The 111,774-nt window shown below is 72.1% G+C and carries 111 protein-coding genes and 1 tRNA gene (2 of these 112 only partly in view); 55 read left to right on the plus strand and 57 right to left on the minus strand.

Features of this window, described 5'->3' with window-relative positions; genetic code table 11:
* Both BJK06_RS07470 and hemE read right to left on the minus strand, forming a co-directional pair.
* On the minus strand, positions 1 to 790 hold the 5' portion of the coding sequence (locus tag BJK06_RS07470; protein WP_070417360.1) for an NAD(P)/FAD-dependent oxidoreductase. Its footprint begins 560 nt before the window's first position; only the first 790 of its 1,350 coding nucleotides appear in the window; it begins with the start codon at positions 788 to 790; its stop codon lies off the left edge, out of view.
* Positions 787 to 1,797: a uroporphyrinogen decarboxylase gene (gene hemE, locus BJK06_RS07475; RefSeq protein WP_374930697.1), complete on the minus strand. Its 1,011-nt coding sequence runs from the start codon at positions 1,795 to 1,797 to the stop codon at positions 787 to 789. Before hemE ends, BJK06_RS07470 begins: the two co-directional genes overlap by 4 nt.
* 204 nt (positions 1,798 to 2,001) lie before the next feature.
* On the opposite strand from hemE, the gene BJK06_RS07480 reads away from it, so the two are divergent.
* Complete coding sequence (locus BJK06_RS07480) at positions 2,002 to 3,324, plus strand: glutamyl-tRNA reductase (protein WP_070419305.1); 1,323 nt, start codon at positions 2,002 to 2,004, stop codon at positions 3,322 to 3,324.
* 23 nt (positions 3,325 to 3,347) lie between these two features.
* Positions 3,348 to 3,752, plus strand: a complete 405-nt coding sequence (locus BJK06_RS07485; RefSeq protein ID WP_258027747.1) for an NUDIX domain-containing protein — start codon at positions 3,348 to 3,350, stop codon at positions 3,750 to 3,752.
* 1 nt (position 3,753) lies between these two features.
* Here BJK06_RS07485 and BJK06_RS07490 read toward each other — a convergent pair whose 3' ends face one another.
* A complete protein-coding gene (locus tag BJK06_RS07490) occupies positions 3,754 to 4,029 on the minus strand; it encodes a hypothetical protein (protein WP_070417362.1) in 276 nt (91 codons plus the stop codon).
* Between the two features lie 103 nt (positions 4,030 to 4,132).
* Here BJK06_RS07490 and BJK06_RS07495 point away from each other — a divergent pair, with 103 nt between their 5' ends.
* Together BJK06_RS07495 and BJK06_RS07500 are read left to right on the plus strand one after the other, a co-directional pair.
* The gene (locus BJK06_RS07495) at positions 4,133 to 4,831 is read left to right on the plus strand and encodes a DUF4232 domain-containing protein (protein WP_070417363.1); all 699 of its coding nucleotides are present in this window, start codon (positions 4,133 to 4,135) and stop codon (positions 4,829 to 4,831) included.
* A 19-nt stretch (positions 4,832 to 4,850) separates the two neighbouring features.
* The gene (locus BJK06_RS07500) at positions 4,851 to 5,267 is read left to right on the plus strand and encodes a GNAT family N-acetyltransferase (RefSeq protein WP_070417364.1); all 417 of its coding nucleotides are present in this window, start codon (positions 4,851 to 4,853) and stop codon (positions 5,265 to 5,267) included.
* A gap of 78 nt (positions 5,268 to 5,345) precedes the next feature.
* Here BJK06_RS07500 and BJK06_RS07505 read toward each other — a convergent pair whose 3' ends face one another.
* Genes BJK06_RS07505 through BJK06_RS07515 form a run of 3 tightly spaced genes read right to left on the minus strand, consistent with a single transcriptional unit; the run spans position 5,346 to position 9,721 of the window.
* The gene (locus tag BJK06_RS07505; RefSeq protein ID WP_070417365.1) at positions 5,346 to 6,302 is read right to left on the minus strand and encodes a serine hydrolase; all 957 of its coding nucleotides are present in this window, start codon (positions 6,300 to 6,302) and stop codon (positions 5,346 to 5,348) included.
* Positions 6,302 to 8,266, minus strand: coding sequence for a M13 family metallopeptidase (locus tag BJK06_RS07510; RefSeq protein ID WP_070417366.1), 1,965 nt, complete (start codon positions 8,264 to 8,266; stop codon positions 6,302 to 6,304). Before BJK06_RS07510 ends, BJK06_RS07505 begins: the two co-directional genes overlap by 1 nt.
* A gap of 39 nt (positions 8,267 to 8,305) precedes the next feature.
* Positions 8,306 to 9,721: a hypothetical protein gene (locus BJK06_RS07515; protein ID WP_070417367.1), complete on the minus strand. Its 1,416-nt coding sequence runs from the start codon at positions 9,719 to 9,721 to the stop codon at positions 8,306 to 8,308.
* A gap of 101 nt (positions 9,722 to 9,822) precedes the next feature.
* On the opposite strand from BJK06_RS07515, the gene BJK06_RS07520 reads away from it, so the two are divergent.
* Positions 9,823 to 11,160: a uracil-xanthine permease family protein gene (locus BJK06_RS07520; protein ID WP_070417368.1), complete on the plus strand. Its 1,338-nt coding sequence runs from the start codon at positions 9,823 to 9,825 to the stop codon at positions 11,158 to 11,160.
* 66 nt (positions 11,161 to 11,226) lie between these two features.
* Here BJK06_RS07520 and BJK06_RS07525 read toward each other — a convergent pair whose 3' ends face one another.
* A complete protein-coding gene (locus BJK06_RS07525; RefSeq protein WP_070417369.1) occupies positions 11,227 to 11,889 on the minus strand; it encodes a GAP family protein in 663 nt (220 codons plus the stop codon).
* Between the two features lie 31 nt (positions 11,890 to 11,920).
* Between BJK06_RS07525 and BJK06_RS07530 the strand changes: the two genes are divergently transcribed.
* The 3 genes from BJK06_RS07530 to BJK06_RS07540 are packed head-to-tail and all read left to right on the plus strand — an operon-like array spanning position 11,921 to position 15,141.
* Entirely contained in the window at positions 11,921 to 13,237 is a 1,317-nt protein-coding gene (locus tag BJK06_RS07530) for an MATE family efflux transporter (RefSeq protein ID WP_070417370.1), read from the plus strand.
* On the plus strand, positions 13,234 to 14,469 hold the full coding sequence (locus BJK06_RS07535) for a lipopolysaccharide biosynthesis protein (RefSeq protein ID WP_070417371.1): 1,236 nt from the start codon (positions 13,234 to 13,236) through the stop codon (positions 14,467 to 14,469). The genes BJK06_RS07530 and BJK06_RS07535 overlap by 4 nt, the downstream gene beginning before the upstream one ends.
* A 30-nt stretch (positions 14,470 to 14,499) precedes the next feature.
* Positions 14,500 to 15,141, plus strand: coding sequence for a GNAT family N-acetyltransferase (locus BJK06_RS07540; protein WP_070417372.1), 642 nt, complete (start codon positions 14,500 to 14,502; stop codon positions 15,139 to 15,141).
* Here the strand turns inward: BJK06_RS07540 and BJK06_RS07545 are convergent.
* Positions 15,104 to 15,751 carry a GNAT family N-acetyltransferase gene (locus BJK06_RS07545; RefSeq protein WP_070417373.1) on the minus strand — a complete coding sequence of 216 codons (648 nt, stop codon included), beginning with the start codon at positions 15,749 to 15,751 and terminating at the stop codon, positions 15,104 to 15,106. The genes BJK06_RS07540 and BJK06_RS07545 overlap by 38 nt on opposite strands.
* Positions 15,752 to 16,153: 402 nt before the next feature.
* On the opposite strand from BJK06_RS07545, the gene BJK06_RS07550 reads away from it, so the two are divergent.
* Positions 16,154 to 17,149 (plus strand): AraC family transcriptional regulator, encoded by a 996-nt coding sequence (locus BJK06_RS07550; protein WP_070417374.1) that lies wholly within the window; start codon positions 16,154 to 16,156, stop codon positions 17,147 to 17,149.
* A 70-nt stretch (positions 17,150 to 17,219) separates the two neighbouring features.
* Here the strand turns inward: BJK06_RS07550 and BJK06_RS07555 are convergent, their stop codons facing one another.
* Together BJK06_RS07555 and BJK06_RS07560 are read right to left on the minus strand one after the other, a co-directional pair.
* Positions 17,220 to 18,548 (minus strand): family 20 glycosylhydrolase, encoded by a 1,329-nt coding sequence (locus BJK06_RS07555; RefSeq protein ID WP_181015161.1) that lies wholly within the window; start codon positions 18,546 to 18,548, stop codon positions 17,220 to 17,222.
* Between the two features lie 176 nt (positions 18,549 to 18,724).
* Entirely contained in the window at positions 18,725 to 19,291 is a 567-nt protein-coding gene (locus BJK06_RS07560; protein WP_070417376.1) for a TetR/AcrR family transcriptional regulator, read from the minus strand.
* A gap of 63 nt (positions 19,292 to 19,354) precedes the next feature.
* On the opposite strand from BJK06_RS07560, the gene BJK06_RS07565 reads away from it, so the two are divergent.
* Entirely contained in the window at positions 19,355 to 20,092 is a 738-nt protein-coding gene (locus tag BJK06_RS07565) for an SDR family oxidoreductase (protein WP_070417377.1), read from the plus strand.
* A gap of 137 nt (positions 20,093 to 20,229) precedes the next feature.
* Here BJK06_RS07565 and BJK06_RS07570 read toward each other — a convergent pair whose 3' ends face one another.
* On the minus strand, positions 20,230 to 20,409 hold the full coding sequence (locus BJK06_RS07570; RefSeq protein WP_156794799.1) for a hypothetical protein: 180 nt from the start codon (positions 20,407 to 20,409) through the stop codon (positions 20,230 to 20,232).
* 110 nt (positions 20,410 to 20,519) lie between these two features.
* Here BJK06_RS07570 and BJK06_RS07575 point away from each other — a divergent pair, with 110 nt between their 5' ends.
* Positions 20,520 to 20,912 (plus strand): nuclear transport factor 2 family protein, encoded by a 393-nt coding sequence (locus BJK06_RS07575; protein WP_070417379.1) that lies wholly within the window; start codon positions 20,520 to 20,522, stop codon positions 20,910 to 20,912.
* Between the two features lie 38 nt (positions 20,913 to 20,950).
* Complete coding sequence (locus BJK06_RS07580; RefSeq protein WP_070417380.1) at positions 20,951 to 21,670, plus strand: YafY family protein; 720 nt, start codon at positions 20,951 to 20,953, stop codon at positions 21,668 to 21,670.
* Between the two features lie 47 nt (positions 21,671 to 21,717).
* Here the strand turns inward: BJK06_RS07580 and BJK06_RS07585 are convergent, their stop codons facing one another.
* Positions 21,718 to 22,893 carry a LacI family DNA-binding transcriptional regulator gene (locus BJK06_RS07585; RefSeq protein WP_083295130.1) on the minus strand — a complete coding sequence of 392 codons (1,176 nt, stop codon included), beginning with the start codon at positions 22,891 to 22,893 and terminating at the stop codon, positions 21,718 to 21,720.
* Between the two features lie 93 nt (positions 22,894 to 22,986).
* Here BJK06_RS07585 and BJK06_RS07590 point away from each other — a divergent pair, with 93 nt between their 5' ends.
* From BJK06_RS07590 to BJK06_RS07610, 5 genes are all read left to right on the plus strand, one after another.
* On the plus strand, positions 22,987 to 24,312 hold the full coding sequence (locus BJK06_RS07590) for an MFS transporter (RefSeq protein WP_254789454.1): 1,326 nt from the start codon (positions 22,987 to 22,989) through the stop codon (positions 24,310 to 24,312).
* Between the two features lie 9 nt (positions 24,313 to 24,321).
* Positions 24,322 to 25,017 (plus strand): endonuclease NucS, encoded by a 696-nt coding sequence (gene nucS / locus BJK06_RS07595; protein WP_070417381.1) that lies wholly within the window; start codon positions 24,322 to 24,324, stop codon positions 25,015 to 25,017.
* Positions 25,018 to 25,108: 91 nt separating this feature from the next.
* Positions 25,109 to 25,771, plus strand: a complete 663-nt coding sequence (locus BJK06_RS07600; protein ID WP_070417382.1) for an HAD hydrolase-like protein — start codon at positions 25,109 to 25,111, stop codon at positions 25,769 to 25,771.
* Complete coding sequence (locus tag BJK06_RS07605; protein WP_083295131.1) at positions 25,768 to 27,033, plus strand: CynX/NimT family MFS transporter; 1,266 nt, start codon at positions 25,768 to 25,770, stop codon at positions 27,031 to 27,033. Before BJK06_RS07600 ends, BJK06_RS07605 begins: the two co-directional genes overlap by 4 nt.
* A gap of 195 nt (positions 27,034 to 27,228) precedes the next feature.
* Positions 27,229 to 29,481 (plus strand): glycosyltransferase family 39 protein, encoded by a 2,253-nt coding sequence (locus BJK06_RS07610; protein WP_070417383.1) that lies wholly within the window; start codon positions 27,229 to 27,231, stop codon positions 29,479 to 29,481.
* On the opposite strand, the gene BJK06_RS07615 is transcribed toward BJK06_RS07610, so the two are convergent.
* The gene (locus BJK06_RS07615; RefSeq protein WP_070417384.1) at positions 29,432 to 30,265 is read right to left on the minus strand and encodes an SDR family oxidoreductase; all 834 of its coding nucleotides are present in this window, start codon (positions 30,263 to 30,265) and stop codon (positions 29,432 to 29,434) included. The two genes, BJK06_RS07610 and BJK06_RS07615, sit on opposite strands and share 50 nt — an antisense overlap.
* A gap of 37 nt (positions 30,266 to 30,302) precedes the next feature.
* Positions 30,303 to 30,929 (minus strand): nucleoside/nucleotide kinase family protein, encoded by a 627-nt coding sequence (locus BJK06_RS07620; protein WP_070419308.1) that lies wholly within the window; start codon positions 30,927 to 30,929, stop codon positions 30,303 to 30,305.
* 69 nt (positions 30,930 to 30,998) lie between these two features.
* Between BJK06_RS07620 and BJK06_RS07625 the strand changes: the two genes are divergently transcribed.
* The 3 genes from BJK06_RS07625 to BJK06_RS07635 all read left to right on the plus strand — a co-directional run bounded on the left by BJK06_RS07625 (position 30,999) and on the right by BJK06_RS07635 (position 32,342).
* Entirely contained in the window at positions 30,999 to 31,367 is a 369-nt protein-coding gene (locus tag BJK06_RS07625) for a VOC family protein (RefSeq protein WP_070417385.1), read from the plus strand.
* An 88-nt stretch (positions 31,368 to 31,455) separates the two neighbouring features.
* On the plus strand, positions 31,456 to 31,635 hold the full coding sequence (locus tag BJK06_RS07630) for a hypothetical protein (protein ID WP_070417386.1): 180 nt from the start codon (positions 31,456 to 31,458) through the stop codon (positions 31,633 to 31,635).
* Positions 31,632 to 32,342 carry a hypothetical protein gene (locus BJK06_RS07635; RefSeq protein ID WP_070417387.1) on the plus strand — a complete coding sequence of 237 codons (711 nt, stop codon included), beginning with the start codon at positions 31,632 to 31,634 and terminating at the stop codon, positions 32,340 to 32,342. The genes BJK06_RS07630 and BJK06_RS07635 overlap by 4 nt, the downstream gene beginning before the upstream one ends.
* A gap of 12 nt (positions 32,343 to 32,354) precedes the next feature.
* Here the strand turns inward: BJK06_RS07635 and BJK06_RS07640 are convergent, their stop codons facing one another.
* Positions 32,355 to 32,795, minus strand: coding sequence for an NUDIX hydrolase (locus BJK06_RS07640; RefSeq protein WP_070417388.1), 441 nt, complete (start codon positions 32,793 to 32,795; stop codon positions 32,355 to 32,357).
* 116 nt (positions 32,796 to 32,911) lie between these two features.
* Between BJK06_RS07640 and BJK06_RS07645 the strand changes: the two genes are divergently transcribed.
* Positions 32,912 to 33,547: a GNAT family N-acetyltransferase gene (locus BJK06_RS07645; RefSeq protein WP_070419309.1), complete on the plus strand. Its 636-nt coding sequence runs from the start codon at positions 32,912 to 32,914 to the stop codon at positions 33,545 to 33,547.
* Positions 33,548 to 33,566: 19 nt separating this feature from the next.
* Here the strand turns inward: BJK06_RS07645 and BJK06_RS07650 are convergent, their stop codons facing one another.
* The 4 genes from BJK06_RS07650 to BJK06_RS07665 form a co-directional block, all read right to left on the minus strand.
* Positions 33,567 to 34,157 (minus strand): TetR/AcrR family transcriptional regulator, encoded by a 591-nt coding sequence (locus BJK06_RS07650; RefSeq protein ID WP_070417389.1) that lies wholly within the window; start codon positions 34,155 to 34,157, stop codon positions 33,567 to 33,569.
* 107 nt (positions 34,158 to 34,264) lie between these two features.
* Complete coding sequence (locus tag BJK06_RS07655; protein WP_070417390.1) at positions 34,265 to 35,587, minus strand: carboxylesterase family protein; 1,323 nt, start codon at positions 35,585 to 35,587, stop codon at positions 34,265 to 34,267.
* A gap of 86 nt (positions 35,588 to 35,673) precedes the next feature.
* On the minus strand, positions 35,674 to 36,882 hold the full coding sequence (locus BJK06_RS07660) for an MFS transporter (RefSeq protein WP_070417391.1): 1,209 nt from the start codon (positions 36,880 to 36,882) through the stop codon (positions 35,674 to 35,676).
* 4 nt (positions 36,883 to 36,886) lie between these two features.
* The gene (locus BJK06_RS07665) at positions 36,887 to 38,182 is read right to left on the minus strand and encodes an MFS transporter (protein ID WP_070417392.1); all 1,296 of its coding nucleotides are present in this window, start codon (positions 38,180 to 38,182) and stop codon (positions 36,887 to 36,889) included.
* 257 nt (positions 38,183 to 38,439) lie between these two features.
* Between BJK06_RS07665 and BJK06_RS07670 the strand changes: the two genes are divergently transcribed.
* Together BJK06_RS07670 and BJK06_RS07675 are read left to right on the plus strand one after the other, a co-directional pair.
* A complete protein-coding gene (locus tag BJK06_RS07670) occupies positions 38,440 to 39,240 on the plus strand; it encodes a sugar phosphate isomerase/epimerase (protein ID WP_175475662.1) in 801 nt (266 codons plus the stop codon).
* Complete coding sequence (locus BJK06_RS07675) at positions 39,237 to 40,340, plus strand: Gfo/Idh/MocA family protein (protein ID WP_070417394.1); 1,104 nt, start codon at positions 39,237 to 39,239, stop codon at positions 40,338 to 40,340. Before BJK06_RS07670 ends, BJK06_RS07675 begins: the two co-directional genes overlap by 4 nt.
* 92 nt (positions 40,341 to 40,432) lie before the next feature.
* On the opposite strand, the gene BJK06_RS07680 is transcribed toward BJK06_RS07675, so the two are convergent.
* Positions 40,433 to 41,176: an NADH(P)-binding protein gene (locus BJK06_RS07680; RefSeq protein ID WP_070417395.1), complete on the minus strand. Its 744-nt coding sequence runs from the start codon at positions 41,174 to 41,176 to the stop codon at positions 40,433 to 40,435.
* A 64-nt stretch (positions 41,177 to 41,240) separates the two neighbouring features.
* Here BJK06_RS07680 and BJK06_RS07685 point away from each other — a divergent pair, with 64 nt between their 5' ends.
* Positions 41,241 to 41,795: a TetR/AcrR family transcriptional regulator gene (locus BJK06_RS07685; protein ID WP_070417396.1), complete on the plus strand. Its 555-nt coding sequence runs from the start codon at positions 41,241 to 41,243 to the stop codon at positions 41,793 to 41,795.
* Between the two features lie 67 nt (positions 41,796 to 41,862).
* Positions 41,863 to 42,336, plus strand: coding sequence for a hypothetical protein (locus BJK06_RS07690; protein ID WP_156794800.1), 474 nt, complete (start codon positions 41,863 to 41,865; stop codon positions 42,334 to 42,336).
* 29 nt (positions 42,337 to 42,365) lie between these two features.
* On the opposite strand, the gene BJK06_RS07695 is transcribed toward BJK06_RS07690, so the two are convergent.
* The 5 genes from BJK06_RS07695 to BJK06_RS07715 form a co-directional block, all read right to left on the minus strand.
* On the minus strand, positions 42,366 to 42,677 hold the full coding sequence (locus BJK06_RS07695; protein ID WP_070417398.1) for a YciI-like protein: 312 nt from the start codon (positions 42,675 to 42,677) through the stop codon (positions 42,366 to 42,368).
* A 75-nt stretch (positions 42,678 to 42,752) separates the two neighbouring features.
* Complete coding sequence (locus BJK06_RS07700; protein WP_070417399.1) at positions 42,753 to 43,361, minus strand: TetR/AcrR family transcriptional regulator; 609 nt, start codon at positions 43,359 to 43,361, stop codon at positions 42,753 to 42,755.
* A gap of 68 nt (positions 43,362 to 43,429) precedes the next feature.
* The gene (locus tag BJK06_RS07705; RefSeq protein WP_070417400.1) at positions 43,430 to 43,987 is read right to left on the minus strand and encodes a MarR family winged helix-turn-helix transcriptional regulator; all 558 of its coding nucleotides are present in this window, start codon (positions 43,985 to 43,987) and stop codon (positions 43,430 to 43,432) included.
* 46 nt (positions 43,988 to 44,033) lie between these two features.
* Complete coding sequence (locus BJK06_RS07710; protein ID WP_070417401.1) at positions 44,034 to 44,216, minus strand: hypothetical protein; 183 nt, start codon at positions 44,214 to 44,216, stop codon at positions 44,034 to 44,036.
* 208 nt (positions 44,217 to 44,424) lie between these two features.
* Positions 44,425 to 45,159, minus strand: a complete 735-nt coding sequence (locus BJK06_RS07715; RefSeq protein WP_070417402.1) for an NYN domain-containing protein — start codon at positions 45,157 to 45,159, stop codon at positions 44,425 to 44,427.
* Positions 45,160 to 45,333: 174 nt separating this feature from the next.
* Between BJK06_RS07715 and BJK06_RS07720 the strand changes: the two genes are divergently transcribed.
* From BJK06_RS07720 to BJK06_RS07740, 5 genes are all read left to right on the plus strand, one after another.
* Complete coding sequence (locus BJK06_RS07720; protein WP_070417403.1) at positions 45,334 to 45,765, plus strand: Hsp20/alpha crystallin family protein; 432 nt, start codon at positions 45,334 to 45,336, stop codon at positions 45,763 to 45,765.
* Positions 45,766 to 45,776: 11 nt separating this feature from the next.
* Positions 45,777 to 46,097 carry a hypothetical protein gene (locus tag BJK06_RS07725; RefSeq protein ID WP_070417404.1) on the plus strand — a complete coding sequence of 107 codons (321 nt, stop codon included), beginning with the start codon at positions 45,777 to 45,779 and terminating at the stop codon, positions 46,095 to 46,097.
* A gap of 73 nt (positions 46,098 to 46,170) precedes the next feature.
* Positions 46,171 to 46,857 (plus strand): SDR family NAD(P)-dependent oxidoreductase, encoded by a 687-nt coding sequence (locus BJK06_RS07730; protein ID WP_070417405.1) that lies wholly within the window; start codon positions 46,171 to 46,173, stop codon positions 46,855 to 46,857.
* A 320-nt stretch (positions 46,858 to 47,177) separates the two neighbouring features.
* Positions 47,178 to 48,449, plus strand: coding sequence for a sensor histidine kinase (locus tag BJK06_RS07735; RefSeq protein ID WP_181015162.1), 1,272 nt, complete (start codon positions 47,178 to 47,180; stop codon positions 48,447 to 48,449).
* A complete protein-coding gene (locus tag BJK06_RS07740) occupies positions 48,446 to 49,117 on the plus strand; it encodes a response regulator transcription factor (RefSeq protein WP_070417406.1) in 672 nt (223 codons plus the stop codon). Before BJK06_RS07735 ends, BJK06_RS07740 begins: the two co-directional genes overlap by 4 nt.
* Positions 49,118 to 49,132: 15 nt before the next feature.
* On the opposite strand, the gene BJK06_RS07745 is transcribed toward BJK06_RS07740, so the two are convergent.
* Positions 49,133 to 49,864 (minus strand): TetR/AcrR family transcriptional regulator, encoded by a 732-nt coding sequence (locus BJK06_RS07745; RefSeq protein ID WP_070417407.1) that lies wholly within the window; start codon positions 49,862 to 49,864, stop codon positions 49,133 to 49,135.
* A gap of 79 nt (positions 49,865 to 49,943) precedes the next feature.
* Between BJK06_RS07745 and BJK06_RS07750 the strand changes: the two genes are divergently transcribed.
* Positions 49,944 to 50,786 (plus strand): NAD(P)H-binding protein, encoded by an 843-nt coding sequence (locus BJK06_RS07750; RefSeq protein ID WP_070417408.1) that lies wholly within the window; start codon positions 49,944 to 49,946, stop codon positions 50,784 to 50,786.
* Here the strand turns inward: BJK06_RS07750 and BJK06_RS07755 are convergent.
* From BJK06_RS07755 to BJK06_RS18185, 8 genes are all read right to left on the minus strand, one after another.
* Positions 50,779 to 51,549: a triose-phosphate isomerase family protein gene (locus BJK06_RS07755; RefSeq protein WP_070417409.1), complete on the minus strand. Its 771-nt coding sequence runs from the start codon at positions 51,547 to 51,549 to the stop codon at positions 50,779 to 50,781. The two genes, BJK06_RS07750 and BJK06_RS07755, sit on opposite strands and share 8 nt — an antisense overlap.
* Positions 51,546 to 53,252 (minus strand): dihydroxyacetone kinase family protein, encoded by a 1,707-nt coding sequence (locus BJK06_RS07760; RefSeq protein ID WP_070417410.1) that lies wholly within the window; start codon positions 53,250 to 53,252, stop codon positions 51,546 to 51,548. The genes BJK06_RS07755 and BJK06_RS07760 overlap by 4 nt, the downstream gene beginning before the upstream one ends.
* On the minus strand, positions 53,249 to 54,631 hold the full coding sequence (locus tag BJK06_RS07765) for an MFS transporter (protein WP_070417411.1): 1,383 nt from the start codon (positions 54,629 to 54,631) through the stop codon (positions 53,249 to 53,251). Before BJK06_RS07765 ends, BJK06_RS07760 begins: the two co-directional genes overlap by 4 nt.
* Positions 54,632 to 54,709: 78 nt before the next feature.
* The gene (locus BJK06_RS07770; protein ID WP_070417412.1) at positions 54,710 to 55,477 is read right to left on the minus strand and encodes an SDR family NAD(P)-dependent oxidoreductase; all 768 of its coding nucleotides are present in this window, start codon (positions 55,475 to 55,477) and stop codon (positions 54,710 to 54,712) included.
* Between the two features lie 11 nt (positions 55,478 to 55,488).
* Positions 55,489 to 56,442: a 3-hydroxyacyl-CoA dehydrogenase family protein gene (locus tag BJK06_RS07775; protein ID WP_070417413.1), complete on the minus strand. Its 954-nt coding sequence runs from the start codon at positions 56,440 to 56,442 to the stop codon at positions 55,489 to 55,491.
* Complete coding sequence (locus BJK06_RS07780; RefSeq protein WP_070417414.1) at positions 56,439 to 57,437, minus strand: sugar phosphate isomerase/epimerase; 999 nt, start codon at positions 57,435 to 57,437, stop codon at positions 56,439 to 56,441. Before BJK06_RS07780 ends, BJK06_RS07775 begins: the two co-directional genes overlap by 4 nt.
* Before the next feature lie 192 nt (positions 57,438 to 57,629).
* Entirely contained in the window at positions 57,630 to 58,346 is a 717-nt protein-coding gene (locus BJK06_RS07785; RefSeq protein ID WP_070417415.1) for a GntR family transcriptional regulator, read from the minus strand.
* Positions 58,347 to 58,396: 50 nt separating this feature from the next.
* On the minus strand, positions 58,397 to 59,398 hold the full coding sequence (locus BJK06_RS18185; RefSeq protein ID WP_083295133.1) for a matrixin family metalloprotease: 1,002 nt from the start codon (positions 59,396 to 59,398) through the stop codon (positions 58,397 to 58,399).
* Between the two features lie 182 nt (positions 59,399 to 59,580).
* Between BJK06_RS18185 and BJK06_RS07795 the strand changes: the two genes are divergently transcribed.
* Positions 59,581 to 60,921, plus strand: a complete 1,341-nt coding sequence (locus BJK06_RS07795; RefSeq protein WP_070417416.1) for a hypothetical protein — start codon at positions 59,581 to 59,583, stop codon at positions 60,919 to 60,921.
* A 75-nt stretch (positions 60,922 to 60,996) separates the two neighbouring features.
* On the opposite strand, the gene BJK06_RS07800 is transcribed toward BJK06_RS07795, so the two are convergent.
* The 4 genes from BJK06_RS07800 to BJK06_RS07815 form a co-directional block, all read right to left on the minus strand.
* Entirely contained in the window at positions 60,997 to 61,911 is a 915-nt protein-coding gene (locus BJK06_RS07800) for a GNAT family N-acetyltransferase (protein WP_219810663.1), read from the minus strand.
* 180 nt (positions 61,912 to 62,091) lie between these two features.
* On the minus strand, positions 62,092 to 64,023 hold the full coding sequence (locus BJK06_RS07805) for a prolyl oligopeptidase family serine peptidase (protein WP_070417417.1): 1,932 nt from the start codon (positions 64,021 to 64,023) through the stop codon (positions 62,092 to 62,094).
* Positions 64,020 to 65,804 (minus strand): N-acetylglutaminylglutamine amidotransferase, encoded by a 1,785-nt coding sequence (locus BJK06_RS07810; protein WP_070417418.1) that lies wholly within the window; start codon positions 65,802 to 65,804, stop codon positions 64,020 to 64,022. The genes BJK06_RS07805 and BJK06_RS07810 overlap by 4 nt, the downstream gene beginning before the upstream one ends.
* Positions 65,804 to 68,353 (minus strand): carboxylate--amine ligase/circularly permuted type 2 ATP-grasp protein, encoded by a 2,550-nt coding sequence (locus BJK06_RS07815; protein ID WP_070417419.1) that lies wholly within the window; start codon positions 68,351 to 68,353, stop codon positions 65,804 to 65,806. Before BJK06_RS07815 ends, BJK06_RS07810 begins: the two co-directional genes overlap by 1 nt.
* 127 nt (positions 68,354 to 68,480) lie before the next feature.
* Here BJK06_RS07815 and BJK06_RS07820 point away from each other — a divergent pair, with 127 nt between their 5' ends.
* Positions 68,481 to 69,830, plus strand: a complete 1,350-nt coding sequence (locus tag BJK06_RS07820) for an alpha/beta hydrolase (protein ID WP_083295134.1) — start codon at positions 68,481 to 68,483, stop codon at positions 69,828 to 69,830.
* On the plus strand, positions 69,827 to 71,416 hold the full coding sequence (locus tag BJK06_RS07825; RefSeq protein ID WP_070417420.1) for a GMC family oxidoreductase: 1,590 nt from the start codon (positions 69,827 to 69,829) through the stop codon (positions 71,414 to 71,416). Before BJK06_RS07820 ends, BJK06_RS07825 begins: the two co-directional genes overlap by 4 nt.
* A gap of 69 nt (positions 71,417 to 71,485) precedes the next feature.
* Here the strand turns inward: BJK06_RS07825 and BJK06_RS07830 are convergent, their stop codons facing one another.
* The 6 genes from BJK06_RS07830 to BJK06_RS07855 are packed head-to-tail and all read right to left on the minus strand — an operon-like array spanning position 71,486 to position 77,558.
* Positions 71,486 to 71,854: a hypothetical protein gene (locus BJK06_RS07830; RefSeq protein ID WP_070417421.1), complete on the minus strand. Its 369-nt coding sequence runs from the start codon at positions 71,852 to 71,854 to the stop codon at positions 71,486 to 71,488.
* A gap of 22 nt (positions 71,855 to 71,876) precedes the next feature.
* Entirely contained in the window at positions 71,877 to 72,752 is an 876-nt protein-coding gene (locus tag BJK06_RS07835; protein WP_070417422.1) for an ABC transporter permease, read from the minus strand.
* Positions 72,749 to 73,681 carry an ABC transporter permease gene (locus BJK06_RS07840; RefSeq protein WP_219810664.1) on the minus strand — a complete coding sequence of 311 codons (933 nt, stop codon included), beginning with the start codon at positions 73,679 to 73,681 and terminating at the stop codon, positions 72,749 to 72,751. Before BJK06_RS07840 ends, BJK06_RS07835 begins: the two co-directional genes overlap by 4 nt.
* Entirely contained in the window at positions 73,678 to 74,889 is a 1,212-nt protein-coding gene (locus tag BJK06_RS07845; RefSeq protein ID WP_070417423.1) for a PotD/PotF family extracellular solute-binding protein, read from the minus strand. The genes BJK06_RS07840 and BJK06_RS07845 overlap by 4 nt, the downstream gene beginning before the upstream one ends.
* Positions 74,886 to 76,073, minus strand: a complete 1,188-nt coding sequence (locus BJK06_RS07850; RefSeq protein WP_156794801.1) for an ABC transporter ATP-binding protein — start codon at positions 76,071 to 76,073, stop codon at positions 74,886 to 74,888. The genes BJK06_RS07845 and BJK06_RS07850 overlap by 4 nt, the downstream gene beginning before the upstream one ends.
* 42 nt (positions 76,074 to 76,115) lie before the next feature.
* Positions 76,116 to 77,558, minus strand: a complete 1,443-nt coding sequence (locus tag BJK06_RS07855) for a gamma-aminobutyraldehyde dehydrogenase (RefSeq protein ID WP_070417425.1) — start codon at positions 77,556 to 77,558, stop codon at positions 76,116 to 76,118.
* A gap of 113 nt (positions 77,559 to 77,671) precedes the next feature.
* Here BJK06_RS07855 and BJK06_RS07860 point away from each other — a divergent pair, with 113 nt between their 5' ends.
* The 4 genes from BJK06_RS07860 to BJK06_RS07875 all read left to right on the plus strand — a co-directional run bounded on the left by BJK06_RS07860 (position 77,672) and on the right by BJK06_RS07875 (position 82,288).
* Positions 77,672 to 78,154, plus strand: coding sequence for an Lrp/AsnC family transcriptional regulator (locus tag BJK06_RS07860; RefSeq protein ID WP_070417426.1), 483 nt, complete (start codon positions 77,672 to 77,674; stop codon positions 78,152 to 78,154).
* Positions 78,155 to 78,252: 98 nt separating this feature from the next.
* Positions 78,253 to 79,584 carry an aspartate aminotransferase family protein gene (locus BJK06_RS07865; protein WP_229084930.1) on the plus strand — a complete coding sequence of 444 codons (1,332 nt, stop codon included), beginning with the start codon at positions 78,253 to 78,255 and terminating at the stop codon, positions 79,582 to 79,584.
* Positions 79,585 to 79,586: 2 nt separating this feature from the next.
* On the plus strand, positions 79,587 to 80,951 hold the full coding sequence (locus tag BJK06_RS07870) for an FAD-binding oxidoreductase (RefSeq protein WP_070417428.1): 1,365 nt from the start codon (positions 79,587 to 79,589) through the stop codon (positions 80,949 to 80,951).
* Entirely contained in the window at positions 80,951 to 82,288 is a 1,338-nt protein-coding gene (locus BJK06_RS07875; protein ID WP_070417429.1) for an NAD(P)/FAD-dependent oxidoreductase, read from the plus strand. Before BJK06_RS07870 ends, BJK06_RS07875 begins: the two co-directional genes overlap by 1 nt.
* 64 nt (positions 82,289 to 82,352) lie before the next feature.
* On the opposite strand, the gene BJK06_RS07880 is transcribed toward BJK06_RS07875, so the two are convergent.
* Positions 82,353 to 82,799 (minus strand): hypothetical protein, encoded by a 447-nt coding sequence (locus BJK06_RS07880; RefSeq protein WP_070419315.1) that lies wholly within the window; start codon positions 82,797 to 82,799, stop codon positions 82,353 to 82,355.
* A gap of 136 nt (positions 82,800 to 82,935) precedes the next feature.
* Here BJK06_RS07880 and BJK06_RS07885 point away from each other — a divergent pair, with 136 nt between their 5' ends.
* Both BJK06_RS07885 and BJK06_RS07890 read left to right on the plus strand, forming a co-directional pair.
* The gene (locus BJK06_RS07885) at positions 82,936 to 84,018 is read left to right on the plus strand and encodes a VanZ family protein (RefSeq protein WP_070417430.1); all 1,083 of its coding nucleotides are present in this window, start codon (positions 82,936 to 82,938) and stop codon (positions 84,016 to 84,018) included.
* A 492-nt stretch (positions 84,019 to 84,510) separates the two neighbouring features.
* A complete protein-coding gene (locus tag BJK06_RS07890; protein WP_070417431.1) occupies positions 84,511 to 85,164 on the plus strand; it encodes a DUF1345 domain-containing protein in 654 nt (217 codons plus the stop codon).
* Here BJK06_RS07890 and BJK06_RS07895 read toward each other — a convergent pair.
* Positions 85,157 to 86,089, minus strand: a complete 933-nt coding sequence (locus BJK06_RS07895; protein ID WP_070417432.1) for an SDR family oxidoreductase — start codon at positions 86,087 to 86,089, stop codon at positions 85,157 to 85,159. The two genes, BJK06_RS07890 and BJK06_RS07895, sit on opposite strands and share 8 nt — an antisense overlap.
* Positions 86,090 to 86,216: 127 nt before the next feature.
* Between BJK06_RS07895 and BJK06_RS07900 the strand changes: the two genes are divergently transcribed.
* Positions 86,217 to 87,059 carry a helix-turn-helix transcriptional regulator gene (locus BJK06_RS07900; protein WP_070417433.1) on the plus strand — a complete coding sequence of 281 codons (843 nt, stop codon included), beginning with the start codon at positions 86,217 to 86,219 and terminating at the stop codon, positions 87,057 to 87,059.
* A gap of 12 nt (positions 87,060 to 87,071) precedes the next feature.
* Here the strand turns inward: BJK06_RS07900 and BJK06_RS07905 are convergent, their stop codons facing one another.
* Together BJK06_RS07905 and BJK06_RS07910 are read right to left on the minus strand one after the other, a co-directional pair.
* Positions 87,072 to 87,890, minus strand: coding sequence for an SDR family oxidoreductase (locus BJK06_RS07905; protein WP_070417434.1), 819 nt, complete (start codon positions 87,888 to 87,890; stop codon positions 87,072 to 87,074).
* 108 nt (positions 87,891 to 87,998) lie between these two features.
* Positions 87,999 to 88,439, minus strand: a complete 441-nt coding sequence (locus tag BJK06_RS07910; protein WP_070417435.1) for a VOC family protein — start codon at positions 88,437 to 88,439, stop codon at positions 87,999 to 88,001.
* Positions 88,440 to 88,499: 60 nt separating this feature from the next.
* On the opposite strand from BJK06_RS07910, the gene BJK06_RS07915 reads away from it, so the two are divergent.
* Both BJK06_RS07915 and BJK06_RS07920 read left to right on the plus strand, forming a co-directional pair.
* A complete protein-coding gene (locus tag BJK06_RS07915; RefSeq protein ID WP_070417436.1) occupies positions 88,500 to 89,534 on the plus strand; it encodes a nitrilase-related carbon-nitrogen hydrolase in 1,035 nt (344 codons plus the stop codon).
* Positions 89,531 to 90,550 (plus strand): agmatine/peptidylarginine deiminase, encoded by a 1,020-nt coding sequence (locus tag BJK06_RS07920; RefSeq protein WP_070417437.1) that lies wholly within the window; start codon positions 89,531 to 89,533, stop codon positions 90,548 to 90,550. Before BJK06_RS07915 ends, BJK06_RS07920 begins: the two co-directional genes overlap by 4 nt.
* A 3-nt stretch (positions 90,551 to 90,553) precedes the next feature.
* Here BJK06_RS07920 and BJK06_RS07925 read toward each other — a convergent pair whose 3' ends face one another.
* Positions 90,554 to 91,678 (minus strand): esterase family protein, encoded by a 1,125-nt coding sequence (locus BJK06_RS07925; RefSeq protein WP_156794802.1) that lies wholly within the window; start codon positions 91,676 to 91,678, stop codon positions 90,554 to 90,556.
* A 303-nt stretch (positions 91,679 to 91,981) separates the two neighbouring features.
* Between BJK06_RS07925 and BJK06_RS07930 the strand changes: the two genes are divergently transcribed.
* Positions 91,982 to 93,394 carry an APC family permease gene (locus BJK06_RS07930; RefSeq protein ID WP_070417439.1) on the plus strand — a complete coding sequence of 471 codons (1,413 nt, stop codon included), beginning with the start codon at positions 91,982 to 91,984 and terminating at the stop codon, positions 93,392 to 93,394.
* Between the two features lie 17 nt (positions 93,395 to 93,411).
* A complete protein-coding gene (locus BJK06_RS07935; protein WP_070417440.1) occupies positions 93,412 to 94,797 on the plus strand; it encodes an NAD-dependent succinate-semialdehyde dehydrogenase in 1,386 nt (461 codons plus the stop codon).
* Between the two features lie 75 nt (positions 94,798 to 94,872).
* On the opposite strand, the gene glgX is transcribed toward BJK06_RS07935, so the two are convergent.
* The gene (gene glgX, locus BJK06_RS07940) at positions 94,873 to 96,891 is read right to left on the minus strand and encodes a glycogen debranching protein GlgX (RefSeq protein ID WP_070417441.1); all 2,019 of its coding nucleotides are present in this window, start codon (positions 96,889 to 96,891) and stop codon (positions 94,873 to 94,875) included.
* 98 nt (positions 96,892 to 96,989) lie between these two features.
* On the opposite strand from glgX, the gene BJK06_RS07945 reads away from it, so the two are divergent.
* Positions 96,990 to 97,442, plus strand: coding sequence for a hypothetical protein (locus BJK06_RS07945; RefSeq protein ID WP_070417442.1), 453 nt, complete (start codon positions 96,990 to 96,992; stop codon positions 97,440 to 97,442).
* Between the two features lie 22 nt (positions 97,443 to 97,464).
* Here the strand turns inward: BJK06_RS07945 and BJK06_RS18540 are convergent, their stop codons facing one another.
* From BJK06_RS18540 to gabT, 5 genes are all read right to left on the minus strand, one after another.
* Positions 97,465 to 97,617, minus strand: a complete 153-nt coding sequence (locus tag BJK06_RS18540; protein WP_156794803.1) for a hypothetical protein — start codon at positions 97,615 to 97,617, stop codon at positions 97,465 to 97,467.
* A gap of 52 nt (positions 97,618 to 97,669) precedes the next feature.
* Positions 97,670 to 98,164: a GNAT family N-acetyltransferase gene (locus tag BJK06_RS07950; protein WP_070417443.1), complete on the minus strand. Its 495-nt coding sequence runs from the start codon at positions 98,162 to 98,164 to the stop codon at positions 97,670 to 97,672.
* A 91-nt stretch (positions 98,165 to 98,255) separates the two neighbouring features.
* A complete protein-coding gene (locus tag BJK06_RS07955) occupies positions 98,256 to 99,626 on the minus strand; it encodes an NAD(P)/FAD-dependent oxidoreductase (RefSeq protein ID WP_070417444.1) in 1,371 nt (456 codons plus the stop codon).
* Positions 99,623 to 101,152: an NAD-dependent succinate-semialdehyde dehydrogenase gene (locus BJK06_RS07960; protein ID WP_070417445.1), complete on the minus strand. Its 1,530-nt coding sequence runs from the start codon at positions 101,150 to 101,152 to the stop codon at positions 99,623 to 99,625. The genes BJK06_RS07955 and BJK06_RS07960 overlap by 4 nt, the downstream gene beginning before the upstream one ends.
* Positions 101,149 to 102,513: a 4-aminobutyrate--2-oxoglutarate transaminase gene (gene gabT / locus BJK06_RS07965; RefSeq protein ID WP_070417446.1), complete on the minus strand. Its 1,365-nt coding sequence runs from the start codon at positions 102,511 to 102,513 to the stop codon at positions 101,149 to 101,151. Before gabT ends, BJK06_RS07960 begins: the two co-directional genes overlap by 4 nt.
* 92 nt (positions 102,514 to 102,605) lie before the next feature.
* Between gabT and BJK06_RS07970 the strand changes: the two genes are divergently transcribed.
* On the plus strand, positions 102,606 to 104,138 hold the full coding sequence (locus BJK06_RS07970; protein ID WP_070417447.1) for a PucR family transcriptional regulator: 1,533 nt from the start codon (positions 102,606 to 102,608) through the stop codon (positions 104,136 to 104,138).
* Positions 104,139 to 104,158: 20 nt separating this feature from the next.
* Complete coding sequence (locus BJK06_RS07975; protein WP_070417448.1) at positions 104,159 to 104,800, plus strand: TetR family transcriptional regulator; 642 nt, start codon at positions 104,159 to 104,161, stop codon at positions 104,798 to 104,800.
* Here the strand turns inward: BJK06_RS07975 and BJK06_RS07980 are convergent.
* Positions 104,766 to 105,434 carry an NUDIX domain-containing protein gene (locus tag BJK06_RS07980; RefSeq protein ID WP_070417449.1) on the minus strand — a complete coding sequence of 223 codons (669 nt, stop codon included), beginning with the start codon at positions 105,432 to 105,434 and terminating at the stop codon, positions 104,766 to 104,768. The genes BJK06_RS07975 and BJK06_RS07980 overlap by 35 nt on opposite strands.
* A gap of 86 nt (positions 105,435 to 105,520) precedes the next feature.
* Here BJK06_RS07980 and BJK06_RS07985 point away from each other — a divergent pair, with 86 nt between their 5' ends.
* Complete coding sequence (locus BJK06_RS07985; protein WP_070417450.1) at positions 105,521 to 105,961, plus strand: hypothetical protein; 441 nt, start codon at positions 105,521 to 105,523, stop codon at positions 105,959 to 105,961.
* Positions 105,962 to 106,018: 57 nt separating this feature from the next.
* Here BJK06_RS07985 and BJK06_RS07990 read toward each other — a convergent pair.
* A tRNA-Leu gene (locus tag BJK06_RS07990) sits at positions 106,019 to 106,105 on the minus strand.
* 86 nt (positions 106,106 to 106,191) lie between these two features.
* Between BJK06_RS07990 and BJK06_RS07995 the strand changes: the two genes are divergently transcribed.
* The 6 genes in view from BJK06_RS07995 to BJK06_RS08020 are tightly spaced (at most 6 nt apart) and all read left to right on the plus strand, a layout consistent with a single transcriptional unit that may run on beyond the window.
* On the plus strand, positions 106,192 to 106,872 hold the full coding sequence (locus tag BJK06_RS07995) for a DUF3662 and FHA domain-containing protein (RefSeq protein ID WP_070417451.1): 681 nt from the start codon (positions 106,192 to 106,194) through the stop codon (positions 106,870 to 106,872).
* Entirely contained in the window at positions 106,869 to 107,420 is a 552-nt protein-coding gene (locus tag BJK06_RS08000; RefSeq protein ID WP_070417452.1) for an FHA domain-containing protein, read from the plus strand. Before BJK06_RS07995 ends, BJK06_RS08000 begins: the two co-directional genes overlap by 4 nt.
* 6 nt (positions 107,421 to 107,426) lie before the next feature.
* Entirely contained in the window at positions 107,427 to 108,779 is a 1,353-nt protein-coding gene (locus tag BJK06_RS08005; RefSeq protein WP_070417453.1) for a Stp1/IreP family PP2C-type Ser/Thr phosphatase, read from the plus strand.
* On the plus strand, positions 108,776 to 110,212 hold the full coding sequence (locus BJK06_RS08010; RefSeq protein ID WP_070417454.1) for an FtsW/RodA/SpoVE family cell cycle protein: 1,437 nt from the start codon (positions 108,776 to 108,778) through the stop codon (positions 110,210 to 110,212). The genes BJK06_RS08005 and BJK06_RS08010 overlap by 4 nt, the downstream gene beginning before the upstream one ends.
* Positions 110,209 to 111,666 carry a penicillin-binding protein 2 gene (locus BJK06_RS08015; RefSeq protein WP_070417455.1) on the plus strand — a complete coding sequence of 486 codons (1,458 nt, stop codon included), beginning with the start codon at positions 110,209 to 110,211 and terminating at the stop codon, positions 111,664 to 111,666. The genes BJK06_RS08010 and BJK06_RS08015 overlap by 4 nt, the downstream gene beginning before the upstream one ends.
* Positions 111,663 to 111,774, plus strand: partial view of a protein kinase gene (locus tag BJK06_RS08020; protein WP_070417456.1) — the 5' portion only. 1,646 nt of this gene lie beyond the right edge of the window; only the first 112 of its 1,758 coding nucleotides appear in the window; its start codon is at positions 111,663 to 111,665; the stop codon falls past the right edge of the window. Before BJK06_RS08015 ends, BJK06_RS08020 begins: the two co-directional genes overlap by 4 nt.

Raw genomic sequence — 111,774 nt, forward strand, 5'->3', positions numbered from 1 at the left:
CCACCAGTCGCTCGGTCTCGCCGTCGTCGGTGCGGACCTCGACGGCGTGCTCCTCGATCGCGGTGGCCCGGGTGTGCAGGCGGACGTCGACGCGGTAGGTCTCCATGTCGGCCGCGAGCTCGTCGACGAGCCGTACGGTGCCGCCGCGGATGCCCTGCACGGCGGACCCGGCCGTCGCACGGGCCCGGAGTGCGAGGACCGCGCGGGCGAGGGACCCCTCGCGCAGCAGCGCCGCCCGGAGCCCGGGAGCCACCCGGTCCGGGTCGAGGTCGTCCGGGTGCGTCGAGTGCACGCCGGCGACGATCGGCGCCACCAGGTCGTCGAGGACCTGCTCGCCCATGCGCTTCCGGACCAGCTCGCCGAGCGACGGCGCCTTCGACCCGACCAGGGACGGCAGCAGGGAGTCCATCTGCGCCCGGAGCGCCGCCTTCTGCCCGACCACCGCGAGGACGTCGGCCGCCATCGGGCTCCCCGGGATCCCGAGCAGTCCGGTCTGCGGGATCGGGGACGTCCGGCCGTCGCGGGTCATCAGCCACGCACCGCGCGGGTCCGGCGTGGTGACCTCGTTGCCGAGGCCGAGTTCGATCGCCAGCCGGCCGACGGCGTCGTTGCGGGTCGCGAACGAGTCCGCCGCCATGTCGAGGTCGAGTCCCGCGACGGTGTGCCGACGGACCATGCCGCCGAGCACACCGGAGCCCTCGACGAGGACGACGTGCGCGCCGCCCTTCGCCAGGTCCCGCGCCGCGACGAGTCCGGCGACCCCGCCGCCGACCACGACGACGTCGGTCACGCCCGCGCTCCGGTCGCCGCGGCCGTCCCGTCCCCGAGCTCGTGGACGAGGGACACGATGCGGGTGAGCACGGTCGGGTCGGTCTCCGGCGGCACACCGTGCCCGAGGTTGACGACGTGCGCCCGGGCCGCACCACCGCGGCGGACGACGTCGCGCACGTGGGCCTCGAGCACCTCCCACGGGGCGGAGAGCATCGCCGGGTCGATGTTGCCCTGCACGGTGACCCCGGTGCCGACCCGGCGCACGGCCTCGTCGAGCGGCAGCCGCCAGTCGACGCCGACCGCGTCGACGCCGACCCGGTCCGTGCCGAAGGTCGTCATGTCGCGCAGGACTTCGCCGCTGCCGACGCCGAAGTGGATGCGCGGGACGCCGAGGTCGGCGACGTGGGCCAGGGCGTCGGCCGAGTGCGGTGCGACGCGGGTGACGTAGTCCTCGCGGGAGAGCGACCCCACCCACGAGTCGAACAGCTGTGCGGCGGAGGCCCCGGCGAGCACCTGGGCCCGGAGGAACGCCCCCGACACCCCGGCGGCCCAGGCGAGCAGGCGCGACCAGGTCTCCGGGTCCGAGTGCATGAGCGTCCGGGCGCGGATGTGGTCCTTCGACGGTCCGCCCTCGACCAGGTAGGCCGCGAGCGTGAAGGGCGCTCCGGCGAACCCGATGAGCGGGGTGTCGCCGAGCTGCTCGACCGTGCGCGCCACGGCGTCGGTGATCGGGGCGAGGGCAGTCGCGTCGAGCTGGCCCAGCGCGTCGACGTCGGCCGGGGTGCGGATCGGGGACGCCAGCACCGGCCCGCGCCCGGGGACGATCTCGACGTCGACGCCCGCGAGCTTGATCGGCACGACGATGTCGCTGAAGAAGATGCCGGCGTCGACCCCGTGCCGACGGACCGGCTGCAGCGTGATCTCCGACGCCATCGCCGGGTCGAGGCAGGCGTCGAGCATGGCCGTGCCGACGCGCAGTTCGCGGTACTCCGGGAGGGACCGGCCGGCCTGACGCATGAACCACACCGGCAGGGTCTCCGGCCGGTCACCGCGGAGCGCCCGGACGAGGGGCGAGCCCGACGTCCGCCCGGAGACGAGCGGGTGCGAGGCGGGGAGGGCGGTCGTGGATGCGTCGGTCACCGCACGATTCTCCCATCGGCGAACGGAACGTATCCCGAGCACGCACGACGGGAACGGGAGCCGGGCGCAACGCGAGTTACCATGGAAGACGTGCTCATCTGTCTCACGGCGTCGCATCGCAACGCCAGCTTCGATCTCCTGGAGCGACTGAGCATCGGCGCACCGACCGCCGCGAGCCGTCTCGTGACGGACTCCGACGTGCTGGACGGGGCCGTCGTCCTCGCCACGTGCAACCGCTTCGAGGCCTACCTCGACATCGCCGGCGACGACCGCGACTCCGCCGTCTCGGCCACCGTCGACGCCGTCGCCACCGCGAGCGACCTCGACCCAGCCGAGGTCCTGCGGTCCGTCAACGTGCTCGGCGGCAAGGACGTCGTGCAGCACCTCTTCGCCGTCTCGAGCGGCCTCGAGTCCGTCGTCGTCGGCGAGACCGAGATCTCCGGGCAGGTCCGCCGCTCGCTCGAGGACGCCCGCTCGAACGGCACCACCACCTCGGACCTCGAGCGGCTCTTCCAGGAAGCCGCGCACACCTCCCGCGGCGTCAAGACCCGCACCCGCATCGGCGCCGCCGGCCGGTCGCTCGTGCGGCTCGGCCTCGAGCTCGCGTCCTCCCGCGTGACCGACTGGAGCCGGACCCGGGTGCTCCTGATCGGCACCGGCAGCTACGCCGCGACGACCATCGCCGCCCTGCGCGACCGCGGCGCCGACACCATCCAGGTCTTCTCCCCCTCCGGCCGGGCGCCGTGGTTCGCCGCGAAGCACGACCTCGTCGCCGCGCACGACCTCCGCCAGGCCATCGGTTCGAGCGACGTCGTGATCACCTGCACCTCGAGCGAGGTCCCGGTCGTCGAACCGGCCGACCTCGACGACGGCGTCCGGCGCATCGTCATCGACCTCGGGCTCCCCCGCAACGTGGACCCCGACGCGGCCGACGTCGACGGCGTCGAACTGCTCGACCTCGAGACCATCAGCATCCACGCCCCGATCGCCGAGCTGAACGCCGAGTCCGAGGCCCGCGCGATGGTCGAGGACGCCGTGTCCCGCTTCCGCGCCCAGGCCCTCGAGCAGTCGACGACGCCCGCGCTCGTGGCATTCCGCAAGCACGTCTTCGACATCCTCGACGACGAGATCGACCGCGCGAAGCGTCGGGCGGACGGCGACGACGCCTCGGCCGAGCAGACCGAGCGCGCCCTGCGGCACCTCGTCGGCGTCCTGCTCCACCGTCCCTCGGTGCGCGCTCGCGAACTCGGTCGCGCCGGTCGCGGCGAGGAGTTCGTCGGGGCGCTCGACGCCCTCTTCGGTGTCCGTCCCGAGCCCGAGGCGGAGCTGCCGTCGCCGGTGGTGCCGCTCGCGGAGCGCACCGCGCCCGAGCGGATCGACCGCGACCGCACCGACGAGGCGGACGCGAGCTGAGCCTCCAGGGCCACCCCGCGACCCTGCGTGTCAGTGCGCTGCTGCTGGTGCGCGACCGCCGCGTGCTCATGGTGCGGGCGCGGATGCGCGATGTCCTGTACCTGCCCGGGGGCAAGGCGGAGCCGCACGAGAGCGACGTCGAGGCCGTCGTCCGCGAAGCCTTCGAGGAGACCGGCCTGCGGCTGACCGCCGACGACGTCGAGCCGTTCGGCACCGTCACCGAGCCGGCGCACGGGCAGGCCCCGGGGACGATGGTCGCGATGGCGCTGTTCCTGGTCCGTCCAGGAGGCGCGCTCGACTCCGCCACGCCGGTCGCCTCGGCAGAGGTGGACGAGGTCGAGTGGGTCACCTCCGCGGATGCGGACCGGTGCCCGCCGGCGGGCGTGGAGACGCTCCGCCGCCTCGTGGCGGCGGAGCTGATCGACTAGGTCAGACCTGGTCGCGGTCGGTGTAGTGCCCCACCTCGCCGTCCGGGGTGGGCGCGGCCTCGCCGGGGATGTCCGACTCGACGTACTCGCCCTCGCCGTCGCCGCCCTCGGGACGGGTCTCGCCGGGGATGTCGCTCGAGACGAACTCGCCTGCGGGCTCGTTCGACGCCACGGGGGGCTCGCCCGGGATCTCGCTGTCCGTGAAGGACCCGGCACGGGGCTCGACGCCGTCCGACCGGCCCTCGTCGCCGCGTGCCTGTTCGTGCTTGCCTGCCATGTCGACCTCCGTTGCTCGTGCGCTGGCGCGTGCCCTGGAGTGTCCTCGGGGCGGCTGGGCGCCACCCGAGTCGTGTACCCCGGGGCGGTGGTTGCGTTGGCTCATGCAACGTCGCGCTGGTTCCCCACTGCTCGTCGCCGTCGGCATCGTCGCCGTCGGTCTGCTCGCCGGCTGCTCGTCGGGCGGCACCACGACCCCGTCGGCCACGACGACGGAGACCGTCACGGCGACACCGACACCGACATCGACACCGACGCCTTCGTCCGCGTCGTCCGGCTCGGCGTCGTCGCCGAGCACGTCGGGCGGATCGTCCGGTGGTTCCTCGGGTGGTTCCTCGGGTGGTTCCTCGGGCGCTGGGTCCTCGGCGTGCGCGACGTCCTCGCTCGCCGGGAGCATCGAGGCCGGCAGCGGCGGCGCTGCCGGGAGCACGTACGTCCACCTCGTCCTGCGGAACACCGGGTCGTCGACCTGCACGCTGCAGGGCTGGCCGGGGGTGTCCTTCGTCGGCGACACGAACGGCACGCAGATCGGCAACGCGGCGACGCTCGACCGGGCGGTGCCCCACCCGACCGTCACGCTGGCGTCCGGGCAGGAGGCCGTGGCACCGCTCAAGGTCACGAACTCGGAGAACTACCCGGAGTCGACGTGCGACCCCACCTCGCCCGACGGCTTCCGGGTGTACCCGCCCGGGTCGAAGGAGTCCCTGTTCGTCCCGTACACCGCGTTCGCCGCGTGCCGGTCGGAGGACGTGACGGAGCTCGACGTGCAGGCCTTCGTCCCCGCGGGGCAGGCCGCCGACTGACGTCTGCCACGATGGGACCGTGGTGGTGATCGCGGAGGAACGACCGGGCGGGGACGAACTCCTGGCGCTGTACCGCGACGTCGGGTGGACGGCGTACACGCGGGACCCCGAGACCCTCGTCGCCGCGGTCCTCGGGTCCCACCTCGTGCTGACCGCCCGGGACACGACGGGCTCGCTCGTCGGGATGGTCCGGACCGTGTCCGACGGCGTGACGATCGTGTACGTGCAGGACGTCCTCGTCGCACCCGAGCACCACCGGGCCGGCATCGGCGGAGCCCTGCTCGACGGCGTCCTCGAGCGGTACGCACACGTGCGGCAGACAGTGCTGACGACCGATGCCGAACCGGGGCAGCGGGCGTTCTACGAGTCGCGGGGCTTCGTCGAGGTGCACGACGTCGTGCCGACTCCGCTCCGCTCGTTCGTCCTGCTCCGCTGACCGGAGTCGCTCACGGGGAACACCATCGTGCCCTCGTCGAAGGAGATCAGGTACTTGGTCACGAGCGTGAGGGTACGCTCAGCGGGCCGCGGGCTCGTGCACGGTCTCGAGCACCTCGGTGCCCATCGTCCGCAGGGCGTCGATGACCGCCAGCCGCCGCTGCAGCGAGTCGTCGTCGAACGTCATCGTGACGGCGTAGCTCACCGACGACCCGGGCCCGCGCAGGATCCCGGCCTCGGCCCGCACGCCCGTGCTCGACCCGGTCGCCGAGACGACCTGCAACCCGTGGTCCAGTGCCCGGTGCGCGAGCGGGTCCAGCCCGAACGACCCCGCGACGAGGCTGAGGTCGGACGCGAGGGACAGCCATCCGAGCACCCGGTTCGACACGGCCTCGTCGACGACCTCGCCGAGTGCCAGGCCCCGCATGAGCCAGGCGAGCTCGCCCGTCGGCGCGACCGAGGCGTCCGGAGCGTCGTCCGGCCCGCGACGGTCCCGCACCCGGTCGATGAGGGCGGTCCGTTCGATCCCGAGCGACTCGGCGCGCTCGCGGACGGCGTCGATCCCGACGGTCGAGAGCAGCGCGTTCATCGCCCAGGCGTCCGCACCGGCACCGACGAGGGTCGCCAGGTCGGACACCTGCATGGTCGGCTCCTGCAGGAACTGCCAGAGCCCGGCACCGGTCGCGGTGTCGCGCGCCATGCGCTGCAGCCGGTCGCCGTGCAGCCCGCCGTCCTCGAGTCGTGCCGCGACCTCGACGAGGAGCAGCACGCGGCCGAGGCTCGCCACCGGTTGGACGAGCGTGTCGTCCACGGCTAGCAGGGCCTTGCCCGTCGAGGTGTCGATCACCGAGGCACTGACGGACGCGCCGTCCCGGGCGACGGCGCCGAGCGCCTGCAGCGTCGCCGCGAACCGGTCGTCGGCACCACCGCGGTGCCGCCCGCGCGCACGTCCGTCGGCCCCGCCGGCATGCTGCCGTCGCCGCGACCGGCGAGCCGCTCCGGGCTCCGACGACGGAGCCGCGTCCGGCTCGGCCATCACCAGATCGAGACGCGCTCGGCCGGGTCGAGGTACATCGCGTCCCGCTCGGTCACGCCGAAGGTGTCGTAGTAGACGTCGATGTTGCGGACCACCTGGTTGCAGCGGAACTCGGTCGGCGAGTGCGGGTCGATGCTCAGGAGACGGGCGGCTTCCTCCGGACGGATCGCCATCCGCCAGGCCTGCGCCCAGCTGAGGAAGAAGCGCTCGGCACCGGTGAGGCCGTCGACCACCGGCGGCTCCTGCCCGTCGAGGGACAGCAGGTACGCCTTCCACGCGATCGACAGCCCGCCGAGGTCGCCGATGTTCTCGCCGATCGTCAGGGCGCCGTTGACGTGGCCGTCCGGGACCTCGGTCGGGACGAGCGCGTCGTACTGCGCGATGAGCGCCTTGGTGCGCTCCTCGAACGCGGTGCGGTCCGCCTCGGTCCACCAGTTCTCGAGTCGGCCGTCGCCGTCGTACTGGGAGCCCTGGTCGTCGAAGCCGTGCCCGATCTCGTGCCCGATGACGGCACCGATCGCGCCGTAGTTCGCGGCGGCGTCACGCCCGGCCTCGAAGAACGGGAACTGCAGGATCGCCGCCGGGAACACGATCTCGTTGAACCCGGGGTTGTAGTACGCGTTGATCGTCTGCGGGGTCATGAACCACTCGTCGCGGTCGATCGGCTTGCCGATCTTGCCGAGCTCGCGGTCGACCTGGAAGCTCGCGACGGCACGGACGTTGCCGATGAGGTCGTCGGCGGACACCGGCAGCGCGGAGTAGTCCCGCCACTTGACCGGGTACCCGATCTTCGGCGTGAACTTGTCGAGCTTGTCGAGGGCCCGAGCACGCGTCTCGTCGGTCATCCAGTCGAGGGCGGTGATGCTCTGCCGGTAGGCCTCGACCAGGTTCGCGACGAGGTCGTCCATCGTCGCCTTCGAGGTCTCGTCGAAGTGCTCCTGCACGTAGATGCGGCCGACCGCCTCGCCCATGGCCCCCTCGACCAGCGAGACCCCGCGCTTCCAGCGCTCGCGCTGCTTGGGCGCACCGGTGAGCGCGGTGCCGTAGAACGAGAAGTTCGTCGCCGAGAAGGCGCTCGTCAGGTAGGCCGCGGAGGCGCGGATCACCTGCCAGCGCAGCCAATCCTTCCAGACGTCCAACGGCTGGTCGCGGAGCAGCTCCGCCAGACCGGTCACGAACGACGGTTCGCGGACGACGACGGTCTCGAAGGCGCCGGCCGGTGCGTCGATCGCTTCCCACCAGAGGCGGAGGTCGATGCCGTCGGCGAGCGCCGCGACCTCGGCCCACGGCAGCTTGTTGTAGGTCTTCTGGCTGTCGCGGGTGGTGACGTTGTCCCAGTGCTTCGACGCCAGTGCGGTCTCGAGTGCGATGACGTGCTCGGTGCGGTCGCCGCCGTCCTCGAAGCCGGCGAGCGGGAACATCGCGGCGACGAACTCGCGGTACTTCGTGCGGATGTCGGAGAAGCGGTCCTCGCGGTAGTACGACTCGTCGGGCAGCCCGAGGCCGGACTGCTCGAGGAAGACCACGTAGGACTCCGGGTCGCCCGGGTCGTTGTCGACGAAGAGCTGCAGGAAGCTCGGCAGGCCGAGGCGCTCGAAGCGTCCGACCATGCGGATGACGTCGTCGACCGAGTCGACGGCGGCGATCTCGGCGAGCAGGGGCTCGATCGGCGCGGTGCCCAGGGCCTCGAGCCGGTCCTCGTCGGTGAAGGAGGTGAAGAGGTCGCCGACCTTGCGGTCCTCGGTGCCGGGCGCGGCCTGCTGGGAGCGCTCGATGATGTCCCGCACGGCGATCTCGGCGGCCTCGGCCAACACCGTGAACGAGCCGTACCGTGCCTTGTCGTCGGGGATCGGCGTCGATGCGATCCACGAGCCGTTCACGTGGCGGTACAGGTCGTCCTGCGGGCGGACCGTGGCGTCCAGCTCGTCTGTGTGGATCCCGGAGGTGCTTGCGACGTCGGTCATGCGGTCAACGATAGCCACCGTCGCCCTGATCGAGCGGTGTCAGCCACGGTGGGCACCCCGGCGCCCGAGTGCCCGCGCTCCCGCGAGCCCGCCGAGCCCCGCTGCGAGGAGCACCCCGGCGACGCCGAGCGGCACCGAGGGGTCCTCACCCGTGTACGCGAGCCGCCCGCTGGGCACGGCGGTGATCCGGCCCGCAGTGGCCTGCGGGGCGGCCCGGTGGTTGCCGGTGGAGACGCCGGGACCCGCGCCGGGACCGTGACCGTGCTCGGGTGCGGGGCGGACCGGGAGCTTCGGCAGCAGGAGTCGGAGCGCACCCTGCTCGACCCCCTGCACCCGCTGCCGGGCGACCACGACGTCCCCGGGCAGCGTCGCCCGCGGGACGACGAGTTCCCAGCCGCGACCGATCGCGGCGGTGATCGGTCGGCCGTCGGCGCCGTCCACCGGCGTCCCGCTCGCGGTCTCGAGCGCCACCACGCCGCCGGGCTCGCCGGTGCCGGAGAGTCGCACGGAGCCGTCGGCGAGCTCCTCGACCGAGCCGGTGATCGCGATCGGCACGGTGACGAGGGCGTTCGTCGTCCCGATCGGTGTCCCGTCGTCGAACGTCGTGACCGTGATCCGGTGGAACCTGATGGTCTCGGGGAAGGGCAGCTGCGCGCGCCAGGTGGTGTCGGTCGAGGTGGTGGCGACGACCGGTTCGCCGTCGGCACCGAGGACCGGCCCGGACGCGTCCGCGAACCGGAGCGTCGTGCCGACCGGCGCCCGTCCGGCGAGGGTGGTGCGCCGGGTCTCGCGGGAGGCCGAGGCGGTGCCGACCTCGGCCGCTCCGGAGAGCTCGTACGAGTCTCGGCCGATGCCGTTGACCGTGCCGTCGAACACGCGCTCCACCACGATGTCGTGTCGGCCGGGGGCGCGGTCGCGCAGGACCGCGCGCCAGGGCGCACCGGCTTCGGCGACGACGTCCGCGACGGGTTCGCCGTCGTCGGTGACGACGTAGCGTGCCGGACGGCTCACCCCGCTGCCCTCGAGCGTGATGGTGCGGGTGAACGGATCGATCGTCGGGACCCACGTCGGCGGGAGCAGCCCGAGCACCTCGACGGGCAGGTCGACCGTCTCGCCGGTCACCTGCGACGTCACGTGCAGCACGCGGGGCCCGGGGCCGACCCGGAGTCCGGCGCTCCACACGCCGTCGCGGACCTCGGTCCAGACGGTGTCGGCGCCGTCGACCGCGATCGCGACGCTGCCGCCCGTGGGTCCGGTCCCGGTCATCTCGACGCGCCCGGTGGCGTGCTCGATCGAGCGGACCTGCGCGGTGAAGTCCGCCGCGGGGGTCGTCCGCTCGTGGGCCGGCGCGGCGACGGCACCGCTCAGGCCGACGACGGGCGAGAACGCCACGGCGAGCGCGGCGCACCAGGCGGCGATCCGCCGGTGCGGGGTGGATCGGACGGACTTCGACATGGGCAGCGCTCCTCGTGTGGTACGTCACACACCATATACGGAGCGGCGGACATCCTCGGCGGGATCGTCACGAGCGGTGGACTGCCGCTAGCGTCGACCCCATGGGACTTCCGTGGAAGCTGCACGGGGACGGCGCGACCGTCTCCGCGACGACGATCGTCGCGCCGGACGAGCGCCTCACCTGGGGCCGGACGATCGGCCTCGGCGTGCAGCACGTCGTGGCGATGTTCGGCGCGACCTTCCTCGTGCCGCTGCTCACCGGCTTCCCGCCGGCGACGACGCTGCTCTTCAGCGGCATCGGCACGATCCTGTTCCTGCTCATCACCGGCAACCGGCTGCCGAGCTACCTCGGGTCGTCCTTCGCGTTCATCGCCCCGATCGCCGCCGCGACGAAGATCGGCGGCATCCCGCTGGCGCTGTCGGGGATCATCGTCGTCGGGGTGCTCCTCGCGGCCGTCGGTGCCGTGGTGCACCTGGCCGGCGCCGGGTGGATCGACCGCCTCATGCCGCCGGTGGTCTCCGGCGCGATCGTGGCCCTCATCGGCTTCAACCTCGCCCCGGCCGCCCGCGACAACTTCACGAAGGCCCCGGTCGTCGCGGTGATCACCCTCGCCGCGATCATCCTCGTGACCGTGCTCTTCAAGGGGCTCATCGGACGCCTGTCGATCGTCATCGGCGTGGTCGTCGGGTACGTGGCGGCACTGATCGCCGGCGAGGTCTCGTTCGACGCCGTCGGCAAGGCCGCCTGGATCGGTCTGCCCGAGTTCACCGCGCCCGCGTTCGACCCGTCGCAGCTCGCGATCTACCTGGCATTCGTGCCGGTCGTCCTCGCGCTCATCGCCGAGAACGTCGGCCACGTGAAGGGCGTCGGACAGCTCACCGGTCGTGACCTCACCCCGCTCACCGGGCGAGCACTCTTCGCCGACGGCATCTCCACCGTCCTCGCGGGCGTCGGCGGCGGCTCGGCGACGACCACCTACGGCGAGAACATCGGCGTGATGGCCGCCACCCGGGTCTTCTCGACCGCGGCGTACTGGGTGGCCGCGATCGTGGCCGTCCTGCTCGGCCTCTCCCCGAAGGTGGGCGCCGTCATCTCGTCCGTCCCGCCGGGGGTCCTCGGCGGAGCGACCACCGCGCTCTACGGGCTCATCGGCGTCATCGGCATCCGGATCTGGGTCGAGAACCGTGTCGACTTCGCGAAGCCGAAGAACCAGCTGACCGCGGGCATCGCACTCATCATCGGCATCGCCGACTTCACGTTCTCGTTCGGTCAGGCGAGCTTCGGCGGGATCATCCTCGGCACGGTCGCGGCGATCGTGGTCTACCACGTGATGGACCTCGTGGGCCGTGCCCGCGGGACCGACGAGGCGACGCCCGAGGTTCCGGACGCGGCCCACGCCGCCACCGGCGGGGTCCCCGCCGAACCGCGCGCCGACTGACGCGAGCACCCGCCGGACGGGAGGCGCGGGTCGGCGCCGACCCGCGCCTCCCGTCCCGTCCGGGCCTCACGCCAACGCGACCAGGCCGATCACGAGCTGCAGGACGGCGAGAACCACCAGCACCGCGACGAGCGACAGCGAGCCCCACCGGGCGATCCACGCCCGCATCGCGGCGAGCGCGCGACGCGCGTGCTCGCCGAGCGTCACCGCCAGCAGGATCGGCACGAGCGCGGTCGACGCCGACACGAGCACGAACAGCACACCGGCGACGACGGTCTCCACTGCCGTCGGGTCGGCGTCCCCGAACGCGAGTCCGGCCGCGAAGGCCAGGACGAAGAGCTTCGGGCTGAGGAACAAGAGCCCTCCGAGTGCGAAGGCGCGCACCGGGCCGACCGACTCCATCCGCTCCGACCACCGAGAACTCGCGAACGCACCGTCGGGAAGACGGCGACGGACCCACTGCACCACGGCGAGGGCGAACAACAGCACCGACGCCGACAGCGCCACGACCGCCTGCACCGGAGCACCGTCCGCGGACGGTGGCGGCAAGCGCTCCCCGAGCAGCACGGCGACGACGAGGGCGACGACGATCGCGGTGCTCCATCCGAGCGCGCACGCCACCGCGGACCGGTAGCCGCGGCGCTGTCCGAGCAGGAAGACGACCGAGGCGACGGTCAGCGGGCTCGCCGCGATCCCGAGCGCTCCCGGAACGAGCGCGGATGTGTCCACGACCGGAGCGTATCCCCGGCAGAATGTCCCGGTGCGTCCTTCCCCCGAGACCAGGACCGTCGACCGCGACATCGTCCGCCTCGCGGTGCCGGCGCTCGGTGCGCTCGTCGTCGAGCCGCTGTTCCTGCTGACCGACACCGCGCTCGTCGGGCACCTCGGTGCGACGGCCCTCGCTGCCGTCGGCCTCGCCGGCGCCGTCCTGCAGACCGTCACGGGGCTGCTCGTGTTCCTCGCGTACTCGACGACCCCGGCCGTGGCCCGCGCGCTCGGCGGCGGCGACCGACGCGGGGCCGTGCACGCCGGCATCGACGGGATGTGGCTCGCGCTCGTGCTGGGCGTGGTCCTCGCGCTCGTGGGATGGCCGCTCGCCGGACCGCTGGTCGACCTGTTCGGTGCGTCGGCCGACGTGTCGGCGGCGGCGACCGCCTACCTGACGGTGTCGCTCGTCGGGCTGCCCGGGATCCTGGTCGTCACGGCCTCGACCGGGCTGCTCCGTGGGCTGCAGGACACGAGGACACCGCTCGTCGTCGCCACCGTCGGGTTCGTCGCGAACGGGCTGCTCAACGCCGTCCTCATCTACGGCGCCGGCTGGGGCGTCGAGGGGTCGGCCGCCGGCACCGTCATCGTGCAGTGGGCGATGGCGATCGTCTACGTCCGGATCGCGGTCCGTGCGGCGCGTGCGTCGGGGGCTCCACTGCGCCCGGGTGCCTCGGGCGTCGCGCGGGCGCTCCGGTCCGGTGCCTGGCTGTTCCTGCGGACGGCCTCGCTGCGTGTGGCGATGCTCGCGACGGTCGGCGCCGCCGCGGGGCTCGGGACGACCGGGCTCGCGACCACCCAGGTCGGGTTGACCGTGTTCTCCACCCTGGCGTTCGCGCTCGACGCCCTGGCGATCGCCGGGCAGGCGCTCGTCGGACACGGGCTCGGGGCGCGGGACCCGGCGCGGGTGCGGCTGGTGACGCGGCGTCTCGTCCTGCTCGGGATCGCCGGCGGTGTGCTGCTCGGGGTGCTGACCCTCGCCGTGAGCGGGGTGCTCGGGCCGGTGTTCTCCGACTCGTCCGCCGTGCGTGGCGCGCTGCCCGTCGTCCTCGTCCTCATCGCTGTGGGGATGCCGGTCGCGGGCTACGTGTTCGTGCTCGACGGCGTGCTGATCGGCGCCGGGGACGCGCGGTACCTGGCGATCGCGGGTGGGGTGAACCTCGTCGTGTACCTGCCCCTGCTCTGGTGGGCGGGTGGGACCCTCGCGGGGCTGTGGGCCGCGTTCGCGCTCGGGTACATCGGGGTGCGGGCGGTGACGCTCGGGGTGCGGGTGCACCGGCGCGGGTGGGTCGAACAGGCGTTGGCGCGGTGAGCGTGCGTCCGGCTCCCGCTCCTGCCGCGGCCTCGTCCGTCGCGTCGTCGGCCCTGCTCGCCACCGTCGGCATCGGGGTGCAGGGCGTCGCGAAGCTGCTCGTGACCGTCGTCGTCGGCCGGGTGTTCGGCACCGAGACCCTCGGGCAGACCACCGCGCTCCTGTCGCTCTCCGTCTTCGTCGCCCTGCTCTGGCCGAACGCCGCCGGCAACACGGCCTCGCGGTACCTGGCGATCGCGCTGCGCGGACGACGCTCCGACGCCGCGGTGAACCGGCTGCTCGGGCTGTCGATGCTCGTCTCGACCCTGGTGCTCGCCGCCGTCACCGTGCCGATCGCCCTCGCGTGGGGCAACGGCCCGGGCACGGTGCTCGGTGGCGTCGCGGTCGTCGTCGGGTACGGGCTGTACTGCTACGCCCGCGGAGCGCAGCTCGGCTACGGCCGTGCTCCGAAGGTCGCGCTGTGGGACGGCGTGACGAGCGTGCTCGCGCTCGGGCTGCTCGTGCTCGCCTGCGTCGCCCGGCTCGAGCCGTTCGTGCTGCTGCCGCTCGCGATCGGGTACACCGTCTTCGCCGTCGCCTGCTGGCCGCGGGGCAACGGGTTCGGGCCTGCTGCTCGCGAACCCGTCGGCGGGCTGCTCGGGTTCGCGGGGTGGAACGTGCTCGCGGTGGTGACCTCGAACGGGCTGCTCCAGCTGACGATGATCTCGGCGCAGGTCACCGTCTCCGCCCACGACGCCGGCGTCTACGCGGCCGCGTTCACCCTGGCGACCCCGGCCTCCATGCTCGGGCAGGCGCTGGGGCAGGTGCTCGTGCCGGCGTTCGCCCACCGGACGGACGGAGGGTCGCTCCGGTCCCGCGGGGCCGTCCTGTTGGTGGTCGGCTTCGCTGCCGGCACCGCCGTGGTGTTCGGCCTCGTGTCGCTGCTCGCCGGGTGGTTCCTGCCGATCGTCTACCCGGCCGAGGGCGCTGCGGCCGTGGCCGACCTGCGGTACCTGATGGTCGGGGTGTGGGTGTTCACCGTCGGGCTCGTGCCGGCGGCGTTGTTGCTCGCGGCGGGGCGGTCGCGGCAGGTGGCGTTGGCGTCGGTGGCCGGGTTCGTCGTCGGGGCGGTGCTCATGGCCGTGCTCGGGCCGGTCGCGGGGGTGGCCGGGGGGACGACGGGGTTCCTCGTGGGGAGCGCGGTGAACCTCGTGGCGGTGGTGGGGCTCGGGGTGCGCCGGGGGAGCCCGTAACCTGCCGTCGGCGGCTCGTACCGTGGGCCGATGGACCTCGATCGAATCTGGCCGCTGTTCGGATTGCGGCTCACCACTCCGCGGCTGGAGCTCCGGCCGCTGCGCGATGACGACCTCCCGGGCCTCGTCGAAGCAGCCCTGTCCGGCGTGCACGATCCCGCTCGCATGCCGTTCGGTGTCCCGTGGACGGACGCTGAACCGGATGCCCTGGCTCGTTCACTGGCGCAGTACCACTGGAAGCTCCGGTCGGGGGTGACCAGCACCGCGTGGGGCGTGAGCTTCACGGTGCTCCACGACGGCACACCCATCGGCGTGCAGGAGCTCCACGGCCGACGCTTCGCGGCGCGGAAGACCGTCGAGAGCGGTTCTTGGCTCGCGCGGGCTCATCAGGGCCTCGGATTCGGCACGGAGATGCGGGCGGCGCTCCTCCTGTTCGCGTTCGACCATCTCGGTGCCGAATGGGCGGAGTCGAGCGCGGCGGCGTGGAACCACCCGTCGCTGCAGGTCTCGGAGAAGCTCGGCTACCTGATGAACGGTGTGACTCGTGCGCAGACCCGCGACGACGAAGTCGTGGACGAAGTCCGGGTCCGGCTGAAGCGGGACGACTTCGTCCGCCCGCACTGGACGCTGCGGACTACGGGGACCGAAGCCGCGATGGAACTGCTGCGGTAGCCGTCCGCTCGGACGACGGAGCCACGGCCTCCGAGCCGGAGGTCCACTCGCGGGCGAGTGCCGACATGATCACCTCGTCGTGGAAACGGCCGTCGTGGAAGGTGGCGTCGCGGCGCACTCCCTCCTCCTGGTAGCCGAGCTTGCCGTACACCCCTCGCGCCCGGTCGTTGAACGTGTGGACCCGGATCTCGATGCGGTTCAACCCCATCTCGCGGAACCCGTACGCCGTCAGGAGACGGACCGCGTCGGTCCCGTACCCGCGTCCGACGTGCTCACTGCCGATCATGACGGCCAACCTCGCGGCTCGGACCGGGAGCGTCGCGCCGAAGAGCGTCACGTGCCCGACGAGCTCGCCCGAGGTGCGGTCGACGACGCTGAACCCCACCTCTCCGCTGCCTTCGCTCTTGCTCCAGCCCCGGAACACTTCGACGACCGTCTCTTCCGGTCTCGGGCGAACGATGAGCTGCTGCAACACGGCCCACTCCGGCTCACGCCACCAGCGGACCAAGTCGGGGAGATCTGCGTCGTCGAGCGCGCGGAACCGGACCCGCTCCCCTTCGAGCAGCGTCTGTCCGTAGCGTTGTGCGTCGGCGGCCCCGGTCCACGTCATGCAGCGACTCTCTCACGAGCACCTCGCGATCCGGTCAGCTGTCGGGACGCTCGTCGTGTGGACGAGTGCCAGACGGTCGCTCGAAGGGATGGTCGGCACCCACCGAGCAGTCGCACCGTACGAACATCCGCTCGGCGGTCCGGGTCAGGACGAACACCTCCACGTGCTCGACCACGTCCTCTCCACGTCGATCCATGCGCCACGCTCCTGCCCTCGAACCGGCGTCACGGTGGCCTTCCCCACCCGAAGGGAAAGGCCACCGCTCCCGCACCGGCGCACTGCACCGGCGGGATCGACGGTAGGCAGCCCGGTCAGCCGACGCCATCCACCGGACGCGGTGTCACCGTCGATGAACGCGGAACCGCACACGAGCGACCGGATCCTGCCCGGTAGAGTCGCGCCATGACCGGGGCGCCAGCGGAGATGTTCGCATCGCACCCGGTCGCAGCCAGCACGACCGCGGACGAGGCCGCAGCGGTGCTCAGCGAGGTCTTCCTCCCGATGGACATCGCCCCCACGGACGGATCTCCCGACGTCCGCATGCACCTCAACGCGCTCACGCTCGGACGGATCACGTTCGGGTACATGCACTTCCGCGAGGCCGTCCAGATCCGCACGACGGAGCCGGTCGACTACCACCTCGACATCCCGGTGCGTTCGCGGATGACCGCGCGCGCAGCCGGGAGCGCACCGGTGCGCGGCACTGCACAGACCGCCGGGCTGTTCATGCCCGGCCGATCGGTCGATCTCGACTGCGGCGACTGGTTCGCGCAGGTCTCGGTCATGATCCCCCGCCGCGACCTGCAGACCGAGCTCGAGCTGTTGCTGGACGCGCCGGTGTCCGAACCCGTCGAGTTCGACGCTGCCTTCGACCTCGAGACCACGGGCGGACGAGCCGTGTCGCAGGCACTCCGACTCGTGGACGAGGGATCACGGCAAGCGCGAGGTCCACTCACGCATCCGCTCGCGGTCCGCAGCCTCGAGCAGGTGTTCCTCCACAGCCTGCTGCTCGGACAGCCGCACAACTACTCGGCAGCGCTCGACTCGCCGCGGGGTGGAGCCGGTTCGCGATCCGTGTCGCGAGCCGTCGAACTGCTCCGCGACGACCCGGCGCGGCCGTGGACGGTGGCTGTCCTCGCGTCCGCCGTGTTCACGAGCGTCCGGAGCCTCCAGGAGGGCTTCCGTCGGACCCTGGACACCACGCCGACGGCCTACCTCCGGCGCCTCCGGCTGGAGCGGGCACGCCAGGACCTCCTCGCCGTCGGACCAGAGCGCGTCTCCGTGACCGAGGTCGCGGCTCGCTGGGGGTTCCTGCACGTCAGCCGGTTCGCTGCGGCGTACGCCCAGCGGTTCGGCGAGTTGCCGTCGGAGACGCTGCGGCGCACACAGCGACGCTGAGTCACGGTGCCGACCGGCAGCTCGAATTCCGGGGCGCGAGCACGTGCCCGCGCTCCGACCTGCAACCGGCCTACGAGCCGGCGGTCTCGATCATCGCGAGCACGTGTGGGGCGCTCCAGCGCAGGAGCGCCTCGGACGGTGGGGCTTCGAGGTCCTCGCCCCAGATCGCGACGGCCGCCCCGGACATCGGACCCGCCAGACGTGCGCCCGAGTCCCCGTCCCAGGTCCGGAGCGACCAGTTCTCGCGGAGATCGGCGACGGTGTACTCGCTGTCGGCCGCATCGAGGTCCGTCGGCACCTCGTACAGGTAGTACGAGTCGTAGTTCAGCAGGTCGATCCCGGCGGCGTACAGGTCGTTCGCACCCGCCCGTCGCGCTCGGCGCTCGCGGCGTTCCGTCGCGTCCTCGGTGTCGCCGTCGAAGCTCCAGTAGGTGACGTGGATACGCGGATCCAGTCGCCCGATCGCAGCCCGGTCGATCCCGTCGTTCCACGCCCACACCGCACGGTTGCCGACGGCCGCCGCCATCGTGTTCAACCACTGGACGCGTTCGTCGGCGGTGACGTCATCGCCCCACTCGTCGCCGCCGATGTGGACGGTGCGGCTCGACGGGAAGGTCCGCGTGACCTCCTGCAGGAGTCGTTCGGCCAACGCGGAGCTCCCGGGCGCCGACGTGTCGAGTTCGCTCTCGCCCGTACGGATCCGGTCCACCCACTTCTTGCCGTGTCCGGCCTCGAGGAGGGCGAACGCCGCAGCCATGTGGCCGGGGGTGTCGATCTCGGGAACGATCGCGATGCCTCGTCGCGCGGCGTACCGGGAGATCTCCCGTGCCTGCGCCGCGCTGAGGAACGGCCGACCGGTGATCCGACTCGTGTAGACGCCGTCCCGGAGATCGGCGTTCGCGAGGGTCTGGCCGAGGACCTCGCTCTCGATGCCCACGTTCTGGTCGTCGGTGAGGTGGAGGTGCAGGAAGCGACCACCGTGATCGGCGAGGAGCGCGATGTACTGCTCGATCAGCGCCACCGGGTAGTAGGCACGAGCCACGTCGAGCATCACGCCGGTGTTGGGACGTGCCCGGGTCGCGCGGGCAGTGGTGACGCTCGTGGCCGAGGTGCCGCACTTCGACAGGGAGAACGCTCCCGTGCACGCGAGGACCGCGTACTTCCCGGCCGGCGCACGAGGAGGCGCGGTCTGCGTCGCGTGGATCGTCGCGCTCGCACCGGCAGCGAGTGACTGCACCGAGACGTGTCCGAGTGTGTACCGCTTGCTCCCGGCCGTCAGGGAGAGCCACGCGTCGGCTGCCGGCTTGCGCGCCACCGAGGTGTTCTTGACCGTCAGCGTCGTGCGCACCGTGGTGCGTGTCGACGTGGTGGTGCTGCTCGCGGTGACCTTGCTGACCACCAGCCGGGGAGCTCCGGACGTGACGGCCGCCCGGACTGCGGGTGCATCGGGTACGGCAGGCACAGCCGATCCGCCGAGCGCATCGCCGATCAGGACTGCCGCGCAGATCGCGACTGCCAGACCGACGACGAGGTTCCGCGCCACGGGCCGGGATCCGCGGTCGCGCATCCTGCGCGTCACCGTCCACCGGATCCGGTGGGACGCAGCCCGTCGACGACCAGGTCGAGCAGGTGCGGCACCCGATCCGCGGCCGACGCCCCGAGCCGCCAGAGGAACGCGACGAGCGCCAGGAGGTCCGCCGGCTCGACGTCAGGTCGGAGTACCCCGTCCCGAGCGCCGGCCTGCAGCAGCGCGCCGATCGCACTGCTGATCTCGTCGTACTGCTCGTCGTGCAGCTGCTGCCGGGTCGCAGCGTCGAGCACGTCCGCCAATGCGTGCTTCTGGTACCCGAAGGCGGCGAGCTCGTCGAGCCACGAGCGGAGCGCGCCGTCCTGCGACGGTCGGGCGGCCAGCTCCCGCGCCGAGGCGACCAGTCCCAGGAAGTCGGCGCGGTAGACCTCGGCGAGCAGCGCCTCCCGGGTGGGGAAGTGCCGGTAGAGCGTCCCCTGGCCGACCCCCGCGAGTCTGGCCAGCGACTGCATCGTCGTGGCGGCGTCGGAGCGCAGCGCGTCGCGCGCGACGTCGACGAGGCGAGCGCGGTTGCGCTCGGCGTCGGCGCGACGGGGCGATTGCGAAACGGACATGTGTCCGCTAGCCTCCTCGATGAATCGGACGGGTGTCCGTTTCAGACTACAGGAGGCATGCACATGGACGGCATCGCAGGGAAGGTCGTCGCGATCACGGGCGCGTCGAGCGGGATCGGCGAGGCGACGGCGCTGCACCTCGCGGCGCGCGGCGCGAAGGTCGTCCTGGCCGCGCGTCGCGCGGAGCGGCTGACGTCCGTCGTCGCGCAGATCACGGGCGCGGGTGGCGAAGCGATCGCGGTCGAGACCGACGTGCGCAGCCGGGAGGCGCTGCACGCGTTGGTCGCGTCGGCGCGGTCGCACTTCGGTCGCCTCGACGTGCTGCACCAGAACGCTGGCAGCATGGCCGTCTCGCCGTTCGACGCCCTCGACGTCGACGGCTGGCAGCAGATGGTCGACGTGAACCTGGTCGGCGTGCTCAACGGGATCGCTGCGGCCCTCCCGGTGTTCCGCGAGCAGGAGTCGGGGCACTTCGTGCACACGGCGTCGACCTCGGCGCACCGCATCGTCCCCGCACAGGGGGTCTACGCGGCGACGAAGACGGCGGTGCGGGTGCTCAGCGAGGCGCTTCGGCAGGAGGCAGGTCCGGGGCTGCGCGTGACCGTCGTCTCGCCGGGGTTCACCGCGACCGAGGGGGTCACCAAGACCGACGACCCCGAGCAGCGCGCGGCGCTCGAGGCTCGTCGTGACGCGATCGCGATGCCCGCCGACGCCGTCGCGGCCGCGGTGGCGTACGCGATCGCGCAGCCGGCCGGGGTGGACGTCGGCGAGGTCGTCGTCCGACCGACGGCGCAGGACTGACGCGTCCCCTCAGCGCCGCAGCACCGAAGTCGACGCCCCCGCCGATCGGACTGAGGACCACCCAGACCGACCCGGCAGCCGTCGCGACGAAGCCGATCCCGAGGACGACGAAACCAGTCATCACGAGTCTCCGGTCGTCAGTCACGGTCGGCTTCACGGTCGGCTTCGCGAGCTGCACGCTTGGCAGCGCGACGGGCTCGCGCCTCGGCGTCCTGTTGCTCCTGGAGCGGGCTCTTCTGCATCGATCCCCGCGCTGCGAGCACGATCATCACGACGACCAGCACGAGCACGACCGGGACCAGGAAGGTCAAGAACACGCGGAGCCCCCACTCGATCACGAGGCCCGTGATCGAGCCCCTCGACAGGAGCGTAGTCCGGCGGGGAACACCGACACACCGTTGTCGCGGAGCCGTCCGAGGGTGGGTGCATGACCGACAACGACACGCACGACGTCCAGGCCCGCACCGCCCTCGACCAGTGGCTGGTGATGTGGAACTCCGACGGGGAACTCGCCCGACAGCTCTGCGCAGACGACTTCCGCATCCGGTTCGCCGTGACCGAACCCGACGGATCCACCCCGGCCGACGACATCCGGAGCGCCGACGACTTCGCCGAGTACCTCGACTGGTGGCACGGGCAGCACCCCGACGCGGTCTTCACCAGCATCGGTGACGCACTCGACGGCGACCACGGGCGGCTGATCTGGGACATGGAGGCCGGCGACGTCCACGTGGGCGGCGTCGACGTCTTCGACTTCGACGACGCGGGACGCGTACGGCGTGTCTGGTCGGCGGGTGGCCAGCGGAGCATGCGGAGCTGAGCCGCCCGGTCGACACCGGCATCTGTGAGGATCGGACCATGAAGCGAGCCGAGCGGCACTACGCTCTCGTCGACCTGCTCCGCGGGGTGCGACGGCCGTGGTCCGCCGCTCGGCTCGCCGCCCACTTCGAGGTGTCGCCACGCACGATCGAGCGCGACGTGGCCGCGCTCCAGGCCGCCGGGGTGCCGCTCTACGCAGACCACGGCGCCGCGGGCGGGTACTCGATCCTGCGCGAGTACTCGCTCCCGCCGCTCAACCTCACCGCGGCCGAGTCCCTCGCCGTGCTGGCCGGGCTCGGCCTGCTGGAGTCGTCGCCGTACCAGGCGGCGGCGCTGCGCGCGTCGGCGAAGATCCACGCGGTCATGCTCGACGAGCACCGCGCGCCGGTGCTCGAGACGCTCGGCATGATCCGCGTGATCGACGCCGTCGCGCCGTCGGACACGGAGCCCGTCCCGCTCGGGATGCTGTCGGACGCCATCGCGGCCCGCCGCGTCGTACGGCTCAGGTACCTCGGCGAGGACGCCGACGGCCAGCCGGACCGGGCCACCAGCACCGTGCGGGAGGTCGAGACGATGGGCCTGCTCCGAGCCGGCGACTCGTGGCTGCTGGCCGGGTGGTGTCGGCTCCGCGACGCGGTCCGCGGCTTCCGCATCGAGCGGATCACCGAGCTCGAGATCCTCGACGAGGTGGCTCCGCCCCGCGACCCGTCCGTGTGGGAGGACGACCTGGCCCGCTGGCCCACCCGACGGCTCGGGTGAACGCCGGCCGGTGCGGGCGCACCGACCCGACGCCGGCCGCCGGGCACCTACGCCCGCGGCGGCCCCGTCGTGTCCCCGATGCGGAGCTCCGATCGGAACGCCGCCGGCTGGGGCTCAGCCCCCTCGAGCATCGCCAGGGCAGCACGGGCCGCCGCCTGCCCCTTCTGCACGAACGGCTGCACGAGCGTGGTCAGCTGCCGGATGCGCGTGCGGTGGAACAGGCTGTCGTCCACGGTGATGCCGTCGAACCCGACGACGCTGACGTCCTCGGGCACACGGAGTCCGGCGTCGAGCGCGGCCGAGATCACCCCGACGGCGAGGACGTCGCTCTGCGCGATGACCGCGGTCGGCCGGGGCCCGTCGGGGGCGAAGAGCGCGGTGCCGGCGATCCGGCCTTCCTCGACCGAGCTGCCGGCGGCCTCGATCGCGACCGAGTCGGGGTAGACCCCACGGACCCCGCGTAGGCGTTCGAGGGACGTGAAGGCGATGCCGGCGGCCTCGCGCTCGGCGTCGATCGGCCCGCGGCGGTGCGCACCGTCGAGCGGCAGCGACACGACGGTGACCGCCTCGTGCCCGAGGTCGCGCAGGAATGCTGCCGCGCGGCGGGAAGCCTCGCGGTTGTCGAGCTGGATCGGCACCGCACCCTCGATGTCGTCCGCCTCGATCGCGACGACGGGGATCTGCCGACGCCGGAGCACGGCGACCGCGGGGTCGATCCGCACGTTGCACCCGACGAGGACGACGGCGTCCATGGGGGCGTCGACGAGGGGGACGGCACCCTGTTCGTCGTCGAGGGGGCTCCGGACGAGCAGCAGCGAGGCACCGGCGGCACCGGCCACCTCGGCGATGCCGTCGAGCGTCAGGACGTTCACCGGGTCGCGGAAGGCATCGCTCAGCCGTTCGTCCATGACGACGCCGATGACGCCGGAGCGACCGCGGCGCAGCGAACGGGCACGCGGGTCGGGACCGCCGTAACCGAGCTCGGCGGCGGCGGCCAGCACGCGGGCCTTGGCGTCCTCGGAGACCGGGCCGCTGCCGCTGAACGCGAGCGAGGCCGTCGAGGGCGCGACGCCGGCAGCGCGGGCCACCGCGGTGAGGGTCGGACGTCGGGGGCGGACCGGGACGGGACCGGCCGGGACCGCACCGGCGCGCGGGGCATCGGCGGCGTCCTCGCGGTGGTGCTCCGTCCGCGACGCGCCGGGTCCTGTTGCCGGTTCGTCCATCGCCCGTTAGCGTAGCCGGAAACAGCGGTCGAATCGATTCGACCGAGCCGCGACACGCACGGCAGCACAGCAGCGAAGCACGATGGGACCACCATGACGACGACGTCCGCCCGCACCACACCCTCGACACGGGCCTGGATCACCGCGGTGTTCGTCGTGTTCACCCTGTCCGGCCTCGACATCGCGACCTGGCTCGGCCGGATCCCGAGCGTCCGCGACTCCCTCGGAGCGAGCACCTTCGAGATGGGCCTGCTCGTGCTCGGCATGGCGGTCGGCTCGATCGGCGGCCTGACCTTCGCCGGGCACATCGTCGCGAAGCTCGGGGCTCGCCGGGGCGTCCAGGTGGCCGCAGCGTGCCTGGCCCTCGGGATGGTCTTCGCCGGGCTGGCGGTGAGCCTCGGGTGGGGCTTCGCCGCCATCTGGATCGCGCTCATCGCGTTCGGGTTCGGCAACGGCCTGTGCGACGTGTCGATGAACGTGTCCGGCGCCGCGGCGGAGAAGGCCGGCGGCCGCACGATCATGCCGCTGTTCCACGCCGCGTTCAGCCTCGGCACGCTCGCCGGTGCCGGCCTCGGAGCCCTCGCCGAGGCGCTCGAGGTCCCGGTCGCGTGGCACTTCATCGTCCTGGTCGTCGTGACGAGTGCCGCGATGCTCGTCGCCGTCACGCGCTTCCAGGACGAGCACCGCTTCGAGGAGCACGTCGCCACCGACACCAGCCCGGTGCCGACGCCGGTCAGCCGCTGGCAGGTCTGGGCCCAGCCGTCGACCCTGCTCATCGGCGTGATCGTGCTCGGCATGGCCCTGGCCGAGGGTTCGGCGAACGACTGGCTGCCGCTGGCCATGATCGACGGGCACGGCCTCGACAACGCCGCGGGCGCCGCCGTCCTCACGGTGTTCCTCGCCGCCATGACCGTCGGCCGGGTGGCCGGCAGTCCGCTCATCGACCGGTTCGGGCGGGTGCCGATCCTCCGCATCAGCGCCGCCGTCGCGGTCGTCGGCCTCGGCATGCTCATCTTCATCGACAACGTGCCGCTCGCGATCGTCGGCGTCGTGCTCTGGGGTCTCGGGGCGAGCCTCGGCTTCCCGATGGGCATGTCCGCCGCGGCCGACGACCCCCGGACCGCCGCCGCTCGGGTCAGCGCCGTGGCGACGATCGGGTACGTGGCGTTCCTCGCGGGACCGCCGCTCATCGGGTTCCTCGGCGAGCACGTGGGGCTGCTCGGTGCGCTCCTGGTGGTCTTCGTGTTCATCATCGCGGCGGGACTCGCGTCGGGCGCTGCCCGTGAGCGCGGCGCCGCCGCCCGGCCGACCCGCCGGGGCGGCGACGTGGACGGCGGGGACGAGCCGCGCCTCCAGGCCCAGCGCGCCGACGCGGCCACGAGCGCCGACAGCACCACGGGCGGTCGCGACGCCGGTTAGGCTCTCCGGGTGCGTCTCGTCATCGCCCGCTGCTCCGTCGACTACGCGGGCCGGCTCTCAGCCCACCTGCCGCTCGCGACCCGTCTGCTCATGCTGAAGGCCGACGGTTCGCTGCTCGTCCACTCCGACGGCGGCAGCTACAAGCCGCTCAACTGGATGAGCCCGCCGTGCTCGATCGAGATCACCGAGCCGGACGAGGAGCAGTCGAGCGCCGGCATCACGCAGGTGTGGACGGTCACGCAGAAGAAGACGCAGGACAAGCTCATCGTCTCCCTGTACGAGGTCGTCTCCGACGAGTCCCACGACCTCGGCGTCGACCCGGGCCTCGTGAAGGACGGCGTCGAGGCGCACCTGCAGCAGCTCCTCGCGGAGCAGATCGAGCTGCTCGGCGACGGCCACACGCTGGTCCGCCGCGAGTACATGACCGCGATCGGCCCGGTGGACATCCTCGCCCGCGACGAGGCGGGGGCGAGCGTCGCCGTCGAGATGAAGCGGAACGCCAACATCGACGCGGTCGAGCAGCTCACCCGGTACCTCGAGCTCATGAACCGCGATCCGCTGCTCCGTCCGGTGCAGGGTGTGCTCGCCGCGCAGACGGTGGCGCCGCAGGCACGCACCCTCGCCGAGGACCGCGGGATCCGCGTCCTCGTGCTCGACTACGACGCGATGCGGGGCATCGAGGGCGGCCACACCCGCCTCTTCTGAGCGGTCGGACTGGAGGCGCGGCTCGCGTCCGCCGGTGCCGTCGCGCCCGCCGGGCGGTCGCCGCCAGGGCCCCGGCTAGGCTGAGTGGGACATGACCAGCCCGTTCTCCGCCATCCTCTTCGACCTCGACGGCACCATCAGCGATTCCGCGCCGGGCATCCTCGAGAGCCTCACCCACACGTTCCGGAAGGTCGGGGTCCCCGTGCCGGACCACGCGACGCTGCTGTCGTTCGTGGGCCCGCCGATCATGGACACCTTCACGACGGCGATGGGCATGGACGCCGAACAGGCCGAGCACACGCTGTCCGTCTACCGCGAGCACTACTTCTCGCACGGCGCCCTCGACTCGGCGATGTTCCCCGGGATCGACGTCGTCCTGCGCACCCTGCACGACGCCGGGCTGCCGATCTCGACCGCGACGAGCAAGCCCGAGACGCCGGCGACGTACATCCTCGAGCACTACGGCCTCACCGGCGACATCGACATCATCACGGGCGCCAGCGACGACGAGGTCCGCTCGTCGAAGGCCGACGTGGTCGAGGAAGCGCTCCGCCGCCTCGACGCCCGCGGGTTCGACACGAGCCGTCCGGTGCTGATCGGGGACCGCCTGCACGACGTCCAGGGGGCGGCCGTGCACGGTGTCCCGACGATCTTCGCCGAGTGGGGCTACGGCTCCCCCGCCGAGGCCGAGGGCACCATCGCGCAGGCTGCGACCCCGCTCGACCTGCTCCCGATCCTGCTGCCGTCCTCGTGACGACCGGGGCGGGCGGCCGGACCGCGGGTGGACTGCGCGGTGCCGCCTGGCTGCTGCCGGCAGCCATCGTCCTCATCGCGCTGAACTTCCGCGGGCCGATCGTCGCGACGGCCCCGGTCATCGGCGACGTCCGCGTGGACCTCGGCCTGACCGCGACGGTCGCCGGGCTGCTGACGACGATCCCGGTCCTCTGCTTCGCGCTCGCGACGCCGTTCGCCAGCTGGGTCATCGCGAAGGCCGACCCCGAGCGCGCGGTGTCGCTCTCCCTCGTCATCGTGCTCGTCGGCACCGTCGTCCGCTCGATGCCATCGTCCGCGGCGCTGCTCGTCGGCACCGCCGTGATCGGCATCGGCATCACGATCGGCAACGTGGTGATCCCCGTCGTGATCCGGCGGGACACGTCGCCCGAGCGGGTCGGCCTGGTCACCGGTGTGTACACGTCCGCGCTCAACGTCGGGTCGATGATCACCTCGCTCGGCACCGCGCCGATCGCCGCGAGCTGGGGCTGGCCGGTCGCGATCGCGGTCTGGGCGGTGTTCGCCGTGGTGGCCGGTCTCGCCTGGACCTACGCGGTCGGTGCCCGGGCCGCGTGGCGCCGCCCGACGGCGTCCGAGCCCGTCGTCGAGACGGGGCCGATCGACCAGGTGCTCGGCACGGGTGCGATCCGGACGGTCGACGGCGGTGCGGGGTCCGCGCAGGTGCGCCCCGCTCGTCGGCTCATCACCTGGGGGCTGACCCTCGCGTTCGGCGGCCAGGCGTTCTCGTACTACGCCCTCACGGCGTGGATCCCGACGCTGCTGCACGACGAGATCGGCTTCTCGAGGGCGTCCTCCGGGGCGAGCTCGTCGGTGTTCCAGATCCTCGCGGTCGTCGGGGCGCTCGGTGTCCCGGTGCTCGCGGCGAAGTGGCGTCCGCGCGCGATCATCGCCCTCGTCGCGTTCCTCTGGCTCGCGATGCCGCTCGGGCTGCTGTTCGCGCCGCAGCTCTGGCTGCTCTGGTCCGTCCTCGGCGGCGCGGCACAGGGCGGCGGCATCACGGTGATCTTCATCGTGATCGTCCGGATCGTGTCGAGCGACGCCGACGCGCGGCGGATGTCCGCGTTCGTGCAGGGTGGCGGGTACCTGCTCGGTTCCGCGGGGCCGCTCGTCGCCGGTTCGTTGCACGGGATCACCGGCGACTGGACGGCACCGTTGCTCGTCGTGCTCGTCGCCGTGCTGACGCTCGGGATCGTGGGGACGTTCGCGGCCCGACGGGTGGCCTGAGTCCACCGGGCCGCTGCCGTCCGGCACGCTGCCGTCGGGTCCGCTGCTGCCTGAGACCCCGTTCCGGCTCGACCGGGGATCCGCTGGTGCCGCCCGGTCGCACCCGCACGTCGTCTCAGCGCCGCGCGTGACTTCGGGGCGAGCTGGCGGCACCGTCCCGGTCCACCGTCATCCCGGGCGGCCAGGGTCCGGAGGGTGGACACTCGACGACCCGCACGGTGGCGGGACCAGCCGCTCGCGGCACGCTGCGCCCTGCTCCTGATCGCGGCCGGCATGACCGTGCTGCTCGGGTGGAACCTGGCCCGTGGCGGTGACTCCGGGTTCTACGAGGCGTCCGCCCGGTCGATGTCCGAGTCGTGGCCGGCGCTCTTCTCCGGCGCGTTCGACCCCTCGGCGACGGTGACCCTCGACAAGCTCAGCGGGTTCGCCGTACCCCAGGCGCTCAGCATCCGGATGTTCGGCGACTCCACCGCCGCACTCGCGCTCCCCCAGGTCGTCGAGGGTCTGGTCACGCTGTGGGCCTGCTCGCTCGTCGGACTCCGGTGGGCCGGGGTCGGGACGGGGCTCGTCGCCGCGGGTGCAGCGGCGACGACGCCGATCTTCGTGTCGATGTTCGCCCACCCGATGGAGGACGGCATGGTCACGGCGGCCCTGGCAGTCGCCCTGCTCTGCTGGCAACGGGCGGCGATGACGGGCCGGTGGTGGCCGCTCGTCGCCGCCGGGCTCGCGGTCGGCGTCGGGTTCCAGGCGAAGATGCTGCAGTCGTGGTTCGTGCTGCCCGCACTGGTGCTCGGGACGCTCGTCGCCACGGCCGGCCGGGACGGCACCCGACTCGGCACCGGCGCCCGGATCGGTCGCGCGGTGGTCCTCGGTGCGGTGTCGGTCGCGGCGTCGCTCGCGTGGGTGGTCGGGCTGGCCCTCACCCCGGCGGGCGCCCGACCCTGGATCGACGGCTCGACCGACGACAGCCCGTTCGCGATGGTGTTCGGCTACAACGGCATCGACCGGTTCCTGCCGGGAGCGGTGCCCGGCTCCGTCAGCACGACCGAGGGTCCCGCCGCCCGGCCGGCACGCCTCGGCGGTCCGGGCGGCGTGACGAAGCTCATCGAGCCGCACCTGGCGTCGCAGGTGGCCTGGCTCCTGCCCGCAGCCCTGTTCGCGGTCGTGCTCGCCGTCGTCCTGCTCCTCGTCCGCCGGACCGGCACACGGGTCGGCAGCGTCTTCGGTCGGGCGTTCGACACCCGTGCCGGTTCGGCCACGCTGCTCGTGGTCACCGTCTGGCTCGTGACCGCGGCCGTCGTGCTCTCGGTGGCGAAGGTGCCGCACACCGCGTACGTCGCTGCGGTCGGTGTGCAGCTCGCCGTCCTCGCAGCCCTGGGGTGGCGCGGCGCCGTCGGTCTGGTCCGGGCGCATTCGGCGTGGCTCCGGGTGGTGCCGGTGCTCCTGGCGACCGCGCAGCTCGCGTGGTGGGCGTTCCTGGCCCGAGGTGCCGCGATGCCGGCGGTGCTCGCGACACCGGCCCTCGTCGTCGGGGTCGCGGCCGTGCTCGCGACGGTGGTCGCGTTCCTGTGGCGACCACGCTGGGAGGGGACGCGCGGGCCGGGCCGGCACCGCGCCTCCCGGGCCGCGATCGCCCTCGCAGCCGGACTCGCACTCGTCGCCGGCCCCGCGGCGTTCTCGCTGCAGGCGCTCGACGCCGCACGCGACGGGAGCGGGAGCGACGCCTCGGTCGGATCGTGGGTCCCGCGCTGGCGGGTTCCGGACGGTCGGGCCGAGGCCTTCCGGGTCTCCCGGCCGGACTGGTGGGGCGGGTCCTCGGCGCCGTACCCGGTCGTGTTCCGGCACCTCGTCCGGACGGCGCGGCGCCTCGACAGGTACCGCGACAGCGTGCCGCTCTTCCTGACCGACACGTGGCGCATCTCGTCGCCGGTGATCGACGCGACGGGGCTGCCGGTGCTGACCGACGGCGGGTTCTCGGGGACGGTGCCGGTGTTCACGGCGCGGCAGGTGAGGCAGCGGATCGCCGGCGGGCTCCGGGTGCTCGTGGTGCAGGCCGGGGCGCCCCGGACCGATCCGGTGCTGCGGGCGGCGCTGGCGGGAGGCTGTCGGGCGGTCGCCGACGTCGACCCGGGGGCGCGGGTGCCGGCGCACCCGTGGGCGGTGACGGGCATCGGGTGGACGGTGTGGCGGTGCGGGCTGCCGGGCCGGTCGGTGGACCGGCTGGGCGGGCCGGCGGCGCCGCGGTCGGGGTCGCGGGTGGCGCGGTCGGCGGGGACGCGCTTAGCGAGGTCGCGGGCGGAGTCGAACCACGGATACGACATCGAACCGCGCCGATCACCTGGTTCGGTGTCGGAATCGTGGTTCGACACCCGACCCGCCGCCGCCGGCGCGGGCACCGTCAGCCGGCGAGCAGCACCTCGCGCAACGACATCGGCCGGCGCCCCGTGACCCGCTCGACGTCGCCCGACACCCGCGCGAGCGCCCCCTCGGCGATCGCCGTGTAGGTGCTCACCCACGCGTCCGCCTGCCACGGCTCCGGGTTCCACCGCGCGCGCGAGGCGTACGCCTCCTCGAGCGTCTCCGGGTGGTACGTGACCTCGCGCCCACGGAGCTCGGACACGGTGGCAGCCGCCTCGCGCAGGGTGATCGCCGCGGGCCCCGTCAGCTCGTACGTCCGGTCGAGGTGCGCCGCCGGGTTCCGCAGGACCTCGGTCGCGACCCGGGCGACGTCGGCTCGCGCGACCGCTGCCATGGCCCCGTCGCCCGCCGGTCCTCGGATGACGCCGTCCTCGCCGACGAGGTCCTCGACGAAGTCCAGGTAGAAGGAGTCCCGGAGGAACGTGTACGCCATCGAGGTCGCCCGGATCGCCTCCTCGGTCGCCCAGTGGTCGCGACCGAGCGTGAAGGTCGCGTCCACCGCCGCGCCCACGAACGACGTGTAGACCACGTGCCGGACGCCGGCCGTCGCGGCAGCGGAGACGAACGAGCGGTGCTGGGCGAGACGGTCCACCGCCTCCGCGCCGGAGACCATGAGCAGCAGGTCGACTCCCTCGAGCGCCGCGCGGCTCGCCTCGGCATCGCCGAACGACGCGACCGCGACCTCGGCTCCGGGGAGTTCCGGCGCCCGGGAGGCGTCCCGCACGATCATCCGGAACGGCACACCGCCGTCCGCCAGGGCGCGCGCCACGGCGCCGCCGATCTTGCCGGTCGCGCCGGTGAGTGCGATGGTCATGGTCGCTCCTGTCGTGGTCGTCGCTGGGGTCTCGTGGTCACGTCCGCACGGTCCTGGAGGCGCGGATCACCGTGGGTGCGACCCGCACCGCGTTCACGCCATCGACCTCGACCGCCCAGGTGCGGGCCGCCTCGTGGTCACGGCCGTGCCGCATGTGCCGGCCCACCAGACGATCGACGCGCACGGTGTCGTCCACGGCGCAGAACCACGTCTCGGTGAAGAGGTCGGCGAGCGCTGCCCAGGGATCGCTGTCGTCGAGCAGGTAGTTCCCCTCGGACACCACGAGCCGGGTGCGCTGCGGGACGGCGATGCTGCCCGCGACGGGTTCGTCGACGCGCCGGTCGAAGTCGGGTGCCCACACCACGGCCTCGTCGCCTGCGACCAGCCGACGGACGAGCGCGACGTAGCCGTCCCCGTCGAAGGTGTCGATCGCGCCCTTGCGGTCGTGGCGGCCGAGGGCGTCCAGCGCCGTGTTCGCCAGGTGGAACCCGTCCATCGGGACCTGCACGGCGGTGCCGGCACCGAGCGCTGCGTCCACCCCCGCGACGATCCGGCGTGCGAGCGTCGACTTGCCGGCACCGGGAGCGCCGGCGATGCCGAGCACGGTGCGCTGTCCGTCCGTGGCGAGCCGGATCGCGCGGTCGACCGCGTCGTCGACGGACATCTCGGGCGGGAGCACGGCTTCATCCTGGCAGAGCGCGCCGACGCCGGTCCCGGGTGGTTCACTTGCCGCATGGTCGATGCGACGAAGGCGTTCAGCGGGTTCTCGGTGCGTGACGTGCCCGAGGCGAAGGCGTTCTACGAGGACGTCCTGGGGGTCGAGGTCACCGAGGACCACGGCATGCTCTTCCTGCAGCTCGGCGACGGACACGGTGTGCTCGTCTACCCCAAGGGTCCCGCGCACGAGCCGGCGTCCTTCACGGTGCTGAACTTCCCGGTGCCGTCGGTCGACGACGCCGTGGACGGACTCGCGGCGAAGGGTGTGACCTTCCTGCACTACGAGGGGATGACCGACGAGAAGGGCGTGAACCGCAAGGGCGGCCCGCTCATCGCGTGGTTCACCGACCCCTCGGGCAACGTGCTGAGCGTCCTCGAGCAGTAGCGGGAGTCGCGCGACATTCTGTATGCAGAAAGCTCGCGCGCGCGTCCGAGGCCGTCCTACGCTCGCTCTCCCGACGAAGGAGAGAGCCGTGGAGATCCGGATCGTCAATCGCGACGAACTGCGTGCTGAGCGCGCGGAGTTGTACCGCAAGTGGAACCTGGACGAACGCGAGTTCGCCCCCGTCGAGGCGTGGCGCGACCTCGACGAAGACGAGTACTGCGCTCGTGAGGCCCTCGCTGACATCTCGTTCGTGTTGGGCGACCGATGATCGCCGAGTTCGTCGACGCTGCGACGCTGCAGATCGATCGCGCTCAGGTACTGCTCGACGCGGTCCTGCCGGACCACGGCGCCGAGCTGAGCGTCATCCACGAGGTACCGAGCAACTCGATCATGCTCGGAACCGGCGATGAACGCGGTGCTGCCGCGATGCTCCACGCGGGGGGCGAGCACGTCGCCCGGCTCCGGATCTTCTTCAGGTACCGCTGGCACCCGCATCATGCCGTGCTGGCAGTGGAGGAGAGCCGGTTCACGCTCTTCCTCACGACCGACCGGCAGCCGCTCGTCCGCTTCGAGTTCCAGGACGCCCTGACCAACACGCCCCCGTCGCACTGGCACCTCCATGCCGAGCGCGGGTCCTTCAGCGCTCTCCTGTCGCGCACCGGTGACCGCGGGGCCGGGCGTCGCGACCCCGCCCGGCTCTCGTCACTGCACTTCCCGCTCGGCGACCCCCACTTCCGGCCGAGCCTCGCGGACGTCGTCGAGTTCGTGGTGACGGAGTGCGGCGTCGATGCTCGTCCGGGCTGGGAGCGCGCCGTGCACGAGTACCGGAAGCACTGGCGGCGAGACGAAGCCGCCGCCACCGCCCGGCAGTTCTCGGCCGAGACGGCAGCTGCCCTCCGGGCGCTCGGGTGGCAGGTGCGCCCACCCGTGCCGAACCACGTGCCGGCGCCGTTCGTGAGTCTGCTCGCGAGCTGACGAACGGGCGGGTCAGCGGGGCAGGACCCCGGCCCAGCCGAGGGCGATCGGCACGACGAGCCCGTGTCGACGATGCGGCAGGTCCGCGATCGGGATCCACGCGGCCTCGTCGGTCGAGCCGTCCTCCTCGGAACGCAGCGCCCCGCCGGTGATCGACGCCCGGAAGACCACCTGCACGGCCTTCATCGCCCGGCCGTTCGCGTGGATGCGACGCTCGGCCGGCACGATGTGGTGCCGCACACCGAGCAGTTCCCCGACGGACGCCTCGTACCCGGTCTCCTCCCGGATCTCCCGGACGACGGCCTGCTCGACGCTCTCGTCGAACTCGACCCCGCCGCCGGGGAGCGTCCACGTCCCCGCCTCGGGGATCCGGAGCTTTGCGAGGAGCACCCGGTCACCGTCGGTGATCACGCCGTAGGCGGCGAGCCGCGTGTCGTAGTCCGTGTACTCCATCAGCCGACCATGCCAGGTGCGTGCGCCGACGTCGGCGAGCCGCGCCGCGCCTCCAGGACCGACGCGCCGGGACCGGACTACCGTGACCGGCACCGACGCACTCCCGGACGGTGACGATGACGACCTCGACCCCGACGCCCCTCGGCGCGATCACCTGCCTGCCCGCGAACGAGGCGGCGTGGACGGACCTCGAACTGGTCTTCGGCGAGCGCGGCGATCCGGCGCACTGCTGGTGTCGGTGGTTCAAGGCCTCGGCGGCGGAGTTCCGGGCGATGCCGAACGACGAACGCCGCGAGCGCTTCCACCGGGAGACCGGCTGCGACGACCCCGCGGCACGCACGACGACCGGAGTGGTCGCCTACCGCGACGGCGAACCGGTGGGGTGGGTGGCGGTCGAACCCCGGCCCGGGCTGGTGCGGCTGCGCGGCGCGAAGGTGCCGTGGAGCGGGCGTGACGAGGACCCCGACGACCCCGCGGTCTGGGTGGTCTCGTGCTTCGTCGTCCGGCGGGGCTTCCGTCGGCAGGGCGTCAGCCGCGCACTGCTCGGCGGGGCGGTGGACCACGCGCGTCGATCGGGTGCGACGGCGGTCGAGGGGTACCCGACGGAACCGGCTCCGGGTGCGACGGACGGCGGCGGCGGCGGCGGCGGCGGCGCGATGTTCGTCGGGCCGCGGTCGGTGTTCGAGGCGGCGGGCTTCACCGAGGTGTCGCACCCGACGCCGCGTCGCTGGGTCTACCGGAAGGACTGCTGACGACCAGGCCCGTGTCCGCTCAGACGGTCGCGGCGGCAGACGCCCAGCCGACCCGCATCCGTGCGACCGCGCGGTCGAACCCGGCGAGGGGATCGGCGTCGTCGCGCAGGAGCGACTGCAGCTGCAGCCCTTCGTAGAGCGCGACGAGCTGCTCGGCGGCGTGCCGGGGCGAGGTGCCGCGCGGCTCCCGTCCGGCGACGACGTCCCGTACGAGGGCGAGCGTCACGTCCTCGAACGAGCGGGTGTACTGCCCGCGGAACCAGCCGGCCGCAGGGTGGTCGGGGCTCGAGGCGGCACTGAGCAACGCGACCCGGAGCCGGACCAGTGCGGGGTCGTCACGGCCGACCTCGAGTCGCGCGCGGAGGTACGCGACCGCGCCCGATCGCTCGGCGACGACCCACAGCGCACGACGGCTGCCGTTGTTCCACCGGTCCATGACCGCGACGACGAGGAGCTCCCACAGCGGGTAGACGCGTCGGACCTCTGCTTCGGGGACCTCGGCGTGGGCGGCGACCTCGGCGGGACCGACGGTGTGGAAGTCCGACGCGCGGTACGCCTCGATGGCGCCCGTGACGATGCGGGCGCGCAGGTCGGCGTCGGACTCGGGCATGCCGTCGATTCTCCGGGGGACCCGGCGGCCCCGCGAGTCGCCAGTTCAGGGGTGGTACCAGGCGCACCGCGCCAGCCCCGCCAGAGGGACAGGTACCCGGCGCCCCGTCAGCCCCGGTCGAACGTCAGCGTCTCGTCGTCCGCCGCGGTGACCCGACCGGTCCGCGCGAACTCCGCCCAGATCGCCCGGAAGGCCCGCCCGCGCCGCTCGACCTCGGGCCAGTCCCGCTGCGGCACGAAGCGCGAGCCGGCCCAGGCCTCGCGACCGCCGAGCAGCAGCGGCAGGTCGCTCATGTGCACGGCCCCGGTCGGCTGCACGGTCACGCCGCGGTGCAGCCGGTACGAAGTCGCCCGACCACCGGCGGCCCGGTGCCGCGCGGCGAACCGACGGACGTCCCGCCCGTAGATGACCTCGGACAGCGGGCGCACGAGCAGCCAGCGCAGCAGCGGTCGCACGGCTCGCACCCGGGCGAGTGATCGCAGCCCGGGGATCAGCGGCACGTACATCGCGGTCTCGTCCGCACCGGAGCCGATCAGGACGTCCACGTCCGGAGCCGCGTCGCGCCAGGCCTGCCCGGCGTCACGCTCGGCGGGGAGCGGCGCGAACCCGTACTGGGTGCCGTAGGGCATGCCTCCGGGCAACCCGAAGGGCGCTGCGGCGCGGCTGCCGAGGGCCTGGCGATCGAGCACCTCGTCGAGCGGGGTGTCCGGGAGCACGGCCCCGACGGCCCGGACCATCGCCCGGTTCATCCGCGCCCGACCCCGCGACAGCCCGAGCGGTGCACTCTGGACGATCACCCGCCGGAAGAGGCCGGCTGCTCCGTCGCTGATCATGAGGTGGGCCGCGGCGTCGCCCCCGGCGGACTGACCAGCCACGGTGACGAGGTCCGGGTCACCACCGAAGGCCGCGATGTTCGCCTGCACCCACCGCAGCGCCTCGACGAGGTCGAGCAGCCCGAGGTTCGCCGGGACGGTCTCCCCGTCGCCGAGGAACCCGAGCACACCGAGCCGGAACGTCACCGAGACGAACACGACCCGCTGCTCCGTGACGAGGTCGCGCGCGTCGTAGATCGGCAGGTCACCGCCGCCGATGACGTAGGAGCCGCCGTGGATCCAGACGATGACGGGCAACAGCTCGCCCGGCCGGGCGTCGGCGGGCACCGTGATCGACAGCCGCTGGCAGTGCTCGTCGACGACGAGGCCCTCCACCGGGTGGAGCAGCTGGTCGACGAAGGTCGCCTGCGACTGCGGCGCCACGGGCGACGGGGTGGTCGCCGGGAACGGCTCGGCGAACGCGGGGACCGGCTCCGGGACCGCGAAGCGCTCGGCGCGGGCGTAGGGGATGCCGAGGGCCCGGACGACACTCCCGTCCGCGACGCCGGTGATGCGTCCGGCAGGTGGGTCCCAGGTCAGCGAGGCGGCGTCGAGCATCCGTCCACGCTAGCCAGCGTGACCAGTGGACGGCCTGGAGGGACGGTGCGGGCCCGCACCGCGCCTCCCGTCCCGCAGTCCCTCCGTCACTCGCGGCGCACGACGGGCCGCAACGAGCCGGACGCGGCGAACGCCGCGACGAACAGCACCGCCACCAGCCAGAGCGCGCTCAATGCGCCGACGTGCTCCGCGATCGCACCGATGACGGGCGGCCCCGCGAAGTTCGCGAAGTACCCGATCGAGGCGACCACGCTGACACGGGCCGCCGGGTTCGGGCCGCTCTGCGCCGCCGCCGACATCCCGAGCGGGAAGCCCATGGAGACGCCGACCGCCCAGAGCACGACGCCCACGAGCGTGAGCCACCAGCTCCCGCCGACGATGAAGAGCACGGCGCCGACGATGCCGAGCGCGGTCGTCCACCGCACGGTCCGCACACGTCCGAGCCGGTCAACGACGGGGCCGGCGAAGACGCGGGTGGCCGCCTCGGAGACGGCGAACACCGTGAAGAACAGCGCACCGACGGCGGCGGTCTGCCCGTGCCCGTCGGTGGTGGCGAGGGCAAGCCAGTTGTTCGCCGAGCCCTCACCGAGTTCGACGCCGAGCATGACCACCCCGATGAGGAGCAGTCGGACGTCCGCCCACCCTCGTGCCCACTGCCGGAGTCGCTGCCGGGGTGTGAGCGTCGTGTCGTGTTCCTCGGCACGGGTGCCGTCCGGGATGCCCCGCATCGCGAGCACACCGACCACGAGGATGACGACGGCCTCACCGAGGAGCTGCGCCGACGGGGTGATGCCGAGCCACGCGCAGAGGGCGGCGATCCCGGCGCCGAGGGCCGCGCCTCCCGACCAGGCCGCGTGCATCAGCGGGAGCAGCGTGCGCCCCGCGAGCGCCTCGATCGCCGTGCCCTCGACGTTCGCCATCACGTCCAGCGAACCGATGCCCGCGCCGGCGACCACGAACCCGACCGCTGCCAGCGGGACGGAGTGGAGCGCGGCTGCCGTCCCGATCACGGCGATCGCGACCGGGACCAGCACGACCACCGCGGTGAGCGCCCGGCGCCCGCCGAGTCGGCGCAGCAGCGGGGCCGCGCTGAGCAGGCCGCCGATGGACCCGATCGTGACCCCGCCGAGCATGAGCCCGATGGTCCCGACGTCCACACCGAGCTCGAGCCGGAGCTCGGGCAGCCGCGGACCCCACGCTGCGAGGCTCACCCCACCGATCGCGAACGCGATGACGATGGCGTTCCGCCACCCGGCGAGCTGTCTGCGGTCCTCGTCGACCCCGAGCTGGTGCATCCGGCTATCGAACCCGCTTGATGGGGATCACCACAAGGGCGCCGAGGAGTGCGACGACACCCGCGGCCCAGCACATGAGGACGTAGTTGTCGGCGTGCGAGCTGCCGATGGACAGGAAGAAGAGCGAGATCGCCGGCGCGAGCGACTGGGGCAGCGCGTTCGCGATGTTGATGACGCCGAGGTCCTTGCCCGGACGGTCGGCGTTCGGGAGCACGTCGACGACGAGTGCGGTGTCGATCGCGGAGTAGATGCCGTACGCGAAGCCCATGATGACCTCGGCGACGTAGAAGCCGTTCACGGTCTCGGCGTGCGCGAGGGCGACGAGGCCGACCGCGAAGAGGGCCGTCGAGCCGCCGACGAACACCTTGCGGCGACCCAGCTTGTCGGACGCCCACCCCGAGAGCGCCGCGCTGACCAGGAGCGCGATCGTGTAGAGCAGCACTCCGAACGCGACGGCCTCGGTGGCCTGCTTCGCGTCCTCGATGCCGATGTGCTCCTGCATGTAGAGCAACCGGTACGTCGTGAACATGAACGTCGCGAGGATGATCAGGAAGCGCGACCACCACGCGAACGCGAAGTCCGGGTTCTTGATCGGGTTCGTCCAGAACGACGAGATGAGGTTGAGGAACGTGAACTTCTTGAGCGTGTACGTCGGCAGCTCGTCCCGCGCGACGACCGCGTAGACGGCGACGAGGATGATCGCCAGAATGCCGGGCGCGATGAACAGCACGGGCAGGTTCGCGACGAAGAACACCGACAGGTAGGTGCCGGCGAGTACGGCGAGGTTCTGCGCGAGCGCGATGATGCTCGACGACCGGCCGCGCTGGAGCTGCGGGACGTTGTCGGCGAAGCTCGCCAGCAGGGTGGCGAGGGTCGCGTTGGCGGCGAGCTGGGCGAGCAGCCACGCGAGCGTCAGGTTGAGCACGTCGGGTGCGTAGGCGATCCAGACGAGTGCGATCGCGAAGACGACGACACCGCTCATGAGCCACGGACGACGCCGGCCCCAGCGGGTGCGCGTGCGGTCGGACAGCGCGCCGGCCAGGGGGTTCATGATGAGCGCGCCGAACGCACCGATCGGCAGGACGGAGCCGATGACGTTCGCGGCGTCGTCCCCGACCAGGGCCTGCGCCTTGAGCTGCATGCTCACGTAGACCGGTGCCATGAGCGCGACGAAGAGGCCGAACTGTCCGAGGAACAGCGCGATCTGGTAGCCGATGCCCACCCGCATCGTGCTGACCGGCTGCGTGATGCCCTCTTCGGGGTTCAGCAGTGCCGGGCTGCCGGGTTCGGGTGTGCTCATGACGCCTCCTTGAGTCGATGCTTCGCCGTTCAAAACCATCTTGCGCACGGTTTTGACTGGCTGAGCATACATCGACAGGTGTCGTTCATGTACCTGCGTCCGTCACGGAGCGCAGCAAAAACTACACACCGGGTGGTTTTTGGGGTAGCGTCGTCATCGATCTCGCCGTGGAGCATCGCTCCTCGACGGACTGCGACACCCGGTGCTGCGACACCCGGTGCCGCGACACCCAGTCAGGACCGAAGGAGCCTCACGCAATGCCCACCACCTCTGTGCAGCTGTACTCGCTGCGCGACGCCATCGCGGAAGACCTCGACAAGGCGATCGCCCGTGTCGCCGAGATCGGGTACGAGAACGTCGAGCCCTACGCGTTCGTCGAGCGTGCCGCGGACCTCGAGCGCGCCTTCGCCGCCACCGGCCTCACGGCCCCGTCCGGCCACGTCGCCGTGATCGACGCCGAGGACACCGCCCCGATCTGGGACGCGGCCGAGCGCCTCGGCATCCAGACCGTCATCGACCCGTTCATCCCGACCGACCGCTGGCAGACCGCCGACGACGTCGCGAAGATCGCCGAGCGCGTCAACGTCCTCACCGCCGAGGCAGCCTCGCGCGGCCTCAAGTTCGGCTACCACAACCACCAGTGGGAGTTCACGAACAAGGTCGACGGCCGCACGGTCTACGACCACTTCGTCTCGCAGATCAGCCCGGAGACGGTGCTCGAGCTCGACACCTTCTGGGCGACCGTCGGTGGCGCCGACGCCCCCGCCGTCCTGAAGTCGCTCGGCGACCGCGTCGTCGCGATCCACGTCAAGGACGGGAAGGTCGACGGCGACATCCTCACCGCGCTGCCCTCGTCCGAGAGTGCACTCGTCGTTCCGGAGGCGCTGCAGCGTGCCTTCGAGAACCAGACCCCCGCCGGTCAGGGCGACGTCGACGTCCCGGCCATCCTCGCCGCGGCGCCGCAGGCCATCCGCGTCGTCGAGTTCGACGCGTACTCCGGCGACGTCTTCGAGGGCATCACCGAGTCCCTCGCCTGGCTGAAGGACAACGACAAGTGACCCGTGTCGGGATCGGCATCATCGGTGCCGGCAACATCTCCACGCAGTACCTGGAGAACCTGACCAAGTTCGCCGACGTCGAGGTCCGGTTCGTCGCCGACGTACTGCTCGACCGCGCAGCGGCCCAGGCGGCGGAGTACGGGGTCGGTGCGTCCGGCTCGGTCGAGGAGCTCCTCGCCCGCGACGACATCAGCATCGTGATCAACCTGACGATCCCGGCGGCCCACGCCGAGGTCGACCACCAGATCATCGACGCCGGCAAGCACGTGTGGACCGAGAAGCCGATCGCGACCGACCACGAGTCGGCCGCCGCGGTGCTCGCCTCCGCTGCGTCGAAGGGACTCCGGGTCGCGACCGCGCCGGACACCGTGCTCGGCGCGGGCATCCAGACGGCGCTCCGTGCCATCGCCCGCGGTGACATCGGCGAGCCGCTGACCGCGACGACGCTGTTCCACGTGCCCGGACCCGAGGCGTGGCACCCGAACCCGGACTTCCTGTTCGCCGAGGGCGCCGGTCCCCTGTTCGACATGGGCCCGTACTACGTGACGACCCTCGTGCACGCGTTCGGCACCGCCAGCCGCGTGCAGGCCGTGTCCTCGAAGTCGCTCGACCGTCGCACGATCGCGTCCGGCCCCCGCGCCGGCGAGACGTTCCCGGTCGAGGTCCCCACGCACCACGCCGCCCTGATCGAGTTCGCCGGCGGGCAGTCCGCCCAGTCGACGTTCTCGTTCCAGCACGCGCTGCCGCGCATGGGCTTCGTCGAGATCAACGGCACGCTCGGCACGATCTCGCTGCCCGACCCGAACACGTTCGAGGGCTCGTCGCAGCTCTGGCGCTACGGCCAGGAGGAGCCCGAGACCCTCGAGGCGATCGGCTCCACCTGGGGCCGTGGCACCGGGGTCGTCGAGCTCGCCCGCGCCATCGCCGAGGACCGTCCCGAGCGTGCCTCGGGTGCGGTCGCGCTGCACGTCCTCGACGTGCTGCTCGGCATCCGTGACGCGGCGGCGTCGGGTTCCGCGGTCGACATCACGTCGACGGTGGACCGTGTCCCGCCGCTGCCGGAGGACTTCGATCCGTCGGCTGCGGTGCTCACCGCGTAGCTTCTGCGCTCCGCAGGACGGCCGGCTCCGACAGGGGCCGGCCGTTCTGCGTACGGGGGGCCAGGAGGCGCGGCGCGGCTCCGGTGCGTCGGCTACGGCCGTGCGGTCGCGAGCCACTCGTGGAACGTCGGGCCGACCACCTCGACGTCGTCCGCGGGCAGGAGCGCTCCGTCCCGGAACGCCCGGCCCGTCCGGCCCGGGATCGGCATCGGGACGGGCACCACGCCCGGATGCGGCAGCGCCGTCGTCATCGCCCACAGGGACGTCGTCTCGGGCCCGGCGACCTCCACGACCGGCGCGGACCGCCGGCCCGTCGCGACCTCGGCCACCACCGTCGCCACCGCTTCGAGCGACACCGGAGCGATGGTCATCCGCGGCACGAACGCGATCGGCCCGACGCGCAACCGCTCGAGGTTCTGCGCAGCGAACTCGAACCACTGGGCCGAACGGACGATCGTGGCGCCCCGGCCCGCCGCTCCCGCTGCCTGCTCCTGTGCGGTCTTGCCGGCGAAGTACCCGTAGCCCTGCACCTCGGACCTGGTGCAGTTGACGATGGACAGCACCACGTGTCGCGCCCCGGACCGTTCGGCCGCCGCACCGACCACCGCCGTCGAGCGCGTGAAGAAGTCCGTCGCACGCCGCCGACTCGTCGTGAACCGTCCGGTCGCCTCGACGATGACCTGCGGCCGGACCGACGCCAGCCGATCGACCGCGTCGTCCGCGAGTACGTCGAACCCCGATGACCGGGACAACCTCGTGACCGAGCAGCCGTGTGCCCCCAGCGCTGCCTCGATCGCGACTCCGGAGATCCCGCCTCCGACCACTGCAACCCGCATCGTGCCCCCTTCGGCTCTACATCCGTAGAGAACACTACGATGGTAGAGGCGAGAGGGGAAGAGCATGGGGCGACGCGAGGACCTGGCGGACGCGGGAGTACGGCTCACTGCTCGCGGTGGGGTCCGAGCCCTGACGCACCGGGCAGTCGACACCGAGGCCGGCGTGCCTGCCGGATCGACCTCGTACTACGCGTCGACGCGGCGCGAACTGACCGCGCTCGTCGTCGCGCGCATCACGGAGCAGCTGTCGACGGAGCTGGGCGCGTTGCGTCTCCCCGAGCCACTCGACGACGCGACGGTCGTCGAGGTCGCCGCCACGTTCCTCCAGGGCCTCGCAGAGCGGGCGGAGGCGCAAGCCGCTCGCCTGGCCCTCCTCCTGGAGCTCCGGGACGACGAAGCGCTCCGCGCACCCCTCACCGGCGCCGACCCGGTGCGCGCCGCGCTGCTCGCCACGGCGGAGGACCTGCTCGACCGCATCGGCGTCGACGACCCCCGGCGATCCGCGGTCGACCTCGTCGGACTCGTCGATGCACTGCTCCTCTACCGCGTCGCGGGGGTCGCGCCCGTGGACGACCGAGCGGTGCTCGGCGCGTACGTCGCAGGGCTCCCGCGCAACTGAACGCCCCCTCACCGACTCGCAGCTGCACCGGGCGATCGGCGGGTCCACCCCCTGCCAGGATGAGCGCGTGGGGAGACGTCGGCTCGTGCTCGGAGGGGTGGTCGCCGCCGTGCTCGTGGCGGCCGGCACTGTGACCGTGGTGTCGGTGACGCACGCGCAGACCGTGGCGGTGCGGCTCCCGCCCGCGAGCGCGTCCTCCGAACAGGTCCTCCGCGTCTACCTCCGGGCCGCGAAGGCACACGACTGTGCTGTCACCGAGGCCCTCACCGACGACAGCGGCGGTCCGGACGCGGCCTGGTGCGGCGGACGCACCCCGTCCTCGTGGTTCGACGACCACCCCGACCTGCTCGGCTACCGGCACATCGGGGCGGTCTCGCGACTGAGCGCGAAGGAGACGGGCCGATCCGCGGAGGAGTGCATCCCGGTCGACGTCACCGAGACGAACATGACGGGCGCCGAACCGGGCGACCTCCCCGGGTGGCAGTTCTGCTTCCGCCACACGCCGGCCGGCTGGCGGCTGACCGACGAGGGCTACGGCTGACCCGACGACGTCGCCGGTTCCCGAGAGCCTCAGTCGGGGCGGACCGGTCCCGCCGCGAGATCGCCCACCACGGTCGTCCACGGTCGCGCGGTCCACGACGTCACGAGTCCCCCGGTCACGTACGGGTCCGTCGCCGCGAACGCCCGCGCACGCCCGAGCGCGTCGTCGCCGACGAAGACGATCAGCGCGGTGAACGGTCCGGTCCCCTCGCCGACCGCACCGCCGAGGAGCAGCTCGCCGCGCTCCGCCGCAGCCCAGGCCGCCCGGAGGTGCTGCTGGCGGAACGCATCTCGGCGCTCGAGGTAGTCGTCGACGTAGGTGTACTCGAGTACGGCGTGCATGGTCCTGCTCCGATCCGGTCGTCAGCGGGACCCACGGCCCCGCTGACACGAGTGTGGCAGGACCGGCGGGTCCGGTCAGCCCGCCGGCGGCACGATCTGCTCGAGCAACCGCAGCACCCGCTCGCCGTCGACCGCGTCGGGGTCGAGCAGCCACTGCACCTGCAGTCCGTCCGACGCCGCGATGCTCAGGGACGCCAGGTCGACGGGGTCCAGGTCGGCCCGGATCCGGCCGGACGCCTGGTCCGCCTCGATCAACTCCGCCAGGTCCGCCCGCAGCCGGGTGAACCGTTCCCGCATGAAGTCCCGCGTGGCGGGGTGCCCCTCCTGCACGGCATCGGCCGCCAGGGTCGTGTACAGCTGCACCAGCCCCGGGACCGCGCGATTCCGCGAGGCGCTCTCCCGCATGTCCCCGATCGCGGACTTCATCCGGTCCGGTGCCCCCTGCTCGCGGACCTCGTGCTCGCGGTAGACCGCGAGCAGCAGTTCGTCGCGGCTCGGGAAGTAGTGCCGCAGCGCCGCGTGGGTGATCCCGAGGGCGTCCGCGACGGATCGCAGCGAGGACGCGTCGACACCCTGCTCGGCGACCATGCGGATCGTCTCGTCGAGGATCTGCGTCCGTCGTTCGGCACCCTTGCGGTAGCCGCGTCGCGGCAGGGCCGCGTCGTCGTCGGCAGGGTGCGTCATGCGCCCAACTTACCGCTGGAAGGTTTTTTCCGGGAGGCGCGGCTCGGCGCCGCTACGGACCGCCCGGTTCAGGAGTCGTACGGCTCCGCGTCGCCGTCCGGGTCGACCGTGTACTCGTCGACGGGAGCGGGCGCGCCACCGACGAGGGCCTCGGTGATCTGGACGAGGCAGCGTGCGAGGACGTCGTTCTCCTCAGAAGACAGGTGGTCCATCACCTCGACCACGGCTTCGTGGAAGCGCGCGTAGGACGCGTCGATCTTCTTCGCCGCCTGCACCGTGGGCTCGAGCACCTGTGCCCGACGGTCGGTGGGGTGCGGCGCGCGGACGAGGTCGCCCTTCTCGACGAGCCCGTCGACGATCTTCGTCACCGACGCGTTCGACACGTTGAGCATGACGGCGAGGTCCTTCGGACCCATGGCCCGGCCGTCCCGGTGCGCCTGGAGCATGTACCGGACGGCGAGGAACTCGTTCTTGGTGAGACCGCTCTCCGACCGGGCCTGTTCGAGCTGCTGTTCCTCGGCGTGCTGCAGGCGGAGGAGCGCGTCCACGGCGCCCTTCGCGGCACGCGACCGGGGTTCCCGGGCGTAGAGGTGCATGTGCTCACGGCGGACGACGGTCAACGGCATCTGGTCGGGTGTGCTCTCTGCCTGGTGCGGATCGGGGGTGCTGGGCCTAGGCCGCCGGGACCGAGAAGAAGTCGGCGTAGGACGGTTCGGAGCGACCGGACAGGAGCGACGGGTCCTGGATGCGGCGCTCGACGTAGGCGTCGATGATCGCGGGGTCGGTCAGACCGACGCGCGTGTGGGTGCCGCCGAGCCGTGCCTGTCGCGGCATCCCGGTGTACGTGCTGTGCATTGCGATACCGCCCCTCGTCGTCGTTGCTGTCCCCATCGGACGCCCGAAGTCTTTCACAACGTGAACGATCAGCAAAACGAACAATTCGTGTTCTGTACGGTTCACGCACTGAACAGTCAGCCCAGCCGAACTACATCGCTGTCATTCGCGACGCACGGAGGGCATGAAAAAACCCGGCCCCAGAGGGGCCGGGTGGTATGGGATGACACTACCAGGACTCGGGCCGTCGGATGTGGGCGACCTGTTCCGGTAGCTGCGCTCCACGCACGTCAGTGTCGGTCAACTGGTACCACCAGTGTCCGCCGACCCCGTCATCTCGGTCGCCGGCGAGCTTGCCGGCTCGGTACCCCGGCGTCGGGTTCACCAGTCCGAGCGGCACGAGGGTCCGCACGTGCCGGACGGGGAACTCGAGATCGCTGTCGTTGCTGATGACGATCGCGGCGTCGACACGCTTCGTCAACACGTCGATGAGCAGGTGCGCCGCGACGTTGACGTCGGAGCCCTTCTCCTCACGACGGGCGACCGATGCCATGAAGGTCGCGCCGGGGACGTCGGCGCCGTGCGGGTCACGGACCTGGAGCGGCCAGTCGGCGCGCGTCAGCTGCGGGCGTCCCCGCCGATCGGGCGTCGCCAGCGGTGCGGTCGCGACCCGGGTGACGTAGTTGCCCATGGCGAACTCGTCGACCGCGCCGTGCCGTCGAAGCGCTCGGAGGTAGGTGTCCTGGTCGTGTTGCCCCTGCGGGTTCTCCGCACCACTCACCCGGGCGGTGCAGTAGACGACGCGCTCGATGGTGGCCGACCCCCACTGCGCACCCGGTCCGCGCAGCAGGTTCTCGGACAGCGCGCGGAGATCCAGCCACCGCCAGCCCGGAGTGGAACGACCGCAGATGCTCCTCGCGCCGTAGTAGAGGTTGAACCCATCGACGTACACCCCGACTCGCATGGGCAAACGGTACGGGTCCCGCGCCGACGCCCGTGACTCCTGTGTATTTCGCCGGGGATCCCACGCTCCGAGCGGATTCAGAGCGTTCTTTTGGCACTCGCCAGGCTTGAGTGCTAAAACATGTCGCAGTTGAGTCGAGGGGACTCAACACCAGACACGAAGGAGTTGACACCGATGACGATGAACTTCGATCCGTTCCGCGAGCTGGACCGTCTCGCCGGCTCCCTCCTCGGCACCGCGGGCCCCCGCTCGATGCCGATGGACCTCTACCGCACTGGTGACCACTACGTCCTCGACGTCGACCTGCCCGGCATCGACCCGGGTTCCGTCGACATCGACGTGGACGGCTCGGTCCTGACCATCCGCGCCGAGCGCACCCTCGGCGCTCCCGAGGGCTCGCAGTGGCTCACCCGAGAGCGCCAGCCGGGTACTTACGTCCGTCAGCTGACGCTCGGCGACGGCCTCGACGCCGAGCGCATCACGGCCGGCTACGACAACGGCGTCCTGAGCGTCACGATCCCCGTGAAGGAGTCGGCGAAGCCCCGCAAGATCGCCGTCACCACGGGCAGTGGCCGCGAGCAGCTCGCCGTCGGCAGCGGGGAGTAGGAGCGGCAGCCGTGTTCGACCTCGTCAACGCCCTGGCCGCGATCGCCGCCGTGACGGTCGCGCTCGCGCTGTCCAGTCTCGACCGACGGACCGCGGTCCTGCTCGGGGCGACGGGCGGCCTCGCGGGGAACTTCCTGACGTGGCTGGCCGTCCCGTCGCTCTGGGACCGGTGGGCCGTGGTGCCGTGGGTCGCCGCCGTCGCCGGCACCGTCCTGCTCATCGCGGGGTGGAGCGCCGTCCGGGCGTACTCGGGCCTGTTCGAGCCGCCGCGTACGGACGAGACCGACACCGGTGCGCTCCTGACGGTCGGCGGGAGCGGCCGCAGCAGCTGATCGAACCGACGACGCCTCGGGCTCGGTGCACGACGTGTGCCGAGCCCGAGGCGTTCCGGCGTAGCGTGACGGCGTGGACCTCGAACTGCAGAACCGTGTCGCGCTCGTCGTCGGAGGGAAGGGGTACATCGGCGCCGCCGTCGCCGATCGACTCCGGGCCGAGGGGGCGACCGTCGTCGTGGCCTCCCGCAGCGCCGGCGACTCCCCCGACAGCGTCGCGATCGACACCGCCGACCAGGCCTCCGTCGACGCCGGAGTCGCACGGGTGCTCGAGCAGCACGGCCGCATCGACGCGCTCGTCGTCACCGCGGCCCCGAGTGCCGGCACCCTCGACCCGGCGAAGAAGTCCGACCCCGAGCAGGTCGTCACCGCGATCGACGGCAAGGCACTCGGGTTCCTCCGCATCGCCAACGCGGTGCTGCCCGCCCAGCGCGAGGCCGGGTTCGGACGCGTCGTCGTGATCAGCGGACAGAACGCCTACCTGTCGGGCAACATCACCGCATCGCTCCGCAACGCCGCGGTGAGCGTCATCGCGAAGAACCTCGCCGACGAGGCCGCCGGCTCCGGTGTCACGGTGAACGTCGTCAACCCGGGGCTGGTGACGGACACCCCCAGCACCGAGGTCCGCCCCGGTGGCCCCGGCGACTCCAGCCCGCAGCAGATCGCCGACCTCGTCGCGTTCCTCGCGTCGCCACTGTCGGTGATGTCCGGTGAGTCGATCTCGATCGCCCACCGCGTGCTCGGCCAGATCACCATCTGACCGACGGGCGGGTCCGGCAGATCCGTGCGATTCGCGGGCCGGGAGGCGCGGTGCGGGCCCGACCCGCGCCTCCTGGCCGCCACCCGGTCGCGTCGCGACGGACCAGACGCCTTCATCCGTGCGGATGAACGCGTTCACCCGTGCGCCCGATGCCCGGCGTGCCCCACTCGGCGAGGCTCGGAGCATGGAGTCCTCGACGAAGCACACGATCGCCACCCTGCTGGTCTGCGCCGCGATCGTCACGGTCACGGCCACCGCCCTCATCGCGATGTCGCCGGTCCCGTGACCGGCGGACGACGCCCCCGTGCGATGATCGTGCCGTGACGGAACGGCGCACGTTCATCCGGCCGCTCGCCACCCGCTCGATCATCATCGACGTGGCCTGGGCGGTCTTCGCGGCGTTCGTCTTCCTGCTCCCGATCGACCTCGAGCTCGAGCACGCGAGCTTCTTCGCGGTCCTCGCCGCGGCCGGGGCGATCGCGCTCCGACGGGTCTCACCGTCCGCGGCGATGCTCATGGTCGTCGTCCTCGGCATCGTCCAGGTCGGCGGCGGTGAACGGCCGTCGCTCGTCGACATCGCCATCTTCGTGGTCATCGGCACGGCGGCGGTCGTCGGCACGCGCGGTGAGGTCATCGTGTCCGGCCTGCTGGCGTTCGTTGCCGGCATCAGCGCGACGCTCTACCTCGCACTCACCGGCTTCCGGTTCCTCGTCCTCATCAACGGCCCGCGCGACCAGGCGTTCCTGGCGATGGCCGCGCCGGTGACAGCGCTCCTCGGGGTCTGGGCGGGCGGGGTCGCCGTCCGGGCCTTCCGTTCGCGGGACCGCGAGTCCGAACGCCGGGCGGACGCCGAGGCCGCGGCGTCCCGAGCCGAGGCCGTCGCCACCGAGGCCGAGGCCACCGCCACCCGGGCCATCGACGTCGCCGAGTCCGAGCGGATCCGTGCGGACATCGCCCGCGACGTGCACGACGTGGTCGGCCACTCCCTCGCCGTGATCATCGCGCAGGCCGACTCGGTGCCGTTCCTCGCCGACGAGGCCCGCATTCGCGAGGTGAGCGCCACGATCGCCAGCACCGCCCGGAGCTCCCTCGTCGAGGTCCGGCAGGTGCTCGGGCACATCGACGGCTCCGGCGCCTCGACCGACCCGGGGTCGCTCGAGGAGATCGTGCAGGGCATCCGCGAGGCCGGGGTCGACGTCGACCAGGCCGTCCGCGGGGTCCCGGTGGTGCTCGGACCGGAGAGCGGGACCGCCGCCCGCCGGGTGCTGCAGGAGATGCTCACGAACGCGCTCCGACACGGCGCCCCCGGGATGCCGGTGACGGTGCGGGAGACGTGGCGGTCGGCCGACCTGGTGCTCGAGGTCGAGAACCTCGTCCCGACCGCCGGGATGGCCACCCCCGGCGCCGGCACGGTCGGGACCGGCCCGGTCGCCGTCCCGCCGGTGAGCACCCGCGGGTCCGGCCGTGGCCTCGCCGGCATGCAGTCCCGGCTCACCGCACTCGGCGGGTCCTTCGACGCCGCCGTCCTCGACGACGTGTTCGCCGCACGTGCCCGCATCCCGTTCGACGTCCTTGGGGGGACCAACCGATGACCGATCCGATCCGGATCCTGCTGACCGACGACCAGGCACTGTTCCGAGCCGGCCTCCGCGTCGTGCTCGACGCCCAGGACGACATGGTCGTCGTCGGCGAGGCGTCCGACGGTGCCGAGGCCCTGGCGCGCATCCCCGAGCTGCGACCGGACGTGATGCTCCTCGACATGCGGATGTCGGGCATGGACGGGGTCGAGACCGTCCGGCAGCTGTTCTCCGGCGCGGTCGAGGGGCCGCTCCCCCGCGTGGTCGTGCTGACGACGTTCGGCCTCGACCCCGCTGCCGCCACCGCGATCCGCCTCGGCGCGAGCGGCTTCCTGCTGAAGGACACCACGCCGCCGTTCCTGTTCGCGGCCGTCCGGGCGGTGCACGAGGGGAGCTCGGTGATCGCGCCGAACGACCTCTCCCAGCTGTTCGGCGCCGACGTCGAGCGCGCGCCGGCGCCGCAGCCCGAGGCGTTCCAGTCGCTCACGGACCGGGAGCGCATCGTGTTCGGCTGGGCCTCGCGCGGGTTGTCGAACGCGGAGATCGCGGCGAAGGAGTTCGTCACGGAGTCCACGGTGAAGACGCAGATCTCGAGCATCCTCGGGAAGCTCGCGCTGCGGGACCGGGTGCAGCTCGTGGTCTACGCGCACGACCACGGGCTGGCGGGCGCTCGCGACGCCTGACGCGCCGGCGTCGACCTAGCGCTGGCCGGCCACCCGGTCGAGCCACTCGGCGAGCACTGCGCGCTCGGCGACCGACAGCACGTCGAGGTCCGACGCGACCGCCCGCAGCGTGATCGCGGCAGTCGTCACGGCGTCCGCAGTCGGCGAACCCGACGGCTCCGGCGGGCCCGCCACGAGGATCCTCCCCGACACCGCCGCGAACGCCTCGTCCGCCAGGCTCGGATCGCGTTCGTCCGCCGGTGTCGACAGGATCGCCAGCACCGCCCCCGTCCCGGCCGCGTGCACGAGGTCCACCGCCAGGCGTTCCGGGACGGCGAGCCGTCCGGCTTCGGCGACGCGCCGGATGCGCTCGGCGAGCAGTGCGGTCCCGGCGCGTGCCGCCGCCGAGCGACGTCCTCGCTCGGGGTCGCTGAGCAGCACGAAGAGGTCGGGGTTCGCGAGACCGAAGCCGATCGTCATCGACCACCCGTGCCGGAGGTCATCGACGGGATCGGTGCGCTCGTCCCGTGCAGCCCGGACCGCCTCGGCCTTGACCGCGGCGAAGGTGGACATCGCTTGTTCCGCGACAGCCTCGAGCAGGCCGTCCTTGTCGCCGAACAGTCGGTAGATCGTCGGTGCCTGCACCCCGGCACCCTCGGCGACGGCGCGCGTGGTCACCGCCGCGGCCCCCCGCTCACGGAGCATCGCACCGGCGACCTCGACGATCCGTGCCCGGGTCTCGTCTCGTTGCGTTGCCTGCTCGATCACGTATCAACGATAACAAAGCAGCGATAGCAGTGTGTTACCTTCGATCACACCAATCGGTTACCAACGGTACGGAGCAACCATGATCGTCATCACCGGCGCCACCGGCGCACTCAACGGCGCCACCGCGGACCACCTCCTCGAGCACCTCGACCCGTCGGGGCTCGCCGTCGTGACCCGCGACCCGAGCCGGGCGCAGCGCTTCACCGATCGCGGGGTCGAGGTCCGCCGGGGCGACTACGCCGAGCCCGACTCGCTCCCCGCGGCCTTCTCGGGTGCGGACCGGCTGCTGCTCGTCTCCTCGAACGACCCAGGCGCCGACGCCGTCGCGCTGCACCGCGCGGCCATCGACGCCGCCGTGCACGCCGGGGTGGGACGGATCCTGTACACGAGCCACCAGGGCGCAGCCCACGGCTCGCCGTTCGCACCGGCCGACGGCCACGCCGCGACCGAGGACCTGCTCCGCGCCTCCGGGTTGCCGTGGACGAGCCTGCGCAACGGCTTCTACGCGCACAGCACGGCCTGGTTGATGGGACCGTGGCAGTCGACGGGCGCGGTCTCGGTCCCCGTCGACGGTCCGGTGTCGTGGACCGCTCGCCAGGACGCCGCCGAAGCAGCCGCCCGCATCCTGCTCGCCGACGAGCCGTACGACGGCCCCGTCACGCTCACCGCGCCGACGGCACCGACGTTCGGCGAGCTCGCGGAGTTCGCGTCCGAGCGCTCCGGCCGCACGATCGGGTTCGAGGTGCTGGGCGAGGACGAGTGGCTGGCCCGGTCGACCGCCGCCGGCCAGGACCCGCACATGGCCGGCTTCCTGCTCGGCATGTACCGGGCAGCGGGACAGGGCCGCTTCGCCGGGACCGACCCGCTGCTCGGCCAGCTGCTCGGGCGTGCACCGCGACCCGTCCAGGACCAGATCAGCTGACGTCGAGCGCCGCCACCTCGTCGAGGATCGTGGCGATCGCCGCCGGGTCGTGCGCGAACCGCCCCAGGAACAGACCGCCGATCCGCCCCTGCCCGCGGGTGAGCAGCCCCGGCCCGGCACTGCCGCCGTAGATCACGACCGACCCGGCGAGTTCCGGCCGCGTGGCCAGGTGCTCCTCGATCCCCGCGAGCACTCCCACGACGTGCTCGTCTGGCGCCGGCGCCGGGGCGCCGATGGCCCACACCGGCTCGTACGCCACGACGAGCGGCCCCGCCAGTCCGTCCGCGACCGCGGTCGAGACGGCCCGGTCGAGCTGCGCGGTCACCTCGGCGACGGTCTCCGCTCGGGAGGCGCGACTCGCCTCCCCGACGCAGACCAGCGGCCGCAGGCGGTTGCGGAAGGCGGCGTGCACCTTCCCCGCGACCTCGTCGTCCGTCTCGTGGAACAGGGAGCGCCGTTCGGCGTGGCCGATCTCGACGAGGTCGACGCCGATCTCGCGCAGCTCTGCACCCGTGACCTCGCCGGTGTACGCCCCCGCGTCGGCCCACGACAGGTCCTGGGCGCCGAGCAGCACGGGAGCACCGGCGTCGGTCAGGATGCGGCGGACGGGGACGAGCGCCGGGAACGTCGGCACCACGAAGAGCGACGCGGCACCGGAGGTCACCGCGGGGTGCCGCCGGGCGACGTCCGCGACCTCGGCCGCCCACGACAGCGTCCGGGCGTGCGAGAAGTACGTCTTGAGCGACACCCCGATGGTGATCACGGCGCGACGGCCTCCACGATCAGCGCGAAGGACACCGCTCCCGGGTCGACCGTCCCGACGGCGTGCTCGGCGTGGGTCCTGGCCCGGCCCTTCCTCGGCAGCAGCTCGGCGGTGCCCTGCGCAGCGTCCTGCGCGACGGACACCGCCGCTCGCCAGGCATCGGGGAGCGCCGCACCGTCGTCGACCCGCGAACGGAGGGCCTCGCGGAACGGGACGAGCGCGTCCACCATCGTCTTGTCCCCGGGCACCGCGCCGAAGGCGAGGACCGCCTCGGTCGCCGCACCGACGGCCTCGACGACGTCCGCACCCGTCGGACGCGAGTCGTCCCCGAGGACGCGACCCAGTGCCTCCAGGGCCGCGCCCCAGATCGCGCCGGATGTGCCACCGGCCTTGTCGGACCAGGCGTCGCCGGCGATCCGCAGCACGCTGCCCGCGCCGGCTCCACGATCGACGGCGTCGGACGCTGCCTCGGCGGCGGCGTGCGATCCCCGCTGCATGCCGATGCCGTGGTCCCCGTCGCCGGCCACCGCGTCGATGCGGCCGAGTTCGTCGGCGTGCTCGTCGATGACCGAGCGGACCGCGGCGAAGCCGGCGGCGACCTCGACGGCGACTGCCCGGGAGTCCTCGCTGGCCGGACCGACCTCGTCGGGTGCCGCGTCGGCCGCCACCACGGACGGTGCGACACGCTCCGCGGAGACGGCACCGCCCTTGCGGTACGCGGGGGTGTCGGCGGGGGCGGCCCAGAGCTCCTCGAGCTCCGTGTCGAGCCAGAACAGGGTCAGCGAGACGCCGGCCATGTCGAAACTCGTGACGAGCTCCCCGACCTCGGGCTCGACGATGACGACGCCCGCGTCCGCGAGCCGGCGCTGCACCGAGCGGTAGACGACGAAGAGCTCCTCGTACTTCACGCTCCCGAGCCCGTTGAGGATCGGGACGACGCGGGAGCCGGCGGCGGCGATCCCGGCCGGCAGTTCGTCGAGCAAGCGGTCGACGAGCAGCGCGGCGAGTCCGTTGGCGGTCGGGACGTCGGTCTCGTCGATGCCGCGTTCGCCGTGGATGCCCATGCCGATCGCCATGCGCCCCTCGGGGACGGTGAACAGGGGTTCCTCGGCGCCGGGCAGCGAGCAGCCGGAGAACGCGACGCCGAACGATCGGGTGCGGTCGTTCGCCCGCTCCGCGATCGCCGTGACGGTGTCGAGGTCGTCGCCACGCTCGGCGGCGGCTCCGGCAACCTTGAACACGCAGAGGTCGCCCGCGATCCCGCGGCGTTCGTGCGCGCGGTCGGCGGGCGCGCTCACCACGTCGTCCGTGACCCGCACCGTGCGGACGCTGATCCCGGAGGCCTCGAGCGCGCGTGCGGCCGCGTCGAAGTTGAGGACGTCGCCGGCGTAGTTGCCGTAGCTCAGCAGCACCCCGCCGCCGTGCTCGGAGGCCCTCGCCACCGACGTGACCTGCTGGGCGCTCGGGCTGGCGAACAGGTTCCCCATCGCCGCACCGGCCGCGAGCCCGTGCCCGACGAGCCCGCCGAACGCCGGGTAGTGCCCGGACCCGCCGCCGATCACGAGCGCGACCGTGCCGTCCGGCGACGTGGTCGACCGGGCGACCCCGCCGTGGACCTTCCGGACCCACCGCTCGTTCGCGGCGACGAACCCGTCGGTCGACTCGTCGGCGAAGTCCGCCGGGTCGTTGAAGAGCCGGGTCATCGCTCGTCCCCCTGGGTGCGCACGTGCGTGGTGTCGAGCAGCTCGTCCGCCTTCGCACCACGGAAGTACTTCGTGCAGAAGATCATCACCGCGGCCACGAACGCCAGGACCCCGAGCGACACGATGCCGAACGCTCCGCTGTCCGTGGGCACCACGTCGTTGATCGCGGTGCGCATGATCGGCGCCACGAACCCGCCGAGGTTGCCGAGCGAGTTGATGAGCCCGATGCCCGCGGCCGCTGCGGCCCCGGTCAGGAAGGCCGTCGGGTACGCCCACGTGATCGGTCCCACCGCGAGGAAGCTCGCGACCGCCAGCGTGATGAACAGGATGCCGAGGATCGGCTGCCCGTTCGCGCCGGCCCAGGCGGACCCGAGGATCGACAGGCCGGTGGTGATGTAGAACCAGGTGCCCCAGCGTCGACGACGCCCGACGGTGTCCGCCCGCGAACCGACGAGGTAGCAGGCGACGAGGCCGACGAGCCACGGGATCGCCGCGACCAGTCCGACCTGCCAGCCGACGTCCTGCCCGAGCAGCGACGAGACCTGCTGCGGCAGGTAGAACGTCGTGCCGTACACGGCGACCTGCAGGCAGAAGTAGATGATCGTGAAGTACCAGACGCGGCCGCTGGCCAGCGCCTTCCAGATGCCCGTCGGGCCGTCCTCGCTGCGGGCGGTGTCCTCGCGGGCCATCGCGGCCGTGAGCGAGTCCTTCTCCCCCGGCTCGAGCCACTTCGCCTGCTGCGGACTGTTCGTCAGGAACACGAGGGCCGCGATGCCGGCCAGGACCGCGAGCAGTCCCTCACCCGCGAACATCACCTGCCAGCCGTGGAACGGGGTGGCCTGGTCGCCGAAGCTGATCAGTCCGCCCGACAGCGGTGCGCCGATCATCTGCGAGAACGGCTGCGCCAGGTAGAAGATCGCGAACATCCGCACGCGGACCTTGTTCGGGAACCACTCGGACAGGTGCATGATCACGCCGGGGAAGAGTCCGGCCTCGGTCACGCCGAGGATGAACCGCAGGATGATGAACATCGTGTCGTTCGTCGTGAACGAGAACAGCGCGGCGACGATGCCCCACGTGATCGCGATGCGGGCGAGCCAGAAGCGTGCACCCAGGCGCTTGAGCAGCAGGTTGGACGGGATCTCGAAGATCGCGTAGCCGATGAAGAAGATGCCGGCACCGAGCGCGAAGGCGGCGTCGGAGATGCCGCGGTCGACGCTCAGGGCCTCCTCTGCGAACCCGACGTTCGTGCGGTCGAGGAACGCGACGAAGTACAGGATGACGAGCATCGGCATGAGGTGCTTCGTCGCCTTGCCGATCGCCGACTTCAGCGCCGGGTCGTGCGTGGACCCGAGCGCGGGGGCAGGGGGAAGTGACACGGGTTCGCTCCTTTGCGAGCACGGTGCGGTGGGTTGGGAGGGGACGGTGCGGTGGGTTGGGAGGGGACGGTGGACCCGTCAGTGCATGTACAGGCCGCCGTCGACGTTCAGCGTCTGGCCCGTGACGAACCCGGCGTCCTCGCTGATCAGGTAGGCGATCGCGGCGGCGATGTCCCTCGGGGTGCCGATCCGCGGCAGCACGCCGTCGGCGGCCATCGCGGTCTTGCGCTCCTCGGTCAGCGTGCCGCCCATGATGTCGGTGTCGATCGGCCCGGGGGCGATCGCGTTGACGGTGACGCCCTGCGGCCCGAGCTCGCGGGCGAGGCCGCGGGTCAGACCGATCACGCCGGCCTTCGCGACCGTGTACGGGGTCTTGCTGAAGGTGCCGCCGCCGCGCTGGGCGGAGACCGACGACAGGTTCACGATGCGGCCGTAGCCGTTCCGCACCATCGACTCCGCCGCCCGCAGGCTCGCGAAGTGCACGCCGTCGAGGTTGATCGACAACACGCGGTGCCACTCCCCCTCCGGGAGGTCGAGGTACGCGTGCGCCGAGGACACCCCGGCGAGGTTGACCAGGGCGACGATCGGGTGGAGCTCAGCCTCGATCGTGTCGAAGGCGGCCCGGACGGCGGTCTCGTCGGCGACGTTCGCGCCCACGCCGACGGCCCGGACGCCGTGTTGCTCGCGGATCTCGGTGGCGACCGCCGCGCTGGCGTGCTGGTCGAGGTCGATGATGCCGATGTCCCACCCGGCCTCGGCGAGGTGGTGGGCGGTGGCGCGGCCGATCCCCCGGGGCGATGCGGCCCCGGTCAGGACGGCGGTGCGGTGCTGCGGTTCGTTGTCCATGGTGTTCCGCCTCAGTGGATCGGGGCCGGGCCGAGCTCGTCGAGGAGCTTCTGCATCGCGACGTAGGCCTTGTTGCGGTAGGCGACGAGTTCCGGCGTGCGGTCGGCGGGCACCTCGAGGTACCCGGCACCCGACTTCGTGCCGAGCTCGCCCGCGTCGACGTGCTGCTGCAGGGACGGCGGGGTCGCGAAGCGCTCGGGCCAGCGGGTCTGCAGCGACTCGAAGCAGAACGCGTACACGTCGAGTCCGGCCATGTCGGCGATCGCGAACGGGCCGAAGAACGGCAGGCGGAAGCCGAACGTGGTCCGCACGATGGTGTCGATGTCGTCGGGGGTCGCGATGCCCTCGTCGGCGATCTTCGTGGCTTCCTCGAACAGTGCGTACTGCAGGCGGTTCAGCACGAACCCGGTCGAGTCCTTCACCCGCGCGGACTGCTTGCCCGTGGCCGCGACGACGGTCTCGCCGACCGTGATCGCGTGCTCGTTCGTCGTCGGGTGCGGGATGAGCTCGACGCCGGGGATGAACGGCGCCGGGTTCGAGAAGTGCACGCCGAGGAACCGCTCCGGACCCACGACGGCCTCGGCCAGCGACTCGATGAGGATCGTCGACGTGTTCGAGCCGATGACGGCGTCCGGGCGGGCGGCCTCGCTGATGCGCCGGAGCGTCGCGTGCTTGATCTCGAGCTTCTCGGGGACGGCCTCCTCGATGAAGTCGGCCGAGGCGACCGCTTCCTCGATCGAGGCGGCGGCGCTGAGGTGGGCCTCCACCCGCGACACGGCATCAGCGGGGAACAGCCCGTCCGCGACGAACTGCTCCGTCTCGGTGATGAGCCGGGCGCGGTTGGACGCGGCGATCTCCGCCGAGACGTCGGCGATCCGGACGGTGTGACCGGCGAGGGCGAGGACCTGGGCGATCCCGCCGCCCATGTAGCCGGATCCGACGACGGCGATGTCGAGGGTGCTCATCGGGTGACTCCTTGCTTCGTCGCCCCGACCACCGAGGTGGCGAGGACGGAACGGATGTACTGCTGGTTGGTGGCGCAGACGCCGAGGCTGTCCCCGCCGTACTGCTCGGTCATGACGATCCCGCGGAAGCCGTCGGCGACCGCGTCGCGCAGGACCTGGCGGTAGTTGATGAGTCCGGCCTCCATGGTGCTCGGCGCGCTCGTCGCCCAGCTGCCGTCGCCGGCCTCGTCCCGCGTGTAGTTCTTCACGTGGAGGTAGTTCGTGTACGGCAGGGTCTTCGCGAACAGCTCCTTCCAGTCCTCGACCGGACGGTGCAGGCGGATGAGGTTCGCGACGTCGGCGTTCAGCCCGACGTTGTCGAGGCCGATCTCCTCGACGAGTCGGACGGCGCTGTCCGCGGTCCCGAGGTACGTGTCCTCGTACAGCTCCAGCGCCATCGGGAGTCCGACGCTCGCGGCGTGCTCGCCGAGCTCACGCAGACGGGACACGGCAGCGGCACGGACCTCCGCGTCGTCCGGGTCCTTCGGGCCCTGCGCGGTCCAGAACCAGAGCGCCTTCCGCTGGGCCTCGTTGAACGGCTGGTGGAGCCCCGTCGAGAACACCTGCATGCCCCACTCGGCCGCCGCGTCGATCGTGCGGTGCGCGTAGGCGAAGTTGTCCTCCTCGTGCCCGGGCTGGACGACGCTCTTGCGCTGCAGGTGCACCGACGGGATGCCGACGCCGTGAGCCTTCGCGATCGCGAACAGCTCGTCGCGGCGGGACCGTTCGAGGTCGGCGGGCCGGATGTGGCTGTCGGCGAGTTCGGCGAGCGAGAACCCGACGGCCTCGATCTGCGCGAAGACGTCGTCCCACACGGCCGGGTCCGCGTCGTGGAAGGCGACGCCGTCCCGCGTCACCTGCGGGAACCCGTGCAGACATGTCGCGATCGGCCAGGTGTCGGCCGTCCAGCTGCTGGAGTCCCAGTCTTGGTCGACCCAGTCCTGCGGTGTGCTCACGGGATGCTCCTTCGCATGTCGGGGTTCGTCGTCGAACCTCTTTCCTATAGGAAAGATACTCCGTCGTCGGAGATTCGCAACCGATCGGACCAAACCCCTCGTCCGGGGGGCTCCGAAGGAGGGCGGGCACGGAGGATCAGGACGCCCGTCCCGTTGACCCGAACCTCGGGACGGGCGTCCGCCCGGGCCGGATCAGGCGGTGTGCGACGCGTCCGCTCGCGACCGCAGCCGCACGGCATCGATGTGGTGCCGCATCGCCGCGACCGCCGATGCGGGGTCCTCGGCCAGTGCGTCGAGGACTGCGCGGTGCTCCTGCACGGCACGGTCGGTGTCGTCGCCACCACCCTCGACGATCTGCCGCATCCGGTGGACGCGGGTCGTGATGATCTCGGACATCTCCTCGAGGAACGGGTTCCGCGTCGCGTCGAAGACGACCTGGTGGAACTGCCAGTCGGCACGGAAGAACCGCGCCATCAGCTCCTCGGACGCCGCACCCGCACCGATCGCGGCGATCTCCTCGGCCACGGCCGCCTGCTCGGCGAGCGCCGTCGCCAACCGTGACCGCAGGGCGGGGACGTCGCCGCGCGCAGCCAGCTCGACGGCCCCCGACTCCACGATGAGTCGGGCGTCGAAGAGGGCCTCGAGCTGGTCGCCGGCGAGCGGCGGGGACACCCGGTACCCCTTGTTGGCCTCACGCGTGACGAGCCCGGTGCGTTCGAGCTGCACGAGCGCCTCGCGCACCGGGGTCGGCGAGACGCCGAGGGAGCGGGCCAGTCCGTCGATCGACAGGCGCATGCCCGGTTCGACGTCGTGCCCCATCAGGACCTCGAGCACCCGGTCGTAGACGCGGTCGCGCAGCCCGAGCTGGGTGATGCGCTCGGTCCCGAAGCCCGGCATCGTGGTCGACATGCATCGATCCTAGAGAATCCAGGATCACGGGCGCCTCGCCCCGGTCCGGATCAGTAGAGCGCGTCGATGCCGATCAGGTCGCCGAGGCCGAGGGTCCGCTGGCCGGTCTCGCACGTCGTCGACGCGGGCTTCATCACGAGGCCGCTCGTCGCCGCGGTGTGCCCGAGGCCGTACGCGTGCCCCCATTCGTGCGTGGCGACCCCGCGCAGGTCGAAGCGCTTCCCCGAGCAGGTCGACGCGGCGGACCAGTCGACCGACGTCGAGTACCGCTGGTCGGCCTCGACCGCGACGCCCGAGCGCGACCAGACGCAGGTCACCGCGAGGGTCCCGGCGCGCAGCGATCCCCACCCGACCATGTTCGAGCCGTCGGACGCGCCGCAGCCACCGGTGGCGGTGACGCCCATCGCGCGCTTCCGGCTGCCGAGGGGCGTGTCGTCCGCCGTCGACTTCACCGTCCGGCCGCACGCCGACGTGGTCCCGGTCCAGGCGTCGGCACCGGCGCCGATGGCTGCTGCGCCGGACACCTTCTGGTTGTTCGGGTTGTAACTCCACTCGACGGTGTTGGCCCAGCGGAAGCCGAGCTTCGTGTACGCCGTCGCGGAGCAGCTGGACGTCTTGCCCGTGGCCGCCGTCGACGACGACGCTCCGCCCGTGGCCCGGAGTCCGGAACCGCCCGGGAGCGTCCGGTGCGCGAGGGCGGCACGCTCCTGGCGGATGGCTGCCGGCGCCCCGGACCACTGGTCGTGCACGAGGACCGCGACGCCTGAGCGGCCGGTGTTCGTCACCGACACGTCCCCGTCGTCGGTGCTGCCCGCTGCACCGACCGGCATCGCGGAGACCGTCGTCCCGACCGGCGGCACCCGGAACTGCCGACCGTCGGGCAGCACGACCGTGCCGGACGACACGGCACACCCCGACGACAGCGCGGCGACGGTGATCCGGTCCCCGCGGCAGGACGGTGCGGCATCGGCGTGCGGGACGCCGACCGACGTGGTGACGACCGCGGCGAGCGCGATCCCGAGCACGACCGCCCCTGCGGTCACGGTGGACATCCGCACGTTGTCGACCCTCCTGGTCCGCTGTACCGGCAGCCCCCTGCCGGGCGCAGTCAGTGTGCGGACCCCCGGACGGCGCGGTCAACCCCCCGAACTGGCCGTGCGTAACCTGAGCGCCGCTCTCCTATTCTCGGAACCGGCGATCCGCCGCACACGACCCGCAGAACGGAACCACCACGATGGCACGACCCGAACGCGCCGCCGGACGACCGAGGCAGCTCGTCCTGCCCCTGGCAGCCCTGGCCGTCACCGCCGCGACCCTGCTCGCCGCCACTCCGGCCGCCGCAGCGCCGGCCGCCACCCCGGCGGCCGCAGCGACGGCCACCCCGACCTCGGCCGCCACGACCCCGAGCCCGACGGCCGCGGCCGCCACGGCACCCTCGACCGCCACGCCGCCGTCCGCGACGACGACCGCTCCGGCCGGAGCACCCACCGACCTGGCGACCGATCCGCCCACCGCCCCGACGACCCCGGCGCTGCGGTCGTTCACTACTGCAGCCCCCACCGTCACCGGCAGCCTGAAGGTCGGTGGGTCCCTGACGGTCGCCGCGCCGGCCTGGAAGCCCGCGCCGACGACGGTCGGCTACCGCTGGTACCGCGACGGGGTCGCGATCGGCGGCGCCTACAAGACCCGGTACACCCCGACCGTGTCCGATCGGGGCCACAAGCTCACCGTCTCGATCACCGGATCGCGGTCCGGCTACGAGACGGTCACGCGCAACAAGTACGTCGGGATCGTCGCCCGCGGTGACGCCCCGCGCGCGACGAAGAACCCGGCGGTCACCGGCATCACGCGGAGCGGCAGCGTCCTGACGACGTCGCAGGGCGCCTGGAACACCTCCGGCCTGACGTACCGGTACGAGTGGTCGCGCAACGGGACCGTCGTCCCGAGCATGACCGGTCGGACCTACCGACTCGGGTACTACGACGTCGGGGCGAAGATCTCGTCCCGGGTGATCGTGTCGAAGAACGGCTACACCGACGGTGCCGCTCGCAGCGCGGCCACCGCGGCGATCTCGAAGGCCGCGGTCGCGTTCTCCGGGGACGGCACGTTCCGCGTCGGCACCCAGGTGAAGGCCGGCACGTACTACTCCACGACGAAGACGAGCCAGCTCTGCTACTGGGCACGGCTGAGCAGCGCACAGGGCCGGTTCGACGACATCCGGGCGAACGACCTCGGCTCGGGTCAGCGACTCATGACGATCTCCAGCTCCGACAAGTACGTCGAGCTCGACGACTGCGGTTCCTGGTACCCGGTCGGTTCGGCCGGACCGAAGCTGGCGAGCATCACCTCGGACGGCGTCTACGTCGTCGGCCCCCAGGTCAGCGCGGGCACCACGTGGCGCACGTCGGCTCCGGCGGGCTGCTACTGGGCGACGTACTCCGCGGCTGACGGTGACATCGAGTCGATCATCGCGAACGACTACCGCGACTCCCGGGCGACCGTCACCGTGACGGTCCCGAAGAACGCCGTGGGCTTCGAGTCGAGCGGCTGCGGCACCTGGAAGAAGGTCGGCTGACCGACGCGCACCACGTCGGACGGGAGGCACGTGGCGGCCCCGCACCGCGCCTCCCGTCCGACACCGCGACAGCGGTCAGGGCACCCGCACGAACCGCGGCGCACCCCGCTCCCGCAACCGGAACCCGAGGTGCTGGTACAGCCCGATCGCCCCGGTGTTGCCGGCGGCGGCGTGCATGAGCGGCGTCTCGCCCCGCGCGCGGATGCCGTGCGCGACGTCGAGCACGAGGCGCCGTCCGAGCCCCTGCCCGCGGAAGTCGGCGTCCGTGCACACCGCACTGATCTCGGTCCACCCCGGCGGGTGCAGACGTTCCCCGGCCATGGCGATGAGGCGGCCCCCACGCCGGACGCCGACGTACCGGCCGAGCTCGATCGTGCGGGGCAGGAACGGCCCGGGCTTCGTGCGGGCGATGAGCTCGAGGATCTCGGGGACGTCGTCGGGGGTGAGCTCGACGGCTTCGGGGTCCGGAGCGCCCTCGATGTCCTCACCGGTGAGCTGCACGCCCCCGGAACCCTCGACGGCGTGCCAGCCCTCGGGGAGGACGGCGGACGCACCGACGCCGAAGGCCGCACCGGGTCCGAGCAGCGCGCGCACGTCGTCCCAGTCCGCGGCCGTCGGTCGCTCCGGGATCCCGGTCCAGACCGACACGTCGGGCAGGTACCGCGCGATGTCGCCGCGACGCTCGGCGAACCGGGCGTGCTCGCCGTTCAGGGACGCGAGCGCGGGGTTGTCGAGCAGCCGGGTCGGGGTGCCGTCGTCGGCGATCGTGAGGTCGAGCGTCCGCACCGCCGCGCCGCGGGGGTCGCCGCCGCGGAAGCCCAGGTCCTCGAGGCGGCGCCGGTCCCCGTCCTCCCAGCCGGCCGTGTCCGCGACGACGGCGGCGGCGTAGGTGTTGCGGGCGCGGGCGACGACGGCCTCGACGTCCGTCGCGGTGGTCAGGACGACCGCTCCGGGTCGGGTCAGGTCGGTCGTCGGGGCATCGGTCGTCATGGGTCCATCCTGCGACGCCGCGGACACCGACCGCACATCGTTGCACCGCGTGACACGGCGCCGGACCTCGCACCGTGCGAGGTGCTCCCACCACTGTGCGAGGTACGTACTACTGTGCGACGCAATGACCCCCGCACGCTGCGCGGTTCCTCGCACGCTGCGGAACGCGCGCGACAGGCGCTACGCCAGCCGCGCCGCCACGAACGCCACCATCCGCCGCACGAGCTCCGCGCGCGACGTGGCCCGCCGGTACTCGTGCCCCTCGCCTGCGAGCTCGAGGTACTCCACGTCGTGCGACCTCGCCGTGAGCGCCTCGACCACCTGGTGCGCCTCACCGATCGGCACGTTGGTGTCGAGCTCGCCGTGCACGACGAGCAGCGGCGCGGTGACGTCGTCGATCGCCCGCATCGGCGACAGCGAGTCGAGCAGCGCGGCGTCGTCCACGGGGTGGCCGTACTTCGTCGCGGCCGCGGAGGCGATCCACGGCTCGGTGTCCCGGTAGAAGGTCGCGAAGTCGCTCATCCCGCACACGGCGACGCCGGCCGCGAAGACGTCCGGCGTGAACGCCAGGGACGCGAGGGTGGCGTACCCGCCGTACGAGCGGCCCTCGACGGCGACGCGGGAGCGGTCCGCGTACCCGTTGGACACGAGGAACCGCGCGCAGTCCACGACGTCGGCGAGCGCGTTCCAGCGCAGCCCGAGGTCGTCGGCGTGCACGAAGTCGCGCCCGTACCCGCTGGACCCGCGGATGTTCGGCGCGAACACCGTGATGCCCGCGGCGGCGAGCGCCTGGTGCTGCGGGGAGAACGTGGGTCGCTCCTGCGACTCCGGTCCGCCGTGCAGGTGGACGAGCGCTGCGCGCGGCTCGGGAGGCACGGCACCGACGTCGGGACCACCACCGGACGACGACGTGGCCGGCTCCACCGCCCGGTACAGCCAGCCGGTGATCTCCAGTCCGTCGCGCGCCGCGAAGCGCTCGAGCGTCGGCTCGACCAGCGGCACCTCCGGCAGCCCGGGGACGCCGGTGACCCGGCTCCACGTCAGCGCGTTCGTGTCGAGGCGCCAGAGCTCCCGCGGCCGCAGGGGTCCCTCGACGGCGAGCAGCACGCTGCGCCCGTCGCGGCTGAGGACCGGGTCGGTGACGACGTACCCGGGCAGGTCCGGCACGGGCGTCCGCGAGGCGTCGTGCGTGTTGATGAGGTCGAGTTCGCTCCGGCCGTCGACGTTCCAGACGAGCAGCAGGGTCCGGCCGGCGTCGTCGGCGTCGAGGTACTCCAGTTCGGCGTCGTCGCGCTCGGTGATCCGTCGGGGTGCACCGCGCCATCCGTGCGGGCCGACCGGCTGGGCGACGAGCCCGCGACGGGGCAGCCCGGCCTCGGTGGCGACGTAGGCGACGAGCGGACTGGTCTCGCTCGCGGGTGCCGGTCGGAGGAAGGCGATCTCCGCCGAGCCGTCCGGCGAGTCGGCGAGCAGCGCGTGGCTCTCGTCGGTGAGCCGGTCGACGACCACGACGAACTCGTGGCCGCGCTGCCCGTCCCGGAGCACGACGAGGCGCTCCTCGACGCTGAGGTCGAGGATGTGGATGAGCTCCCCCACCGCGAGGTCGTCGCGGTCGCCGGAGACGGGGTCGACGAGGTAGGAGCGGGCGGGCTGGTCGGCCTCGGTGGACGGCAGGGTGATGACGACCCGGTGGCCGCTGCGGCTCCACGGCCCGAGTTCGGCGTGCTGGTACCGCGACCCGGCGATCTGCGCGGCGTCGGTGCCGTCTGGTCGGACCACCCAGACCTGCTGCTTCACGCCGCCGTCGGTCGCGATGGCCACGGCGAGCCACTCCCCGTCGGAGGACCACGTCACCCGGATCACGGGGTCGTCGGACAGCCGGATCCGTACGGGCTCGGGTGCTTCGTCGCCGACGACGACGTCCTGCACGAAGACCTCGGGGGTGCCGTGCCGGTCGCTGACGAACGCGACGCGGCGGGCGTTCCGCGTCATGGTGGGCCCCCACGATCCCCAGGCCGCGACGAGGCGCTCGCCCAGGTCGGCCGCCTGCCGGGCGCGTGCCGACGGCTCGAGGTGGGTCGCGCCTCCTGGCCGCACGGCGGGCCCGCTCACCGCACCCCCTGCTGCTGCAGCCACATCTCGATCAGGCCGAGCTGCCAGAGCGCGTTCGCGCCGATCTCGGTCCGCGTGCTGTTCGGGTCCTGGAGCATCCGCTCGACCGTACCCGGATCGAAGAGCCCGCGCTCCCGCGCCTCCGGGGCGTGCAGCGCCTGCCGGACGCGCTCGAGGTACGGACCCTCGAGCTGCCGGATCGCCGGCACCGGGAAGTACCCCTTCGTCCGGTCGATGACGGCGTCGGGGACGATGCCGCGGGCCGCGCGCTTCATGACGCCCTTGCCGCCGTCCGCGAGCTTGAGCTCGGGTGGGATCGCGCCGGCGAACTCGACGAACTCGTGGTCGAGGAACGGCACGCGGGCCTCGAGTCCCCACGCCATCGTCATGTTGTCGACGCGCTTCACCGGGTCGTCGACGAGCATCGTCATCGTGTCGCTGCGGAGCGCGGCGTCGACGCTGGTCTCGGCTCCCGGCACGGCGAACGCGGCGTCCACGAACGCCGAGGGCGTGTCGTCGTCGCTCCGCCAGCGTTCCCCGAGCAGGGGTTGAAGTGCCGGCCACCGGCGGTCCATGAACACCGAGCGGTAGACCTCGGCGGCCTGGTCCCGCGGGACGGACGCGAGCGGCGGGTACCAGCTGTAGCCGCCGAGCACCTCGTCCGCACCCTGCCCGGACTGCACGACCTTGACGTGCTGCGACACCTCTTCCGAGAGCAGGTAGAAGGCGACGCAGTCGTGGCTGACCATCGGCTCGCTCATCGCGCCGATCGCGCCGTCGATGCCGTCGAGCAGGCGCGACGACGGGATGCGGATGCGGTGGTGGTCGGTGCCGAAGTGGCGCGCGACCTCGTCGGAGTACTCGAACTCGTCGCCGGACTCGCCACCGGCCGACTCGAAGCCGATGCTGAACGTGGCGAGGTCCTGTTGCCCGGCCTCGGCGAGCAGTGCCACGACGAGCGAGGAGTCGATCCCGCCCGAGAGCAGCACGCCGACCGGGACGTCGGCGACCATGCGGCGCTCGACCGCGGTGCGGAGCTTCGCGGTGAAGGCCTCCTGCCAGTCCTGGTCGGTCCAGTCGGCCTTGTCCGGGTCGCGCTCGAAGCGGGGCTCCCAGTACGTCTCGTCACGGGAGGTCCCGTCACGCTCGATGACCCGGACGGTCGCGGGCGGCAGCTTGCCGACGCCGGACAGGATCGTGCGGGGCGCCGGGACGATCGAGTGGAAGGTCATGTACGACGCGAAGGCGACCGGGTCGATGCTCGTGTCGACGCCACCACCGGCCAGGACAGCGGGCAGGGAGCTCGCGAACCGCACCCCGCCGGGGACCTCGGCGACGTAGAGCGGCTTGATGCCGAGCCGGTCGCGAGCGAGCACGAGCCGGCCGCTGGCGTGCTCCCAGATGGCGATCGCGAACATCCCGACCAGGTGGTCGACGAACCGGGTGCCCCACTCGGCGTAGGCGGCGAGGATGACCTCGGTGTCCGAGGTCGAGAAGAACTCGTGGCCCCGGCCGCGCAGCTCGTCGCGGAGCTGTCGGTAGTTGTAGACCATGCCGTTGTAGGCGATGGTCAGTCCGGCACGGGGGTGCACCATCGGCTGCGCGCCCGCGGTGGACAGGTCGACGATCGACAACCGTCGGTGCCCGAGCGCGACCGGTCCGCGCGCCCACAGCCCGTCGCCGTCGGGGCCGCGGTGCACGAGGCAGCCCGTCATCCGCGCCACGGCCGCGACGTCCGGCGCAGTCCCGTCGAACCGGAGTTCTCCCGCGAGTCCGCACATCAGCTGTCCCCTGCCGTTCCGGTGATCCAGGTGTCCTTGGCGCCGCCGCCGCGCGAGGAGTTCACGACCATGCTCCCCTCCGGCGCGACCCGCGTGAGCGCGACGTCGGCGAGGTGGGTGTCGTCCGGCCCCGTGCCCGTGACGTAGACGAAGGCACGCAGGTCGACGTGCCGGGGGTCGAGGCCGGCCGGGCCGATGGTCGGGTGCGACGACAGCTGCACGACCTCCTGCCCGACCCAGCGGTCGGGCTCCGCGGCGATCGCCCGGCGCCGCTCGGCGACCTCGGGAGCGCTCGCGCTCGGACCGATCAGGACGTCCCGACCGCCCTCGCCGTCGACGGGCTTCGTCACGAGCTCGCCGACGCGGTCGAGCACGGAGAGCCGCTCGCCCTCGATGCTGGTCCGGTACGTGGGGACCGAGTCGAGCAGCGGCTTCTCGTCGAGGTAGTACCAGATGAGGTCCGGCACGGTGACGTACATCGCCTTGTCGTCGACGAGCGCGTTGCCCGGCGCGTTGGCCAGGTGCACACCGCCGGCCTCGGCGACGTCGAGGATGCGCGCGCCGAGGTCCGGTGCGTGCTCCGCCGCGAGCGCGCTGACGTCGCGGTCGATGCGCAGGTACAGCCCGTGCAGCACGTCACCCGTCCGCGCCTCGACGACGTGTCCGTCGCGGACGTCCAGGTCCGAGCCGGCCAGGAGGCGCAACCCGGCCCCGTCGGCCAGCCTGCGGTGCTCGAACCACGCGCCGGCGGCGGGGCCGTCGCTGATCAGCGCGATCACCGGGTCCGGTTCGCCGGTCACGGCGGTCGCGTTCGTGCGGAGCGTGTCGCGGAGGCGGTCGACCACACCGTGCGGGTCGAGCAGGTGCTCCGGCCGTGGGGCGTCCGGCACCACCTCGTCCATCAGCTCGCGGAGCGCGATGCCGTACGCGACGCCGGAGGGCGACCGGACGTTGTCCTCGAGCACGCGCCACCCGCCGAACTCGTTCCGGACCAGGTCGAACCCCATCACGGGCGCACGCACGGCGTCCTGCGGCAGCCGGGCGGCCGCCGGGTCCCACCCGTTGGCCCCGACGAACTGGCGCTCGTCCATCGCGCCGTCCGCCACGATCCGCCGGGGCCCGTAGGCGTCCCGGAGGAACAGCTCGATCGCGCGGGCGCGCTGCCCGAGGCCGGCGGCGAGCTGGCTCCACTCGTAGGCGCTGACGGTCCGCGGGACGAGGTCGCAGCCGAACGCCTGGACGCCGCCGTCGACCACGAAGCCGACCTCGTGCTCGCGGGTCCAGGTGTCGCGGGCGGCGCAGCGTTCGATCGTGGTCTCGGCGTCCCACCCGCGGAAGAACACCGCGAGGTCGCGGAACGCGGGGCGGGGCCGGGCTCCCGGACCGACGGCCTCGTCACCGGCGCGGACGCGGTACGACGGCAGCGTCACGGTCGGGTGCTCGGTGCGGCCGGAGGGCGTCCCGGCGGTGTCCTCGACGACCGAGGCCACGACGTCGTCGAGCTCGCCGCGCTCGGCGTACGCGGTGCGCTGCCGGTCCGTGGAGTTCCCGCGGGCGAGGGTGTCCTCGACGAGCTCCGCCACCGTGCCCCAGTCGCCGAGCTCCTCGAGCTCCGGACGGAGCCGTGAGACGAGCTGGCGGACGGCGGTCTCGGCGGGCAGCCGCTCCGGGTGCTGCCCGAGCCCGAGCAGTTCGCCGGTCAGGCCACCGCGGGCGGCCTGCCACATCGCCGCCCGGTGCAGGGGCTCGCTGCGCGGTCGCCACTCGGCTCCGGACTCGACCGCCTTCTCCGCCTTGCGGACGGCGGCGCGGAACAACCCGGCGATGAGCACGGCGTCGTCCACGATCGGCGTCGCGTCGCAGACCCGGAGCTCGAGCGTCGGGGCGTGCGAGGACGGCCGCACGTCGAAGTACGCCATCTTCTTGTCGGCGATCACCCCGGACGCGATGAGGTCGTCGAGCATCGCGTCGTACTCGGCGGCGTCCTTGACACGCCCGAAGCTGCCGGCCGAGGGCCAGCGCTGCCAGATGATGCTGCGGAACGACGAGTATCCGGTGTCCTGCCCGTTCCAGAACGGACTCGACGCACTGAGCGCCAGCAGCACCGGCAGCACCGGGGCCACCCGCTGGGCGATCTGCACCGCCAGGTCGCGGTCGCTCACACCGACGTGCACCTGCAGGCCGCAGATGAGCTGTTCGTCGACGAGCATCCGGTACTGCTCCTGCATGCGGCCGTACCGCCCACCGGAGGTCAGCTCGAAGTCGGCGTACTCCGACCGCGGCGCGGTGCCGGCAGCGGCGATCGTGACCCCGGCGGGGGCGATCGCGGCGCTCAGCTCGCTGCGCAGGTCGACGATCACCCGTCTCAGGTCGTCGAGGGTGCGCACCACGGGGGTGTTCGTCTCGATGGTCGTGCGCTGGAGTTCAGCGCCGAACCGGTCGGCGGGCAGTTTGGGCAGAAGGCGCGGGGCCTTCGCGGAAAGTCGTCCGGAATCGAGGTCGATGAGGTGCAGTTCTTCCTCGGCGCCGAGCGTCAGCTCTGCACTCATGGGCCGAACCTATCGCCGCACCTTGTGGAAGGCCCCGCCCGACGGCAGATCGTCGCATGCTCGAAACAATGCCGCACGGGGTACACCCCGCTGGGAGCGCCGGCGCCGCGGCACGTAGGAACGAAGGATGCCCACCACCGTGTTCTGCCTGCACGCCCTCGGATCGAGTTCCGAGGAGTTCGTCGGGCTGCGGTCCCGCCTCGCCGGGACGCTCGACCTGGTCGGGATCGACCTGCCCGGGTTCGGCACCAGCACGGCCGCGACCGGCACCACCGTCGAGGAGATGGTCGTGCTCGTCGAACGTGCGATCGGCCGGAGCGGTGCCACCGACTGGGCGCTGATCGGGCACTCGATGGGCGGGAAGGTGGCGTCCGTCGTCGCCTCGCGCACCGTCGACGGCAGCAACGGCCTGTTCGGCCTGCGCGCCGTGGTGCTGCTCGCCGCGTCGCCGCTCTCCCCGGAGCCGATGGACGAGGAGCGCCGGCAGACCATGCTCGACTGGGCGTCGGACGGCGAGATCGGCCCCGACGAGGCGGATGCGTTCGTCGACGCCAACACCGCGTCCCGCCTCGACCCGGAGCCACACGCGATCGCCGTGCACGACGTCGAGCGCGCCGTCCCGCAGGCCTGGACCGACTGGCTCGTCCGCGGCAGCCGCGAGGACTGGTCGACCGTCTTCCCGCCGAACCCGGTCCCCGCCCTGGTGCTGGCCGGCGCCGAGGACGGCGACCTCGGCCCCGAGGCCCAGCGGACGCTGAACCTGCCGCACTGGACCGCGGGCGAGTTCGACGCGGTGCCGGACGCCGCGCACCTGCTGCCGTGGGAGCAGCCCGACGCCGTCGCCGACCGCATCCGCGACTTCTGGCACCGTCGGGTCGACCACGGTCCGCTCGTCCCCGCCGAGACCGCCCGCGTCATCGCCTCCCCCCGCGTGAGCGCACGGACCCGCGGCATCCTCGCCGTCCGAGCGCTCCCGGACGCCCCGGACCGCGAACCGCGTGCCCTCACCCGCGAGCAGCTCGACACGTTGCGCGCCGTGGCCCGCGTCGTCGTCCCGCAGCCGGGCGACCGCCACCTCGACCTCGCGCTCCGCGTCGACGACCAGCTCGCCGACGAACTCGGCGACGGCTGGCGACCGGACGGTCTCCCCGCCGACGTCGAGGCCTACCGTGCCGGACTCGACGCACTCCGCAGCGAGGCCGCGCAGGGCGACGAGCACCTCGCCGGGGTGCTCGACGCGGTCACCGCGGGCGAGTACACGCCGACGACGGGCCCGCTCGACGGTTCGCAGCTGCGAGCCTGGCTCGAGGACGCCAGCGTCGACCTCGCCAAGCAGTGGATGGCACACCCCGCGACGATGGCCGCGGTGGACTACGACGGCTTCGCCAACGGCGGCGACGGGCTGCGCAAACAGGGCTTCCTGCTCCTCGGAGCCGGCGAGCGCGAAGCATGGGAACCGACGGGAGCCGGACGATGAGACTCGACCACCAGCGCCACCACAGCGAGGACGAGGTCGTCGACGTCGTCGTCGTCGGGACCGGCGCGGGCGGCGCACCGCTGCTCGCGACCCTCGCCCGCCGAGGCCTCAGCGTCGTCGCGCTCGAGGCCGGCCCGAACACCGACCCGGAGCAGTACACCCCCGACGAGGTCGAGGCGCCCGGGGACATCAACTGGATGGACGAGCGGATCAGCGGCGGCAGCGCCCCGACCGCCTTCGGCCCGAACAACAGCGGCACCGGCGTCGGCGGCTCGACCCTGCACTGGGGCGCGTTCACACCGCGGCCGAACCAGCACGACATCCGGCTCCGCACCGACTCCGGGCAGGGCGAGGACTGGCCGATCGACCACGCCGAGCTCACCCGCTGGATCGAGCAGGCCGAGCACGACGTCGGCGTCGCCGGACCCGCGCACTACCCGTGGGACCCGGAGCGCCGCTACCGCATGGGCCCGCCGCCGCGGAACGCCTCGTCGGACATGATGATCCGGGGTGCCGCCGCCGTGGGCGTCACCGCCACGGACGCCCCCGTCGGCCTCACCACCGAGGACCGGCACCAGGAGCACCACGGGCTCCGCCAGGCCTGCGTGTCCTGCGGTTCCTGCCACCAGGGCTGTCGGAACGGCGCGAAGGTGTCGATGGACACCACCTACCTGCCCGCCGCCGTCGCGTTCGGTGCGGAGATCCGCGCCGAGGCGTTCGTGCACGGCATCGAGCTCGACGCCAGGGGCCGGGTCGAGGCCGTCGTCTACCGCCAGGACGGCCGCGACCACCGGCAGCGCTGCCGCACGCTCGTCCTCGCCGCGGGTGGCATCGAGACCCCGCGCCTGCTGCTGCACACCGGGATCGCGAACAGCAGCGGCCAGGTCGGCCGGAACTTCACCGCGCACGGGGCCACCCAGGTCTGGGCGACCTTCGACGAGTCGATGCGGTCCTACCGCGGGTACCCGTCGTCGATCATCACCGAGGACTTCGTCCGCCCCACCGATGCCGACTTCGCGGGCGGTTACCTGATCCAGAGCCTCGGCGTGCAGCCGCTGACGCTCGCCACCTCGCTCGTGCGGGGCGGTGGGCTCCGCGGTGCCGCGCTCGTCCGGGCGCTGCAGGACTACCCGCGGATGGCCGGCGTCGGCATCAACGCCGAGTGCCTGCCGTACGACGACAACCGGCTCGTCCTCGCCGACGAGGTCGACGCGAACGGGGTGCCGAAGGCCCGCGTCACGTTCTCGCCCGGGTCGAACGAGGAAGCGATCACCCGCCACGCGGTCCGCACGATGACCGCGATCGTCGAGGCAGCGGGCGGCACGGACGTCCGGGTCCTCGACCGCACGGCGCACACCGTCGGCACGGCGCGGATGGGCACCGACGCGGGGAACTCGGTCGTGGACGCCGCTGGCCGGTCGTGGGACGTGCCGAACCTGTGGGTCGTGGACAACTCGGTGTTCCCGAGCTCCCTCATCGCGAACCCGGCGCTGACCATCATGGCGCTGTCGCTGCGCACCGCCGACCGGCTGCTCCGCGACGACGCCTCCGCCGACCGCGAGCAGGCCGCGACCGCCGTCGCCTGACGCGCGAGCCGAGGGACGGGAGGCGCGGTGCGGGCTCGCACCGCGCCTCCCGTCCGTCATCGGTGGCGGTCAGGAGTCGGCGGGTGCCCGGTCCTCGATCGGCACCACGACCGGATCCGCCCGGCGCGCACGCATGCGCGCACGGCGGTCGACGTCGAGGTCGTCCTCCGGAGGGTCGTTCGCGTCCGAACCCACGAGCCAGGTGAGCCCGCGCAACCCGCGCCGGTCGTCGGAGACGAGTGCGAGCGACCAGAGCGCGCCCTCGTGCTCGGCGGCACGGCGCTGGGCCCAGTCGACGGCCTGCAGGACGTCGGCCTCGAGCAGGTCGGTCGTCTCCGTCGCGAACACGTCGCCGTCGGGGCGCTGGACGTACACGCGGAAGCGCGGGCGCGGGTCCTCCCACGTGCTGTCGCGCTCGTCGACCTCGATGACGTCCATCCCCCGAGCCTACGAGTCCGGGTCAACCGCGGGTGCGCGCCAACCGCCGGTTCAGCGCCCCGTTCAGCAGCGCCACGAGCAGCCCCACCGCGAACACGAGCGTGCCGAAGCACAGCACCTGCGGCGGCATCCCGGCCTTGGCGGCGCCGTACACGAACAGCGGGAACGTGACCGAGGGCCCGGCGACGAACGAGGTGATCACGTAGTCGTCGATCGACATCGCCAGCGCGAGCAACCCCGCGGCCAGCATGCCCGGCGCGAGCAACGGCAGGGTCACGAGCCGGAACGCCTGCAACGGCGTCGCCCCGAGGTCCCCCGCGGCCTCCTCGAGCGCCCGTGACGTCCCCGCGATCCGCGCCCGGAGGACCACGACGACGTAGGCGACGTCGAACGCCACGTGCGTGAGCAGGATCGTCAGGAACCCGGTGCCGAGCCCGACCGACAGGAAGAACGACAGCGACGCGGACCCGACGACGATCGACGGCGCCGCGATGTCCGCGAACACGACGGCGTTCACGGCACCGCGCCCGGGGAACCGGTAGCGCTCGAGCGCCAGGGCCAGCGGGAGGCCGATCGCGACCGAGATGATCGCGGCGAGGAACGCGATGACGACCGAGGTGACGAACGCCTGTCCGAGGCCGGAGACGTTCACGAGGTTCGCGTACCAGTAGGTCGTGAACCCGTTCCACGCGAACGACAGCCGGTTCGTCGGGGCGTCGTTGAACGAGTACACGATCATGTAGACGATCGGCACGAGGGTGATCGCGATGGTGACCCAGTACACGATCGCGAGCCACGGCCCGCGGCGGTTCACCCCGTGCCGGCCGGGTCGGCGCGCGGCCGTCCCGGTGGCGGGGGCGGCGGGAGCGGTGGCGCGGGGCGGTGCGACGGCGGTCATACGAGGTCCTCGAGGTCGTCGGTGCCGGAGACGCGGGCGTAGATGAACAGGATGATGCCGAGCACGACCATGAGCACGGTCGAGAGCGCCGCGGCGACGTTGTACTGCTGGTTGCCGGAGTAGGCGTCCTGGATCGCCTGCCCGATCGTGTACGTGTTCGTGCCGCCCAGGAGCGCCGAGTTCACCGGGTCGCCCACGCTGTCGATGAAGACGAGCAGGACACCGGCGAAGATGCCCGAGCGGGACAGCGGCAGCGTGGTGTGCCAGAACGCCCGGACCTTGCCGGCGTAGAGGTCGTTCGCCGCCTCGCCGAGTCGGGGGTCGATGCGTTCGAGCGCGGCGTAGATCGGCAGCACCATGAACGCCAGGTCGTTGTAGGCGTCACCGAAGATCACCGCGCCACCGGTCCCGAGGATGTGGAAGTCCTTGCTGGCCAGGCCGATCGCCTGCAGCGCCGTGACGACCGGCCCCTGCGAGGCGAGCACGAACGCCCACATGTCGGTGCGGATGACGAACGACACGAGGAAGCTCACGAACACGAGCATGAGGAGCGGGTTCTTCCACCGTGGCGACACCCGGAACGCGATGAAGTACGCCACCGGGTACCCGACGATGATCGTCACGACGGTCGCGGCCGCGCCGTACCAGAGCGACCGACCGAGGAACGTCAGGTACGGCACCTGCGGGTCGATGAACAGCGAGCCGTAGATCCCCCAGTTCCACGTGAACGTGTAGCCGTCGTCCGGGTTGCCCGACATGAGCGAGACGATGAGTCCCGACACGAGCGGGATGACGAAGAACACGGCCAGGTACGCGGTGCCGACGACGGCGAGCAGGAACGGCACCCGCAGGCGGCGACCGTGCCGCACGGGCGCGGGTCCCGGTCCGGCCCCGAGACCGGCGGTCCCGGCCGTCCCGACGGCGCTCACGACTGCACCACCGCGTTGAAGATGCCGTTCCACTCGGAGTACTCGTCGTAGTTCTCGAACACCCGGAACTCGTGCGACTTGTCGAGCACCTCGGACGACGGGAACACGAGCGGGCTGTCCGCCACGGTGGGGTCGTCCAGCTCGTCCCGGACGTAGTCCTCCGCGGCGGGCACCGGGCAGACGTAGTTGACGTAGTCCTCGACGATGCCGGCGATCTTCGGCGTGTAGTAGAAGTCCATCCACTCCAGGGCCGACACCGGGTTCGCCGCCTGCCGGGGGATCATGAGGTTGTCGTGCCACATCATCTGGCCTTCCTCCGGCGTGACGAACTTCAAGTGCTCGAACCCGGACTGCTGCGCCTGGAACACGTCGCCGGACCACGCCTGGGTGATCCAGGTGTCACCGTTCTCGAGCTTGTTGATGTAGCTCTGGTCGTAGAACCCGGTGACGCTCGGGCGGAGCTTCCGCAGCCAGTCCTGGGCCGTCCGCCAGTCCGCGGGGGTCGAGGTCTCCGGGGCGATGCCGTTCGCGAGCAGCCCGAGGGACCCGAGCTCGGTGTTGTCGCTCATCAGCCCGACGCGGCCCCGGAACGCCGGGTCGAGCAGGTCCTGGAACGACGTGATCTCGCGGTCGATGTACTTCGGGTTGTAGGCGATCCCGGTGAACCCGGTCTGCCACACGACCGAGTGCTTGTTCCCGGGGTCGTAGGTCGGGTCCTTCACGGAGTCACCCGCGTTCGCCGCGAAGTTCGGCAGCCGCGAGTGGTCGAGCTCGCACACGAACCCGTTCTTGATCATCTGCGTCAGCTCGAAGCCGTTCGTCATCACGACGAGGTCGTAGCCGGTGGCCCCCTGCGCGCGGAGGATCGGTGACACCGTCGCGTAGAACGTGGCGTTGTCCTGGATCACGGCCTGGTAGTCGACCGAGATCCCGGTGGCCCGCTCGAACAGCTGGATGGATTCGGACTTGCCGTGGTCGGAGTCGATGTAGAGCGGCCAGTTCGCGAAGTTGAGCTGCTTCGTCGCCTTCTGGTCCTTCCAGAACCGCTCCCAGTCCACCGGGTGTTCGGCGAGCGACGCCGCCGACCCCTTGATGCTGCAGCCGGCGAGCAGGGCGGCGACCGCGGCGGCCCCGCCGCCCGCGAGGAATCCGCGACGGCTGACGCGTGCGGACGTCAGTCCGCGCACCAGGTCCGGCCGCGGACTCACGCGACGACCCCCGCGGTGGCGGGTGCGGACTGGAGGCGCGGGTCGGCTCCGGCGGTGACGGTCGCGTCGGACGTGGGGTGCGCCTCCAGGCCGAAACCGTGGTCGACGCCCCACGTGAGCCAGACCTCGGTACCGGTGGCGATGCGCGGTCCGCCCTTGGAGTTCTGCGCGAAGACGGAGACGCGGCCCGCGCCCGGCACGTCCACGAGGTACTGGGTGCTGACGCCGGAGAACGACACGTCGACCACACGGCCGGGGCCGAGGATGTTGCGACCGGACTCTGGTGCCGGCTCGGCGGTGCGGATCTTGAGCTTCTCGGGACGGACGCCGACCACCACGTGTCCGGTCGTCGCAACGGCCCGGTCGGTCGGGACGGCGATCGTGCCGGCCGCGGTCGCGACGACGAGGAGTCCGCCGTCGGTGCCGCGGACCTCGCCTTCGAGCAGGTTCGACTGCCCGAGGAAGTTCGCGACGAACGCCGTGCGGGGCAGCTCGTACAGGTCCTGCGGGCTGCCCATCTGCTCGATGCGGCCGCCGTTCATGACGGCGACCGTGTCGGCCATCGTCATCGCCTCCTCCTGGTCGTGCGTGACGTGCAGGAAGGTGAGACCGACCTCGGCCTGGATCGTCTTCAGCTCGAGCTGCATCTGGTGCCGCAGCTTGAGGTCGAGGGCGCCGAGGGGTTCGTCGAGCAGGAGCAGGGCCGGGCGGTTCACGATCGCGCGGGCGAGGGCGACGCGCTGCTGCATGCCGCCGGACAGCTGCGCCGGACGCTTCGACGCCGAACCCTCGAGCTCGACGAGCCGCAACGCCTCGGTCGCCTTCGTCATCGGGTCCGGGATGCGCCGGCGCTTCAACCCGAACGCCACGTTCTCGCGCACGCTCATGTGCGGGAACAGCGCGTAGTTCTGGAACACCGTGTTGACCGGCCGCTGGTACGGCTTCGTGTCGGTGACGTCCCGTCCGCCGATCGTGATCGTGCCGCTCGTGGGCTCCTCGAGGCCGGCGACGAGCCGGAGCGTCGTCGTCTTGCCGCAGCCGGACGGCCCGAGCAGCGCGAAGAACGAGCCAGCCGGGACGGTGAGGTCGAGGGCGTCGACCGCGGTGTGGCCGGGGAAGGACTTGGTGATCCGGTCGAGCCGGAGATCGGCTCCCGATTCGGCGAAGGTGCCGGTCATTGCCATGGTGCCTCCTGCTGCTCGTGCTGCTCGGGGTCGGGTTCGGGCTCAGCCGATGTAGGACATGACGTGCTTGATGCGGGTGTAGTCGTCGAACCCGTACTGGGACAGGTCCTTGCCGTAGCCGGAGTGCTTGAAGCCGCCGTGCGGCATCTCGGCGACGATCGGGATGTGGGTGTTGATCCACACGCACCCGAAGTCGAGGTCGCGGGCGAAGCGCATCGCCCGCGCGTGGTCCGTCGTCCACACCGAGCTCGCCAGGCCGTACTCGACGCCGTTCGCCCACCCGAGGGCCTGCTGCTCGGTTAAGAAGCGCTGGACGGTCTGCACCGGGCCGAAGATCTCCTGCTGCACCGCGCGGTCGTCCTGCCGGAGCCCGGAGACGATCGTCGCCTCGTGGTGGAAGCCGCGGTCGCCCAGGCGGTGGCCGCCGAGCTCGATCGACGCGTGGTCGGGGAGGGTGTCGATGAACGACCGGACCTGGGCGAGCTGGGCCGCGTTGTTCACCGGGCCGAAGTACGGGGTCGGCGCGTCCGGGCCGGTCTGCGCGTCGGTCCGTGCCGCCTCGGCGAGCGCCGCCACGAACTCGTCGTGGATGCCGTCCTGCACGAGCAGGCGGGTGGCGGCGGTGCAGTCCTGCCCGGCGTTGAAGAAGCCGGCGGCGACGATGCCGGCCACGGCGGTGGGGACGTCGGCGTCGTCGAACACGATCACCGGGGCCTTGCCGCCGAGTTCGAGGTGCGTGCGCTTGAGGTCCCCGGCGGCGGCGCGGGCGACCTCGATGCCCGCGCGGACGGAACCGGTGATCGACACGAGCTGCGGCGTGGGGTGGTCGATCATCGCGGCACCGGTCGTCCGGTCCCCCACGACGACGTTGAGGACGCCGGGCGGCAGGAACTCGGCGGCGACCTCGGCCAGCAGCAGGGTCGACAGCGGGGTGGTGTCGCTCGGCTTGAGCACGGTCGTGTTCCCCGCGGCGAGCGCCGGCGCGAACTTCCACACCGCCATGTTGAGCGGGTAGTTCCACGGGGTGACCTGGGCGACGACACCGATCGGCTCGCGCCGGACGAACGACGTGTGGTCGGTCATGTACTCGCCCGCGCTCCGCCCCTCGAGGTTCCGGGCGGCGCCGGCGAAGAAGCGGATCTGGTCGACCGAGAGCAGGATCTCGTCCTCGACGAGGGTGGCGCGGGGCTTCCCGGTGTCGAGCGACTCGAGGTCGGCGAACTCCTCCGCCCGCTGCTCCATCGCGTCGGCGATCCGGAAGAGCGCGAGCTGTCGTTCCGCCGGTGTGGTGCGGCCCCACGTCCCGAACGCGGTGCTCGCCGCACGGAAGGCCGCGTCGACGTCGGCGGCACTGGACACCGGAGACGTGCCGTAGACGTGCTCGTCGGTCGGGTCGATCAGGTCGAAGGCCGCGTCGGCACGGACCTCGACGGACGCGCCCCCGATGAAGTTCCGGACCTCGCTCGTCTTCGTGGTCTCCCGCATGGCGGCGATACTGGCACGGAAAAAGCCGGTTCGGAAGACTTGTAACAACGGAAATCGTCGTGAAACACGGTGTTCACAACGGATTCCCTTGCTTTCTGGGCGATGGCGCTGCAATGCTGTCCGGCATGGCGGCAGCACCACGACGTCCGGGACCGATCGACGACACCTCGAAGCGGATCATCGAACAACTCCAGGCGGACGGGCGCCGTCCGTACGGCGAGATCGGCAAGGCGGTCGGTCTCAGCGAAGCGGCGGTCCGGCAGCGCGTCCAGAAGCTGACCGAGACCGGCGTGATGCAGATCGTCGCGGTGACGGACCCCCTGCAACTCGGGTTCCACCGCCAGGCGATGATCGGCATCCGGGTCAGCGGCGACACCCGAACCGTCGCCGACGAACTCGAACGGCTCCCGGCGGTCGACTACCTCGTCATGACCGCCGGGAGCTTCGACCTCATGGTCGAGGTCGTCTGCGAGGACGACGACGACCTGATCGAGCTCCTGAACGGCACCATCCGGGCGATCCCGGGCGTCGCCGGCACCGAGACCTTCGTCTACCTGCAACTCCGCAAACAGCTCTACGACTGGGGAACGCGATGACCATCTCCGAACGACCCACCACCCGTCTCGGCTCGTACGACCCGTTCGCACCGGTGGACGACGCCGCGCTGCAGCAGAAGTCGCGCGACCACCTGTGGATGCACTTCGCCCGGCACGGTGCGAACCAGGCCGGTGCCGACGTGCCGATCATGGTCCGCGGCGAAGGGCACCACGTCTACGACAGCCACGGCAAGGAGTACATCGACGGGCTCTCCGGCCTGTTCGTCGTCGCCGCGGGCCACGGCCGGAAGCGCCTGGCCGAGATGGCCGCCAAGCAGGCCGAGACGCTGTCGTTCTTCCCGATCTGGTCGTACGCGCACCCCGCGGCGATCGAGCTCGCGGACCGGTTGGCCGACCACGCCCCCGGCGACCTCAACAAGGTGTTCTTCTCGACCGGCGGCGGCGAGGCCGTCGAGACCGCGTTCAAGCTCGCGAAGTACTACTGGAAGCTCCGCGGCAAGCCGATGAAGCACAAGGTGATCTCCCGCGCGGTCGCGTACCACGGCACCCCGCAGGGAGCACTCGCGATCACGGGCATCCCGGCGATGAAGCAGATGTTCGAGCCGCTCGCGCCGGGTGGCTTCCGCGTGCCGAACACCAACTACTACCGCGCCGCCGAGATGGGCTTCGCCGGCGAGAGCGAGGAGGAGTTCGGCTTCTGGGCGGCCGAGCGCATCCGCGAGATGATCGAGTTCGAGGGTCCGGACACCGTCGCCGCGGTCTTCCTCGAACCGGTGCAGAACTCCGGCGGCTGCTTCACCCCGCCACCCGGGTACTTCCAGCGGGTCCGCGAGATCTGCGACGAGTACGACGTGCTGCTGGTCTCCGACGAGGTGATCTGCGCGTTCGGTCGGATCGGCACGATGTTCGCGTGCGACACCTACGGCTTCGTCCCGGACATGATCACGTGCGCGAAGGCGATGACCTCGGGCTACTCCCCCATCGGCGCGACGATCATCAGCGACAAGCTCTTCGAGCCGTTCTCCACGGGCGACACGACCTTCTACCACGGCTACACGTTCGGCGGGCACCCGGTCTCCGCCGCCGTCGCGATGGAGAACCTCGACATCTTCGAGGAAGAGGGGCTCCTGCAGAACGTCCAGCAGAACGCCCCGCTCTTCAAGGCCGAGCTCGACACGCTGCGCGACCTGCCCATCGTCGGGGACGTCCGTGGTGACGGGTACTTCTACGGCATCGAGCTCGTGAAGGACAAGGCCACCAAGACGACCTTCGACGACGCCGAGTCGGAGCGCCTGCTCCGCGGGTTCCTGTCGAAGGCGCTGTTCGACGCCGGGCTGTACTGCCGTGCCGACGACCGCGGCGACCCCGTCGTGCAGCTCGCGCCGCCGCTCACCATCGGGCAGCCGGAGTTCCGCGAGATGACCTCGATCCTGCGGAGCGTCCTGTCCGAGGCCTGGACGAAGATCTGACCGTGACCGGCTACCGGGGCGTCTCGTTCTGGCTCGACGCGCTCGTCACGAGCGGCCGCGACGACCTGACGCCCCGCCCGCCGCTCGACGGCGACACCACCGCGGACGTCTGCATCGTCGGCGGTGGACTGACCGGTCTCTGGACCGCGTGGTACCTGCACCAGGCCGACCCGCGCCTCCAGGTCGTCGTCGTGGAACGCGAGATCGCGGGCTTCGGCGCGTCCGGACGCAACGGCGGCTGGTGCTCCGCACTGTTCCCGCGGTCCGCCGAGGCGATCGCCCGCGAGCACGGCCGCGACGCGGCCCTCGCCCTGCGTCGAGCGATGCGCGACACCGTCGACGAGGTCGGGCGCGCAGCGTCCGAGGCCGGGGTCGACTGCGACTACGTCAAGGGCGGCACCGTCCTCTACGCGCGCTCCGCCGTGCAGGAACGCGCGGCCCGCGACGAGGTCGCCGCCTCGGCCGCGTGGGGCGACGACATGACGTACCGCGACGCACGCCCCGGCGATGCCGCCGGATCGGCCGGTGTCGCGTGGACGCCGGACTGCGCGCGGGTCCAGCCCGCAGCGCTGGTGCGCGGCCTGGCGGCGGCCCTGGAGGCGCGGGGCGTCCGAATCGCGGAGCACACGCCCGCCGTCTCGTGGGGTCCAGGGCACGTGGTCACGTCGCGCGGGACCGTCACGGCCGGTGCCGTGGTCATCGCGGTCGAGGGCTACGGCGCGCAGCTCGAGCAGACGAAGCGGCGCATCCTGCCGCTGTACTCGCTCATGATCGCGACGGCACCGTTGCCCGCGGCGGTGTGGGACCGTGTCGGGCTCGAGCACGGGCAGACGTTCTCGGACTACCGGCACCTCCTCGTGTACGGGCAGCGCACGGCGGACGACCGACTGGCGTTCGGCGGGCGCGGAGCCCGCTACCACTGGGGGTCCGCGATCACCCCCGGCTACGACCGGGTACCACGCGTGTTCGAGCACCTTCGGCGGTCCCTGGTCGAGCTGTTCCCCGCCGTCGCCGACGCACCGGTCACGCACACGTGGGGCGGACCCCTCGGGGTGCCCCGTGACTGGTGCGCCTCGGTGACGTGGGACGGCCACGTCGGGACCGCCGGCGGCTACGTCGGCGACGGCCTGTCCACGACGAACCTCGCCGGACGGACGCTCGCCGACCTCGTGCGGGGTGTGTCCTCGCCGCAGACCGCGCTGCCGTGGGTGAACCACCGGTCGCCGGACTGGGAGCCGGAGCCGCTGCGGTTCCTCGGGGCGAACGCCGGGCTCGTGGCCACCGACCTGGCCGACCGCGAGGAAGCACTGACCGGGCGGCCGAGCCTCGCCGCCCGCCTGATGGCACCGCTGACCGGAGGACACTGATGGCTGCACGCGATGCCGACGTCGTCGTCGTGGGGGCCGGGGTCGCCGGGCTCGCCGCTGCTCGAGCGCTCGTGCAGGGCGGGCAGCGCGTCGTCGTGCTCGAAGCACGCGACCGCATCGGTGGCCGCACCTGGACCGACGACGAGATCGGGGTGCCGGTCGACCTCGGAGCCTCGTGGATCCACGGCATCGAGGGCAACCCGCTCTGGTCCCTGGCGTCCGCGTTCGGGATCGAGACCGTCGAGTTCACCGTCGGCAGCTTCCAGTTCGACGGGCGGCCGATCGGCTGGCACGCCCCGTCCGGACGGCGGTTGACCGCGCCCGAGGCCGCGTCGTTCGTCGCGGACCTGCACACCGTCGACGCGGCCCTCGCCGCGGTGGTCGCCGACGCCCCGCCGCCGGCGACCTACGCGTCCGCCGTCGACACCGCGCTGCGGTCCCTGCAGTGGCAGGGCGACCGGGCCGCGCGGATCCGCGAGTACACGGCGCACCGCTCCGAGGACCTCTGCGGCGCCCCGGTCACCGTGCTCGACGCGCACGGGCTCGACGAGGAGCACGTCGCCGGCGACGAGGTGGTGTTCCCCGGCGGCTACGCCCAGTACGCGCACGCCCTGGCGGCCGGGCTCGACGTCCGCCTGTCCTCCGTCGTCGCCGCCGTGCGCTCGTCGTCCTCGGGCGTCGTCGTCGGGCTCGCCGACGGGACGACCGTGTCCGCTGCGGAGGTCGTCGTCACGGCACCCCTCGGCGTGCTGCAGGCTGGCGCGATCACGTTCGAGCCACCGCTCGGGCCCGCGGTGCTCGACGCGATGGGCCGACTCGGGATGGGCGTCTACGACAAGGTGTTCCTGCGGTTCCCCGAGCGGTTCTGGGGTGACGACTGGGTGGTGCGGCAGCAGGGTCCGGCCGGGGTCGACTGGCACTCCTGGTACGACATGTCCCGGGTGACCGGCGAACCGGTGCTCGCGGCGCTCGTGGGCGGTGCCGGCGCGCGGCGAATCGAGTCGCTGCCCGATGCCCTGGTCGTCGACGAGGCGGTCGAGGCGCTGCGCCGGATGTTCGGGCCCACGGTCCCGGAGCCGGACGGCGTGCGGATCACCCGGTGGGCGGCGGACCCCTTCGCGCGCGGGTCGTACTCGTACCTGCACGTGGGGGCGTCACCGGACGACCACGACCTGCTCGGCACCCCGTCGGGGCGGGTGCAGCTCGCCGGTGAGGCCACGTGGGGCGACGACCCCGCGACGGTGCACGGGGCCCTGCTCTCCGGGCTGCGGGCGGCGGGGCGGTTGCTCGGGCACGAGGTGTCTGCCGGGTCGTTGGCGGGGCCGCTGCCCGGGTGACGGGCGGGGCCGGAGTCGGCCGGATCCGGCCGACTCCCGCCGCCCGGTCGGGCGTGATGCTCCGTCAGTCGAAGGCCGGGGTGTCCGCCGAGCACCGCACCGCGTCGCCCGGCCGCGCCGACGTCTCGCTCGCGATCTCGCGCTTCCCGTCGAGCAGGATCCGGCACGTCGCCGTGGACCCGGCGCCCGGCGTCGCCCGCACCGACGCCCGCTGTTCGGCGAGGACGATCGCGTCGTGCTCCCATTGCGACCCGTCGCCGTCCGAGGACCCGGTCTCCTGCTCGTCGAGCCGGTGCACCGCGGGCGCTTCGCCCCGTCGCTCGGCACCCTCGACCCGCACGTCCGTGAGCGCGGCCCCGCTCGGCTGGTCGACGCGGACCTCGTAGGTCACGGACCAGGCATCGCCCGTCTGCTGCTGGACGAAGCTGCACCCGGTCGCGAACACCGCGACGGAGCCGGCGACCACGGCGGCGGCGAGGAGACGGACGGTGGGTCGGTTGCGTTCGGACATGCCACCAGCCTGCGCACCGACCGCCCGCGGATCGTCCTCCGGGCGACGCGACCCCGTGCGACGTCGGATCGATCCCGGGTCCTCCGAGCGGTTGACATCGGCACCGTCCGCCCGCGCGGTCAGTACCGTCGACCGCATGGGAACCGTGCTGCCAGGCGTGATCGCGTTCGTCGTCGGGGTCGTCCTCGCCGTCGGGGCGCTCGTGCCGTGGACGGCGTGGGAGTACCGCCGTCACGGGCAGCTCGGCTTCCGACGCTCGCTCGTCGCGTTCGGCACGCTCGTCTACGCCCTCGCGCTCGTCACCTACACGCTGCTGCCGCTGCCCGACGACGTCGCGACGATGTGCCGGAACACGGCCTCGCCGCAGCTGACGCCGTTCGCGTTCCTCGGGGACGTCGCGAAGGAGGGCGGGATCTCCGGACCCCGGTCGCTGCTGTCCAACCCGGCGTCCGCGCAGGTCCTGTTCAACGTGCTGCTCTTCGTGCCCCTCGGTGCCCTCGCCCGGCACGCGGTCGCCCGGAGGCGCGTGTTCGTCGGCCTGCTCGTCGGGCTCGGCGCCGGGTTCGTGGTGTCCCTGCTCATCGAGACGACGCAGCTCACCGGCGACTGGTTCCTCTACCCGTGCTCGTACCGCCTCTTCGACGTCGACGACCTGCTCGCGAACACGACCGGCGCCGTGGTCGGCACGCTCCTCGCCCCGCTCGTGGGACTGCTCGCCGGGTCGGGGCGGACCACCGACGCGGATGCCCCTCGCCCGGTCACCGCGGCACGACGGTTCTCCGGCATGCTCGCCGACGTGCTGGCGATCTGGCTCCTGTCCGGCACGCTGAGCGTCGGGACCGCCCTGGCGTGGGCGATCGCCGGGCGGGACGACCAGGACCCGGTGCTCGAGACGCTCATCACCGCCGGTGCACTGGTCGCCCCGTTCGCACAGCTCGTGGTCGTGCTCGCGACGGGCCGGACACTCGGTGAGCACGTCGTCCGGCTCCGTCCGGCCCCGACACCGGGGACCGGGAGGCGCGTGGTGCGCTGGGCGCTCGGCTCCGGCGGGTGGGCGGCACTGCTCGCCGTGGACGTCCCGTTCTCCGCGTTCCTCGCGTTCGTGCTCGCGGTGACGTCGGTCATCGCGGTGTGGGCGACCCGCGGCCGGCGCGGGTTCGCGCTCGCGGTGATCCGGGCGGAGGTCGAGGACGACCGGGTGCCGGCGCGCGTCGGCTGAGCGGGTCCGACGGGTGCCCCGCGCCGGCAAGAGCGCGGGACACCCTGGGCTCAACCCTTGCGCCACACGTCGTGCAGGAGCCGGGCTAGGGTCACGAGCAACGTCGCGATCCCCAACCACGGCACCTGACGGCGTCGACGCGGTTCGTCGTCGGAGGACATCCGAACCACCTTCCGTGTCAGCGCCGGCGGACACGAAGAGCAGGGGCCGAGGGACGTGCGACCCGACGGTGATCGGGCTACACTGGTTCCGTGTTCAAGCTCGGGACGCATCGTGTCCCTCGTTCTCCACTCGGAGAGCAAATCGAAGCCCATCGCTGTTTCCCCAGCGGTGGGCTTCATCCTTGCTCGGGCCACGCTCCGGCGGTGACGCGGCCCGCCACCAGCCTACTGATGTTCCATGTTCCGGTGAGAGCGACACGGGGGTCGTACTGACCGGACCCTCACGGGTCGCACGGCCCTGGAACGGTGTTCGAGTGCCACACTCGGAGCCGTGACGACGACGCGGACCACACCCCGGCACGAGCACCGCGGGCCGGTCGCCGTCGCCGTGCTGGTGAACCTCGCGCTGAGCCTGTTCCTGCCCGACGAGGTCCTGTTCTTCCCGTCCTGGGTGGTCCCGCTCCTCGGGGTGCTGCTCCTCACCCCGCTCATCGTGTTCAACCCTCGGCGGCTGACCCGTGAGACCACCTGGTCGCGGTGGCTGTCCACGGGCCTCGCGGTCCTGCTGACCGTCGCGAACCAGCTGACCGTCGTCCGCACGATCGACGAGCTGCTGCACGGGCACCCCGACGGCGGCGCGGTGCTCCTGACCGCCCTGCAGGTCTGGGTGAGCAGCATCATCGCGTTCGGGCTCGTGTACTGGGAGCTCGACCGGGGCGGCCCCGTCGCCCGACGGCAGCCGGGGCTGTGGGTGACCGACCGCGCCGACTTCCAGTTCCCGCAGGAGACCGACCCGAAGACAGCGGCCTGGCGGCCGGTGTACCTCGACTACCTCTACGTCGCGCTGACGAACATGATGGCGTTCAGCCCGACGGACACGATGCCGATGACCATCCGGGCGAAGATGATCATGGCCTACCAGTCGATCGGCGGGTTCATCCTGCTGGCGCTCGTGATCTCTCGCGCGGTCAACATCATCAGCTGACCGAACTCCCGACGAGCGACTCCGACACGTCCCAGAGCCGAGCGGCGTCGTCGTCACGGAGCAACGGCGCCCACGGCTTCCGACGGCCGGCGGGTCCGCCGAGCTGCCCGGGTCCGGTCGGACCGACGAAACCGCCGTCGAGGTCCGCGTCGGTCGCCGCGAGCAGTGCCGGCTCCGCAGCCGAGGCCGGGGTCCCGACGAGGAGCCCGCGCGCCGACAGCCAGCGGATCAGCCGGACGGCCACGGTGTCGCCCGAGCGTCCGATCTCCGGGCGTGCGGCGAGCAGGCTCGTGGGTGCGACGCCGGGGTGGCTGACCGCACTCGTGATCCCCCACCCGCCGGCCCGGCTCCTCCGACCGAGCTCGAGGGCGAAGAGCGCGCACGCGAGCTTCGACTGCCCGTACGCCCGCGCGACGTCGTAGTCCCGCTCGGACTGCAGGTCGTCCCACCGGATCGAGGCACGCTGCGCCGCCACGCTCGACTGCATCACGACCCGACCGTCGGCGGCACGGAGCAGGGGGAGCAGGGCGCCGACGAGTGCGACGTGCCCGAGGTGGTTCGTGCCGAACTGCAGCTCGAAGCCGTCCCGGGTCGTCTGCCGCTCCGGCGGGTTCATCACGCCGGCGTTCCCCACGAACACGTCGATCGGCGTGCCCTCGGACCGCATCCGCTCCCCGAGCGTCGACACGGACTCCAGCGAGGAGAGGTCCAGGTCCTCGAGCAGCACGGATGCATCCGGGTGCTGCGCGGTGATCCGGGCGACGGCCGCCGCTCCCTTGTCGCGGTTGCGCACCGGCACGACCACCTCCGCCCCGGCGCCGGCGAAGCGCGCGGCGATCTCCAGTCCGATGCCGTCGCTTGCTCCGGTCACCAGGACCCGGCGCCCGCCGAGGTCCGGGAGGGTGAGTCGTTCGTTCCGTGCCATGGTCCGCCTCTTCCGTCGTGGTGAGCACCCGATCCGGCACCCGAGACGATCGTCGCCGCGTCGTGCACACGCAACCACGGCCTGACGATCCGTGGCTGCGGTCGACGCCCCGGGAGAGGATGGGCGCATGATCGACCGAGCGTCCCTCGCGGACTTCCTCCGCAGCCGTCGGACGGCCCTGCAGCCCGAGGACGTCGGCCTGCCCCGGGGCCAGCGCCGTCGCACGAGCGGGCTGCGGCGCGAGGAGGCGGCGCTGCTGAGCAACATGTCCGTCGACTACTACGCGCGGCTGGAACGGGAGCGCGGACCGCAGCCGTCCGACCAGATGCTCGCGTCGATCGCGCAGGGCCTGCGCCTCACGATCGCGGAGCGCGACCATCTCTTCCGCCTCGCCGGACACGAGCCCCCGACCGCGGCGTCCGGCGGCGACCACGTCAGCCCCGGCATGATGCGCATCTTCGACCGACTCGCCGACAGCCCGGCCGAGATCGTCACCGAGCTGGGCGAGACGCTGCAGCAGACGTCCCTCGCCGCCGAACTCACCGGTGACGCCAGCGGCCGACGGGGCGACGACCGGAGCATCGGGTACCGGTGGTTCGACGACCCGGCGTCCCGAGACGTCCACCCGGTCGAGGACCACCCCTTCCTGTCCCGGATGTACGCCTCGGGTCTCCGCACCGTCATCGCTCGCCGCGGACCCGACTCCCGGGCCGCACACCTGGCCGAACGGCTGCTCGCGACGAGCGAGGAGTTCCGCGAGGTCTGGGCGCGCCACGAGGTCGGCATCCGCCCGCGTGACGTGAAGACCTACCGCCACCCCGAGGTCGGGCTGCTCACCCTGCAGTGCCAGGTGCTGCAGGACCCCGAGAGCTCGCAGAACCTGCTCGTGTACACCGCCGAACCCGGCAGCGAGACCGCCGAGCGACTCCGGCTGCTCGCCGTGGTCGGCTCGGCGGTCGGTCGCGCCTGACCTCGGAGGTCGTCAGGCGCCGTGCGCCTCATCGGCCACCGGCTGCCACTCGCGCCAGGTCGCCAACCGCGACTCGTAGTCTCGCTCCGCGATGCCGAGCGGCGCCTTGCCGAAGAACACCCGCAGCGGCGGCTCGTCCGCGTCGACGACCTTCAGGATCGCCGACCGGGTCGCCTCCGGCTTGCCCGGGTCGGCGGCGGACGGGCGCTTGGACGCGGCCTCGCGCACGTCGGCGTACGCGGCGATCTCCTCGCTGTGCTTCGAGGACGGACCGGACCAGTCCGTCGAGAACCCGCCGGGCTCGACGAGGGTGACGTGGATGCCGAAGCCCGCGACCTCCTGGGCCAGCGACTGCGAGATCCCCTCGAGCGCCCACTTCGACGCGTGGTACGCCCCGACCGTCGGGAACGCACTGATCCCGCCGATGCTCGACACCTGGACGATGTGTCCGGACCCCTGCTCGCGCATGATCGGCAGCGCCGCCTGGGTGACCCAGAGCGCACCGAACAGATTCGTCTCGAGCTGCGCGCGCACCTCGTCCTCGGTGAGCTCCTCGACCATGCCGAAGTGGCCGTAGCCGGCGTTGTTGACGACGACGTCGAGGGAGCCGAAGTGCTCGGCGGCACGCTGGACCGCGGCGATGTCGGCCGCACGGTCGGTGACGTCGAGCTGCAGTGCGAGGAACGTGTCCGGGTACTGGTCGACGAGGTCGTGCACGTCGTCGGGGTTGCGGGCGGTCCCGGCGACGGAGTCCCCGCGCTCGAGTGCCGCTTCCGTCCACTCGCGGCCGAAGCCCTTGGACGCGCCGGTGATGAACCAGGTCTTGCTCATGTGTCCTCCTGTTGTCTGACCGGATCAGCCAACGCCCGGGGCACGGGTGTCACCTCGACGCCCGGGGGACGCGCGCGCCGACCGGACAGCCCCTCGGGCGACACCGACTCACGCCCGGGGCGCCGCGAACTCCAGGTTGACGTCGTCCGGGTCCTGCACGGACAGGATCACGAGCCCGAACGGCGGCAGGCCGGTCACCTCGCCGTGCTCGATCCCCGCCGCGTCGAGCCGGCCCACCGCGGCGTGCAGCTCGTCGACCGAGGCGACCCGGAACGACACGTGGTCGAGGCCGACCCGGTCGGCGTCGAACCGGTCCCCCGCCAGCGCGACCGGCCGCAGGCCCAGGGTCTGCCCGCCGAACGTGAAGGAACACCCGCCGTAGGTCCGCCACGGGTCGTCGTGGATCGTCGGGTCGTCGATCTGGTCGCTGAAGTCGCTCCCGGGCGGCATCCCGAACAACTGCTCGTAGAACGCCTTGCTGCGTCGGATGTCGGTGACCGTCAACCGGACGTGCGAGAAGCCGAGCGGCGTGACGATGGGTTCGCTCATGCGTCCACACAACACCTCGAGGGGGTTGCGCTCGTTGATCGTGCGATCAACAATGGCGTCATGGACGTCATCACCGGCACACCGCAGCCGTCTCCCCTGCACGAGGACACCGGCCGACCCCGACGCCGCCTGCGCGTCGGCCTCGTGCAGTCCCGGTGGCTTGAGGATCCCGCGGCCCACCTTGCCCAGCTCGCGGACGGCATCGCGACGGCAGCGGCGAACGGCGCCACCGCGGTGTTCCTCCCCGAACTGACGCTCTCGCGCTACCCGGGCGACACCCCCGCGACCGGCGCACCGAAGGAGTCGGCCGAGTCGCTCGAGGACGGCCCGACGGTCGCGTTCGCCCGCGCCCGGGCGGCGGAGCACGGGGTGTTCGTGCACGCCTCGCTGTACGAGCGTCCGGCCGCCGACGACCGGCCCGAGGACCCGCGCGGCTACAACACGGCCGTCCTCGTCGCCCCGGACGGCACGCTGGTCGGACGGACGCGCAAGACGCACATCCCGATCAGCGCCGGCTACTACGAGGACACCTACTTCCGCCCGGGTTCCGACGCCGACGCCTTCCCGGTGTACGAGCCGGCCGGACTCGGCGCCCGTGTGGGCCTGCCGACCTGCTGGGACGAGTGGTTCCCCGAGGTCGCGCGGTCGTACGGTCTCGCCGGCAGCGAGGTCCTCGCGTACCCGACGGCGATCGGGTCCGAGCCGTCGTTCCCCGCGTTCGACACCGCCCCGATCTGGCGGCAGGTCATCGTGGCGAACGGCATCACCTCGGGGCAGTTCATGGTGGTCCCGAACCGCTGGGGCGACGAGGGCGACATCACCTTCTACGGCTCGTCGTTCATCTCCGACCCGTTCGGCCGCGTCCTCGTCGAGGCACCGCGCGATGCGAGTGTCGTGCTCGTCGCGGACCTCGACCTCGACGCCCGCACGGAGTGGCTCCGGCTCTTCCCTTTCTACGTCACGCGCCGTCCGGACCTGTACGGCACGCTCGTCGCCCCCGTCGACGAGGAACGCCACGCGTACGGCGCACGCGACGCGATCGACGCGGCCATCGCCGTGGCGGCGACCCCCACCGGACGCGAGGTGCGCGCATGACCTGGGCCATGCCTCCCGAGACCGCCCCGCAGGAACGCACCTGGATGGCGTTCCCGCGGCCCGGGCTGACGCTCGGCGACGACCCGGCGAGCGCCGAGGCGGCGCGTGCCGTCTGGGCGGCGACCGCGAACGCGATCAGCGAGTACCAGGCCGTCACCGTGGTCGTCGACCCGGTCGCGCGCGACGACGCCCGACGCCTCCTGTCCGGCGCCGTGGACGTGCTCGAGGCGCCCCTCGACGACTTCTGGATGCGCGACATCGGTCCGACGTTCGTGGTCGACGACGTGACCGGGGCCCGTGGCGCGGTGGACTGGGTCTTCAACGGCTGGGGCGCGAACCCGTGGTCGACGTGGACGCGCGACGCCGAGGTCGCCGCCACCGTCGCCGCGGCCGCCGGCGTGGAACGGATCCCGTCACTGCTCGTGAACGAGGGCGGCGCGATCCACGTCGACGGGACCGGACGCGTCCTCGTCACCGAGACGGTCCAGCTCGATCCCCGCCGGAACCCCTACGCCGACCGCGCGCGGGTGGAGCAGGAACTGGCGCGCACGATCGGCGCGACCGACGTGGTCTGGCTGCCCCGCGGTCTCACCCGCGACTACGACGGCTTCGGCACCCGGGGGCACGTCGACATGGTGGCGACCTTCGCCGGCGCCGCGATGGACACCGTGCTGCTGCACGCCCAGCCGGACCCCGGCCACCCGGACCACCTCGTGATGCCGATCGTCCGACGGGCGATCGAGGAGGCGACGGACGCCACCATCGTCGAGCTGCCCGCACCCGCGACGCTCGCCGACGCCGACGGACCCGTCGACTGGAACTACGTGAACCACGTGGTGGTGAACGGCGCGGTGATCGCGTGCGGGTTCGGGGAGCCGGTGGCGGACGAGCGGGCGCGGGGGATCCTCGCGGACGTGTACCCGGGGCGCGAGGTGCGGACGATCGATGCGCGCGAGGTGTTCGCGCGGGGCGGTGGGCTGCACTGCATCACGCAGCAGGAGTCCGCGGCTCGGTAGACGTCAGGTCGCCGGCGCCCCGAGCCCCACCCGCGGCTGCAACCAGTCGAGCCCCGCGGCGAGCGCCGCCCGCGCCGTCACCCAGCTGTGCCGCCCGCCCGGCACCACCCACGTGGCGACGTGCATCCCCGCTGCCCGGGCCCGCCCGGCCATCACGGGCATCACGGGCCCGTAGGTGGTGTCGAGGGCCCCGGCCGCGAAGAACGCGTTCGAGTCCCGGAACGGCGCGCCGGCACGCAGCAGTGCCGCCGGCTGCGCAGCCGCCCACGCCGCGCGGTTCCCACCGAAGCCCTCGTCGACGGTCTTCGTCTCGCTGCCGAGCGTGGGCCCGTCCTCGCCGGAGACGTCGATGAGGTTGCCGAACCGCGAGGGGTCTCCCGCCCCGAGCTGGATCGCGCACGTCCCACCCTGCGAGAACCCGCCGATGGTCCACGCGGAGGCCGCGGTCTGCACCCGCAGGTGGCTCGTCACCCACGCCGGGACGTCCTCGGTGAGGTAGGTCCGGCTGTTGCCGAGCGCCCCGTCGACGCACATCGGGTTCGCCGACCGCGGGCCGAGCTGGTCGGGCACGACGACGATCGGTGCGAGGCCACGGTCGACGGTCGCGAGCGCGTCCATCGTCTGCTCGATCGCCCCGCCGGTCTGCACGTCCTCGGGACCGGCTCCGCGGGACTGGCCGGACAGGAGCACGTCGACGGGCAGCGCCGGTGGGTCGGCGGTGAGCGCGGCCGGGGGCAGGTACAGCAGGGCCTGGCGTGCGACGAAGTGCGATCGCGTGGCCGGGATGGTCACCCGGAGCAGCCGCCCCTGCGTCGGCAGGTCGGCCGGAGCGGTCCACGTCCGCGCCAGGTCGACGCTCGCCGGCGCGGGAGTGGACCCGGGTGCCTCGGCAGCGGGGATCCCGCCGGCCGTGGTCGCGATCGGGGCGTGCGCGGAGGGGGGTGCGCTCGGCACGGTCGTCGCGCGGGCCGTGGAGGCGCGGCTCGGCTCCGCAGCGACGGCCCGCCCGCCAGCGGCGGAGCCCGTCCCACCCGCACCGGTCGCGTGGGCGATCCCCCACCCACCGGCCGCGCCGAGCGCGAGGCCGACCACCAGCCCGGCGGCGAGCAGTCCTCGTGTCCGTGTCATCGGTCGTCCTCGTCCGTCGGCGTCCGGCCCGGTGCCGGTCGTGCCGAGCCGATCGTAGGGAGCCGTGCCGGGAGAGCGCCCGCGGTTCCGGCACCGTGGCTGAGCATCTTCCCGGCCGGTCCCAGGCTCCGGTCGGCAAGTGACACCGCGTACATCCCTGCCTCGCATCGTGTACTCCGTGGCGGGTCCGACGCTGCCCGCGGCGTCGGTATCGTCAGCGGATCGGTCCACCCGATCAGGTCCGCGCACCGCCGCGCGGACCCCGGCCCCCGCAGCTCCGGCTGCGAGCAGGAGGAACTCCCCATGGCGTCACCGACCATCGTCACCGCCCCGCCCGGCACCGCGCGCGGTGGGTCCCTGAAGCGGAGTCTCGGGCTGTGGGCGATCGTCGGACTCGGCCTCGGGTACATGACGCCGACCGTGGTGTTCGACACCTTCGGCATCGTCTCCGGCGAGACGAACGGCGCCGTGCCGAGTGCGTACCTCATCGCCCTCGTGATCATGCTCCTGACGGCGATCAGCTACGGGAAGATGGTCCGCGTCTACCCGGCCGCGGGTTCGGCCTACACGTACGTGCGGGAGTCGATCCACCCGAACGCCGGCTTCATGGTCGGCTGGGCGTCCCTGCTCGACTACCTGCTGCTCCCGATGGTGAACGCGCTCATCATCCGCCTGTACCTCGAGCAGGTCTTCCCGGCACTGCCCGCGTGGGTGACGGTGGTCGTCTACACGCTGTTCGTCACGACGGTGATCTGCCTGTCGATGCGCGGGACGTCGAACCTCAACATGGTCCTGCTCATCGGGGCGATCCTCGCGATGATCGCGTTCGTCGTCTTCGCCGTGATCGAACTCGTCGACGGTGCCGGTGCCGGCACGGTGGTCAGCGCCGAGCCCTTCGTGCACGACGGCGTGACGATGTCGGCGCTCCTCACCGGGGCGACCGTCGTGTGCTTCTCGTTCATCGGGTTCGACGCCGTGACGATGTACACCGAGGAGGCGAAGAGCATCCGCATCATGCCGAAGGCGATCCTGCTGACCGTCCTCATCGGCGGGCTCATCTTCCTCGTCTCGGCGTACTTCGCCCAGCTCCGCTTCCCGACCAACGCCCCGTTCGGCGAGTTCACCGACGACCCGCTGCCCCAGATCGGGCTGCTCGTCGGCGGCAGGGTGTTCCAGGCGATCCTCGTCGCCGCCGGGTTCGTCGCCGCGCTCGCCTCGGGCTTGGCCTCGCACGCCAGCGTCGCCCGCATGCTGCTCGTGATGGGCCGCAACAACGTCCTGCCGAAGAAGGTCTTCGGCTACGTGAGCCCGAGGACCCGCACGCCCATCCCGAACGTCGTCATCGTCGGGGCGGTCACGCTCCTCGCGATGACGTTCTCGCTCGACACCATCTCGGCGTACATCAACTTCGGCGCCCTCATCGCGTTCACGTTCGTCAACCTCACGGTCATCGTGCACTTCGCCTGGCGCGAGGGCCGCCGGCACACCGCCCGTGACCGGTTCGCCTTCATCGTCCTCCCCGGGGTCGCGATGCTGCTGACCGGTGTTCTCTGGTCTCAGCTGCACGCCGACGCCCTCATCGCCGGCGGCGTCTGGGCCGCGATCGGCTTCGTGTACCTGCTGGTGATCACGAAGGGGTTCCGGATCCAGCCGAAGGGCTTCGATGAGAACCAGCCCGTCACCGGCGTCAACAAGCAGCTGACCGACCAGGTCTGAACCACACAGGAGACACGATGAACGACACGGCCACCGTCTACGCGGTCACCGACCCGGCCACCGGCCAGACCCTCGCCACGTTCCCGACGATCACCGACGACGAGCTCCGCGCGGCGATCGACACCGCCGACCGCACGCACGCCCAGTGGTCGCGCACGAGCACCGTCGCCGACCGCGCCGCGCTCCTGCACCGCGTCGCCGAGCTGTACCGGGAGCGTCGGGACGACCTCGCCGCCACGATCGTCCGCGAGATGGCGAAGCCGATCGACCAGGCCGTGGGCGAGGTCGACTTCTGCGCCGACATCTACGACTACTACGCGGACCACGCCGAGGAGTTCCTCGCCGACCAGCCGATCACCCTGGCGGACGGCAGCGAGGGCAGCGCGTTCATCCGGAAGTCCTCGATCGGCGTCCTGCTCGGCATCATGCCGTGGAACTTCCCCGCGTACCAGATCGCCCGGTTCGCCGGTCCGAACCTCGTCATCGGCAACACCGTCCTCCTCAAGCACGCCCCGCAGTGCCCGGAGTCCGCACTCGCGATCGAGCAGGTCTTCCACGACGCAGGCTTCCCCGAGGGCGCGTACACGAACGTCTTCGCCACGAACGACCAGGCGGCCGACGTCATCGCCGACCCCCGCGTCCAGGGCGTCTCCCTCACCGGCTCCGCACGCGCCGGTGCCGCCGTCGCCGAGATCGCCGGCCGCAACCTCACCAAGGTCGTCCTCGAGCTCGGCGGCTCGGACCCGTTCGTCCTGCTGTCGACCGACGACCTCGACGCCGTGGTCGGATCAGCCGTCGCCACCCGCCTCGAGGGCAACGGCCAGGTCTGCAACGCCGCGAAGCGCTTCCTCGTCGCCGACCACCTGTACGACGACTTCCTGGCGAAGTTCACCGACGCGATGGCCGCGGTCTCGCCGACCGACCCGACCACGCCCGGTGCCGAGCTCGGTCCGCTGTCCTCCCCCGCCGCTGCCGACCGGTTGCAGGAGCAGCTCGCGGCGGCCACCGCCCAGGGCGCCACCGTCGTCACCGGCGGCCAGCGTCAGGGCAACGCCTTCACCCCGACGATCCTGACCGGCGTCACGCCCGACAACGACGCCTACCGCGAGGAGTTCTTCGGCCCCGTCGCCGCCGTCTACCGGGTCGAGGACGAGGACGCCGCGATCACGATCGCGAACGACACCCCGTACGGCCTCGGCTCGTACCTGTTCACGACCGACGCCGAGCAGGCACTGCGCGTCGCCGATCGCATCGAGGCCGGGATGGTCTACGTGAACATCGTCGGCGCGGACAGCCCGGAGCTCCCGTTCGGCGGCGTCAAGGCGAGCGGCTTCGGCCGCGAGCTCGGCCCCCTCGGGGCCGACGAGTTCGTCAACAAGAAGCTGATCCGCATCGGCGGCTGACGCCCTGGACCCGGCCCACGACGGACGGGAGGCGCGGTGCCAGCCCCCGCACCGAGGCTCCCGTCCGTCGATGGTCTAGACCAGCGCCGTGAACGACGCGTCGCGCACCAGCACGGTCGACGCGTCGTCGCCGACGGCCTGGTCCGGGTCGCTCGACAGCCCGAGGGACCAGTGCCCGCCACCCGGCCTCTCCGGCAGGGTGAACTCGACGGTGGTCTCCGACGCGTTGAGCAACACCGCCACGGTGTCGTCGCCTTGCTGCAGGACGAGCATGACCGCCCGGTTGCCGCCGTCCGCCCAGTCGGCGTCGTCGAACCCCTTCGCGTCGGCACGGAGCACGTCGACCGTGGACGCCGAGTCGCCCGGGGCCGTGCGGTACCACTCGGGACGCAGGGACACGTGGTCGCGGCGGAACGCGATCGCCTCGGTCGTGAAGGCGAGCAGGTCCCGGTCGGCCGCGGCCCAGTCGAACCACGAGATCTCGTCGTCCTGGCAGTAGGCGTTGTTGTTTCCGCCCTGCGACCGGGCGATCTCGTCGCCGCCGAGGATCATCGGCACGCCCGCCGACAGCAGCAGCGTGCCGAGGAAGTTCCGGCGCTGCCGGTTGCGGTAGTCGTTCACCACGCCGTCGTCGGTCGGGCCCTCGACGCCGCCGTTGAACGAGGTGTTGTCGCTCTCGCCGTCGTTGTTGTCCTCGCCGTTCGCCTCGTTGTGCTTCTCGGCGTACATCGTCAGGTCCGCCAGGGTGAAACCGTCGTGGGCGGTGACGAAGTCGACCGAGCACAGCGGGGAGCGTCGAGAGCCCTCGTAGACGTCCGGGCTGCCGAGCACCCGCTGCACGGCGTCACCGAGGGTGCCCGCATCGCCGCGCCAGAACGCGCGCAGGTCGTCGCGGTACTTGCCGTTCCACTCCGACCAGTCCGCCGGGAAACCGCCGACCTGGTAGCCGGCGGTGTCCCACGGCTCGGCGATCATCTTCACCTCGCGGAGCACCGGGTCCTGGTGGATGATGTCGAGGAACGCTGAGTGCTTCTCCGCCTCGCCGCCCTGACGGGTCAGCGTCGTCGCGAGGTCGAAGCGGAAGCCGTCCACGTGCATCTCCTCGACCCAGTACCGGAGCGAGTCCATGACGAGGCCGAGCGCCGCGGGGTGCGACACGTTGAGGCTGTTGCCCGTGCCGGTCGTGTCGAAGTAGTTCGCCTCGTCGCCCTCGACCAGGCGGTAGTACGACTCGTTGTCGATGCCCTTGAACGAGAGCGTCGGGCCCATGTGGTTGCCCTCGGCCGTGTGGTTGTAGACGACGTCCATGATGACCTCGAGGCCGGCGGCATGCAGGGCCTGCACCATCGCCTTGAACTCGGCGACCTGCTCGCCGGCGGTGCCGGACGACGAGTACTCGTCGTGCGGGGCGAAGAACCCGATGCTGTTGTAGCCCCAGTAGTTGCGGAGACCCTTGTCGGCGAGGGTCGAGTCCTGCACGAACTGGTGCGTCGGCAGCAGCTCGACGGCCGTCACGCCGAGGTCGGTGAGGTGCTTGATCGCCGCCGGGTGCGCGAGTCCGGCGTACGTGCCGCGGATCTCCTCGGGCACGTCCGGGTGCTGCTTCGTGAAGCCCTTGACGTGGACCTCGTACACGACCGTGTCGGCGAGCGCCGTGCGGGGCCGCTCGTCGTCGCCCCAGTCGAAGTCGCGGTCGGCGACGACGGACTTCGGCATCGCGGCGGCCGAGTCGGTCTCGTCGATCTGCTCGGGGTGCTGCATGTCGTGGCCGAACAGCGCCTGGCCCCACTCGTACGTGCCGTCGACGGCGGTGGCGTACGGGTCGAGCAGCAGCTTCGCCGGGTTGTGGCGGAGGCCCTTCGCCGGGTCCCATGCGCCGTGGACGCGGAAGCCGTAGCGGGTCCCCACGGTCACGTCCGGGACGACGTCGTGGAAGGTGTAGCCGGTGCGGTTCGTGAGCTCGGTGCGGTGTTCGGTGCCGTCCTCGTCGAACCGGCAGAACTCGACGCGCTCGGCGGTGCTGGAGAAGAGAGCGACGTTCGCGCCGCCGTCGACGAATGTCACGCCGAGCGGGGTGCGGGAAGAAGTGGTCATGTCGTCGTTCTACCGGTCGGCGACTGTGTCCCCGGCTCGCCGACGTACCCCGTCGCCGAGCGTGGTGCGCAGCGCAACTCCGGTCCTAGGATCACCACGTGACCACCGGTGTCCCGCGCTCCCGCCCCGTCCTCGTGACCGCTGCCGTCGGGCTGTGGCTCGTGCTGTTCGCGTGCGACCTGGTCACACGGCTCGTGGACCTGCCCGGAACGGTGTCGTCCGGTGGCCCCTGGGCCCTCGTGCCGGTCGCCATCGGCCTGGCGATCCTCGGCTGGTTCGTGTTCGGTGCACTGCGCGTCGGCCGCGGGTCCGGACGCGCGCGGTTCTGGATGGCGGTGCTCGGTGTGGTCGGAGCCATCGGCGCCCTCCTGCCGCCGTACGGACTCACCACCGCGAACGGCGTACTGGGTGCCGTCGCCGCGTTCCTGCCGTACCTGCCCGCTGCTCGCGGGTACTTCCCGCCACGCCAGCGCCCTGCTGCCCGGGTCGCGCAGCCGCGGGTGCTCGGTTGGGACCCGGACACCGGCGAGCCCATCCGCGCCGCCGACTGACGAGGGCGCAGACCAGACCGCGCTACTGCGGGTCCGCCGGCTCGCCGCCCGAGTCGTGGTCGCTGTCCTGCTCCGGGTCCTTCGTGGCGTCGCCCGAGGGCGAGCCGTCCGGCAGGTCCTCGGTGTACTGCCGCTCGGCGTCGTTGGGGTCGCTGGTTCCGCTGGTGTCGCTCATGTCCCGGACCGTACGCGCGCTGCGTCCGGCGTCCGTCCAGGACGGGCGTCGGTCAGCGGACGAGCCGCACGGTGGAGCCGATCGGGCCGAAGCTCGACGTGGCGCCGTCCGGAGCGAATCCGTTCCGTCGGTAGAAGGCGTGCGCACGCGGGTTGTCCTCGGCGACCCACAGCGACGCCGGACGGTCACCGAGGACCGCGTCGAGGAGCGCTTGACCGCTGCCGTCGCCGTGGGCGCGCCCGAGCACGTACAGCATCGTGAGTTCCTCGGGTCGGACGGCGTCGGGCTCGGGCGTCGCCTCCACCGCGGCGAAGCCGACGATCCCGTCAGCGCCGTCGGCCACCACGGCCGCGAACGTCCCCTGGGCGAGGTTCGCGCGCCACATGTCGAGTCGCCGTCCCAGGTCGAACCACGGGTCGGTCTCCGGATCGTCCACGAACCGGCCGTAGGTCTCGCGCCACGACGTGGTGTGCACGCGCGCGATCCCCTCGGCGTCGGCGGTCGTCGCCGGGCGGATCACCACGGCCTCGTCGTGCGGGTCTCCCATGGGACGACCGTACCGAGCGAACCCACACCGATGACGGACGGGAGGCGCGGTGCCAGCTCGCACCGCGCCTCCCGTCCGTCTCGGCGTAGGTCTACTGCACCGCCGGCTGCGGCAACGAGGCGAGGATCTCGGCCGCCGCTCCGCGGCCCATCCGCACCGCCCCGTCCACGTGCTGGTACCCGTGCCCGGCGAGGTCGCTCGACGCGAACCGGATCGGGCCGACGGCAGCGCGCTGGTCGGCGCCGTACCGGACGAGCCCGCCCAGGTCGAAGCTCGCCGCGTAGGCGCCACGGGTCCACTCCTCGGTACCCCAGTCGCTCTCGTAGTAGACGACCGGTCGACGTGCCTCGTCGCCGTAGTAGTGCGCGAGCGAGTCGAGCACGCGGGCCTTGCGCTCCTCGGCCGAGAGGGCGAAGACGTCATCGGCGTGCTGGTCGGACACGAACCCGACGAGCGTGCCCTGCTCCTGCCCGTACGAGGTGTTGTCGTACGCCTCGTGCACGAGCTCGTACGGGCTGAACGCGGTGCCGGACAGCCCGGCGCCGCGCCAGAACGGCCGGTCGTAGACGGCGTGCACCTTGATGACGAACCCCATCGACAGGTGCTGGTGCAGCTGGTGCTGGCGACGCGGCAGCGGCGGCTCGTACGAGATGCGGGAGTACAGGGGCGGCGGGACGGCCACGAGTGCCTGGCGGGCGCGGACCTCGATGCCGCCGTCGGCGAGCGCTGTGACGCCCTCGTCGTCCCAGCGCAGGGTGCGCACCGGGGCGTTCAGGTGGACGTCCGCACCGAGCCGGGCGGCGAGCCGCTCGGACACCTGCTGCATGCCGCCGACGACGCGCTTGTCGAGGATGAAGTCGGCGTCGACGAGGTTCGAGAAGCTCCCGGCCGAGGCGGCCATGAGCAGGGCCTGCAACGCCGAGAAGGCGTGTGCGGGTTTGGTCAGCATGGCGCCGGCGATGAAGAGCTCGACGTTGTCGGTCGCGACCCGGTCGTCGCTCAGCGTGTGCAGCCAGGCGCGGAACGAGGTCTCGTCGAGCGCGGCGGCGTGGGGCGCTTCCCAGGGGCGCGCCGGGTCGACCGTCGCCACGTACTCGTCGACGACGGCGACGAGCCGCTCGATCTCGGCGGCGGTGGCCTCCGGCAGCGGGAAGATGTCGCCGGTGTACTCGGTGCGGGTGCCGTGCTCGTCGATGTAGACGCTGGAGCCCTCGCGGTAGCGGTCGTACGTCCCGAGTCCGAGTTCGTCGAGGGTCTCGAGCAGGGCGGTCTGGTCCGGGGAGACCCACTGGCCGCCGATCTCGAGGGTGACGCCCTCGATGTCGTTCGTCCACGTGCGGCCACCGACGCGGTCGCGGGCCTCGAGCACGGCCACGCGCTTCCCCTCGGCGACGAGGCGGTTCGCGGCGACGAGGCCGGTGACCCCGGCGCCGATGACGACGACGTCCTTCTCGATGGTCATCGCTGCGCTCCCTTCGTGCGCCCGAACGGGTCGGGCGTCAGCGTGTACATGGTCTCGAGGTACTCGGCGATGCCCTCGCCGCCGCCCTCGCGTCCGAGGCCGGACTGCTTGACCCCGCCGAACGGTGCCGAGGCGTTCGAGACGACACCGGTGTTGAGCCCCAGCATGCCCGTCTCGAGCCGTTCCGTGAGGCGCTGTCCGCGCGCGGGGTCCTCGGTGAACGCGTAGCCGACGAGCCCGTACTCCGTGTCGTTCGCCGCCGCGACGGCCTCGTCCTCGGTCGAGAACGTCCGGATGGCCAGGACCGGTCCGAAGATCTCGTCGCGGAGCAGGTCGCTGCCGGGCTGCACGTCGGTGATCACGGTGGGCGCGTAGAACGTGCCGGGGCCGTCGACGGGGTGGCCGCCGGTCCGGAGGGTCGCACCGCGGTCGAGGGCGTCGGTGACGAGCCGGTGCGCCTTGTCGACGGCGCGCTGGTCGATGAGCGGGCCGATGGCGACGCCGTCCTCGGTCCCGCGGCCGACCGACATGGCCGCGACGCGGTCGGTGAGGCGGCTGGCGAACTCCTCGGCGACGTCCTCGTGCACGAGGAACCGGTTGGCCGCGGTGCACGCCTGCCCGGTGTTCCGGAACTTCGCGGCGAGCGCTCCCTCGACGGCGAGGTCGAGGTCCGCGTCGGCGAACACGAGGAACGGGGCGTTGCCGCCGAGCTCCATGCTCGTCCGCAGCACGTTCTGCGCCGCCTGGGCGAGGAGGGTCCGGCCCACCGGCGTCGATCCCGTGAACGACAGCTTCCGGAGTCGCGGGTCGGCGATGATCGGCTCGGAGAGCGCACCGGCGTGCGTGGTCGGCACGACGTTGACGACCCCGGCCGGCACGCCCGCCTCGACCAGCAGATCGGCGAACAGCAGGGTGGTGAGCGGGGTGAGCTCGGCGGGCTTCACGACGACCGTGCACCCGGCGGCGAGCGCGGGGGCGATCTTGCGGGTGGCCATCGCGAGGGGGAAGTTCCACGGGGTGATGAGGAACGCCGGGCCGACGGGCTTGTGGCTGACGATCGCACGGCCGGTGCCCTCGGGGTTGGTGCCGTAGGAGCCGCCGATGCGGACGGCCTCCTCGGAGAACCAGCGGAGGAACTCACCGCCGTAGGTGACCTCGCCGTTCGCCTCGGCGAGCGGCTTCCCCATCTCCAGCGTCATGAGGAGGGCGAAGTCGGCGCGGTGCTCCTGGAGCAGGTCGAAGGCGCGGCGCAGGACCTCGGCTCGCTCGCGCGGCGGGGTCGTCGCCCAGCCGTGCTTCGCCGCTTCGGCGGCGTCGAGGGCCGCGATACCGTCTTGGGGGGTTGCGTCGGCGATCTCGAGGAGCGTCTCACCGGTGGCGGGGTCGACGACGCCGAACGTGCCGCCGTCGGCCGCCGGTCGCCAGGTGCCGTCGACCAGGAGGCCCGTGGGGACCTTCGCGAGCAGCCCACGTTCGGCGTCGGTGCGCTGGGTGGCCTGCTGGCTGGTCTGCTGGGTGTCGGTCATGCTGCTGCGAGTCCTTCCAGGACGATGTCGAGCCCCTCGTGGAGCAGGTCGTCGTCGATCGCGAGCGGGGGGAGGAAGCGGAGGACGTTGCCGTACGTCCCCGCGGTGAGGGCGATCACGCCGTGCTCGTACGCGTACCGTACGACCCGTCCGGTGAGCGCGGCGTCGGGTTCCCCGGTCGCCGGGTCGACGAGTTCGATCGCGATCATGGCGCCGCGGCCGCGGACGTCGCCGATGCGGGGGTCGGTCGCCTGTGCGGCGCGGAGTCGTCCGAGCAGCACGTCGCCGATCTCGGCAGCGCGCTCGACCAGGCCGTCGTGCTCGAAGGCGTGGATCGCGGCGAGTGCTGCGGCGCACGCGACGGGGTTGCCGCCGTACGTGCCGCCGAGTCCGCCGACGTGGGCGGAGTCCATGATCTCGGCGCGCCCGGTGACGGCGGAGAGCGGCATCCCGCCGGCCATGCCCTTGGCGGTGGTGACGATGTCGGGGACGATGCCCTCGTGCTCGCTCGCGAACATGGCGCCGGTGCGGGCGAACCCGGTCTGCACCTCGTCGGCGATGAACACGACGTCGTTCGCGGTGGTCCACTCCGACAGCGCGGCGAGGAACCCGGGTGCCGGGACGACGAAGCCGCCCTCGCCCTGGATCGGCTCGACGAGCACCGCGGCAGTGTTCTCCGCGCCGACCTGCTTCTCGATCTGGCTGATCGCGCGCTTCGCCGCCTCGGCACCGGACAGTCCGCCGTCGCGGAACGGGTACGACATCGGGACGCGGTAGACCTCGGGCGCGAAGGGACCGAAGCCGTTCTTGTACGGCTGGTTCTTCGCGGTGAGCGCCATCGTGAGGTTCGTCCGCCCGTGGTAGGCGTGGTCGAACACCACGATCGCCTGCCGACCGGTGTGCTTGCGGGCGATCTTCACCGCGTTCTCGACCGCCTCGGCGCCGGAGTTGAAGAGCGCGCTCCGCTTCTCGTGGTCGCCGGGGGTGAGCCGGTTGAGCGCCTCGGCGACCTCGACGTACCCGTCGTAGGCGGCGATGGTGAAGCAGGTGTGCGTGAACGCCTGGACCTGCTGCTGCACGGCGTCGACCACGCCCGGGTGCGCGTTGCCGACGCTCGTCACGGCGATCCCGGAGCCGAGGTCGACGAACGAGTTGCCGTCCGCGTCGACGACCACGCCGCCACCGGCCGCGACGACGGCGATCGGTACCGCGACCCCGACGCCGGACGCCACGGCGGCGGCCTTGCGTTCGAAGAGCGCTCGGGAGCGGGGGCCCGGCACCTCCGTGACGAGCCGCCGTTCCTGGGGCAGCGAGGGGCCGCCCGCGGCGGCGCTGGTCGAGGGTGCGACGGTGGAGGACATGCCGCGATCGTAGGAGCCACTCCCCTGCGGCGCCGCTGTCCACCGTGTACACCCGCGGCCACCTCGATCGACGCAGCGGATAGGGTGCACCCATGCCCGCGACCCTGCGCTCCCTGCTCCACCGCGCCGACCTGCGGCTCCGGCTCCTGACGGCCACCGACGCAGCCCTCGATGCGCCGCTGTCCTGGTTGCACAGCTCCGACCTCGAGGACCCGACGCCGTTCCTCGCCGACGGGCAGGGGCTGCTCACCACCGGCACGCAGTTCGGCGACGACACCGAGGTCACGGCGGCGGTCGCGGACGCCTACGTCGCCCGACTGCTGCGCCGGGGCGTCTTCGCGCTCGGCTTCGGGGACGAGGTCGTGCGCACCGGCACCCCGCCGCAGCTCGTCGACGCCTGCACGGAGCAGGGACTCGCGCTCTTCGAGGTCCCGTACGAGACCTCCTTCATCGCCGTCGCGCAGGCGAACGCGGACGCCGTCGCCCGTGACGCCAACGCCCGCAACGCCTGGGCCCTCGCCGCGCAGCGGGCCATCTCGCTCGCGGCCATGCGCCCCGACGGCCTGGGGGCGACCATCGCCGAGCTGTCCCGGCAGCTCGACGGGTGGGTCGGCCTCTTCGACGTCTCCGGACGGCTCGACCGCGGTCACCCGGCCGACGGTGTCCCCGTCGAGGACCTCGAGGTGCTCCGGACCGAGGCGCTCCGGCTCCTCCGAGCCGGCCAGCGGGCGAGCCTGCCGGTGACGACCGAGCACCGCACCGGGTTCTCGTTGCAGACCCTCGGCAGCGGCGGCCACCTCAGCGGCGTGCTCGCCATCGCGAACGGCGGCGCGCTCGACCGGGCCGGCCGCGAGGTCGTCACCGCCGTGATCGCCCTGGCCGGACTCGCACTGCAGCAGAACCGCGAACTCGCCCGTGCGCGCGGGCTCCTCCGCACCGGGCTCCTCACGATGCTGTCGGTGGGCGACCCCGCCGTCGTGGACACGACCTCGCGCGAGGTGTGGGGACCGCTGCCGGCCGAGCCCGTCCGGATCGCCGCCGTCGACGTCCCCGACCAGGACCTCGACACCGTGGTCGACTGGCTCGAGCTGTGGGTGCAGGACCGCCCCGGCCGGCTCTTCTTCGCGGCGGACGACGAGCTGTTCCTCTGCGTCGGCGCGGAGGACACCGCGATCGTCGAGGAACTCGTGGACCGCTTCGACCTGCACGCCGGGCTCTCCGACGGTGCCTCGTACCGGTACTTCGGCCGTGCGCGGACCGAGGCGGTGCAGGCTCTCGACCGCCGGCGCGAGGGGCGACCCGGCACCACCGAGTTCGGCGAGCTCGCCCGCGAGGGGGTGCTCGCCCACCTGGCCCACGTGGACGTCGACGCCGGTGCCGTCGCCCGCGCGTTCCTCGCTCCCCTGCTCGACCACGACCGGACGGCCGGCACCGAGCTGACCCGCACCGTGCGGACCTGGCTCGAGCAGAACTGCGAGTACGACCGCACCGCCCAGGCACTCGGCATCCACCGGCACACCGCCCGCGCGCGGGTCGAGCACGCGGGACGGCTGCTCGAACGGGACCTGTCGGCGTTCCCCACCCGCGCCGACCTCTGGGCGGCGTTCGTCGTCGAGGGCGCGTGAGGCGCGCCTAGGCTGGCGTCGTGCCGACCACTCCGACCCGCCGGCGCCTGAGCCCGGCCGAGCGGGAGGCCCAGATCGCCGACGCGGCCGTCGCCGTCGCCCGCGCCGAGGGCCTCGCCGCCGTGACCCTGCGCGGTGTGGCGGCTGCCATCGGCGTGGCGCCCTCGCTCGTGGCGCACTACCGCCCGGTGATGGAGGACCTCGTCGGCGACACGTTCCGCACCGTCGCGAGCGCCGAGGTGGCCGAGGTCCGCCGGATCGTGCACGAACGGTCCGACCCGACCGCACGCCTGGGGACCCTGCTGGCCTGCATCGCCGACCCCACCCGGGACGACGTCGCCGCGCTCTGGGCCGACGCGTGGAGCCTCGGCCGGACCAACGGTGCGCTCGCCACCGCCGCGCGCGACGTCATGGACGACTGGCAGGCGCTCGCGACCGGGGTGGTCCGCGACGGCGTCCGCGACGGGGTCATGCACACGGACGACCCGGACGCGGTCGGCCGACTGCTGTTCGCGCTCGTGGACGCCACGAACGGGTACGCCCTCGTGGACTACCTCGACCGGCCGACGCGCGAGGGTCTCGTCCGCACGACGATCGCGCACGCCGTCGGGCTGGACGCCGCTGCCCTCAGCGCTGCAGGGCCACCCACTGCAGGAGCATGATCGTCTTGCCGTCGGCGACGCGCCCGTCCGCGACCATCGCCAGGGCCTCGTCCAACGGGAGCTCGAGCACCTCGATGTCCTCGCCCTCGTCCTCCAGCCCGCCGCCGGCCTCCACGAGGTCGGCGGGCGTGTAGGCACCGACGTACCCGTGCACGCGCTCGGTCACGGACCCGGGGCTCATGAACGCGTCGAACACCTTCGTGACGGTGCCGAGCCGGATGCCGAGCTCCTCCGCCGCCTCGCGCCGCACGGCCGTCTCCGGGTCGTCCTCGTCGAGGAGCCCCGCCGCCGCCTCGACGAGCATCCCGTCCGGGTGGCCGTTGACGTAGGCGGGCCAGCGGAACTGCCGGGTGAGCAGCACGGTGTCGCGCTCGGGGTCGTGGGGCAGCACGGCAGCACCGTTGCCGCGGTCGTAGGTCTCGCGATGCTGCCGGTCCCAACGACCGTCACGGCGCCGCACGTCGAGCGTCGTCCGGCGGAGCACGTGCCAGCCGTCCGAGACGACCTCGACGTCACGGACGACCACGTCCGGGTTGCGGTCGAGGTCGCGGCCGACGGCGTCGAGCCCGGTGCGACCACGGGCGTCCGGGACGGTGGTACCGGGTCGGGGGTCGGTCGTGCGCGCGTCGTCCACGTCGTCACGCTAGCGTCCCGCCGGCGCGGGCAGGCCGCCGGTACGATCGTCACGCCGCACCAGGGAGCGGCGGGGACGGGGAGCACATGACGACGACGGACGACCTGCGACGTTCCCGACCGACCCCGCCTCCGGTCGTCCGGACGGCGGTCGTCCTCTGGGCCGTCTGGCTGGTCGTCGGCGTCGTCTCCACCGTCGTCGTCTCGGCGTCCGGGTCGGGACTGACCGGGGTCGGCGGCGTCCTCGCACTCGCGCTGTCGTTCGTCGTCTGGGCCGCCGTCGCCGCTGCGACGATCCTGGTGCTCCGTGGCTCCGCGGTGGCCCGGATCGTGCTCGTGGCGATCGCCGCGCTCCGTGCCGTCCTGAGCATCACCGACGGGGGCCTGTCCACCGCGCTGATCCTGGTCTCGGTCGTCGCCGCGGTGCTGCTCTTCCTGCCCAGCGCACGCCCGTTCTTCCGCCGCGCCGACGTGACGGAGCCGAGCCGCGCCTCCAGGGCGACGGATCCCGACCACCCGCGGAACTGACGCCGCTGCGGAACGCAAAGAGGCCCCCGGATCTCTCCGGGGGCCTCTTGCGTTGTCTGGTGCGCGAGGGGGGACTTGAACCCCCACGCCGTTTCCAGCACACGGACCTGAACCGTGCGCGTCTACCAATTCCGCCACTCGCGCCAGCCCGAGAACACTACCACGCACAGACGCTGCCAGACGCCAACCACTACCATGCAGAGGTCGACGACCGAGAACACTGGAGACCCATGGGCCTGTTGGACAGCTTCGAGCGAGGGCTGGAGCGCGCTGTGAACGGCGCGTTCGCGAAGACCTTCCGCTCCGGCGTGCAGCCCGTCGAGATCTCGAGCGCCCTCCGCCGCGAGCTCGACACCAAGGCAGCCGTCGTCTCCCGCGAACGCATCCTCGTGCCGAACGAGTTCACGGTGCGACTCGCGCCGCCGGACTACACGCGCATGAACGACATCGGTCGGCCGCTCGTCGACGAGCTCTCGCAGATGGTGCAGCAGCACGCGGTCGCGCAGAACTACTCCTTCTCCGGACCGGTCACGATCCGGCTGCAGCAGGACGGCACCCTCTCCACCGGGATCCTGCAGATCGACTCGACGACGGTGCAGCGCGACGTCGCCTGGGTCGCGGTGCTCGACATCGGTTCGCAGCGGCACAAGCTGCAGCGTGGTCGCACCGTGATCGGTCGCGGGACGGACGCCGACATCACCGTCGCCGACACCGGCACGAGCCGCAAGCACGTCGAGGTCATCTGGGACGGCAAGCACGCCCAGGCCAACGACCTCGGGTCGACGAACGGCTCGAAACTGAACGGTGAGCGCTTCCAGCAGGCCATCGTGGAGCCGGATTCCACGATCGAGATCGGTCGTACCCGTATGGTGTTCCGGGTGATACCCGAGAACGACGGAGGTACCAGGTGACCACAGGGCTGACCCTGCTCGTCCTGCGCTTCGCGTTCCTCGCGGTGCTCTGGCTGTTCGTGTTCGTGATCGTCTTCGCCCTGCGGAGCGATCTGTTCGGCCAGCGCGTGCGCACGATCCCCACCGATCCGAAGGCCGGTGCGTCGGGTCCGACGACCCCCGCGGTGCCGGCAGCAGCGGCCCCCGCCGCAGCGTCGGCCGGTGCCTTCACGGACCTCATCGGTCAAGCGACGGGGGCGCAGCAGTCCGCCACGCCGGCTGCGACCCGCCTCGTGATCACCGAGGGCTCGCGCGAGGGCATGGAGATGCCGCTCGGTGGCGGCCCGATCACGATCGGCCGGTCGAGCGAGTCCAACGTCGTCATCCGCGACGACTACACGTCCACCAACCACGCCCGCCTCGACCTCCGGGCCGACGGCTGGCTCCTCACCGACCTCGAGTCCACGAACGGCACGTTCGTCAACGGTCAGAAGGTGACCGTTCCCGTGATCATCGCGGAGCGGACGCCGATCACGATCGGGACGACGACGTTCGAGCTGCGGCGGTAACCCGGGATGACCGCTCGCACGCTGAGCGCCGCTGTGTCCCACGTCGGACGCATCCGCGCGAACAACCAGGACTCCGGCTACGCCGGACAGCACCTGTTCGCGGTGGCCGACGGCATGGGCGGGCACGCGGGCGGTGACGTCGCCTCGGCGATCGCGATCCGCCGCATCAGGGAGGTCGACCGCGAGTTCCCGTCGGCGCACGACGCCGAGTTCGCACTGCAGTCGGCGCTGATCGCGGCGAACCAGCTCATCACCGAGACGGTGTTCGAGCACCAGGAACTCACCGGCATGGGCACCACGGTGTCCGCGATGATCCGGGTCGGCGAACAGATCGCCATCGCGCACATCGGCGACTCGCGCATCTACCGGCACCGCGACGGCGAGCTCCAGCAGATCACCTCCGACCACACCTTCGTGCAGCGGCTCGTGGACAGCGGCCGGATCACGCCTGAAGAGGCCGCGGTGCACCCGCGACGCTCCGTCCTCATGCGGGTGCTCGGCGACGTCGACGCCGCGCCGGAGGTCGACACCGCGATCATGGACATCCAGCCGGGCGACCGCTGGCTGCTCTGCTCCGACGGTCTCTCGTCGTACCTGGCCGAAGAGCGCATCCGGCACGCGCTCGCGTCGAACATGGACGCGAACCAGGTCACGCAGCGCCTCGTGAAGGAGACGCTCGACCACGGCGCGCCCGACAACGTGACGGTCGTCGTGATGGACGTCACCGACACCGAGCCCGACGACGACGACGACGCGGCCACCACGGTCGGGTCCGCGGCGGCACCGCTCACGTTCGAGGCGTCGACCGGCCGCAAGCCGATCCGCCTCCCCACCATCCTGCTCCACCCGCTCAAGGTCACGACCGCCCCCGAGGACTCGCACTTCGAGCCCGAGTCCGACCAGTTCTTCGCCGAGCTCATCGCCGAGGACCGCCGTCGCCGGATCCGCCGTCGTGTCTCGTGGACCATCGCGCTCGTCGTGGCCGTCGCCGCACTCGTCGGCGCCGTCTTCCTCGGCTGGCGGATCATCCAGGACCACTACTACGTCGGGACCGACCGCGGCACCGTCGCGATCTACAAGGGCGTGCAGCAGTCGATCGGGCCGATCGCGCTGTCCGACGTGTACGAGGACACCGACATCTCGGTGTCCGGGTTGCCGGAGTACACCCGCGAGAACGTCCGCTCGACGATCAACGCGCAGTCGCTCGACGACGCCCGTGACATCGTCGACCGGCTGCGGAAGGCCGCCGAGACCGGTCAGGACCAGGCGGGCACCGGCGGAGACGGCGGATCACCGTCTCCGACGCCCTCCTCGTCCCCGACGAAGTCGCCGTCGCCGTCACCAGGGGCGAAGCGATGAGCAGCGCCACCGCCCAGTCCTTCACGCAGGCGATCACGATCAAGCTGCGGGAGCCCGCCCGCGCCCGCAACCTCGAGCTCGTGCTGCTCGTCATCGCGTGCGGCATCTGCGCCGGCGCGATGGTCCTCGTGCAGCTCGGCACGAAGGGCAAGCTGTTCGACACCTCGGTGCTCTGGGTCGGCGCCGGCATCCTCGGGCTCGCGCTCGTGATGCACGTCGTGCTGCGAATCGTCGCGAAGAACGCCGACCCGTTCATCCTGCCGGTCGCACTCGTGCTGAACGGCATCGGGATCGCCGAGATCTACCGCATCGACGTCCACAACGGCCTGACCGGCTGGGGCGCGATCGGCGTGAAGCAGATCGTCTGGACGATGCTCGCGATGGTCCTGGCGATCATCACGGTCTCGGTCGTCCGGAACCACCGGTTCCTGCAGCGGTACCGCTACATCTTCATGTTCCTGACGATCGCGCTGTTGCTCCTGCCGATGCTGCCGGGCATCGGACTCAACGTGAACGGTGCGCGGGTCTGGATCAAGCTCGGCTCGTTCACCTTCCAGCCGGGCGAGCTCGCCAAGATCACGATGGCGCTGTTCTTCGCCGGCTACCTCGTCACCGCACGGGACTCGCTGTCGATCGTCGGCCGGAAGTTCCTCGGCATGACGTTCCCGCGGGCGCGTGACCTCGGGCCGATCCTCGTGATGTGGGCCGCGGCCATGGGCGTCCTGGTCTTCCAGCGCGACCTCGGCACCGCACTGCTCTACTTCGGCCTGTTCCTCGTGATGATCTACGTCGCGACGGCGCGGCTGAGCTGGGTCCTCATCGGGCTCGTGCTGTTCGTGGGTGGCGCGCTCGTCGCCCAGTCCGTGCTCGTCTACGTGCACGGCCGGTTCGAGCAGTGGCTCGACCCGTTCAACCAGGAGATCTTCACCCGGCAGACCCAGGGCAGCTACCAGCTCGTGCAGGGCCTGTTCGGCTTCGCGAACGGCGGGATCACGGGCACCGGTCTCGGCCAGGGGCGTCCGTACATCACCCCGGTCGCCAACGCGGACTACATCATCGCCTCCCTGGGTGAGGAACTCGGCCTGATCGGCGTCTTCGCGATCCTCGCCCTGTTCATCATCCTGGCGTCGCGAGGCCTCCGCGTCGGGTTCATGGCGCAGGACGACTTCGGCAAGCTGCTCGGCGTGGGCTTCGGCTTCATCATCGCGCTGCAGGTGTTCGTCGTCGTCGGCGGCATCACCCGGGTCATCCCGGTCACCGGCCTCACGACGCCGTTCATGGCGGCCGGTGGTTCGTCCCTCGTCGCCAACTGGATCATCGCCGCGATGCTGCTGCGCCTGACCGATGCAATCCCCGCCGAACAGCGCGTGCAGCAGGGTGCGATCCCGGCTGCTCGTGGTCGCGGGACGACCAGGAAGGAGCGCAGCCGGTGAACCGACAGCTCCGCGGTGTCTCGACCGTCATCGTGCTCATGTTCGTCGCACTCTTCGTGTCGACGACCTCCATCCAGTTCTTCTCGGCCGACTCCCTCCGCGCGGACTCGCGGAACTCCCGGACGATCCTCGCCAGCTACTCCACGAAGCGCGGCGCGATCCTCGTCAACGGCAGTCCCATCGCCGAGTCGACCCCGGTGGACGACCAGTACCAGTACCAGCGGAAGTACACGAACGGCGACCTGTACTCGGCCGTCACCGGGTACTTCACGATCGGCCAGGGCAACTCCGGCATCGAGGGCGCCGAGAACACCGTGCTCTCCGGCAACTCCGACGCCTCGTTCTTCCAGAACCTCAACGCGATCCTGACCGGCCAGGACGTCCAGGGCGACAACGTCAACCTGACGATCGACCCGGACGTCCAGAAGGCCGCGTACGACGCACTGGGCGACAACACCGGTGCCGTCGTCGCGATCCAGCCGAAGACCGGCAAGATCCTCGCGATGGTGTCGAAGCAGAGCTACGACCCGAACACGCTGACGTCACACGACACGCAGAACGTCATCGACCAGTACAAGGCGCTCGAGTCGAACGCCGCGAAGCCCCTGCAGAACCGGGCCATCGGCGGCGACCTGTACACGCCCGGGTCGGTCTTCAAGCTCGTCGTGGCGTCCGCGGCGCTCGAGGGCGGCAAGTACAACCTCGACTCCGAGTTCCCGAACCCGTCGCGGCTGCAGCTGCCCGGCACGAGCACGTACATCAACAACGCCGAGGGCGGCTCGTGCGGCGGCGGCGACAAGGTCAAGCTGCGCACGGCGATCCAGTACTCGTGCAACATCCCCTTCGCGGAGCTCGGCCAGAAGCTCGGCTACGACGCGATCAAGAGCATGGCCGACAAGTACGGCTTCGGCGACGCGATCGAGGTCCCGATGCGCGCCACGGCCAGCCAGTACCCCGACGTCAGCGACGACACCGCGCAGCTCATGCTGAGCTCGTTCGGCCAGGCCAGCGTCCGGGTGTCCCCGCTGCAGATGGCCATGGTCTCCGCCGGCATCGCGAACGGTGGCAAGGTCATGCAGCCCTCGCTCGTCGACTCGATCACGACGAGCGACCTGAAGACCGTCGAGTCCTTCTCCCCGAAGCAGTACAGCGACCCGCTCTCGTCGTCCGAGGCGAGTGACCTCACCGAGGCCATGCAGAGCGTCGTCAGCTCGGGGACCGGCACCAATGCCAAGATCGACGGTGTCGACGTCGCAGGGAAGACGGGCACGGCCGAAGGCGGCACGGGCGATCCCTACACACTCTGGTTCACGGGCTTCGCCCCGGCGAAGGACCCGGAGGTGGCCGTCGCGGTCGTCGTCGGGAACGGCGGCGGACTCGGGCAGTCCGGAGTCGGCAACACGGTCGCGGCCCCGGTCGCGAAGAAAGTCATGGAGGCGGTGCTGAACAAATGAGACCCACCAGCGGACTCACCTTCGGTGGGCGGTACCAACTCTCGTCCCGCGTCGCCATCGGCGGCATGGGAGAGGTGTGGCAGGCCACCGACCTCGTCATCGGCCGGA

Origin of the sequence: Curtobacterium sp. BH-2-1-1 (assembly GCF_001806325.1) — a bacterium.
Lineage (GTDB): Bacteria > Actinomycetota > Actinomycetes > Actinomycetales > Microbacteriaceae > Curtobacterium.

Bases quoted from the DNA above. Each gene is read 5' to 3' on its own strand.
- BJK06_RS07490 (WP_070417362.1), bottom strand. From the start codon at position 4,029: ATGGCAGGCAAGCACGAACAGGCACGCGGCGACGAGGGCCGGTCGGAC.
- BJK06_RS07495 (WP_070417363.1), top strand. From the start codon at position 4,133: ATGCAACGTCGCGCTGGTTCCCCACTGCTCGTCGCCGTCGGCATCGTC.
- BJK06_RS07505 (WP_070417365.1), bottom strand. From the start codon at position 6,302: ATGGCCGAGCCGGACGCGGCTCCGTCGTCGGAGCCCGGAGCGGCTCGC.
- BJK06_RS07510 (WP_070417366.1), bottom strand. From the start codon at position 8,266: ATGACCGACGTCGCAAGCACCTCCGGGATCCACACAGACGAGCTGGAC.
- BJK06_RS07515 (WP_070417367.1), bottom strand. From the start codon at position 9,721: ATGTCGAAGTCCGTCCGATCCACCCCGCACCGGCGGATCGCCGCCTGG.
- BJK06_RS07520 (WP_070417368.1), top strand. From the start codon at position 9,823: ATGGGACTTCCGTGGAAGCTGCACGGGGACGGCGCGACCGTCTCCGCG.
- BJK06_RS07540 (WP_070417372.1), top strand. From the start codon at position 14,500: ATGGACCTCGATCGAATCTGGCCGCTGTTCGGATTGCGGCTCACCACT.
- BJK06_RS07545 (WP_070417373.1), bottom strand. From the start codon at position 15,751: ATGACGTGGACCGGGGCCGCCGACGCACAACGCTACGGACAGACGCTG.
- BJK06_RS07550 (WP_070417374.1), top strand. From the start codon at position 16,154: ATGACCGGGGCGCCAGCGGAGATGTTCGCATCGCACCCGGTCGCAGCC.
- BJK06_RS07560 (WP_070417376.1), bottom strand. From the start codon at position 19,291: ATGTCCGTTTCGCAATCGCCCCGTCGCGCCGACGCCGAGCGCAACCGC.
- BJK06_RS07565 (WP_070417377.1), top strand. From the start codon at position 19,355: ATGGACGGCATCGCAGGGAAGGTCGTCGCGATCACGGGCGCGTCGAGC.
- BJK06_RS07575 (WP_070417379.1), top strand. From the start codon at position 20,520: ATGACCGACAACGACACGCACGACGTCCAGGCCCGCACCGCCCTCGAC.
- BJK06_RS07580 (WP_070417380.1), top strand. From the start codon at position 20,951: ATGAAGCGAGCCGAGCGGCACTACGCTCTCGTCGACCTGCTCCGCGGG.
- BJK06_RS07585 (WP_083295130.1), bottom strand. From the start codon at position 22,893: ATGGACGAACCGGCAACAGGACCCGGCGCGTCGCGGACGGAGCACCAC.
- BJK06_RS07590 (WP_254789454.1), top strand. From the start codon at position 22,987: ATGACGACGACGTCCGCCCGCACCACACCCTCGACACGGGCCTGGATC.
- BJK06_RS07600 (WP_070417382.1), top strand. From the start codon at position 25,109: ATGACCAGCCCGTTCTCCGCCATCCTCTTCGACCTCGACGGCACCATC.
- BJK06_RS07615 (WP_070417384.1), bottom strand. From the start codon at position 30,265: ATGACCATCGCACTCACCGGCGCGACCGGCAAGATCGGCGGCGCCGTG.
- BJK06_RS07620 (WP_070419308.1), bottom strand. From the start codon at position 30,929: ATGTCCGTCGACGACGCGGTCGACCGCGCGATCCGGCTCGCCACGGAC.
- BJK06_RS07625 (WP_070417385.1), top strand. From the start codon at position 30,999: ATGGTCGATGCGACGAAGGCGTTCAGCGGGTTCTCGGTGCGTGACGTG.
- BJK06_RS07635 (WP_070417387.1), top strand. From the start codon at position 31,632: ATGATCGCCGAGTTCGTCGACGCTGCGACGCTGCAGATCGATCGCGCT.
- BJK06_RS07640 (WP_070417388.1), bottom strand. From the start codon at position 32,795: ATGGAGTACACGGACTACGACACGCGGCTCGCCGCCTACGGCGTGATC.
- BJK06_RS07645 (WP_070419309.1), top strand. From the start codon at position 32,912: ATGACGACCTCGACCCCGACGCCCCTCGGCGCGATCACCTGCCTGCCC.
- BJK06_RS07650 (WP_070417389.1), bottom strand. From the start codon at position 34,157: ATGCCCGAGTCCGACGCCGACCTGCGCGCCCGCATCGTCACGGGCGCC.
- BJK06_RS07655 (WP_070417390.1), bottom strand. From the start codon at position 35,587: ATGCTCGACGCCGCCTCGCTGACCTGGGACCCACCTGCCGGACGCATC.
- BJK06_RS07660 (WP_070417391.1), bottom strand. From the start codon at position 36,882: ATGCACCAGCTCGGGGTCGACGAGGACCGCAGACAGCTCGCCGGGTGG.
- BJK06_RS07665 (WP_070417392.1), bottom strand. From the start codon at position 38,182: ATGAGCACACCCGAACCCGGCAGCCCGGCACTGCTGAACCCCGAAGAG.
- BJK06_RS07670 (WP_175475662.1), top strand. From the start codon at position 38,440: ATGCCCACCACCTCTGTGCAGCTGTACTCGCTGCGCGACGCCATCGCG.
- BJK06_RS07680 (WP_070417395.1), bottom strand. From the start codon at position 41,176: ATGCGGGTTGCAGTGGTCGGAGGCGGGATCTCCGGAGTCGCGATCGAG.
- BJK06_RS07685 (WP_070417396.1), top strand. From the start codon at position 41,241: ATGGGGCGACGCGAGGACCTGGCGGACGCGGGAGTACGGCTCACTGCT.
- BJK06_RS07695 (WP_070417398.1), bottom strand. From the start codon at position 42,677: ATGCACGCCGTACTCGAGTACACCTACGTCGACGACTACCTCGAGCGC.
- BJK06_RS07700 (WP_070417399.1), bottom strand. From the start codon at position 43,361: ATGACGCACCCTGCCGACGACGACGCGGCCCTGCCGCGACGCGGCTAC.
- BJK06_RS07705 (WP_070417400.1), bottom strand. From the start codon at position 43,987: ATGCCGTTGACCGTCGTCCGCCGTGAGCACATGCACCTCTACGCCCGG.
- BJK06_RS07710 (WP_070417401.1), bottom strand. From the start codon at position 44,216: ATGCACAGCACGTACACCGGGATGCCGCGACAGGCACGGCTCGGCGGC.
- BJK06_RS07715 (WP_070417402.1), bottom strand. From the start codon at position 45,159: ATGCGAGTCGGGGTGTACGTCGATGGGTTCAACCTCTACTACGGCGCG.
- BJK06_RS07720 (WP_070417403.1), top strand. From the start codon at position 45,334: ATGACGATGAACTTCGATCCGTTCCGCGAGCTGGACCGTCTCGCCGGC.
- BJK06_RS07740 (WP_070417406.1), top strand. From the start codon at position 48,446: ATGACCGATCCGATCCGGATCCTGCTGACCGACGACCAGGCACTGTTC.
- BJK06_RS07750 (WP_070417408.1), top strand. From the start codon at position 49,944: ATGATCGTCATCACCGGCGCCACCGGCGCACTCAACGGCGCCACCGCG.
- BJK06_RS07760 (WP_070417410.1), bottom strand. From the start codon at position 53,252: ATGACCCGGCTCTTCAACGACCCGGCGGACTTCGCCGACGAGTCGACC.
- BJK06_RS07770 (WP_070417412.1), bottom strand. From the start codon at position 55,477: ATGGACAACGAACCGCAGCACCGCACCGCCGTCCTGACCGGGGCCGCA.
- BJK06_RS07775 (WP_070417413.1), bottom strand. From the start codon at position 56,442: ATGAGCACCCTCGACATCGCCGTCGTCGGATCCGGCTACATGGGCGGC.
- BJK06_RS07785 (WP_070417415.1), bottom strand. From the start codon at position 58,346: ATGTCGACCACGATGCCGGGCTTCGGGACCGAGCGCATCACCCAGCTC.
- BJK06_RS18185 (WP_083295133.1), bottom strand. From the start codon at position 59,398: ATGTCCACCGTGACCGCAGGGGCGGTCGTGCTCGGGATCGCGCTCGCC.
- BJK06_RS07795 (WP_070417416.1), top strand. From the start codon at position 59,581: ATGGCACGACCCGAACGCGCCGCCGGACGACCGAGGCAGCTCGTCCTG.
- BJK06_RS07800 (WP_219810663.1), bottom strand. From the start codon at position 61,911: ATGACGACCGATGCCCCGACGACCGACCTGACCCGACCCGGAGCGGTC.
- BJK06_RS07810 (WP_070417418.1), bottom strand. From the start codon at position 65,804: ATGTGCGGACTCGCGGGAGAACTCCGGTTCGACGGGACTGCGCCGGAC.
- BJK06_RS07815 (WP_070417419.1), bottom strand. From the start codon at position 68,353: ATGAGTGCAGAGCTGACGCTCGGCGCCGAGGAAGAACTGCACCTCATC.
- BJK06_RS07820 (WP_083295134.1), top strand. From the start codon at position 68,481: ATGCCCACCACCGTGTTCTGCCTGCACGCCCTCGGATCGAGTTCCGAG.
- BJK06_RS07825 (WP_070417420.1), top strand. From the start codon at position 69,827: ATGAGACTCGACCACCAGCGCCACCACAGCGAGGACGAGGTCGTCGAC.
- BJK06_RS07830 (WP_070417421.1), bottom strand. From the start codon at position 71,854: ATGGACGTCATCGAGGTCGACGAGCGCGACAGCACGTGGGAGGACCCG.
- BJK06_RS07835 (WP_070417422.1), bottom strand. From the start codon at position 72,752: ATGACCGCCGTCGCACCGCCCCGCGCCACCGCTCCCGCCGCCCCCGCC.
- BJK06_RS07850 (WP_156794801.1), bottom strand. From the start codon at position 76,073: ATGGCAATGACCGGCACCTTCGCCGAATCGGGAGCCGATCTCCGGCTC.
- BJK06_RS07855 (WP_070417425.1), bottom strand. From the start codon at position 77,558: ATGCGGGAGACCACGAAGACGAGCGAGGTCCGGAACTTCATCGGGGGC.
- BJK06_RS07860 (WP_070417426.1), top strand. From the start codon at position 77,672: ATGCTGTCCGGCATGGCGGCAGCACCACGACGTCCGGGACCGATCGAC.
- BJK06_RS07865 (WP_229084930.1), top strand. From the start codon at position 78,253: ATGCACTTCGCCCGGCACGGTGCGAACCAGGCCGGTGCCGACGTGCCG.
- BJK06_RS07875 (WP_070417429.1), top strand. From the start codon at position 80,951: ATGGCTGCACGCGATGCCGACGTCGTCGTCGTGGGGGCCGGGGTCGCC.
- BJK06_RS07880 (WP_070419315.1), bottom strand. From the start codon at position 82,799: ATGTCCGAACGCAACCGACCCACCGTCCGTCTCCTCGCCGCCGCCGTG.
- BJK06_RS07885 (WP_070417430.1), top strand. From the start codon at position 82,936: ATGGGAACCGTGCTGCCAGGCGTGATCGCGTTCGTCGTCGGGGTCGTC.
- BJK06_RS07895 (WP_070417432.1), bottom strand. From the start codon at position 86,089: ATGGCACGGAACGAACGACTCACCCTCCCGGACCTCGGCGGGCGCCGG.
- BJK06_RS07900 (WP_070417433.1), top strand. From the start codon at position 86,217: ATGATCGACCGAGCGTCCCTCGCGGACTTCCTCCGCAGCCGTCGGACG.
- BJK06_RS07905 (WP_070417434.1), bottom strand. From the start codon at position 87,890: ATGAGCAAGACCTGGTTCATCACCGGCGCGTCCAAGGGCTTCGGCCGC.
- BJK06_RS07910 (WP_070417435.1), bottom strand. From the start codon at position 88,439: ATGAGCGAACCCATCGTCACGCCGCTCGGCTTCTCGCACGTCCGGTTG.
- BJK06_RS07915 (WP_070417436.1), top strand. From the start codon at position 88,500: ATGGACGTCATCACCGGCACACCGCAGCCGTCTCCCCTGCACGAGGAC.
- BJK06_RS07920 (WP_070417437.1), top strand. From the start codon at position 89,531: ATGACCTGGGCCATGCCTCCCGAGACCGCCCCGCAGGAACGCACCTGG.
- BJK06_RS07925 (WP_156794802.1), bottom strand. From the start codon at position 91,678: ATGACACGGACACGAGGACTGCTCGCCGCCGGGCTGGTGGTCGGCCTC.
- BJK06_RS07930 (WP_070417439.1), top strand. From the start codon at position 91,982: ATGGCGTCACCGACCATCGTCACCGCCCCGCCCGGCACCGCGCGCGGT.
- BJK06_RS07935 (WP_070417440.1), top strand. From the start codon at position 93,412: ATGAACGACACGGCCACCGTCTACGCGGTCACCGACCCGGCCACCGGC.
- glgX (WP_070417441.1), bottom strand. From the start codon at position 96,891: ATGACCACTTCTTCCCGCACCCCGCTCGGCGTGACATTCGTCGACGGC.
- BJK06_RS18540 (WP_156794803.1), bottom strand. From the start codon at position 97,617: ATGAGCGACACCAGCGGAACCAGCGACCCCAACGACGCCGAGCGGCAG.
- BJK06_RS07950 (WP_070417443.1), bottom strand. From the start codon at position 98,164: ATGGGAGACCCGCACGACGAGGCCGTGGTGATCCGCCCGGCGACGACC.
- BJK06_RS07955 (WP_070417444.1), bottom strand. From the start codon at position 99,626: ATGACCATCGAGAAGGACGTCGTCGTCATCGGCGCCGGGGTCACCGGC.
- BJK06_RS07960 (WP_070417445.1), bottom strand. From the start codon at position 101,152: ATGACCGACACCCAGCAGACCAGCCAGCAGGCCACCCAGCGCACCGAC.
- gabT (WP_070417446.1), bottom strand. From the start codon at position 102,513: ATGTCCTCCACCGTCGCACCCTCGACCAGCGCCGCCGCGGGCGGCCCC.
- BJK06_RS07970 (WP_070417447.1), top strand. From the start codon at position 102,606: ATGCCCGCGACCCTGCGCTCCCTGCTCCACCGCGCCGACCTGCGGCTC.
- BJK06_RS07985 (WP_070417450.1), top strand. From the start codon at position 105,521: ATGACGACGACGGACGACCTGCGACGTTCCCGACCGACCCCGCCTCCG.
- BJK06_RS07995 (WP_070417451.1), top strand. From the start codon at position 106,192: ATGGGCCTGTTGGACAGCTTCGAGCGAGGGCTGGAGCGCGCTGTGAAC.
- BJK06_RS08005 (WP_070417453.1), top strand. From the start codon at position 107,427: ATGACCGCTCGCACGCTGAGCGCCGCTGTGTCCCACGTCGGACGCATC.
- BJK06_RS08010 (WP_070417454.1), top strand. From the start codon at position 108,776: ATGAGCAGCGCCACCGCCCAGTCCTTCACGCAGGCGATCACGATCAAG.